This window comes from Mycobacterium sp. EPa45 (assembly GCF_001021385.1).
Lineage (GTDB): Bacteria > Actinomycetota > Actinomycetes > Mycobacteriales > Mycobacteriaceae > Mycobacterium.
In genome coordinates, this window is the sequence record NZ_CP011773.1 from 1547216 (window position 1) to 1661818 (window position 114603).

Sequence of the window (114603 nt, forward strand, 5' to 3'; positions counted from 1 at the left end):
GTGATCCGCTGCCCACACCGCGGCCGCTGGGCCCGATCCTCGACGTGTCGGGTGACCTCGCGGCGAGGACCCGGGCAGTGCTCGACGAGGCTGAACACGCCTACGACATGTTCGACGCCGTCTTCGACGACCTTCACTCGGTCCCGTCGATCCTGGTGATCGACGACCTGCACTGGGCCGATCAGGGCACCGTCGACCTGCTGCGTTTCGTCCTTCGCCGGGTACAGCGGTGTCCCTCCCTGGTGCTTCTCACCGCCCGCGATGATGAGATCGCTGTCGACAGCCGCGTCCAGCAGCTTCTCGGCGACATCTCCCGCAGCCCGGCCGCGCTGTCGATACCGTTGCGACCGCTCAGCATGGCGGCGGTGACCGCGCTGGTCGGCGACCGGCCCATCGACCCGGAGCGACTCCATCGGGTGACCGGCGGCAACCCCTTCTTCGTCTCCGAGATGCTGGACCACCCCGGCGGCGACCTACCCACCTCGGTACGCAACGCCGTGTTGGCGAGAACCGTTGGGCTCGATCAGGATTCGTGGGACCTTCTGCACCTGCTGGCCTGCGCGCCGGAAGCGATCCCGGACCACCTCCTGGTCGCGCTGGGCATCGCCGTGCCGCCGCTGCGGCGTCTGCATCAGGCCAACCTCATCAGTCGCACCGCGCGGGGGGTGGCGTTCCGCCATGACCTCTGCCGTACCGCCATCGCCGGGGTCATCCCTCCCGGCGCGGAACCGCAGCTGCACAACCGGATGATCGAGGCGTACGAAGCGGTCGGCCGTACCGATCCGGCGGTGATCACCCACCACGCCATCGGTGCCGGTGATGACCGGCGCGTGCGATCGGCGGCGGCTGCCGCCGGCCAGGCGGCGGCGCGCTCGGGCGCACATCGGCAGGCCGCCGACTTCTACCGGACCGCCCTGTCCACCGCGGCCACCCTGCCGCCGGCGGAGGAGGCCGCGCTGCTGGAATTGCTCGCCGCGGAGTGCTATCTGGTCGACGAACTCGACGAGGCGATCGAGGCCTGCCGTCGCGCGCTGCAGTTGCGCCAAGAGCTCGGCGTCGCCGCCGATACGAGTTCGGTACACCACGCCATGTCCGTCTACGAGTGGTACAACGCCAACAGGTCCGCTGCGGAAACTCAAGTCGCACTGGCTGTTTCGGCCGTCGACGAGAGCCGGTCGCAGACACCGGAACAATTGGCCGCGCTCGGGCACGGGTTGGCCATGCAGGCGTACCTGGCCATGCAGTCCAGCGACCTGGCCGCCGCGGAGTCGCTGGTGCGCCGCGCCGCCACGCTGGCCGCGACGGCCGGCGAGGCGGCATTGAGCGTCCGCGTCGCGATCATCGAGGGAATCTGTTCAGTGATGTCGGGATCGCCGGCCGGGCGCGAGGACATCCTGGCGATCCTGCGTTCGGCGCCCAAGCACCTCGACGAGATCTATTCCAGTGGCTACAGCAATCTGAGCTATCTCGACGTCGAGGAGCGGCGCTTCGAGGCCGCCGCCGAGCTTCTGGACGTCAGCATGCAGCTCACGGTGGAGCGCGACCTTCCGGTGTGCCGGGTCTGGCAGATGGGTTCACGGGCCCGGATGCATTTGCTGCGCGGTGACTGGACCGATGCCGCCGCTGATGCCGGCCAGGTCCTCGACCAGCGCTGCGCGCCGCTGGCCCGGTTGTGGCCCGCGCTGGTCCGGGGGCTGGTGGAGCTGCGCCGCACCGGCGCCTGCGGCGACGACATCGACGCCGCGTGGCAGCTGGCCCAGCGATATCGCGAACCGCTTCGGGTGTTTCCCGCGGCGGCGGCGATCGCCGAACGCCGCTGGCTGTTGGGTACCGGCCCCAGCCTCGCCGACTGTCGCCGATTGCTGGACGGCCCGGAGTTGCCCGGCCTGCACTGGGCTCGGGGCGAACTGGCGGTCTGGCTGGCCAGAAACGGCATCGCCGCCGAGGTGAGTGACGTCGCGGAGCCTTACCGGCGCTTTCTGGATGGGGATCTGCTGGGCGCCGCCGACTCGTTCGCCCGCCTCGGTCTGCTCTACGACGCCGCGCTGACGTTGACCGAGACCCTTGCCGACGATCCGGTCCGGCGGGGACTCGACATGCTCGACGGACTGGGCGCCCTCGCGGTGGCCGACAAGGTACGGGCGGATCTGCGCTCGGCCGGAATGGTCGGCGTGCCGTCGCGCCGCCGTAGCACCAGCCGTACCAATCGGGTCGGACTGACCGGGCGCCAGATCGAGGTACTCGCCCTGATGAGCGACGGCATGACGAACGCCGAAATGGCCTCGGCCCTATACCTTTCGGTCAAGACCGTCGGCCACCACGTGTCCGCGATCCTGACCAAGCTGGATGCGCAGAACCGAAAAGAAGCCGTGAAGCGGGCTAGGTCGCTGGGCCTACTCGCCTGAGCTGCGACGAAAGTTACTGGTTGGTAATGAGAGCGGTCGAGATACCGCCCCCGGCAACGGACACGTGGGCCACGGTAGCGTCGTGTTCGACGTGATACTTATAGCCGTCGCGACAACGCGCAGCTCGACAGATACTGAACAACCGTGACGCCGGGAGAGTGCCCATGAGTGACAAGCCCACCATCATCTACACGCTCACCGATGAGGCGCCGCTGTTGGCGACGTATGCGTTTCTGCCGGTCCTGCGCACCTTCGTCGAAGCAGCCGGCATCGACGTCAAGACCAGTGACATCTCGGTCGCCGCGCGCATCCTCGCCGAGTTCAGCGACCGGCTCACCGACGAGCAGAAGGTGCCGGACAACCTGGCCGAACTCGGCGCGCTGACCCAGGACCCGAGCGCCAACATCATCAAGCTGCCCAACATCAGCGCCTCGGTACCGCAGCTGATCGCCGCCATCAAAGAGCTCAAGTCCAAGGGCTACGACCTCCCCGACTTTCCGGGCGATCCGAAGACCGACGAGGAAAAAGAGATCCGCCAGCGCTACGGCAAGATCCTCGGCAGCGCGGTGAATCCGGTTCTGCGCGAAGGCAACTCGGACCGTCGCGCGCCCAAGGCGGTCAAGGAGTACGCCAAGAAGCACCCGCACAGCATGGGCCAGTGGTCGCAGGCGTCCCGCACCCACGTGGCGACGATGAAGACCGGCGACTTTTACCACGGTGAGAAGTCGATGACGCTGGATAAGGATCGCACCGTGAAGATGGTGCTGACGCCCAAGACCGGTAACCCGATCGTGCTCAAGCCCGAGGTCAAGCTCGACGAGGGCGACGTCATCGACAGCATGTTCATGAGCAAGAAGGCGCTGATCGACTTCTACGAGAAGGAGATCGAGGACGCCTACAAAACCGGCGTGATGTTCTCGCTGCACGTCAAGGCGACGATGATGAAGGTCAGCCACCCGATCGTGTTCGGCCACGCCGTCAAGGTCTTCTACAAGGACGCGTTCGCCAAGCACGGCAAGCTGTTCGACGAGCTCGGCGTCAATGTCAACAACGGGCTCTCCGACCTCTACGACAAGATCGAATCGCTGCCCGCCTCGCAGCGTGAGGAGATCATCGAAGACCTGCACAAGTGCCACGAGCACCGGCCGGAGCTGGCGATGGTGGACTCGGCGAAGGGCATCTCGAACTTCCATTCGCCGTCCGACGTGATCGTCGATGCCTCGATGCCCGCGATGATCCGGCTCGGCGGCAAGATGTACGGCGCCGACGGCCGCACCAAGGACACCAAGGCGGTCAACCCGGAGTCGACATTCTCCCGGATGTACCAGGAGATGATCAACTTCTGTAAGACGCACGGCCAGTTCGATCCGACCACGATGGGCACCGTTCCCAACGTCGGTTTGATGGCACAGAAGGCCGAGGAGTACGGCAGCCACGACAAGACCTTCGAGATCCCGGTCGACGGCGTCGCCGACATCGTCGACGTCGACACCGGCGAGGTGCTGCTGTCGTGGGACGTCGAAGAGGGCGACATCTGGCGTATGCCGATCGTCAAGGACGCGCCGATCCGGGACTGGGTCAAGCTCGCCGTCAACCGGGCCCGGCTGTCCGGTATGACGACGGTGTTCTGGCTGGACGACGAACGTCCGCACGAGAACGAGCTGCGCAAGAAGGTGAAGGCCTACCTCAAGGAGGAGGACACCGAGGGCCTCGACATCACGATCCTGCCGCAGGTATGGGCGATGCGGTACACCCTGGAGCGGGTGATCCGCGGCCAGGACACCATCGCCGCGACCGGCAACATCCTGCGCGATTACCTCACCGACCTGTTCCCGATCCTGGAGTTGGGCACCAGCGCCAAGATGCTCTCGATCGTGCCGCTGATGGCCGGTGGCGGGCTCTACGAGACCGGTGCCGGCGGGTCGGCGCCCAAGCACGTCCATCAGCTGGTGGAGGAGAATCACCTGCGCTGGGATTCGCTCGGTGAGTTCCTCGCGATCGGTGCCAGCCTCGACGATCTCGGCAACAAGACCGACAACGCCAAGGCCAAGGTGCTGGCGCGCACGCTGGACAACGCCGTCGGAAAGTTGTTGGAGGAGAACAAGAGCCCCTCGCGTAAGGCCGGTGAGCTGGACAACCGGGGCAGCCAGTTCTACCTCGCGATGTACTGGGCGCACGAGCTCGCCGAGCAGACCGATGACAAGGAACTGGCCGAGCACTTCGCGCCGCTGGCCAAGACGCTCGCCGAGCACGAGGACACCATCGTGTCCGAGCTCAACGAGGTGCAGGGCAACCCGGTCGACATCGGGGGTTACTACTACCCGGACCAGGAGAAGACCACCTCGGTGATGCGGCCGAGCAAGACATTCAACGAGGCCCTCGGCTAACCGGCAGGGTTGACCTGCCGCACCGGCGGGACATATGCGTCGACCCACTCGGCGATCAGGTTCGTGATCCGTTCCGGCGCCTCGAACATCGGGATGTGCCCGACGCCGTCGAGATGCGTCACCTTGGTGAGCTCGGGGATGTGCTTGTGGAAGTGGTTGGTGAACCGTGGATGCGGCAGCACCCGGTCGCGTTCGCACACCACCAGGTGCGTGGGGACCGACAACTCGGTCAGCTCCATCAGCCCCGGCATCAGCAATGCCTTGATCAGCAGCTGGTAGTAGGCCGGGCAGTGGGTGACATCGTCGAGGATCTCCTGCAGCTGCACCTCGGTCACGCCTTTCGGGGTGGCGCTGATCGGCACGGTCGCGGCGGCCTTGACGCCGGGCAGACGCATCGCCCGCTCGCCCAACAACCGGGCGGTCAGCCAGACCGGGAGACCCGCGACGAACTTGGCGACGATCTCGTACTTCACCGGTGACCAGCGATGCCAGCCCCCGGCCGGGGCGATCCCGGTCAGGGTCCTGGCTCGGCCACGGCTCTCCAGCTCGAAGGCCACCCAGCCACCCAGTGAGTTGCCGACGATGTGGGCGGTCTCCCAGCCCAGGTCATCGAGCTGGCGCTCCACATGGTCGGCCAGGGTCTTCGAGTCCAGGATCCAGGACCGGTTGCGCGGGCCACCGTTGTGGCCGGCCATCGACGGCGCAAACACCTCGAAGCGGCCGGTATCGGCCAGCCGGGGTGCGACGTCGGACCAGACGTAGTTGGACATCATGAACGGGTGCAGGAGCAGGATCGGTTCGCCAGCACCTAGATGAATTGGTTCGCGGGTCGCCACACCCCGACCGTAAAGGTGATACCGCCGGTACCGCAAGATAGGTTTTGCACCGTGATCGTGACCACCATCAATGTCAACGGCGTGCGCGCCGCGGTGCGCCGGCGTTCAGCCGAGAACCTCGGTCTGCTGGCCTGGCTGTCGCAGACCCCCTCCGACGTGGTCTGCCTGCAGGAGACCCGTTCCGACGACGAGCAGATCGCCGAGGCCCTGGCTCCGGCCGTCGCCGATGGCTGGCACCTGGCGTCGGCCGCCCCGCATCTCAAGGGGCGCAGCGGGGTTGCGATCCTGTCCCGAGCACCTTTCGCGGCGGTCCGGATCGGGTTGGCGGCAACCGAATTCGAGTTGCACGGCCGCTACGTCGAGGTCGATCTGGCGAGCGGCCACACGGTCGGCAGCGTCTATGTCCACACCGGTGAGGCCGGCACCGACCGTCAGCTCGAGAAGGAGCGGTTCATGGCCGCGTTGGCCAAACGGATGGCCGAGCTGACGGCCGACGGGCGAGATGCGGTGATCTGCGGCGACTGGAACATCGCGCACACCGAAAACGACATCAAGGCCTGGAAGGCCAACGTCAAGAAGGCCGGCTTCCTGCCCAGCGAGCGGCAGTGGTTGACCGACGTCCTGGACTCCGGCTGGGTCGACGTCATGCGCCGGCTCAATCCCGATGTCGCCGGCCCCTACAGCTGGTGGTCGTGGCGGGGCAAGGCGTTCGACAACGACGCCGGCTGGCGCATCGACTACCACCTGGCCAGCGAGAGCCTGGCGGCTCGGACGGTGGCTGCCCGGGTCGAGAAGCCGGCCGCCTACGCGTTGCGCTGGTCGGATCACGCGCCGGTGACCGTCGAATTCGGCTGAGCCGACAAAAATGGGCCGGTCGCCTAGGGGGATGAGGCAACCGGCCCATTGTCTTGCTGGTCTAGTAGTTTCCGTTGATCCAGGCGCCCCACGGGACGTACGTCGTGGCCGGGGTGGCGTAGGTGGTCGGGGCGTAGAAGTTGCCGGTCGATGAGCTGTCGGTGTACGGGGAGTAGTCGTTCAAGGTGGTCGTCGCGCTGGCCGGTCCGGCGAACGCGAGGGCTGCGCCACCGATGACGGCGGCGGCGAGGGCGGGGGCTGCGATGAGGGCCTTGAGGCGGTTCGTGGTCATGCTCAAATCATTGGCGCTCCACGCGTTTGCGTCGATCCGCTGACCAGCCGCTTTTCCTGTCCACCGATCGGGGGACAGGGCGGCGTCAGCAGCCCTGCCGGTTAGGGCCGTTGATCGCCGTAGCCGCGTCGTCGATCGCCTCGGTCACCGCGTCGAGCACGCGCGGATCCCAGGTCAGCGCGGTGTCGCGGGCGAGCTTGCTGATCATCGAGACGTAGTCGCTGTGGGTGTCGTCGAGGGTGCGACAACGCCGGTGCGGCAGCACGGTGTCATCGACGTCGCGGGCCAGAGCGCTGCGCAATTCCACCACGCCGTCGTTCGGCCATACCGCCGGGTTGCCGCCGGGATGGTCGAATCGGTTACCGCCGATCAGTGTGACCGGAATGCTGTCGAGGGCACCGGCCTGAAAGTTGTTCCAGCCCTTTGCACCCCTCAGATAGGACTGTTCGAGCTCGCGCGCCGATCCGGAAACATGAACGGCGGCAACATCTCTGGCGTACCCCTTCATCTGGCTCTCGCAGAACTGGTCGCCGAGGCATTCGGTCAGCGGAACTGAGCCCTCGACGAAGTTCGCCAGATATGATCCCTGCCAGGGTGTTCCGATCGTCGTCAGCGACCGCACAGTCACCGGTGACCGCGCTGCCCGGAGCGTTCGGATCGCCGCCCTGGCATAAAGGCCGCCCATCGAATGCCCGACGAGGTCCACCTCGTCGATGTGCTTCTCGGTGTGCAGCCAGTCGATGAACCGCGCCAGGTGTTCGCCGGCGAGGTCGATGCTGCCGGTGCTGTCGACGGTCAGGGCCGCGGGCAGGGGAGCCGGGCAGGACGCGAACGCCCCATAGCCAGTCGTGTCGTGCACCTGGCCGGGACCCGCCGTCGCCGGCGCGGTGAACACCGAATGTCACTTGCCCAAAAGGTGTTCACGCAACGAAGTGTGGTCCGTGCCGGCCGGCAGACCGATCGCGCAGGAGGCGTCCGGCGAGGTGTAGGGCGCGGTGCCGGCCAGTCCGGAGACCAAGACCACCGCACGCGACGGCGGATGTGCCTCGATGCCGCCGTGGGAACAGCCCGCCAACAGAACCGCGGTCAGCAGCGCCAGGATCGGCCGCACTAAGCCGGGCAGCCTTCCCGGTTGGCCCCGTCCAGCGCCCCCGGCGCATCGTCGATGGCCTTGTGCACGACCTCGAGCACCTGCGGATCCCACGTCAGCGCGGTCTTCTGTTCCAGCCCAGCAAGATTGGACACGTAGATGCTGTGGGTGTCGTCGAAGGTGTGGCACCGCCGGTGCGGCAGCACCGGGTCGCTGATGTCCTTGGCCAACGCGCTCTGCAACGCCACGATGCCGTCATTGGGCCACACCGCCGGGTTCACCGGCGCGGCCCCGCTGATGTTTTTGGGAGAGAACTTCTTGCCGCCGATCAGCACCACCGGGATCTTGTCGAGCACCCCGGACTGGTATTCGTTCCAGCCGTTCTTGCCCATCAGGAAGGCCTGGTTGACTTCTCGCCCCGAGCCCGCCATGAGCCGCTTCACCTCGTCGGACATGCCCTTCATCGAGCTCTCGCAGAACGTGTCACCCTTGCAGTCGCTCAGCGGGATCAGCCCGTTGGCGAAGTCGGACAGATACGACCCCTGCCACGGGGTGCCGATCGTGGTCAGTGATCGCACCTTCAGCGGCGAGTTCGTCGACGCCAGGACACGAATGGCCGCGCGGGAGTACAACCCGCCCATCGAGTGTCCGACGAAGTCGATCTGGTCGACGCCCCGATCGGTGTGCAACCAGTTGAGGAACCGGGCCAGATGTTCTCCGGCGGTGTCGATGCTGCCCGTCGAATCGACGGTCATGTTCTCCGGCAGAGTGATCGGGCAGACCCCGAACGGTCCGAACCCGGTCTGGTCGACCACCTGACCGCGACCGGCCATCGCGGGAGAGGTGTAGACGGTGTAGCCCTTGCCGAGCAGGTACTCGCGCAGCGCGGTGTCGGTGTTGCCGGCGGCCAGCCCGGTGGCGCAGGCCTGGTCGGGTCCCGTGAAGGGGGTCGTCGCGTCGCCACCCGAAACGATCACCACCGCGGTCGACGCCGGCCGCTTCTGCTCGGTCCCGGCGTGGGAACACCCCGCCAGCAGGATCGCGGCGGCCAGCGCCAGAAGTCGTCGCATGAAGCAGGATGCTAATGCCGAGGGGGCTCGTGACAGGATTGAAGCACCATGAACAGCTCATCTCGTCGTGTCGTCTTTTCCGGCGTCCAGCCGACTTCCGATTCGCTGCACCTGGGCAATGCCCTCGGCGCGATCAGGCAGTGGGTCGGGCTGCAGGACGACTACGACGCGTTCTTCTGCGTGGTGGACCTGCACGCGATCACCGTGCCGCAGGACCCCGCCACTCTGCGGCACCGGACTCTGGTGACCGCCGCCCAATACCTCGCGCTGGGCATCGACCCGGAGCGGGCGACGATCTTCGTGCAGAGCCATGTACCCGCGCACACCGAACTGGCCTGGGTGTTGGGCTGCTTCACCGGCTTCGGCCAGGCGTCGCGGATGACACAGTTCAAGGACAAGTCGCAGAAGCAGGGTGCGGACGCGACGACGGTCGGCCTGTTCACCTATCCGGTGTTGATGGCTGCCGACGTCCTGCTCTATGACACCGACCTGGTTCCGGTCGGTGAGGACCAGCGTCAGCATCTGGAGCTGGCTCGTGATGTCGCACAGCGGTTCAACGTCCGTTTCCCGGACACCTTCGTCATCCCCGAGCCGATGATCACAGGCGTCACCGCGAAGATCTACGACCTGCAGGACCCGACCGCCAAGATGAGCAAGTCCGCGGCCACCGAGGCCGGGTTGATCAGCCTGCTCGACGACCCCAAGGTGACGGCCAAGAAGATCCGCTCGGCTGTCACCGACAGTGAACGCGAGATCCGTTTCGACGTCGAGGCCAAGCCCGGGGTGTCCAACCTGTTGTCGATCCAGTCGGCGATCACCGGCACCGACGTCGACACGTTGGTGGCCGGTTACCAGGGGCGCGGCTACGGCGATCTGAAGAAGGACACCGCCGAGGCCGTCGTCGACTACGTCACCCCGCTGCAGCAGCGCGTCGACGAGCTGCTCGCCGACCCTGCCGAACTGCAGGCGATCCTGGCCAAGGGCGCCGACCGGGCGCGCGAGGTGTCTGCGAAGACCGTCGGACGGGTATACGAGCGGTTAGGGTTTTTGCCGACGAGTCCGTAGACGCTGCGGGAGGCTGGGCATGTCAGAACCGGCCGAACCGGGTCGCCTGGACCGGCTGCGGGCTCGCTACCACTGGGTCGACCACGCGATCCGTGCGGGCGAGCGCTACCAGAAGGTCAAGGGTGACTTCTACGCCGCCGGCGTCACCTACTTCACGATCTTCGCGCTGTTCCCGTTGCTGATGGTCGGCTTCGCCGCCGGCGGATTCATTCTGGCCAGCCGTCCGCATGTGCTGGCCGACATCGAGAATCGAATCAAGACAACGGTTTCGGGCGACTTCGGCCAACAGCTGATCGGGCTGGTCGACTCGGCGATCGACTCCCGCACATCGGTGGGTGTGATCGGCTTGGCCACCGCTGCGTGGGCCGGGCTGGGCTGGACCGCGAACCTGCGTGAGGCGTTGAGCCAGATGTGGGACCAGCGCACCGAAGACAAGAACTTCATCCGCACGAAGCTGTCGGATCTGGCCGTACTGCTGTCGGTGTTCGTCGCGATCATCGTGACGATTGCTCTCACCGCGCTGGCGGATCCGTCGCTGATGACCAAGGTGCTGGAGTGGATCGGCGTGCCGCACATCTTCGGGCTCGGCGGCCTGCTGCGAATCGCCTCGCTGGTGATGTCGTGGGCGGTGTCGTGGCTGTTGTTCAGCTGGATGATCGCGCGATTGCCGCGGGAGTCGGTGAGCTTTCGCAGCAGTGTGCGCGCCGGGCTGATGGCCGCGGTCGCCTTCGAACTCTTCAAACTCCTCGGATCGTTCTATCTGCGCGCGGTGGTACACGGTCCGGCCGGCGCCACGTTCGGGCCGATCCTTGGTCTGATGGTGTTCGCCTACATCACGGCCCGGCTGGTGCTGTTCGCCACCGCGTGGGCGGCGACGTCGAAGGACAACGCGCGTCCCGTCCCGGTTCCGGCGCCCGGGCCGGCCGTGATCTCACCGCGGGTCGGGGCCGACGAGGGATTGAGCACACGTCAGACTCTCGCCGCAATGGCAGTGGGAGCGGTAGGTGCACTTGGCGTTTCGCGGCTCTGGCGCCGTGATCGGGACTAACTAACGCCCGCGCGCGGGCCGGCGGTTGATGGCACGGGCCGCCATGATCAGGCCGAACACGACCAGCGTGCCGACGACACCGACACCCACCCGCACCGGCACCGCATCGGCGGCGGGAAGGAGTTGCGTGCCACTGGCTTTCACCGCGGTGGCCGCGTCCGGCTTGGGGGGCAGCAACGACGGATCCGGGTCGATCAGATTCCCCACGCGTGTGCCCGGCGGGGTGGCGAAGCCGTAGTCGAGCAGATGTGCGGCCTGCTGCCACGGCGGAATCGGTTGGCGCGTACCGCGCAGCAGCACCGCAACCAGCCGCCGGCCGTCGCGGTTGGCGGCACCCACGAACGTCTGCCCGGCGTCATCGGTGTAGCCGGTCTTACCGCCGAGCGCGCCCGGATAGTTGTAGAGCAACTGGTTGTCGTTCTCCAGCTCATAGCCCGGATGGTCACCTTCCTCGCCCGGCTTGGCTGGGTGCCCGGGGAAGTCGTACTTCTGGGTCGCCACGATGTTCGCGAAAGTGGGGTTCTCCCAGGCGTATCGGTAGAACAGGCCGATGTCGTAGGCCGACGTGCTCATCCCCGGTCCGTCCAGCCCGGACGGCGTCGCGGCCCGGGTGTCCTGTCCACCGAGCTTGCGGGCCAGCCCGTTGATCTTCTGCAGCGCGGTTTCCATACCGCCCACCTGCGCCGCCAGCGCGTGCGCGGCGTCGTTACCCGAATGCATCAGCAGGCCGTGTAACAGATCGTTGACGGTGTAGTGCCCACCGGCGTCGACGCCGACCCGGGTGCCTTCGGCGTTCGCGTCGTCCTGGGTGCCCTCGACCATTTTGTTCAGTGGCAGCTCGTTGATGGCCTGCATCGCGATGAGGACCTTGATGATGCTCGCGGGCCGGTGCCGGGCATGCGGATCGCGCGCGGCGATGATGTCGCCGGTGTCGAGGTCTGCCACCACCCACGACTCGGCCGAGACGTCACCCGGAACCGGCGGAGTGCCGGCCGCGACGATCACTCCGCAACCCGCCAGCGCATCACCGCCCACCGGCTTGGCCGGCACGGCAAGGGGCTGCGGCGGATCGCCGGCCTCGGGCACCTCCGAGGAGTCGACGGCCGGCGGGGTGGTCGCCCGATATGGGCAGGTGTTGGGGTCCGGGTCGGCCCATGCGGTCGCCGACGTGCCGACGACGCACAGCGCCGCGGCCACTGCGGCAGCACACCGCGTGAATAGTTTCTCCCTCGCCATCGACTCGCAGAGTAGGGGATTGGAGCCGAGAAACGACGGAGCCGCGCTGTGACAGGAGTGGTTGGTGTTACAAATCGAGACATGCGACTGCGGACGACCCGATGCAACCCAGCCACAGGGTGCCCTCGTGTTCCACCAGCCCGGTAACCAGCCCGAACCGCGGGTCGACGGTCCGCACCTGCGCCCGCAGCGTGCCGTCGAGATCGATGGCGATCGCCCACACCGTCGGCTTGGGGCTGGGCATCCAGGCATACGGCAGCTTCCACATCAGTCGCCGCACGATCGGGGCGCGCGGCGCCAGCCATTCGCCGATCGCGTTGCGCTCGCTGACCAACGCGACCCAGATCCGTCCGTCGGGTGCCAGTGAGATGTTGTCCGGGTAGCCCGGCAGGTGCTCGATCAACGGCACCGGCTCGCCGATTCCGGAACCGGTCAGCGGGTACTTGGATACCCGGCACCCGGTCGTCTCGGCGACCACCAGTGCCGACTCGTCGGCAGTCAGCGCCACCCCGTTGGCGAATCGCAGACCGGTGGCCAACGTCGTCACCGTGCCGTCGACATCCCGGCGGAACAGCGACCCGCTCGGTCTGGCCTCCAGGACCGCGCCCTTGTAATACTCATAGCGGAAGCGCGCCGTCGACTCGGTGAAATAGATTGTGCCATCCGAGGATTCGACAACATTGCTGCAAAACATCAGCGGCCGTCCAGCCACCTCGCTCACCAAGGTCTCGAAGACACCGGAGGTGGGATCGAGCCGCAGCAGTCCGCGGTGGCTGTCACAGATCAGCAGCCGGCCGTCTCGGGCCACTGCGAGCCCGAGTGGTCGGCCGCCGGTGTTGGCCACCACCTCGGGGGCATGACCGGTCCGGATCCTGATGATCGCGCCGTCGTCGGTTCCGGTCCAGATCGAGCCGTCGGCATCGACCACGACGTCCTCGGGGGCGTGGCCGGGGATGCCGATCACCCGCAGGAACCCATTCAGATCCGGCGGTGGCAGCGTTCGGAGGGGAGGCGGCTGCCACCGCACCGGATCGACCGGGGGCTTGTCCCCCCGGCTTACAGCAATGAGCCGGCCTCGCTGAGGACGCGGTGCAGGATCTCGTAGATCTCGTTGAACTCGTTCGGCCCACTGATCAGCGGGGGCGCCAGCTGCACGACCGGGTCGCCGCGATCGTCGGCGCGGCAGTACAGGCCGGCCTCGAACAAAGCCGCGGACAGGAAACCGCGCAGCAGCCGTTCGCTCTCGTCCTCGTTGAAGGTCTCGCGGGTGGCTTTGTCCTTGACCAACTCGATGCCGTAGAAGAAGCCTTCACCGCGCACATCGCCGACGATCGGCAGCTCGAGCAGTTTCTCCAGTGTGGCCCGGAAGATCGGCGCGTTGGTCTTGACGTGGTCGTTGATGCCCTCGCGCTCGAAGATGTCGAGGTTGGCCAGCGCCACCGCCGAGGACACCGGGTGCCCGCCGAAGGTGTAGCCGTGCCCGAAGACCGTCTTGCCGTCGCTGAACGGTTCGAACAACCGGTCGCTGGCGATCATCGCGCCGATCGGCGAGTACCCCGACGTCATGCCCTTGGCGCAGGTGATCATGTCGGGCTGATAGCCGATGTCCTCGCAGGCGAACATCGAGCCGATCCGGCCGAACGCGCAGATCACCTCGTCGGACACCAGCAGCACGTCGTACTCGTCGCAGATCTCGCGGACCCGCTCGAAATACCCGGGCGGCGGCGGGAAGCAGCCACCGGCATTCTGCACCGGCTCCAGGAAGACTGCGCACACCGTTTCCGGGCCCTCGAACTCGATGGCCTCGGCGATACGGTCGGCGCAGTACTGCCCCCATGCCTTGATATCGGTGCTGTACGGCTCGGGCGCGCGGTAGAAGTTGGTGTTGGGCACCCGGAATCCGCCGGGCGTCAGCGGTTCGAACGGCTTCTTGAAGTCGGGGAGACCGGTGATGGCCAGCGCGCCCTGCGGGGTGCCGTGGTAGGCGATGGCCCGCGAGATCACCTTGTATTTGCCGGGTTTGCCGGTCAGCTTGAAGTACTGCTTGGCCAGTTTCCACGCGCTTTCGACGGCTTCGCCGCCGCCGGTCGTGAAGAACACCCGATTCAGGTCACCGGGAGCGTAATTGGCCAATCGGTCGGCCAATTCGATCGCCGGCGGGGTGGCGTAGGACCACAGCGGGAAGAACTCGAGGGTCTCGGCCTGTTTGGCTGCGGCCTCGGCCAGTTCCTTGCGGCCGTGTCCGGCCTGCACCACGAACAGGCCCGAGAGGCCGTCGAAGTAACGCTTGCCGTGGCTGTCGTAGATGTACACGCCCTCGCCGCGGCTGATGATGGGCGGCGTCAGCCCCGCACCGTGCCGAGCGAAGTGGCCCCACAGGTGGCGGTCGGCCTTGGCCGACAGCTCTGCTGTGAGATCGAGCGTGGTGGTACTCATCGTGTTCCCCAATTGTATTGTTGTTTAACGAGTTTGAGATATACCAAGGTCTCGGTCGACGTCACCCCGGGCACGGCGCGAATCTCGGTGTTGAGCAGCTCGAGCAGCTCGGCGTCGTCCTCGCACACCACCTCCGCGATCGCGTCGAAGGTCCCCGCGGTGAGCACGACGTAATCGACGGCGTCGATCTGCGCCAGCTTCTCGGCGACCTTGGTGGTGTCTCCTGTGCAGCGGATGCCGATCATGGCCTGCCGGGTGAACCCCAGCTGAAGGGGATCGGTCACCGCGACTATCTGCATCACCCCGGAGTCGACCAGGCGCTGCACCCGCTGGCGCACAGCTGCCTCCGAGAGCCCGACGGCCTTGCCGATCGCGGCATAGGAACGACGGCCGTCCTGCTGCAGCTTCTCGATAATGGCCTTGGACATCTCGTCCAGTTGGGCCGGTCCGTTTCCACCTGCCCCGATGGCGCGGACGGGAAACCGAGTGGCCGGTACACCGGAGTCACGCATGCCCATGATTGTGCACGGAATTCGTTGTTTAAGGCAACCAGATCGATGAAATTGGTAGCTTTAGACCACCCATACTGCGGGAATGCGTAGCACTCGCCGAGCGGGTCGGTTACCGTGGGGCGGTGACCGCACTCGCCTCCGACAAGACCCGAATTGTGCCCGGTAGCTGGATCAATGGTGCCCCACTAGTGACGGGCGGCAGCATCCACCAGGTCATCAACCCCGCCGACGGCAGCGTCGCGGCGGAGTTGGCGCTCGCTGCGCCCGCCGACGTCGACACCGCGGTGGCCGCCGCCCGCGCCGCATTTGCCGGCTGGTCGCGGGCCACCCCCGTCGAGCGGGCCACGGTATTGGCCAAGCTTGCTGAGCTGGTCGACGCCCACGCCGAGGAGATCATCGCCGAAGAGGTCAGTCAGACCGGTAAGCCGGTGCGGCTGGCACGAGAGTTCGACGTCCCCGGCAGCATCGACAACATCGCGTTCTTCGCCGGCGCCGCCAGGCACCTCGAGGGCAAGGCCACCGCCGAGTACAGCGGCGACCACACCTCCTCGATCCGGCGCGAGGCTGTCGGCGTGGTCGCGACGATCACGCCGTGGAACTACCCGCTGCAGATGGCGGTCTGGAAGGTGATCCCGGCACTGGCCGCGGGTTGCTCGGTGGTGATCAAGCCTGCCGAGCTGACCCCGTTGACCACCCTGACGCTGGCCCGGCTGGCCACCGAGGCCGGCCTGCCCGACGGCGTCCTCAACGTCGTCACCGGCGCCGGCGCTGATGTCGGCTCGGCGCTGGCCGGCCACGCGGGAGTCGACGTCGTGACATTCACCGGGTCGACGGCCGTGGGCCGCCGGGTGATGGCTGCGGCCGCGGTCCACGGGCATCGCACTCAGCTGGAGTTGGGCGGCAAGGCGCCGTTCGTGGTGTTCGACGACGCGGATCTGGACGCCGCGATCAACGGCGCGGTGGCCGGATCGCTGATCAACACCGGGCAGGACTGCACGGCGGCCACCCGCGCGATCGTCGCCCGCAACCTCTATGACGACTTCGTGGCCGGGGTGGCCGAGCTGATGAACAAGCTCGTCGTCGGCGACCCGCAGGACCCCGACACCGACCTCGGCCCGCTGATCTCGGCGGCCCACCGCGACAAGGTCGCGGCGATGGTGGCCCGGGCGCCGGACGAGGGCGGTCGCCTCGTTGCCGGTGGTGCGGTGCCGGATCTGCCGGGCTCGTTCTACCTGCCGACACTGATCGCCGACGTCGCCGAGACCTCCGAGGTGTACCGCGACGAGATCTTCGGGCCGGTGCTGACCGTGCGCACCCACGATGGCGACGACGACGCGCTGCGCCAGGCCAACGACACCGACTACGGGCTGGCGGCATCGGCTTGGACCCGCGACGTCTACCGCGCGCAGCGGGCCTCGCGCGAGATCAACTCCGGTTGCGTGTGGATCAACGACCACATCCCGATCATCAGCGAGATGCCGCACGGCGGTGTCGGGGCGTCCGGCTTCGGCAAGGACATGAGCGACTACTCGTTCGAGGAGTACCTCACCATCAAGCATGTGATGAGCGATATCACCGGTGTCGCCGAAAAGGATTGGCACCGAACGATCTTCAAGCTGCGCTAGCTGGTCCAACGGCTGGGTCTCATGTCGTCCAGGGGACCCGGCAGGCGTCGCCCGAACTGAAGCCCTGCTCGGTGATGCCCAGCGCCGAGTTCATCCGGGCCCGCATGTTCTCGATGCCGATCTGGTAGGTCAGCTCGATCACCCCGTCGGCGCCGAATCGCCGCCGCAGATCGTGGACCTGCTCGTCGGTGATCGTGTGCGGATCCTTCGTCATCGCGTCGGCGTAGGCGATCGCGGCCCGCTCGTCGTCGGTGTAGAGCGGCGAGGTCGCGTAGTCGTCGATGTGCGCCAGGCGCTCGAGGTCCAGCCCTTCGAGCCGCATCAGCATCTGCCCGAAGTCCACGCACCACGAACAGCCGACGGTGCGGGCGGTCCAGAACACCGCGAGTTCACGGACGTCGGTGGGCAGGGACTTCGAGGCGTTCTGCAGCAGGCCTTCGTGGACGGCGTTGGCCACCATCAGGCGGGTGTGATGGGCGTAGACGGCGAACGGTTCGGGCACCTCGCCGAAGCGTCGCTTGGCCCAGCGATACATCAGCCGAGTCAGCCGCGGGGCCTTATCGGGGGTGAGGGGTTCCAGTCGTGTTTTCGTGGTCATGTACTCAAGATGCTCCGGCGGCCCGAAATGTGACACCCCGATACGCATCAATATTGAGTTGACGGACTAACTACTCGGCTATGGTGCTGACTTGTGGATTTCGACCTCGATGCCGAACAGCGCGCCTGGTTGGCCGAGGTTCGGGAATTCCTGCGCCAGAACGTCACTGACGCCCTGCGGGCCGAGATCGCCGAACACAATCTGGAGTACCCCGGCGGCGAGGTCGCGGCGTTTCGCCGCAAGCTCGGCGCCAAGGGCTGGTTCGGCCTGAACTGGCCCGCGGAGTACGGCGGACTCGGGCTGGGGCCGGTGCATCTGCACCTGCTGATGACCGAGTTCGAATATTGGGGCGCACCTGGCCCGGATCTGACCGTCACCTCGATCGCGCCGATGATCATGCGGCATGGCACCGAGCAGAACAAGCGTGAGTTTCTCCCGCTGATCGCCCGTGGCGAGATGACCTGCGCGCTGGGCTATTCCGAGCCCGATGCCGGGACCGACCTGGCGTCGCTGCGCACCCGGGCGGTTCGCGACGGCGACGAATGGGTGATCAACGGGTCCAAGATCTGGAACAGCGGGGCCCAGCGGTCCACCCACGAATGGCTGTGTGTGCGCACCGACCCGCAGGCCCAGCGGCATCGGGGCATCTCGGTGATCGTCGTGCCGGTCGAGAGCCCTGGCGTGCGGATCCGCCCGTTGATCGCCTGGTCCGGCTACCGGACCAACGAGGTGTTCTTCGACGACGTGCGGGTGCCGGTGACCAACCTGATCGGTGAGGAGAACCGCGGCTGGTCCTACATCACCGGCGCGCTCGACCTGGAGCGCGGTGCGCTGACCAACGCCGGCGACCTGCGTCGTGCGCTCGACGAGCTGCAGGTGCTGGCCCGGATGCCGCGGCGTGACGGCACCGTGCCCATCGACAACCCGGGATTCCGCCGCCGGCTCGCCCAGGCCGAGGCCGACGTCGAGGTCGCCGGGCTGATGGGCTACGAGGCGTCGTCGCTGTTGGCCGGCGGCGTGATCCCGACCGTTGAGGTCAGCGTCGAGAAGGTCTTCAGCAGCGAATTGCGGCAGCGGATCGCCGATCTGGGCATCGACCTGCTCGGCGCGGAAGGCCTGCTGGTGCATCGTAATTCGGAAGCACCTGCCGGTGGCCGGTTCGAGAAGCTCTATCGGTTTGCCCCGCTGATGCGCTTCGGCGGCGGTACCAACGAGGTGCTCCGGGACGTCATCGCCCAGCGTGGTAACGGCATGCCCTCCTACGGACGGTGACATGAAACTCGTTGCATCTCAAGATGAGCGCGACTTGGCGGCGAGCCTGCGCGGCTTGTTGGGCGCCGGGCGCTCCGATCTGTGGGGTGACCTGGCGGCGGCCGGGGTGATGGGACTGGGTCTGCCCGAGATCTACGGCGGGTCCGGTGGCTCGCTGTCGGATCTCGGGGTCTTCGCCCGCGAGGCCGGCCGGGCCCTGTGCCCGATGCGGGTACACAGCACCGCGATCGCCGCGCACGCCTTGCGCATCCTGGGCGGCGAGAAGTCCTGCATCACCTGGTTGCCGGACCTGGCTGCCGGCCGCCTCGCGGCAACCACCGCGCTGTGGAATCCGAACGACGCGTCCGACGTCACCGCCACCATGCGGGCCGATCAGGACCGCGAGGGCACCTGGCGGCTCACCGGCACAGCCGATTTCGTCAACGATGCCGACACCGCCGACATCGTCGTCGTGTCCGGATTCGACCGGTCGGGCAATACCGTGGGATTCGTCGTCCGGTTGCGCAACGACGGTGTGACGCTGCGGCCGCTGGCGCTGATGGGCGGCCACCACGTCTCGGTGCTGCGCTTCGACGATGTGCCGGTCGATGACGTCCTCAACGACGGTGCCGCCCTTGGTCGCGACGACCTGCGACGGACCGCCAACGCGGCGGTGGCGTTGACGGCACTTGATCTGGTTGGTGTCGGCGAGGCGGTGCTCGAGCGCACCGTGCGCTACACCACCATGCGCCACCAGTTCGGCCGGCCGATCGCCTCGTTCCAGGCTGCCCAGCACATCGTGGCGGACATGCACATCGCACTGGCGGCGGCGCGACTGGCCGCGCAGTCGGCGGTGTTCGCGATCGCGGCCGGACGCCCTGCCGTCCGGGAGACCGCGATCGCCCGAATTCAGTCCGCCACCGCGGCCAAGTGGGCCACCCTCGACGCCCACCAATTGCACGGCGGGATGGGGTACGTCGTGGAGACCGACCTCTACCTCTGGTCGGAGCGGGCAAGGGTGCTCTCGACCCTGGGCGGGGGAGCCGACATCGCGGCCGCCTGGCTCGACGAGGACGACGTCAGCCGTGCGGCGGTGGGTGACCGGTTACGGCGCAAGGACGGCCGGTGACGGACAGCCTGATCGACGCGGAGACCGCCGCACGGGTCGGTACCGTGGCGGCGACCGCCAGGGGTGAGGTGATTCGCCGGGACTGGCAGCGCTGGGCTGCCGCAGTCGGCGACGACAACCCGCTGTGGTTTGACCCGGATTACGCTCGCGCCAACGGCTACCGCGACGTCATCTGCCCGCCGCTGTATCTGCAGTACGCCATCCTCGGGGTGAGCTCGCTGTCGAGTCTGCGGCCCGACGGTTCGTCGGGAACCGTGTCCGGCAGCCTGGCCTTCCCGAAGGCGCCGCGGCGAATGGCCGGTGGTGAGAGCACCACCTTCCATCTGCCCAGCTATCACCGCGACGAGATCGAGATGGTCCGCACCATCGCCTCCGTCGTCGAAAAAGAGGGCCGCTCAGGCCGATTCGTACTGGTCACCTGGCACACCGTGTATCGCAACCAACACGGTGAGCTGGTCGCCGAGGCTTCCACGTCGATGATCGCCCGCCCATGACCGAGCTGTTCTACGACGATGTCGAACCCGGAGATCGGTTGCCGGAGTTGACTGTCACCGTCGACGAGACGCAGATGTTCTTTTTCAGCGCGGCGACCTACAACGGTCATCGCATTCACTACGACAAGCAGTGGGCCCGGGACAAAGAGGGTTACGACGACGTCCTCGTGCAGGGCCCGCTGCAGGCGGCCCTGCTGGCCCGTGCGATCACCGACTGGATCGGCGGCCGCGGCCGGCTGGTGAACTATTCGGTACAGAACCGCGGCGTGGCGTTCCCCGGTCAGCCGCTGACGTTCGGCGGCACCGTCACCGCGAAGCGGCTCGACGGCGGCCGGGCTCTGGTCGACCTGGACATCGCCGGACGCCGCGATGCCGACATCCTGATGCCCGGCACCGCGACCGTGGAACTGCCTCGGCGGCAGGAGGTTTCCTGATGCAGCTTGCCGGGGAGGCGGCGATCGTCGGGATCGCCGAACTGCCCGCCGAGCGCAAGCCGACCCGACCGGAGTTGTTCACCCTCGACCAGTACGCCGCGCTGACCAAGATGGTGCTCGACGACGCCGGGCTGGACGCCGGCGGCGTCAACGGGCTGATCTCGCACGGCCTGGCCGAATCGGACATGTTCGTCCCGGCCACCCTGTCCGAATACCTGGGTCTGCCAATCGATTTCGGTGAGCGGGTGGATCTGGGCGGGGCGACCTCGGCGGCCATGGTGTGGCGTGCGGCGGTCGCGGTCGAACTCGGGCTGTGTGATGCGGTGCTCGCCGTGCTGCCAGGCTCGCGGGCTCTGCCGCGCTCAGCGCGCCGCGAGCCGATCGCGCCGAGTTGGTATGGGGCGTCGAGCAACAACTACGGCTCGCCGCAGGCCGAGTATGAGATCCCGTACGGCAACGTCGGGCAGAACGCCCCGTTCGCCCAGATCGCCCAACGCTACGCCGCGCAGTACGGCTATGACCCGACGGCGCTGGCCAAGATCGCCGTCGACCAGCGGACCAACGCCTGCGCGCATCCCGGCGCGGTGTTCCACGGCACACCGCTGACCGAGGCCGACGTCCTCGGCAGCCCGATGATCTCGGATCCGATCCATATGCTCGAAACCGTCATGCCTGTGCACGGTGGCACGGGGGTCCTGGTCGCCAATGCGGACCTGGCCCGCAAGAGCCGTCATCGGCCGGTGTGGATCAAGGGATTCGGTGAGCACATCGCGTTCAAGACCACGACGTACGCGCAGGACCCGATGATCACCCCGATCGCTCGCTCGGCAGCGCGCGCCTTCGCCATGGCAGGACTGAGCCCGGCCGATGTCGACGTGGCCTCGATCTACGACTGCTACACGATCACGGTGCTGATGACGCTGGAGGACGCCGGATTCTGCCCGAAGGGCCACGGCATGACCTGGATCAAGGAGCGGGACCTCACCTTCCGCGGTGACTTCCCGCTCAACACCGCTGGCGGCCAGCTGTCGTACGGGCAGGCCGGGATGTCCGGCGGCATGCATCATGTCGTCGACGCCGCCCGGCAGCTGATGGGACGCTCGGCGGCCGCCCAGGTCGCGGATGCGAACATCGCGTTCGTCGCCGGGACCGGGGGGATCATGAGCGAGCAGGTGGCCCTGGTGCTGGGAGGCGACTGATGATCCCGGTACCCGAACCGACCCCGGTGTCCCGGCCGTTCTGGGATGCGCTGGCCGAACACCGGATCATGATCCAGTACTCGCCGTCGGCGGGCCGCTACGTATTCTACCCGCGAACGCTCGCGCCGGGCACGCTCGCCGACGACCTGGAATGGCGCGAGATCGACGGAGCGGCAACACTTTATACCTACACAGTGGCGCGCCGACCGACCGGACCGCCGTGGGCCGATTCGCTGCCGCAGCTGCCCGCCGTGGTGCAGTGGGATGTCGGTCCGCGGTTCTCCACCGAGCTGGTCGATGTCGCCCCGGACGACGTCCGGATCGGGATGCGCGTCAGCCCGGTGTTCTGCGACCTCCCCGACACCGGGATGACCCTGCTGCGCTACCGTCCGGCCGACGCATGATCGACACCGTCCAGAAGCTGTTGCGCACCCGGATCGACGACGATTCGCTCGCGGTGATCTCACCCGAGCGCACCTGGACGTGGCGCGAGTACCTGGCCGGAGCGACCGCGGAAGCCTCCGCATTGCTCGCTCTGATGGACCCGGCGCGGCCGCTGCATGCCGGTGCGCTGATGACGAATTCGCCGGCCTACGTGCGGTCGATGGCCGCGGCGGCGCTCGGCGGCTATGTGTTGTGCGGTATCAACACCACCCGCCGGGGGGAGGGTTTGGTCTCGGACATCCGCCGCTCGGACTGTCAGCTGTTGCTGGTCGACGGCGACCACGCCGCGCTGCTCGACGGTCTGGACCTCACCGGTATCGCCGTGCTGAATGTGACGGGCGCACGCTACGGGGAAGCGGTTGCCGAAGCGAAACCGCTTGTTCCGCACGAAGTCACCGGCACCGACCCGTTCATGATGATCTTCACCTCCGGCACCAGCGGCAACCCGAAGGCTGTGCCGTTCGTCCACACGATGAGCGTCATGTGCGGCCTGAGCCTGGTGGCCCAGATGGACATCACCGCCGACGACGTGTGCTATCTCGCGATGCCACTGTTCCATTCGAACGGAGTGGCCGTCGGGTTCTCGGTGGCGATCACCGCAGGCGCGGCGATGGTCCCGGTGAAGTTCTCGGTGTCGCGCCTGCTGCCGGATTTGCGCCGTTACGGCGTCACGTTCATGAACTATGTGGGCAAGCCGCTGGCGCTGGTACTGGCCACCCCCGAACAACCCGACGACGCCGACAACCCGCTGCGCATCATGTACGGCAACGAGGCCACCGACCGCGATATCGCAGAGTTCTCCCGCCGTTTCGGCTGTCGCATCATCGACGGCTTCGGCTCCAGCGAGTTCGCCGTCGTCGTGGTCCGCGAGGACGGCACCCCGCCCGGCTCGATCGGCAAGGGCTGGGGCGGAGTGTCGATTTACCATCCCGACAGCGTGACCGAATGCGCCACAGCAATTTTCGACGATAACGGAGCGCTGGTAAATGCCGACGATGCGGTCGGGGAGCTGGTGAACACGACCGGCTCGGGACCGTTCACCGGCTACTACAACGATGCGGACGCGACTTCCGAACGGCTTCGGCACGGCATGTACTGGACCGGCGACCTGGCCTACCGCGATGCCGACGGCTGGATCTACCTGGCCGGCCGGACCTCGGACTGGATGCGCGTCGACGGGGAGAACATGGCCGCCGCACCGATCGAGCGGATCCTGTTGCGGCTAGCGCAAGTCAACCAGGTGGCGGTCTACGCGGTGCCCGACGAACGGGTCGGCGATCAGGTGATGGCGGCGGTCGTTCTGCGTCAGGGCGAGTCGTTGACCCCGGCGCAGTTCGAGGAGTTCCTGGCCGCCCAGCCCGATTTGTCGCCGAAGGCCTGGCCGCGGTTCGTCCGCATCAACGATGATCTGCCGCAGACCGCCACGAACAAGGTCCTCAAGAGGGAGCTGAGCGCGGCCGGTGTGACGGCCGGGGGCGGGGTGCTCTGGGAACGGGGAGCCCGGGAGACCAGCTACCGGGTGGTCGACTAGAAAGCCTTCCGCGAGCGTGCGGCACGATACGGCGAGAGCGGTGTGTCGCGGATGAAACCGCACAGTGGGCGGCTCGACGAAGGTGAGTCAGCGCGCGAACATCAACGCGCGCTTGACTTCCTGGATCGCCTTGGTGACCTCGATGCCGCGCGGGCAGGCGTCGGTGCAGTTGAACGTGGTGCGGCAGCGCCACACCCCGTCGACGTCGTTGAGGATGTCGAGGCGCTCGGCGGCGCCCTCGTCGCGGCTGTCGAAGATGAAGCGGTGCGCGTTGACGATCGCGGCCGGCCCGAAGTACGACCCTTCGCTCCAGTACACCGGGCAGCTGGTCGTGCAGCAGGCACACAGGATGCACTTGGTGGTGTCGTCGTAGCGGGCCCGGTCGGTCGGGCTCTGAATGCGTTCGCGGGTGGGGGGATTGCCCGAGGTGATCAGATACGGCTTCACCGCGCGGTAGGCGTCGAAGAACGGCTCCATGTTGACCACCAGGTCCTTCTCCACGGCCAGGCCGCGGATCGGCTCGATGGTGATGGTCAGCGGCTTGTCCTTCTTGGGCAACAGGTCGCGCATCAGCACCTTGCACGCCAGCCGGTTGACGCCGTTGATCCGCATCGCGTCCGAGCCGCACACCCCGTGCGCGCACGAGCGGCGGAAGGTCAGCGTCCCGTCCAGGTAGCTCTTCACGTAGATCAGCAGGTTCAGCAACCGATCCGATGGCAGGCAGGGCACCCGAAAGCTCTGGTAGCCGGCGCTGTCGGGATCCTCCGGGTTGAACCGCGCGATCTTGAGTGTCACCATCACCGCGCCGTCCGGAATCGGCGGCAGCGCGGGCTCTTTGCGCTCAGGTGCAATCGTCATCTCTAGTACTTCCGCTCCATCGGCTCGTAGCGGGTCTGCACGACAGGTTTGTAGTCCAGCCGGATGTCGCTGAGGAGCTCATGGCCTTCCTTGTACGCCATGGTGTGCCGCATGTAGTTGGTGTCGTCGCGGTTCGGGTAGTCCTCCCGGGCGTGACCGCCACGAGATTCCTTGCGGTTGAGCGCACCGACGACGGTGACTTCGGCCAGTTCCAGCAGGAATCCCAGCTCGATGGCTTCCAGCAGGTCGCTGTTGTACCGCTTTCCCTTGTCGTGCACACTGATTCGGGCATACCGCTCCTTGAGAGCGTGGATGTCGGTGAGCGCCTGCTTGAGGGTCTCCTCGGTGCGGAACACCGCGGCGTTGTTGTCCATCGACTGCTGCAGCGCGCCGCGGATGTCGGCCACCCGCTCGTTGCCGTGCTCGCTCAGGATGTCGGCGACCCAGTTCACCACCATGCCGGCCGGCTGCTCGGGCAGGTCGACGAAATCGTGGCCGAGGGCGTAATTCGCGGCGGAGATCCCCGCGCGACGGCCGAAGACGTTGATGTCCAGCAGCGAGTTGGTGCCCAGCCGATTGGCGCCGTGCACCGACACACACGCGCATTCGCCGGCGGCGTACAGGCCCGGCACCGTCGTGGTGTTGTCCCGCAACACCTGTCCGGTGACGGTGGTCGGGATACCGCCCATCACGTAGTGGCAGGTGGGGTAGACCGGCACCAGCTCCTTGACCGGGTCGACACCGAGGTAGGTGCGGGCGAACTCGGTGATGTCGGGCAGTTTCGCCTCCAGCACGTCCTCGCCGAGGTGGCGCACGTCGATGTACACGTAGTCCTTGTGCGGGCCGGCGCCGCGGCCTTCCAGGACCTCGAGCACCATCGAGCGGGCGACGATGTCGCGTGGCGCCAGGTCGACGATGGTGGGGGCGTAACGCTCCATGAACCGCTCGCCCTCGCCGTTGAGCAGTCGGCCGCCCTCGCCGCGGACCGCCTCGGAGATGAGGATCCCCAGACCGGCCAGGCCGGTCGGATGGAACTGGTGGAACTCCATGTCCTCCAACGGAAGTCCCTTGCGGAAGACGATCCCCAGGCCGTCGCCGGTCAGCGTGTGTGCGTTGGAGGTGGTCTTGTACATCCGCCCCGAGCCGCCGGTGGCGAACACGATGGCCTTGGCGTGGAATACGTGGATGTCGCCGGTGGCGAGCTCGTAGGCCACCACCCCGCTGGCCACCGGGCCGCTCGGAGTTTCGGTCAGCACCAAGTCCAGCGCATAGAACTCGTTGAAGAACTCCACGTCGTGCTTGACGCAGTTCTGGTACAGCGTCTGCAGGATCATGTGGCCGGTGCGGTCGGCGGCATAACAGGCGCGGCGGACCGGCGCCTTGCCGTGGTCGCGGGTGTGGCCGCCGAACCGGCGCTGGTCGATGCGACCCTCCGGGGTGCGGTTGAACGGCATCCCCATCTTCTCGAGGTCGAGCACCGCGTCGATGGCTTCCTTGGCCATGATCTCGACGGCATCCTGGTCGGCGAGATAGTCACCACCCTTGACGGTGTCGAAGGTGTGCCACTCCCAGTTGTCCTCTTCGACATTGGCCAGCGCCGCGCACATGCCGCCCTGGGCGGCGCCGGTGTGCGAGCGGGTCGGGTACAGCTTGGTCAGCACCGCGGTCCGTACCCGCGGGCCCGCCTCGACAGCGGCGCGCATGCCGGCCCCGCCGGCGCCGACGATGACCACGTCGTAGCGGTGTTCGGTAATCATTTTCGCCTCGAAAGAGCTTCTAGGAGATGTTGGGGTCGAAGGTGAGCAGCACGTAGGTTCCCACCACCAGGGTGATGAGCATCGCGATCACCAGCAGCGAGTTGAGCCAGAACTTCGTCGAGTCCTTGCGGGCGTAGTCACCGATGATCGTGCGGATCCCGTTGCCGCCGTGCAGCTGTGCCAGCCACAACAGCAGCAGGTCCCAGGTCTGCCAGAACGGCGAGGCCCAGCGCTGCGCGACGTAATTGAAGTCGATGCGGTAGACGCCGCCGTCCCACATCAGCCCGATGAACAGGTGACCCAGGGCGAGGAAGATGAGCACGACGCCGGAGAACCGCATGAACAGCCAGGCGTACTTCTCGAAGTTCGGCATGCCGGAGCGCCGGCGGGGGGTGCGCGGGTTGTCCAGCCCGGCCGGGCGGTCGTGGCTGCGTTCCAGGATCGGTGCCGGCGGGCCGAGCCGGCTCTCGGGCGCGCTCATAGAAACCGCTCCGCCATGTGAATGCCGATGATCACCAGCGAGGGCACCATGACCAGCAACCACACCGCGGCCACCGCCCACAGCATCTGCCGTTGATAGCGCGGGCCCTTCCACCAGAAGTCGATGAGGATGATCCGTACGCCGTTGAGTGCGTGATACAGCAGGGCGGCCACCAGGCCGATTTCCATCAGGCCGACGATCGGTGTCTTGTACGTCTCGACGACCTCGTTGTAGGCCTGCGGGCTGACCCGGACCAGGGCGGTGTCGAGGACGTGCACGAAGAGGAAGAAGAAGATCGTGGTGCCGGTGATTCGGTGGAGCACCCACGACCACATGCCGGGGTCGCCGCGGTAAAGGGTGCGCCGTCGTCGTGTCGACTTGTCGCGGGGGGCCGGCACGACCGGTGCCGCTGTACTCATTCAGCGCCTCCAACACCATCGTTGCTTTTGGGTGGACTCTAACTCCGTTTGTACGGCGAAAGAATTACGGTGCAAGGACAACAGGCGGCCATCCGGGCAGATTGTGCCGGTGTGGCCGGCAGGAGACGACTCTGGCGAGGCGGTTGGTGAATGCATTCAGTACGGGCGTGGTTGGCGACGCATGACCGGTGAAATCGAATGGAACCTCTTGCGCGCCAAGGCAATTGATGCAGCGACGAACGCCTACGCGCCATATTCACGGTTCCCGGTCGGGGCCGCTGGGTTGGTCGATGACGGCCGCGTCATCACCGGCTGCAATGTGGAGAATGTCTCATATGGCCTAGGTCTCTGCGCCGAGTGCGCAGTGGTCTGCGCCCTGGTCTCCGGAGGTGGCGGACGGCTGATCGCCGTGGCAGTCGTCGACGGTCGTGGCGCCGCCCTGATGCCGTGCGGGCGCTGCAGGCAGCTCCTTCTCGAGCACGGCGGTCCGGATCTGCTCATCGATCATTCCGACAGCCCGCGTCGGCTGGCCGAACTGCTGCCCGACGCGTTCGGCCCCGACGACCTTGCCCGGATGGAGCGGGAAAAGCCGTGACGCAGTTCACATTCGATGCGCCGACGGTCATCCGGGTCAAGCGCGACGGTGGCCGGCTGTCCGACGCGGCGATCGACTGGGTGATCGACGCCTACACCGACGGCCGGGTCGCCGACGAACAGATGTCGGCGCTGCTGATGGCGATCTTCCTTCGCGGGATGGACCGTGGCGAGATCTCCCGGTGGACGACGGCGATGATCGCGTCCGGCGAACGCCTGGACTTCAGCGATCTGCGCCGCGACGGGCGCCCGATCCCGACCGTGGACAAGCACTCCACCGGTGGTGTGGGCGACAAGATCACCATTCCGCTGGTTGCCGTGGTCGCCGCCTGCGGTGCGGCGGTTCCGCAAGCGGCCGGCCGGGGGCTGGGGCACACCGGCGGCACCCTGGACAAGCTGGAGTCCATTCCCGGATTTACTGCGGAGATCTCCAAAGATCAAGTCCGCCAGCAGTTATCGGAGATCGGCGCGGCCATCTTCGCGGCCGGTGAACTCGCCCCGGCCGACCGTAAGATCTACGCGCTGCGCGATGTCACCGGGACAGTCGAATCGTTGCCGCTGATCGCCAGTTCGGTGATGAGCAAGAAGCTGGCCGAAGGCGCTGACGCTCTGGTGCTCGACGTCAAGGTCGGCCGCGGTGCGTTCCTGAAGACCGAGGCCGAGTCACGGGAACTGGCAGCCACCATGGTCGAGCTGGGTCTGGCCCAGGGTGTGCCGACGAGGGCGATCCTGACCAATATGGACATCCCGCTCGGCCGCGCGGTAGGCAACGCTCTGGAGGTCGCCGAGTCCCTGGAGGTGCTGGCCGGCGGTGGACCCGAGGACGTCGTGGAGCTGACCGTGCGGCTGGCGGCCGAGATGCTGGATCTGGCCGGGATCGACGACCGCGACCCAGCCGAGACCCTGCGTGACGGCACCGCGATGGATCGCTTCCGCGCGCTGGTGACCGCGCAGGGCGGTGATGTTCACGCACAGCTTCCGATCGGTGCCCATTCCGAGACCGTCCCGGCACCGCGGGGCGGCACAATGGGGGACATCGACGCGATGGCGATGGGGCTTGCGGTGTGGCGGCTCGGCGCTGGCCGAGCCGTCCCGGGCCAGCCTGTGCAATTCGGGGCCGGCGTGCGCATCCATCGCCGGCCCGGTGAGCCGGTCAGCCCAGGTGAGCCGCTGTTCACTCTCTACACCGACACCGCCGAGCGGATCCCCGCGGCGATGGCCGAGCTGGCTGGCGGGTTCACCGTCGTCGACTCGGTTCCGATCCCCGGGGCGCTGCGCTCCGGCCCGCCGTTGCCGACGCCACGCCCGCTCATCATCGATCGGATCGTCCGATGACCACACCGCTGACACTGCCCATGATCGGCCGAGCGCCCAAGGCGCTGCTGCACGACCACCTCGACGGCGGCCTGCGCCCGGCCACCGTCCTGGATATCGCCGGTCAGATCGGCTACGACGGGCTCCCCGCGACCGACGAAGCCGGGTTGGCCGAGTTCTTCCGCACCGCCGCCCACAGTGGGTCGCTGGTGCGGTACCTCGAACCATTCGCCCACACCGTCGCGGTCATGCAGACCCCGGAGGCGCTGCACCGGGTGGCGTTCGAGTGCGTCGAGGACCTGGCGGCCGACAACGTGGTGTACGCCGAGGTGCGGTTCGCTCCCGAGCTGCACATCGACCGCGGGCTGTCTCTCGACGAGGTGGTCGACGCGGTGCTGGCCGGGTTCGCGGACGGCGAGAAGGCTGCGGCGGCTGACGGACGTCCCATCGTGGTGCGCTGCCTGGTGACTGCGATGCGCCACGCCGCGCGTTCGCGCGAGATCGCCGCACTGGCAATCCGGTTCCGCGACAAGGGAGTTGTCGGCTTCGACATAGCCGGCGCCGAGGCCGGTTATCCGCCCACCCGCCACCTCGACGCGTTCGAGTACATGCGAAGTAACAACGCCCGCTTCACCATTCACGCGGGTGAGGCGTTCGGATTGCCGTCCATTCACGAGGCACTGGCCTATTGCGGGGCCGATCGATTGGGTCATGGGGTGCGCATCGTCGACGACATCGAGGTGACGGGCGACGGCACAGCCCGGCTGGGGCCGCTGGCGGCAATCCTGCGTGACAAGCGGATCCCGCTGGAGCTGTGCCCGAGCTCGAATGTGCAGACCGGCGCCGTGGACAGCATTGCCAGCCATCCGTTCGATCTGCTCGCCCGGCTGCGTTTCCGCGTCACCGTCAACACCGACAACCGCCTGATGAGCGACACCACGATGAGCCAGGAGATGACCCGCCTGGTCGAGGCGTTCGGTTATGGGTGGAGCGATCTGGAGCGGTTCACGATCAACGCGATGAAGTCGGCGTTCATCCACTTCGACGAGCGGCTGGCGATCATCGACGAGGTGATCAAACCGCGCTATGCGGTACTGATCGGCTGAGGCTCGTCGGCTCCGGCCAAATTGTTTGCTCAGCGTCGAGGCGGAGTCCTTCCCGCCGCGCGCTGGCACCCCGGTGCGCGTACGATCCGATTTGCGGGCGTGGATTCGCCACGAATTGGCCCGCCACCTCGTGATACATCTGCGGGGATTCGCGCGATGTAACTTGGTGTGATGTCCAAGCGCGCCGTTTTGAAGGGCGTGTCAGCGCATAGGCTCTTCACGGGCTTGGGTCGAGCTATCGTTCGCCACCCTCTGCTCGTGATCGCTGCTTGGCTCGTACTGGCGGGGGCGCTGTTCGCCTTCATCACGCCGCTCGCCGTCGTTGCGGCCCGCAACCCGCCGAGTTTCCTTCCCGCGGACGCTCCGGTTCTGCAATCCGTCAAGAAGATGCAGGGTGCCTTTCACGAAGCCGACGCGGGCAATTTCGCGGCGATCATCCTCAGCGATGAGAACGGGCTGACACCGGCCGACGAGGACGCCTATCGAAGGATCGTCGACAGGCTCAAGGACGACACCAAGAACGTCACGTCGCTCCAGGACTTCCTGCGCACCCCGGAACTGAAAGAGGTGATGACCAGCAAGGACAAGAAAGCCTGGAACCTGCCGGTCAGTATGACCGGGACAATGGGCGCCCCGGACGGGCAGGAGGCGTACCGCAACGTCATCAAGACCGTCCAGGATGCGGCGAAGGGCTCATCACTGCAGGTCAACGTCGTTGGCGGCGGCGCGACGCTCGAGGATATGAACGCCATCGGTGCAGAAGATCAGCACATGATCGAGATTGCCACCGTCGGCCTGGTCTTCTCGATCCTGCTGCTGGTCTATCGCAGCCTGCTGGCGATGCTGATGCCGCTGATCACCATCGGCATCTCGCTGGTGGTCGCGCAGCAGGCCGTCGCGGGTCTCGGTGAGCTCGGGTTGGGCCTGGGCCCGCAGACGATGATGTTGATGACCGGCATGATCATGGGCGCCGGCATCGATTACGGCGTCTTCCTCTACAGCCGATATCAGGAGCTCACCAAGACCGGGATGGTGTCCGACGCTGCGCTTGTCGAGGCACTGAGCTCGATCGGCGAGGTGATCGCCGGATCGGCGGGCACGGTCGCGCTGACATTCCTCGGAATGTCGTTCACCAAACTGGCGATCTTCTCCACTGTGGGGCCTGCCCTGACGGTCACGATCGTGGTGGGCTTCCTGGCCTCGATCACCCTGCTGCCGGCCTTCATCGTGCTGGCGGGCAGGCGGGGATGGATCAAGCAACGACGCGACATCACGGGTCGGCTGTGGCGGCGCTCCGGTGTCATGATCGTCCGCCGCCCCGTTGCGCTGCTGGCGACCAGCGTGGTGATTCTTGGTGCGTTGGCCGCCACCACCACGCAGATGAGGTTCAACTACGACGACCGCAAGAACCTGCCGCAGGACTCCGCGAGCAACCACGCCTACGAGGTGATGGACAGGCACTTCCCGATCAGCGGCACGCTGCAGCAGTTCCTGTTCATCCAGTCCCCGAAGGATCTGCGCAGCCCGAAGGCGTTGGCCGACATGGAGCAGATGGCCGCGCGTATCGCGCAGCTGCCCGACATCGACATGGTCCGCGGCATCACCCGCCCGACCGGCCAGGTGCTCGAGCAGGCCAAGACGACGTATCAGGCCGGTGAAGTCGGCACGAAGCTCGGTGATGCGTCCAATCTGATCCATACCAACGACGACAACCTCAGCCTCCTCTCGGGCGGTGCGGGCAAGATGGCCGACGTCCTCGGTGAGATCCGCAATCAGGTGGTGGGATCGATTGCCAGCGTCCGGGGCTTGGCGAGCGCGCTGGATGCCATGTCGCAGAAGTTCGGCGGCTCCAAGACACTGGACCAGATCGACAAGACCGCCTCACTGACGATCAGCATGCGGTCGCTGGGTGATTCGTTGGGGTTGAGCATTCTGCGGGTCACCGGCATCGGCGACTGGGCCGAGCCGATGCTCAAGGCGCTCAACGTGAGCCCGGAGTGCGATGCGGACCCCGCATGCGTCAACTCCCGATCCGACCTGCAGAAGATCGTCGACGTCGCCAACACGCCCGCCGTCAAGTCCATCGAGGAATTCGCCCGTGAGTTGTCCAAGACCGACGGCTCTCAGCGGCTTGACCAGTCCGTCCACGATCTGAGCCAGAGCGTCCAGAAAGCGACGTCGGCGGCCCGTTCACTCGGCGTGGGTCAACCGGGCGGGGTCGAGAAGAAACTCAACGACGCGGTGACGGGCGTCAACACGCTCGCCGATTCCAGTCGCCAACTCGCCATAGGTGTCCAGACTCTGGTGGATCAGACCCGCAACCTCGGGCAGGGTCTGGATCAGGCCTCGTCGTTCCTGTTGGCGATGAAGCGGGAGGCTGCGGACCCGCCGATGTCGGGCTTCTACATTCCGCCGCAGGTGCTCACGATGGACGAGTTCAAGAAGGCCGCCAAGCTGTTCGTCTCCGAGGACGGCCATTCCGCGCGCTATCTGATCCAGACGTCGCTGAACCCGTTCAGCACCGAGGCGATGGACCAGACCAAGCTGATCGTCAGCACCGCGAACGCCGCAACGCCGAACACGCAGCTGGCCGGTGCCGACATCTCGATGGTGGGCTTCTCGTCGATCAACGCCAACGTCCGAGACTTCTACGACTCAGACTTCGTCTACATCCTGTGCATGACGCTGACGGTCGTCTTCTTGATCTTGATACTGCTGCTGCGTGCGGTCGTCGCGCCGCTGTATCTGGTGTTGTCGGTGGTGTTGTCGTACGGCGCCGCGCTCGGCATCGGAGTCGTGTTGTTCCAGTTCATCCTGGGTAAGGACCTGGCTTGGGGCGTGCCGGGAATCGCGTTCATGGTGCTCGTCGCCGTCGGTGCCGACTACAACCTGCTGCTGATCTCGCGGATCCGCGACGAGGCCAAATACGGTGTGCGGTCGGCGGTCATCCGCACTGTCGGCGCCACCGGCGGCGTGATCACGTCGGCGGGCCTGATTTTCGCGGCATCGATGATGGCCCTGACCGTGAGCAGTGTCCTCACCGCCGCGCAGATCGGCTTCGTGATCGGCGTGGGCCTTCTGCTCGACACGTTCCTGGTCCGCACGCTCACCGTGCCGGCCGCCGCCGTGCTGGTCGGCAACGCCAACTGGTGGCCGTCCAAACCGCCGAGCGTCAAGTACCAGGCGGCCAAGTTGGCCGAATCCCGGGCCGCCGCGACCGCGCCGGTCGCGGTCCTCGAACGCGAGGCGCAGGACGAGGCGGAGGACGACGTGCCCACCGAGCCGACAGTCGATGAGTCGGTGTGGGAAGCAGAAGGTGGAGCGACGCGGGAGTGACTATTCGCGGCGCAGCCGCGACTCCACGAACCGCTCGACTTCGTCCCACTCCTTGACTGCCGCCGTGTACGGGCCGGCCGGCCGCGAGTTCTCCTCGGGGTCGAGCACGTAGTCGACGAGTTTGCCCAGCGGGCGGTCCTCGGCCAGCAGTTTGTCGGCGGTGTCCTCCTCGGAGTACTCACCGATATCGCGCACCAGCTCGATGGCCAGCTCCAGCTGGTCGTGGTCGATCGCATCCGGACCGTCGGCGATGTCGTCCGACAGGCCGGTCAGCACGTAGATGTTGTCCTCGGTGACGTCGACGCGCAGCGAGCCGTCGGTGGCCGCAGTGCGGATGTCGTCGTAGGTGCTCAGGTCCGACAGGTCGTGGTCGTGCTCGTCGGCCAGGTAGCGGGCCAGCGCGCGCTCCGAGGTGAAGACGCTGACACGGCCGTTGCGGCCGAGGAAGATCGGCCTGTCGTCGAAGTAGCAGCGCAGCGTGTAGAACGTTCCCGAGCTGGCCTGGATACGAACCGGGTCGATGCCGACCTCGGCCCAGAAGTCCTCCTGGCTTCCGAGCACGACATCGTCCTGAGGCGCCGGCTCGACGGCCTCGGCGTCGTCCGCCTCGGCTTCGTCGGCCTCGACCTCGTCGACCTCGTCGACCTCTTCCTCCTCGTACGGTTCCTCGAGCTCGTCGGCCGCCAGCTTGGCCGCCCGCTCGTCGACCTCGGGCACCGAGATCACCTCGTCGACCGCCGCCAGCACGCTGTCCCACCCGCGGGCGACGATGTCACCGACGATGCGCCAGCGCTTGAGGCCCGGCTTGCCGCTGAACTGCTCGTAGCCGCCCGAGAGCAACCCGAGGTTGGGGTTGCCGTTGAAGAACCGGGTGACAGCGGGCAGCTCGCACACCGAACCGATCGAGGAGACGACGGCCATGGTGTTGGCCAGCGCGGTCACCGCCTCCTCGGTGGGCTTCTCCGAGAGCAACTCCTCGACGGCCACCAGGTCGGCCTCACGGTCCGCGGCCGGCTTCAACTTGTGGGCGTTGGCCTTGGTCAGGTCCTCCCACGCCGGGTGATCGGTGAGGTCGTTGTCGGTGTTCGTGCGCACGAACGCGGCCAGGTCCGCCACCGACTCGAAGGCAAACAGGTCGTCGTCCTTACCGAGAAACGCCTCCCACTCGTCGCCGCCATCGCGCCAGCGCGGCGCCCACAGGGTGTACAGGTCACCAGCGGTCACGCCGACGCGGACCGGAACGAGCTCAGCAGACATGCCGCACAGCCTAACGACGCTTGCTGACGGGTAGCCTGCCCCCCGTGGGGAGGGTGCGTCGCGCGCTGGCGGTTCTGGCGGCTGTCGGCCTGGGCGTCACCGGCGTCCTGGCGGTCACCGGCTACTTCTTGTTCACTCGTCCCCACAGCGACCCCCTGACGAAAGCCGACGCCATCGTGGTACTCGGCGGTGAGAACGACGGCCGCGTCGAGTACGGTCTGAGCCTCGCCAGACAGGGTTACGCCAACACCGTGGTGCTGTCGAATTCGTACCAGGACAAGCCTGCCGACCTTCCCGTTTTCCAGCAGGCCTGCGCCTCGGGCACGGCGACCATCACCGTCATCTGCTTTGTTCCCGACCCCTACACCACCCGGGGTGAAGCGATGTACGTGTCGCGGCTTGCCAAGCAGCACAACTGGTCTCACGTGATCGTGGTGTCCTGGAATTACCACACCGTGCGCGCCCGCTACATCTTTCATCAGTGCTTCGACGGCGCTGTCACGATGCATCCGGTACCACGGTCCTACGACTTCGCGCCCTGGTATTGGGCTGTGCAGTACGCCTACCAGTTCGGGGGGCTCGCCAAAGCTCTTCTGCTCGGCTGCGATACCCGCTGAGGCTCCTCTAGTCTCTGCGGATGGACGTGTGCGTTATCGACCACCCGCTGGCCAGAGCGCGGCTGACCACCCTGCGTGACGAGCGCACCGACAACGCGGCCTTCCGCGCCGCCCTCCGCGACCTGACCCACATGCTGGTCTACGAAGCCACCCGTGACGTGGTGTGCGAAGAGGTCACCGTCCGCACCCCGATCGCCGAGACCGTGGGCTCCCGCCTGGCGGCCCCGCCGCTGCTGGTGCCGGTGCTTCGGGCCGGACTGGGGATGGTCGACCAGGCGCATGCGCTGATGCCGGAGGCGCGGGTCGGGTTCGTCGGTGTGGCTCGGGACGAGACCACGCACCAGCCCACGCCCTATCTGGAGTCCCTGCCCGATGACCTGAGCACTCAGCCCGTCATGGTGCTCGACCCGATGCTGGCAACCGGGGGTTCGATGGCGCACACGATCACGCTGCTCCACGAGCGCGGCGCGCGCGACATCACGCTGGTGTGTGTGGTGTGTGCACCGGAGGGGATTGCCGCGGTGGACCGAGTTGCTCCGTCAGCGCGGCTGTTCACCGCCACCATCGACGAGGGCCTCAACGACGTCGCCTACATCGTGCCCGGCCTCGGAGACGCCGGTGACCGGCAGTTCGGGCCGCGCTGACTACCAGCTCTGCGCGTTCTTCAGGAGCTGCTGCGCGACGGCGTTGGCCTGCCGGCGTGCCTCGACCAGGTTGGCGCTGACTGCCTGGCCAACTTCGAAGTAACACTTGACCTTTGGTTCGGTCCCCGAGGGTCGGACCACCACCCGCACCGACGTTTGCCGGTCACCGCCGGTCACGAACACCGCATCCGCCTGCTCGGTGGCGTGCACCGCGAATCCTGCCAGCTCAGTGGGCGGGTCGGTGCGCAGCCGGGTCATCATCGCGGCCGCCTCGTCAGCGTCGGCGACCCGGCGGGACAGTGCTGCCGTGGTGTGCACGCCATGGCGCAGAGCGAGCCGGTCGAGGGCACTGGTAATCGAATCACCTTGTGCGGCAAGGTGTGCCACCAGGTCGCAGAACAGCACTGCGGCACTGATGCCATCCTTGTCGCGGACGGCGTCCGGGTCGACGCAATGGCCGATGGCTTCTTCGTAGGCGTAGACCAAGGTGCACCCGGGCAGTTCGGCATCGGCGCGTGCCAGCCACTTGAACCCGGTCAGCGTCACCACGTGGCGAGCACCGTGATCGGCCGCGATCTTGGCGAGTAATTGCGAGGAGACCACGCTGCTGGCCACCACGCTGGTGGCTGCGTGCTCGGGGTCCAGCGACGACAGAATGTAATCGCCCAGCAGCCAACCGGTTTCGTCACCGGACAGCATCCGCCAACCATCCGGCCCCGGGATGCCGACGGCGCACCGGTCGGCGTCGGGGTCCAGGGCGATGGCGATGTCGGCACCGACGCTGTCGGCCAGCTCGAGCAGGGCGTCCGCCGCACCGGGTTCCTCCGGGTTGGGAAAGTCGACCGTCGGGAAATCCGGGTCGGGGGCGAATTGGCTTGCCACCGTGCGCACATCGTCGATTCCGGCCGCGTGCAGGGTGCGCAGCGCGAGTTCGCCACCGACACCGTGCATCGCCGTCAGCGCCACCCGCGGCGCGCCGTGGTCGTCACGACGCACCGTCGCCGCGCGGGCTACGTACGCATCCACCAGTGTCTCGTCCGCAGGCTGCACGGGCCGGCGCGGGATCTCGTCGGCGGGCGGTGCGGCCGCGATCGCCGCCTCGATGTCTCGATCGGCCGGCGGGACGATCTGCAGCCCGCCATCGAAGTAGACCTTGTAGCCGTTGTCGGACCGGGGATTGTGCGAGGCGGTGACCTGTACTCCGGCAGCGGCACCGGTGTGCCGGACCGCGAACGCGACGACCGGTGTTGGCACCGGGTGATCCCAGGTGATCACCGAGAACCCCTGCGCAGCAAATACTTCCGCGGCAGCGACGGCAAACTGCGCCGAACCGTGCCGGGCGTCACGGCCGACCACGACCGTCGACCCGCCCAGGTAGCGGTCGGTCAGCACCCGGGCCACCGCCCAGGTCGCACGCAGCACGACGGCGAGGTTCATCGAGTCCGGGCCGCCGCGGACCGGCCCACGCAGGCCGGCGGTGCCGAATGTCAACGGCCGGGCGAACCGTGCGGCCAGCTCGTCGGGATCCAGCGCGGCAAGTTCGGCGGCCGTGACCGGATCCGGGTCGTGGGCGATCCAGTCCTCGGGGGTCACGGCACCGATTGTGCCCCGAGGTCGGCGTCGACGAGCTTGCGCAGTACCGGCGCGGTCAGCAGGAGCAGGTTGAACTCCAGCTCGGAGAGGTGGCCACGCATCATCTCGTGCAGCCAGGCGTCGCGCTGAGCCCGGTCGCGCAGAAGGAGCTCCAAGCCCTGCGGGGTCAGCTCGATCAGCTGCCGTCGGCGGTCGGCATCGTCCGGCCGACGCGACACGAGTCCGCGGGTCTCGAGGTCGTTGATGCTGTCGGTGAGTGACTGCGCCCGTACCTGCAGGCGGGCGGCGATCTCGGCTGGCGTGGTCACCCCGGCCCGGCTCACGTCGCCGAGGACCTCGAGTTGGCTGAGCGTCAGCCCGTTGTCGGGACGGTGCCTGCGAAGCTGGCGAGCGAGCGCCATCGTGGCCTCCCGCAACTCGCTTACGGTCATATTCCAAGTTATACCTTGTCAATTAGTGAGCTATCTCGCCTGAAACGCTGATGACAGGCGTCAAACATCAAGGGCATACTTGTTATATGCGATGGATCCTGCTGGTGCTGGTGACGATCGGCGTCACCGTGCCGCTGGATCGTCTCGGTGTGCCGTCGGCTGCACTGTTCGCCGCCCTGCTGGTCGGCATCGTGCTCGCGATCGCCCGGCTGGCGCCCGCGAGTGTGCCGCGCCGCGCGGGCCTGGCCGCCCAGGGCGTGCTCGGCGTCTACATCGGCACCATGGTGCATTCCGACGCGCTGTCGGCGCTCGGGCCGAACTGGCCCGTGGTACTCGGCGTCGGTGTGATCACGTTGCTGCTCAGCATCGGCGCCGGGGCACTGCTCGGCCTGCGCCGGGACATCAGCGCCCTCACCGGTGCGCTGGCACTGGTGGCCGGGGGAGCGTCCGGTCTGGTCGCGATCGCGCGCGAACTCGGGGGCGACGATCGCGTGGTCGCCGTCGTCCAGTACCTGCGGGTCGCGGTCATCACCGCCTCGATGCCTGTCGTCGTCACCGTGATCTATCACGCCGAACGATCCGCCGGCGCCTCGCAGACCGCGCAGTCCCATTCCGCCCCTTGGTATCTGAACCTGACGATGATCGTCGTGCTGATAGTCATCGGCGCGGCGGCGGGGCGGCTGGCCCGGTTACCGGGGTCCGGTCTGCTCGGCCCGATGGCGCTGACGATCGTGGCCGAGCTCAGCGGGGTGTCCTTCGGGCTGGCCGTACCTGTCTTGCTGGTGTCGGTGTCGTACATGTTGATCGGCTGGCAGGCCGGGGTGGCGTTCACCCGGGAGTCGCTCCGCGCGATCGAGCGGCTGTTGCCGGCCGCCCTCGGATTGATCGTTCTGCTCAACGTCGCGACCGCCGGCTTGGGCGTGGCGCTGTCCAAGATCGCCGGCGTCAGCATGCTCGACGGCTACCTCGCCACCAGCCCGGGCGGCATCTACGCGGTGCTGGCCACCGCGGTGGAGACCGGCTCCAACGTCACGTTCATCATCGCCGCGCAGGTGCTGCGGGTCTTGCTCATGCTGTTCGCGGCGCCGCTGCTGGCGCGCGGATTCGTGCGGCTGGCCTACAGGCGCGCCAGCACCGACGCCAGCAGCGAGCCCATCGCGGTGGCCGACGCCCGGCCGGCCGCCAACACCTCGTCGTGACTCAGCGGCTCGCCGGTCATGCCGGCGGCCAGGTTCGTCACCAGCGATAACCCCAGCACCTCGGCGCCCACCGCACGGGCGGCGATGGTCTCGTGCACTGTCGACATCCCGACCAGATCGGCGCCCAACGTCCGCAGCATCCGGATCTCGGCGGGCGTCTCGTAGTGCGGACCGGGTACTCCGGCGTAGACGCCCTCGGTCAGGCTCGAGTCGACGTCACGGGCCAGCGCCCGCAGCCGCGGCGAGTACGCGTCGACGAGGTCGACGAACTGCGCCCCGACCATCGGAGAGCGGGCGGTGAGGTTGAGGTGGTCGGCGATCAGCACCGGCTGGCCCACCTGATACTCCGGTCGCAGGCCGCCGGCGGCGTTGGTCAACACCACGACCTCGGCGCCCGCCGCCCGGGCGGTCCGCACCGGATGGACGATGGTGCGCAGGTCATGGCCCTCGTAGGCGTGGATGCGGCCCAGCAGCACCAGGACGTTGTGCGAACCCAGCGGCACCGACAGCACCCGGCCGCGATGGCCCAGCGCCGACGGCGGCGTGAAGCCGGGGATGGTCGACATCGGGATCTCGGCGACCGGTGTTCCCAGCGCCGCGGCCGCCGGCGCCCACCCCGATCCGAGGACCACGGCGACGTCGTGGCGCGGTACGCCGCTGTGCTGCGCGATCACCGCTGCGGCGTGCTCGGCGTCTGGACTCACAGCCAGCGAGCCTAGCCGTGAATGCGATACTTCGTTGATGCCTACAGCCACAGCGTCGACGCGCGTCGAAGACGTGGTCGCGGCGCGTGGTGGTGATCTGATCGAGCTCTCGCACGCCATCCATGCCGAGCCCGAGCTCGCCTTCAACGAGCACCGCAGCTGCGCCAAAACGCAGGCGCTGGTGGCCGAGCGCGGCTTTGAGATCACTGCGGCCGCGGGCGGATTGGACACCGCGTTCCGGGCCGACTTCGGGTCCGGCCCGCTGGTCATCGGGATCTGCGCCGAATACGACGCGTTGCCCGGCATCGGGCACGCGTGCGGGCACAACATCATCGCGGCGTCCGCGGTCGGGACCGCCCTGGCCCTTGCCGAGGTGGCCGACGAACTCGGGTTGACCGTCGCGCTGATCGGAACTCCCGCCGAGGAGTCCGGCGGCGGCAAAGCCCTGCTGATCGACGCCGGGGTGTTCGACGACGTCGCGGCGGCCGTCATGCTGCACCCCGGTCCGATCGACATCGCGGCCGCGCGCTCGCTGGCGCTCTCGGAGGTGATCGTCACCTACACCGGCCGGGAATCGCATGCCGCGGTCGCACCGCATCTGGGGATCAACGCCGCGGATGCGGTGACTGTCGCGCAGGTGGCGATCGGCTTGTTGCGCCAGCAGATGGCACCCGGGCAGCTGACCCACGGGATCGTCACCGAGGGCGGGGCGGCCACCAACATCATCCCCGGGCGCGCGCGACTGCAGTACACGATGCGGGCTCCTCACACCGATTCGCTGCAGGAACTGGAGGCCAAGATGCGCGGCTGCTTCGCAGCGGGTGCGGTTGCGACCGGGTGTGAGCACGAGATCGCCGAAGCCGCACCGCCGTACGCGGAGTTGACCCCTGACCCGTGGCTGACCGAGGTGTTCCGCGACGAGATGACCAAGATGGGCCGCAACCCGGTGCCCGCCGAGGTGGAAGCCGGCATGCCGCTGGGCAGCACCGACATGGGCAACGTGACGCAGTTGCTGCCCGGCATCCACCCCGTGGTGGGGGTGGAATCGAACGGCGCGGTGATCCATCAGCCCGGGTTCACCGTTGCCGCCGCGAGCGTCAGCGGTGACCGTGCCGTCACCGAGGGAGCAATCATGTTGGCGCGCACCGTCGTCCGGCTGGCGCAGACACCTGCCGAGCGAGATCGGGTGCTGGAGTTGCGGGATCGTCGGGGGGTGCGACCATGAGTATCGCGGACACGTGCGAATCCTGGTTGGCCGGACATTTCGACGATCTGGTCCAGTGGCGCAGGCACATCCACCGCTATCCCGAGCTGGGGCGCCAGGAGTTCGCCACCACGCAGTTCGTCGCCGACCGGCTGGTCGAAGCCGGGTTGAACCCGAAGGTGCTGCCCGGCGGGACCGGGCTGACGTGTGACTTCGGCCCCGAGCACGCGCCGCGGATCGCGCTGCGCGCCGATATGGATGCACTGCCGATGGCCGAGCGCACCGGCGCGCCCTACAGCTCAACGATGCCGAACATCGCGCATGCGTGCGGACACGACGCCCACACCGCGATGCTGATCGGAGCCGCGACCGCACTGGCGTCCGTGCCCGAGCTACCGGTCGGGGTGCGGCTGATCTTCCAGGCCGCCGAGGAGCTGATGCCGGGTGGCGCGATCGACGCCATCTCGGCCGGTGCGCTGTCGGGGGTGTCGCGAATCTTCGCGCTGCACTGCGACCCCCGGCTGGCGGTCGGCCGGGTTGCGATCATCCCGGGGCCCATCACCTCGGCTGCGGACTCGATCGAGATCACGCTGCACTCGGCCGGTGGGCACACATCGCGGCCCCATCTGACGTCGGATCTGGTGTACGGGATGGGCACGCTGATCACCGGGCTGCCCGGGGTGCTGTCCAGGCGAGTCGACCCGCGGCACTCGACGGTCATGGTCTGGGGTGCGGCCAATGCGGGTGTCGCGGCCAATGCGATCCCGCAGACCGGCACGCTGGCGGGCACCGTGCGAACCGCCAGCCGGGAGACCTGGGTCGGCATGGAAAGCCTTGTGCACGAGATTGTTTCGGGCCTGTTGGCACCGCTGGGGATCGAGCACACGTTGAACTATCACCGGGGCGTGCCGCCGGTGGTCAACGAGGAACGTTCGACACAGATCATGACGCACGCCATCGAGGCGGTGGCGCCCGACGCGCTGGCCGACACCCGTCAGTCCGGTGGCGGCGAGGACTTCTCCTGGTATCTCGAGGAGGTGCCCGGCGCGATGGCACGCCTCGGGGTGTGGAGCGGCCGCGGCCCGCAATTGGATCTGCACCAGCCGACATTCGACCTCGACGAGCGTGCGCTGGCCGTGGGAGTTCGGGTGCTGGTCAACATCGTCGAGCAGTCAGCGGAGTTCTGATGAAACTTCTCGTCACCGGCGGGGCGGGATACGTCGGGAGCGTGTGCGCGGCGGTGCTCGTGGAACAGGGCCACGAGGTGGTGGTCGTCGACGACCTGTCGACCGGCAACGCCGATGCGGTGCCGGGCGGCGCGCAGTTCGTCCAGGCCGACATGGTCCAGGTCGCACCGGATCTGCTCGGTGACGGCTCCTTTGACGGCGTTCTGCACTTCGCCGCGAAATCTCTGGTGGGCGAGTCGGTCGAGGCGCCGGAGCGGTACTGGAACGGCAACGTCATCAAGACTCTGCAACTGCTCGAGGCGATCCGCACCGCCGGCGTGCCGCGGCTGGTGTTCTCCTCGACCGCGGCGACCTATGGCGAGCCGGAGTCGGTTCCGATCACCGAGGATGCACCGACCAAGCCGACCAACGCCTACGGCGCCACGAAGCTGGCGATCGACCACGCGATCACGTCGTACGCCCGCGCGCACGGACTGGCCGCCACGAGCCTGCGCTACTTCAACGTCGCCGGTGCGTACGCCGGGTTCGGTGAGCGGCATGCCACCGAGACGCACCTGATTCCGCTGGTGCTGCAGGTTGCGACCGGTCAGCGGCCCGAGATCCTGGTGTTCGGCAATGACTGGCCGACGCCGGATGGCACCTGCCTGCGCGACTACATCCACGTTCGCGATCTGGCCGATGCGCACGTGTTGGCGCTGCAGACCGCGCAGCCGGGAGAGCACCGCATCTACAACCTCGGCAACGGCACCGGCTTCTCGGTTCGTGAGGTGATCGCCAGTTGTGAGCGGGTCACCGGCACGCCGATCGCGGCACGCGATGTCGAGCGCCGGGCCGGCGATCCCGCCGTGCTGATCGCGTCGAGCGAGAAAGCCATCACCGAGCTCGGCTGGCAGCCGCAGCACACCGGGATTGATGAGATCGTTTCCGACGCTTGGGAATTCACCCGTTCGCGGAGTTAGCCGCTGCCGTGGCCCGGGCCGATATTGCGCGCCGGGCGGGTGCGCAGGTCATGCACGTACTCCGCAGGCGCGCCCGCGATCTCAGCGGCATCCGCCATCACGCCGAGATAGCGCGCCGACGGTAGCCCACCCTCCCAGGCGTCCAGCACATAGAGCCAGGCGAGCACGGGATCGTTTGTGGTGTCGGTGGATTCGCACTCGATACGGCATCTGATCTTCTTGTGGAAGCCCAGCTCCGAGCCTTCCCAGCGGTCCAGGTTCTGCTCGTCGGCAGTCGTCATGTCGTAGAGCACCACGAACACCTTGGAGTCAGGATCCTCGACCAGAGTTGCCAGGGCACCCTCCCAGCCGATGTCCTCACCGGCGAACGTCAGCCGCCAGCCGTGCAACCAGCCGGTGCCGGCCATCGGGGAATGCGGCGCACGCTCCAGCATCTGCTCGGGATGCATGTTTGACCCATAGGCGGCGTAGAGCGGCACGGGGAAAGCCTAGAGTGTCCTGTCGCAGAGAGCGCAGGGACTCGGGTGATTAGGTTCGGTGGGCAGGAGCGAAGCGACGAGGGTGACTAGGGTTGGTCCCGTGACGACGCGGATCGTGATCATCGGTGGGGGTCCGGCCGGCTACGAGGCCGCGTTGGTCGCCGCGGGTCGCGGCAGGGACGTCGCCGAGGTCACCGTGGTGGACTCCGACGGCATCGGCGGGGCCTGCGTTTTGTGGGACTGCGTGCCGTCCAAAACCTTCATCGCGTCGACCGGGGTGCGCACCGAACTGCGGCGCGCCACCGGTCTCGGGTTCGACATCAGCCTCGAGGACGCCAAGATCTCGCTGCCCGACATCAACAACCGCGTCAAGACCCTGGCCCGCTCGCAGTCCGCCGACATCGGCACGCAGCTGCTTCGCGAGAAGGTCAACGTCGTCGCCGGCCGCGGGGAGTTGATCGACGCGGTCCCGGGCATGGCACACCACCGTGTGCGGGTCACCACCGCCACCGGCCAAGTCGGCGTACTCAAGGGTGACGTGGTGCTGATCGCGACCGGCGCCAGCCCCCGCGTGCTGCCGAATGCGGTGCCGGACGGGGACCGGATCCTCACCTGGCGGCAGCTCTATGACCTTCCGGAACTGCCCGAGCATCTGGTGATCGTTGGCTCGGGTGTCACCGGCGCCGAGTTCTGCAACGCGTACACCGAGCTCGGCGTCGATGTCACCGTGGTGGCCAGCCGCGACCAGATCCTGCCGCATGAGGACAGCGACGCCGCCGCGGTGCTGGAGGAGACGTTCGCCGAGCGCGGCGTGACGCTGGTCAAGAACGCCAGGGCCGACTCGGTGGTCCGCACCGACAACGGCGTCGCGGTGAAGATGGCCGACGGCCGCGTCGTGGAGGGCAGCCATGCCTTGATGACCGTCGGGTCGGTGCCTAACACTTCTGGTCTGGGCCTCGAGCGGGTGGGCATCGACCTCGGTCCGGGCAACTACATCCCGGTCGACCGGGTGTCGCGGACGTCGGCCGCCGGCATCTATGCCGCCGGTGACTGCACCGGTCTGTTGCCGCTGGCGTCGGTCGCGGCGATGCAGGGCCGTATCGCGATGTACCACGCACTGGGCGAGGGGGTGGCCCCGATCCGGCTGCGCACGGTCGCCTCGGCCACGTTCACCAGGCCCGAGATCGCCGCCGTCGGGGTGCCGCAAACGGCCATCGACAACGGCTCGGTGCCGGCGCGCACGATCATGCTGCCGCTGAACACCAACGCCCGAGCCAAGATGTCGCTGCTCAAGCGCGGCTTCGTCAAGATCTTCTGCCGGCCCGCGACCGGCGTCGTCATCGGTGGCGTGGTGGTCGCCCCGATCGCCTCCGAGCTGATCCTGCCGATCGCGCTGGCCGTGCAAAACCGCATCTCGGTGACCGATCTGGCGCAGACGCTGTCGGTGTACCCGTCGTTGTCCGGCTCGATCGTCGAGGCTGCGCGCCGCCTGATGGCACACGACGATCTCGACTAGCCTGAAGTGATGAGCGACCCGATCCTTCGACCGGGCACCGGTCAGACCCTTCTCGGACCTTCCGAACGGTCGCAAGCCTGGGAGCGGTTGGGCAGCGAACAGTTCGACGTCGTCGTCATCGGCGGTGGCGTGGTCGGTGCCGGCTGCGCACTGGATGCCGCGACCCGTGGGCTCAAGGTGGCCCTCGTGGAAGCGCGGGACTTCGCGTCGGGGACATCGAGCCGCAGTTCGAAGATGTTCCACGGCGGACTGCGCTATCTCGAGCAGTTGGAGTTCGGCCTGGTGCGTGAGGCACTGCACGAGCGCGAGCTATCACTGACCGCGCTGGCGCCGCATCTGGTCAAGCCGCTTCCGTTCCTGTTCCCGCTGACCAAACGGGTGTGGGAGCGGCCGTACATCGCCGCGGGCATCTTCCTCTACGACCAGCTGGGCGGCTCGAAATCCGTTCCGGCGCAAAAACATCTGACCAAGTCGGGTGCGCTGCGGCTGGCGCCCGGGCTCAAGCGCAGCTCGCTGATCGGCGGCATCCGCTATTACGACACCGTCGTCGACGACGCGCGGCACACCATGACCGTGGCGCGCACCGCCGCCCACTACGGCGCGGTGGTGCGCACCTCGACGCAGGTGGTCTCGCTGCTGCGGGAGGGCGACCGGGTGATCGGGGTCAAGATCCGGGACTCCGAGGATGGGTCGGTCGAGGACGTCCGCGGCCACGTCGTGATCAACGCGACCGGGGTGTGGACCGACGAGATCCAGGCCTTGAGCAAGGAGCGCGGACGGTTCCGGGTGCGCGCGTCCAAGGGTGTGCACGTCGTGGTGCCCCGCGACCGCGTCGTGTCCGAGGTGGCGATCATCCTGCGCACCGAGAAGTCGGTGCTGTTCGTGATCCCGTGGGGGACGCACTGGATCATCGGGACCACCGATACCGACTGGAACCTCGACCTGGCGCATCCTGCCGCGACGAAGGCGGACATCGACTACATCCTCGGCACCGTCAACAAGGTGCTGGCCACGCCGCTCACGCACGACGACATCGACGGTGTGTACGCCGGGCTGCGGCCGCTGCTGGCGGGGGAGAGCGAAGAGACTTCCAAGCTGTCCCGCGAGCATGCCGTCGCGGTGCCGTCGCCGGGCCTGGTCGCGATCGCGGGCGGCAAGTACACCACCTACCGGGTGATGGCCGAGGACGCGGTCGACGCCGCCGCCGAGTACATCCCGGCGCGGGTGGCGCCCTCGATCACCGAGAAGGTGCCGTTGATGGGCGCCGACGGGTACTTTGCGCTGGTCAACCAGACCCAAAGCGTGGGCGCCCGCTACGGCCTGCACCCGTATCGGGTGCGGCATCTGCTGGATCGGTACGGTTCGCTGATCGGCGACGTGTTGTCGTTGGCCGTCGGCAGGCCGGAGCTGCTCGAGCCGATCACCGATGCGCCGGTGTACCTCAAGGTGGAGGCGGCCTACGCCGCAGCCGCGGAGGGGGCGCTGCACCTCGAGGACATCCTGGCCCGGCGGATGCGGATCTCGATCGAATACCCGCACCGCGGCGTGGACTGTGCCCTCCAGGTGGCCGAGATCGTAGCCCCGATCCTCGGCTGGAGCGAAGCTGACTGTGCCCGTGAGGTGGCCACGTATCTGGCCCGGGTGGAGGCCGAAATTCTGTCGCAGACCCAGCCGGACGACGCCTCGGCCGATGCGCTGCGGGCGTCTGCGCCGGAGGCGCGTGCCGAGATCCTCGAGCCCGTGCCACTGAACTGAGTGAGCGTTGAGGCGACATCGGTTGTCCCCACTCCCGGACCGGGATGGGGTGGGCCCGGCGCGGGTGCGGCTGCGTGGTGGAGCGGTGCTGGTCGAGCTGGCCGACCGTTTCGGTGAGGCTGCTGCCGAAAAGGTGTTCAACGGCGAGGTGGTCGACGCCGATGGTGGCGTGATCACGCCGTCTTCGGTGTTGCCGCCCGGCGCGCACGTCTTTCTGTATCGGGAGTTGCCCGACGAGGTGGAGGTGCCGTTCGAGATTCCGGTGCTCTACCGCGACGACGACATCGTGGTGGTGGACAAGCCGCACTTCCTGGCGACGATGCCACGCGGTGGACATGTTGTGCAGACGGCGTTGGTGCGGCTGCGGCGCTCGCTCGATTTGCCGGAGCTGAGTCCGGCGCACCGGCTGGACCGGTTGACCGCGGGAGTGTTGTTGTTCACGGTGCGGCGTGAGGTGCGCGGCGCGTATCAGACGATGTTCGCGCGCGGCGAGGTGTCCAAGACGTACCTGGCGCGCTCGTCCTCTGCTGCCGACGTAGTGCTGCCATTGGTGGTCCGCAGCCGAATCATCAAGCGACGCGGCGTGTTACAGGCCCTCGAGGAATCAGGCGAGCCTAACGCCGAGACGTTGGTCGAGGCGCTGGGGGAGGGCTGGTATCGGCTGAGCCCACGCACCGGGCGCACGCATCAGTTGCGTGTTCACATGGCCTCGCTGGGTCTGCCTATCGACAATGACCCGCTGTATCCGCGCATCGTGGAGGTGGCCGCCGACGACTTCTCCGCGCCGCTGCGGCTGGTGGCTCAGCGACTGGAGTTCGACGATCCGCTGTCTGGGCGGCGCAGGTCGTTCGTGAGCTCGGCCGGTGCGGACTAAAGGACTATTGCCCCGGCGGGAGTGACCTTCTGTCCCTAGTGACCGGGCGTGAACAGCGTCACGCTCGGGATATGGACGATGACCATGAGCTGATTCTGGTAGCCGCGTACGCCGATCTCGATCAGGCCCACTCCGATTTCCACGAACTGGGCAAGCGGATTGCGCATGGTCTGGAATTGCGGGCCGCCGCGCTGGTCATCAAGGACGCCGACGGACGGCCCCAGGTACTGGAAGCACACAACCGGCATGGCCGGGTCGCCGCGGGAATCGGCGCCACTCTGGGACTGTTGGTCGGCGTGTTCGCTCCGCCGCTCGGCCTGTCGGTGGTGGTGGGCGGGGCGGCAGCCGGGCTCGTAGCGGCCGTCGCCGAGCATGAGCTGCGCAGCGGCCTGCGACATGAGATCGGGGAGGCGTTGGAGGCCGGCACGGGTGTGGTGCTCGCCGTCGTCTATCCGAACGGGCGGATGCCCGTTGAGCACACCTTGACTCGTGCCGCCAGCATTTCCGCTGTCCGACTGGACAAGTCGACGATCGCCAGCATCGAGAGCACTGTCGCCGACGTGATGGCGCAGACCGGCCACCCGGTCATCGCTGGCACGACGGGCACCAGTAAGTGACCCGGTCGTCTTCGGAGGATTCTGCGCGGCGAATCGGGGTGCCGCAGCGCCGGCACGGTTCACCGGCTCGACCGTAGACCCAGAGGTCCTGGCCGCCTCTGCGATTGCCCGTTGTGGTGCGATTTACCCGCATTCGGTTGGCCCACAACATGTCCCGGGCTCGGCTGACCACGCGGAGCGGATCGGGAAGGCTGCCGACCGGGCTCGTGGGGAGCCGGCCGAACACAAAGCAGAGTTCGTTGGCGTACACGTTGCCCACCCCGGCGAGGTTGCGCTGATCCAGCAGGGCCGGGGCGATCGGCCGGTCGGGGTCTTCGGCGAGATTTGCCGCGGCCACTTTGGGATCCCAGTCGTCGCCGAGGAGGTCGGGCCCCAGGTGAGCGACAGCGTCCTCGTCGTGTTCGCGGTCCAGCACCTCGAGGATGCCAAGGTCGATGCCGAGCGCCTGAATATCGTCGGCTTCCAAAAGAATCCGGATCTTGTAGGCATTGCGCACCGGTTTGCCCTTCGGGCCCACCCGCCAGGCGCCGTCCATCTTCAGATGGGAGTGGATGCTGGCCGGCCCGACGCGGATGAACAGGTGCTTGCCGCGACTGATCACCTCGTCGACGGTGTAACCGGTCAGCTCCACGGTGGCGTAACGCGGCACGCGAATATCGCACCGCGTCAGCGTCTTACCGACCAGCGCCTCGCGCAGCTTGGCAGCGGTGTGGAAGACGGTATCGCCTTCAGGCATGGTTCCAGCCTAGAAGGGCGGAGGATGGGCAGCGGCCCTCGCCTCGTTGACACCGCGCTCCCAGCGGACGCGGCCGGCGCGTTCTTCGAGTCGGGTCCGTCGGCGTGCCGGCATCATCAGCCCACGTCCCGGCCGGCGGGGCTGTGTCGAGTTGTCCGGCAGGGTCAGCTCCGCGGTCGGAGCGAACAGCCGCGGGAAGAACAGCGTGCCGCCGGGTTTCGTCGTGTACGTGCGACCCGACGGTGAAGTCCAGATCACTGTTCCGTCGGGCAACTGACGGTCCGTCCACCCGCGAGGTCCGGCGTAGAAAGTCTTCAGCAAGTGATGAAGACGGCAGAGAAGTTTGAGGTTCGACGGATGGGTCGGCCCCAACGGATACGGAACGGTGTGATCGATGTCGGCTATCGAGGCCGGCCGGTCACAACCGGGGAACCGACAGGTCAGATCGCGGCAACGGATGAACTCTGCCAATGCGGTCGATGGGCGATAGTGCGGCTCCGCACCCAGTTCTTTGCCGCCGATCACCGGCCGCAGCTTCACCTGCGCCGCCAGTGTCCGTACGGTTTCGGCGGGAATCGCACCGTACCCGGGTAGGAGCGCCGGCGTGTCCGCTTCACCGGTGATTGTCTTGGTTTCGGCTAGTAGATGAATGACGATCTGCCCGGGTTCGGCGGCGTCGCCTGAGCGGGCGGGGCACTCATCGGATCCGCAGTCGCAGTTCATCACAGAAGCGCCGGCAGACCAGGCGCCCAACGCATCTGTGCGGCGTTGACGCGCGGTTCGCGAATCATTACGGCACACGGTCGCGGCGAGCTCATTCAGACGCTGGTCGAACGCCGCGGCGTCGGCCGCTCGCACACGGCCATATATCTCTGCCATGCCGTCTGCGGCAGGCATGGTCTCGATGTGACGGTCGTCGTCGGCGTTCCGCGCGACGCGGATGGCGTGCGGATCGAGTTCTCTGACGTACCAGTCGATCTTCTCTTTGAGTTTCTCCTCGGACAACGTGTTCCATCCTGCAGCGTGCTTTGCCAACCGTGTGTCGACGGCATCCAGTACGTCCGTCTCGGTGATCAGTCCGGTGCGGAAGACCGCGGTGATCACGATGCGGTAGTCGATCGCGCCCGAGGCGAACAACACGCCCAGCTTCGGCAGCCGTTCGATGAGCTGCACGCCGTAGTTCATCTGGGACGATGCCCGGCCCTGGCTGATTCCGAGTTCGGCGCCCACCTCGGCGGCCACCGCCTCCCAATTGTCGATGCACCACTGAGCTCGGTCCGCAGCGTCGACCGCATTCATTCGGCGTAGGCACAAGCGCCCGGCGGCCAGCAGCCGCTCGGCGATCGCCTTCCGTTCGGTCCGCAGCGCCTGGCTCATGGTTTCGAGGAGGGCCGCGTCCGTTTCTGTTCCATCGAACATGTGTTCGATACTATCCGGACCCACTGACAAGAATCGAAGCTCCGGCACCCCAAGAATCCGCCAAGGCGCCTGACTGATGCTTTTGGCCATGACAATCGCTAAGCATGCCCTGATCGCTTTGACGGCGGCCCTGGCGGCCGCCGTCCTTCCGGCCGCCGCACACGCAGACGAGAGTTACACGTTTGAGTCGCCGTCGGGCAACGTCGGCTGCTCCCTGAACCCGGGTGGTGCGACGTGCGAGATCAAGAGCTACACATGGTTCATTCCACCGCCCCCGGACTACTTCGTAGGTGGCCGGGGGAATGTCTTTCTCTTGACCCGGGGTGCTGAACCCGTCGCGGGTATCTGGCACTCGGATCATCAATTTCCCGACGGTTCGCCGACACTCGACTACGGCCAATCTCGCACTGCGGGCACGATCACCTGCACTAGCGAAAACACGGGCATCACATGCGCCGACTCCGGCACCGGACACTTCTTCCGGGTATCGAGGGAGACCTACCAGGTGGGCTGACCGACAGTTTCCGTCACCGTGATCAATACCGTTGCCCTGCGTAACTAATTCCGAAGACGATGAATGGCCCCATGCCGTTAGCGCTGTCAGGAGAAGAAGCCCGTGAGTACGCTGTCCGCGGAACGGGCTGCTGTGGTCGACCCGAGCCTGGCGCCGGGGCGGCCGGGTCGGCGACGCCGACGTATCTCCGTGAGTGGCTTTCTGCTCGGGGCGCTCGGTTTCGTGCTCTTCGTTGGCGCGTGGTACCTGTTGGTCGACGTCTGGCAGCTGCCACGATTCCGGACCCTGCCGGGGCCGACCGAGGTCATCCGGGAATGGCTTAGCCCGCAGCCGGTCTACGGAACCTCGATCTTCACCGGGGTTTATTACCAGCACATTTGGGTGAGTGTCCGGCGCGTCACGATCGCGTTTGTTCTCGCCCTGGTGTTGGGTATTCCGCTGGGTCTGCTGCTGGGGTGGTCCACTCGGTTCCGTCAGTACGCCTTCCCGGTCTTCGAATTGATTCGCCCGATCCCGATTCTGGCGTGGGTGCCGCTGGCGCTCTTGATGTTTCACACCCGCGAAGTGTCGGTGGTCTTCCTGACCTTCTTGGCGGCGTTCTATGCGGTCACTCTCAACACACTGCTCGGTGTCCAGTCGATCGACCAGAACCTGCTGCGGGCTGCACGCTGCCTCGGTGCCCGCCCCGTCACCGTGCTTCGAACCGTGGTGATTCCGGGCTCGCTGCCGTACATCTTCACCGGGCTGCAGATCGCGATGGGGGTGGCCTGGTTCTCCTTGGTCGCCGGAGAGATCATCGCCGGTCAGTACGGACTCGGCTACCTGATCAACGCGTCCTACACGACGACGCGTTACCCGACGATCGTGATCGCAATGGCCACCCTCGGCATTTTGGGCTTCGCCAGCAGCGCAATCATCCGGCTCGTGGGCCGCCGCCTGATGGCCTACCGGGCCAGGAGCATCGGCGAATGAGCAGCGGGCATCTGGTGTTCGATGCGGTCGGCAAGGCGTATCGCACGAAGAAGGCTTCGGTATCGGCGGTGGTCGACTTCAGTCTCGACATCGCGGCAGGTGAACTGCACGTCATTGTCGGGCCGTCCGGATGTGGCAAGAGCACCCTGCTCGGCGCGGTTGCCGGCTTCACCGACATCACTTCTGGCAGCATCGAACTCGACGGCCAGACGCTGAGCTCGCCGGGCAATCAGGCGGGAATTGGACCCGACCGAGTGGTGGTCTTCCAGGACAGCACGCTGTTCCCATGGCAGACCGCCGCAGAGAACGTCGCCTACGGTCTGGTTGCGCAGCGTCGACTCGGCCGCGCCGAAGCCGCCGCCGTGGCCCGCGACCGTCTGCGCTCGGTGGGGCTGGACGCCGTCGCCGACCGCTACCCGGGCGAGCTCTCCAGCGGGGTGCAGCGGCGGATCGAAATTCTGCGCGCGCTGGTAATGGAGCCGGCCGTGCTGCTGCTCGACGAACCCTTCCGGGGCATGGACGCGATCTCACGTTCGGCGATGCACGACGCGCTCCTGCATATTTACGACAATGCCTCGGCCACAGTTCTTTTCATCACTCACGACATCGAGGAAGCCGTGTACTTGGGCAGCCGGGTGACCGTCATGACCACGCGCCCCGGTGCGGTGAAGACCACGATCCCGGTGCCGCTCGACCGTCCGCGCGACCGAGCGATCATCACCACTCCGGACTTCCGGGAGCTGGTCGCGGCGGTTTCGGACGTCGTCCGGGACGAGGCGCGGGTGGCCTTCGAAGCCGGCGAACGCGAGATGGTGCGATGAGCGGCAACGCCACCGGCCTGAAGCGCGGTGCCATCGGCATCGTCGCGTTTGTGATCGCCTGGGAGCTCGCCACCCGGTTCGGTGGCTGGACGGGCTTTACCTTGCCGATCGTCGGAAAGCTTCCGCCGCCGACTGCGGTGGCCGCCGACTTCCTGCATCTGGCCACCAACCCGGGATACTGGAACAGCTGGTCGCTGTCGTTTCAGCGGGTGCTGGCCGGTTTCGGCGGCGCACTGCTGGTGGGCGGCCCGCTGGGGTTGCTGATCGCGACACGACCACGGTTCAAGCAGGCCGTCTTTCCGGTATTCGAATCGTTGCGGCCGATTCCGCCCCTGGCCTGGGTACCCATCGCCATCTTGTTCTGGCCCACTCAAGAGCTGTCGATCACCTTCGTCACCTTCCTGGGGGCGTTCTTCCCGGTGGTGCTCAACGTCGTCGGTGGTGCCGAGCAGATCGACCGGCGGCACGTTCTCGCGGCGCGGTCGATGGGTGCCAGCAGTGGCTACATCTTCCGGCGAGTGTTGTTCCCCGCGCTGCTGCCGTCGCTGGTCACCGGAGCCGCGGTAGGTATGGGCATCACCTGGGAAGTCGTCGTCGCGGCCGAACTCATCTCGGGCGGAGGTAGGCAATCCGGTGACGGCGGTCTGGGCTTCCTGGTGTGGAATGCCTATCAGGGCAACGACTTACCTCGGGTCATCGTTGCGATGATCAGCCTGGGCATCGCCGGGTACATATCGAGTGGACTGGTGCGGGCACTCGGCACTCGGCTGATGCCGTGGCAGCGAGTGGCAGCATGACCGCCGGCAAGGGCGCCGCGGTGCGCTTCGACCATGTCAGCTTCTCCGTCCACACCGGCCGTGCGCAACTGGATGTGGTGCGCGACTGCTCTTTTCAACTCGAACCCGGTGAAATTGTGGCGATGATCGGGCCATCCGGTGGTGGCAAATCCACCATCGGCTACCTACTCGCCGGCTACTCCCGAGCCACCAGCGGTTCGGTGACTGTTGACGGGTGGGAAGTGAAAGGCCCATCGGCGCAACGCCTCCTGCTGTTTCAGGAGAACGCCTTGATGCCGTGGCTGACCACCGCTGAAAACGTCATGTTCGGTCCCCGAGCCCGCGGCACCAAACGCGCGGAGGCTCGTCGCGCCGCCGACGATATCTTGGCGCGCATCGGGCTCAAGGATTTCGCCGACCGCTACCCTGGGGAATTATCGGGTGGAATGCGCAGGCGTGCGGAGTTGGCGAGGGCACTCGTCAACGAACCATCTGTGCTCATTCTCGATGAGCCGTTCCGCGGCCTCGACGCGATGACCCGCAAGCTCATGCAGGAGTACACCGCCGAACTCCTCACGGAGCAGGGCCGGACCGCATTGTTCATCACCACCGACGTCGACGAGGCACTCCTGTTCGCCGATCGTTTGTTGGTGATGAGCGACCGTCCCGCGACAGTGGTCGACGAGTTCGCCATCACTCTGAAACGCCCGCGGCACCGCGCCGATGTGCTCTCCGACGACCGAGTGCAGGAAATCAAAGACCGCGCACTGGGCCGACTGATCTGCCCCACCCAATAACAAAGGATGCCAATGCGATTCAAGATGATGCTGGGCGTTGCACTGACGGCGATGCTGACCACATCAGGATGTGCTGCCGTCGGCAACATCGGTGGGAACGATGTCGGTGGCGACAATGGAGCAGTTCATCTGACGGTTGGCTATCAGCCGTACTACACCGAAGCGTGGTCCGGATTGATCATGCGCGGCAAGGAGTTCTGGAAGAAGTACCTTCCGCAGGGGTCGACGGTCGACTTCCAGGTCGGTCTGCAGGGCTCGATCGTCATCACCCAGATGCTGGCCGGTAAGCAGCAGATCGGTTACGTCGGCGACATGCCAGGGATTGTCGGGGTCAGCAAGCGCCCCACCCGGGATCTGCGCATCGTCGGCACGTTGGGACTCTCCCAGGACCAGTGCGGTGTGTTCCTCACGCGGCCGGATGCGCCGAACTTCGCCAGCCAGGCTGAGGCATTGGCGTGGTTCAACGGCAAGACCATCGCGACGCCGCAGGGCAGTTGCACCGACCGCATCGCCCAGGCCACCTTCCAGGCGCAGAACGTTCAGCCTGCCGCCTATCTGAATCAGAGCATCGACGTCATCACGTCGAGCTTCACCAACCACAGCATCGACGGGGCGATCATCTGGGAGCCCACCGCATCCAAGCTTGTCAACGCCGGCTTGGCCAAGCGCGTCGCCAGTGGCTCCCTCGCCGATCAGCATGACGCCGGATTCCTGGTGTTCGACAAGGAATTCCTCGACAAGCACCCCGACGCGGCCAAGGGATGGCTGAAGGCGGAACTGGATGCTCAACGTTTCCTGGCCGACCCCGCCAATGCCGACGAGATCGTGAAGCTGGCGCAGAGTCAAACCGAGGGTTTCTCGCCGACTGATCTGCGCGACGCGCTGTACAAGAAATGGCCGGTCGATCTCGGCGGCAACGCCGATGGTATCCGGTTGCGGCTGCCGTTCGTTCCCAGTGGCGAGAGCGGCGATCTGATCAAGACGGCAACGGCGTTCTTGTTCAAGATCAAGTCGATTCCCTCTGCCACGCTGCCCGACGGTGCAGTGCTACCTGATTTCGCCGCGGACGTGCTGAAGGCTGCCGGTCTGTCCGAACCCGCCGGTGTGGGATTGGTCAAGGCGCAGTAGGGCCGGTCAGCGCAGCCGCAGACCGCGGGGCGTTCGGGAGAAGCCAGCGTCGACCAGCGCGTCGGCGGTGGCCTTCCGGTCGGCGTGCGCACCCGCCTCCAGAACCGGTACGCCGTCGAGTTTTTCGACGAGCACACCGCCGATGCGGCCACTACTGACCAGCTCGGCCAGCGTTCCCGCTGCTGCGCGCTGCGCCTCGGCGTCGGCGCTGAAGTTCAACAGCGAACGCCCACCCCGCTCGAGGAACCACACCAGCTCACCGTCCACCAGGACGACGAGCGCGCCCGCCTTGCGCCCGGGCCGATGGCTGGCGTCGGCATCCGCACGTGTCGGCCACGGCAGCGCCGCGCCATACGGATTGGCCGGGTCGGCCGCGGCCAGCACCACCGCGCGGTAGTCCGGTCGCTCGGGATCCACCCCGTCGAGATAGGTCCGCAGCCGGTCGACCGTGGATGCCACGGCGAACTGCGCGCCGCCGAGCGATTCGACGAAATAGCCCCGCTGACAACGGCCCGCCTCTTCGAAACCCGTGAGCACCTTGTACAGCGTCGCGAACCCGCCCGGGACACCTTCGGCAGCCGCGGCGCCCTTGGTCAGCACGCCGTGCCGGTTCAGCAGCAGCTCAGCCGAGAAATGCGCGCGCACCGTCGAATCCGGTTCTCGAACGGGTACCGCCGACCACCGCCCGGCGACCGTCGAATCCACCGAGCGGGCCTGCGGGTGCGCCACCGAGTAGCGGCTGAGCCGCGGCGCGCGCCGCTGCCGGTGAGCGGGTGCGGCGGGCCGGCGAGTACCGGGCCGGCGTCCACCCGCCAGCATGGCCCGCACCGGCGCGAACGTGTCACCGGTGACCCAGCCGGCCCAGATCAGATCCCACAGAGCGGCTTTGAAGGTCTCGTCTGAACCGCTGACCAACTGGCGGAAGAAGAACGCGCCCCGCGCCTCGCCGGGCTCACCCAGGACCTCGAGGATGGCGCGGTGAGTGTCGGTGAGGTCGATCTCGGCCGGCATCGCGAGCGTCAGGGGGGCGGTGTCCGCGTGATGGAACGCGATCCAGCCGTCGCTACCGGAGATCGATCCGGCTCCCGACCAGGTGACCTCGCCGGACGCCAGCAGCTCGTCGAGCATCGCCGGTTGGTAATCCCGCACCCGGGGGCCGAACACCAGCGGCTCGACCGCCGACGCGGGAATGGGCACCCCGGCCAACTGGTCGATCACGCCCGCCAGCCCGTCGACGCCCGACGTGGCCGAACTTCCTACCTGCTGCCACGCCGGCAGGAACCGGGCATAGGCCGCGGTGCTCACCGGTTCCACCTGCGCGCGCAGCGCAGCCAGGGAGCGGCGGCGCAGGATGCGGAGCACTTCGGCGTCGCACCACTGGTCAGCGTCCGGGGCGGCTACGAACTCTCCGCGAACCAGCTTGCCGTCCACCGACATTCGGCCCAGTATGTCAGCGGCGACCCGAAGGCCGAGGCCGAACCGGGCGGCGGCTTCGGCGGTCGTGAACGGGCCGCGGGTACGGGCGAAGCGGCCCATCAGCTCACCGAGAGGGTCGGCCACCGTCTCGGTGAAACTCGTCGGCACCCCGACCGGCACCGCGACGCCGACCGCATCGCGCAGTCGTCCGATGTCCTCGATGCCCGCCCACCAGGACTGCCCGGCATACGACAGCGGTAGCACTCGTCGGGCGGCATGGAGGCCGTCGAGCCAACCGCCGACATCGCTGGCGGTCGAACGTTCGGCGATCTCGGCCTCGGTCAGCGGACCGAGGAGGCGCAGCAGATCGGCCACACCCTCGGCATCGTGTGCCTTGCGATCCTCGGAAAGGTGTTGCAGCTGGCGTGAAGTCGCGGCGATGACGTCGGGGTCGAGCAGTTCCCGGAGTTCGACGCGGCCGAGGAGCTCGGCCAGCAGGGTGCTGTCGAGTGACAACGCCGCGGCACGCCGCTCGGCCAGCGGGCTGTCGCCCTCGTACATGAATGCGCCGACGTAGCCGAACATCAACGACGCCGCGAACGGTGACGGCATCGGCGTCTCGACCTCCACCAACCGCACCCGACGCTGGGCGATCCGGCCCATCAGGTCGGTCAGCGTCGGAACGTCATAGACGTCCTGCAGGCATTCGCGCACTGCTTCCAACACGATCGGGAAGTCGGGGTATTTACGTGCCACGTCGAGCAATTGGGCTGCCCGCTGACGCTGATGCCACAGCGGCGAACGCTTACCCGGGTGGCGTTTGGGCAGCAGAAGCGCCCGTGCCGCACACTCCCGGAACCTGGAGGCGAACAGCGCCGAGCCGCCCACCTCGGTGGTCACCAGCGGCTCGATTTCGTCGGGGGCGAAGACGAACAGGTCGGCGCCCGGCGGGGCGTCCTCGGTGTCAGGCAACCGCACCACGATGCCGTCATCGGAGGCCGTCGGCTTCTCGTCGATGCCGTAGCGCTCCAGCAGCCGACGACTGACGGCCAGTGCGAGCGGCCCGTGCACCTTGAGGCCGTAGGGGGAGTGCAGCACCACCCGCCAGTCACCGAGCTCGTCGCGGAAGCGCTCGACCAGCAGGGTGGTGTCGCTGGGCACCGTGGCGGTTGCGTTGCGCTGATCGTCCAGCAGCTGCCACAGATTATCGGTGGCATAGTCGGCGAAACCCAGCTCATTGCAGCGCTTTTCGAAGTCATCGCGACCCATGCCGGCCAGCTCGCCGGTGAACTTACCGATCGCCTGGCCCAGCTCGGCGGGCCGGCCGGCGTCGTCCCCGCGCCAGAAAGGCAGCCGCGCCGGCTGTCCCGGTGCCGGGATGACCAGCACACGGTCGTGAGTGATCTCGGTGATCCGCCAGCTGGTGGCGCCCAGCGAGATCACGTCACCCGGCCGCGACTCGTACACCATCTCTTCGTCGAGTTCACCGACCCGCGATGGCTTTTCGGAGTCGGTAGCCAGATAGACGGTGAACATGCCGCGGTCGGGGATGGCGCCACCGGAAGTGACAGCCAGCCGCTGGGCCCCCGGACGCGGTGTCAGCGTGCCGCTGTCCCGGTCGTAGACCAGCCGCGGCCGCAACTCGGCGAAGTCGGTCGACGGGTACTTGCCCGACAGCAGATCCAGCGTCGCTTCGAACGCGCTGCGCGGCAGCGTCGCAAACGGCGCACTGCGGCGGACGACGTCGAACCACTCGTCGGCACTCACCGGCTCGAGTGCGCAGGCGGCCACGGTGTGCTGGGCCAGCACGTCGAGTGGGTTGGCGGGCACCCGCATGGTCTCGATCTGCCCGGCGAGCATGCGCTGCACGCTGACCGCGCAGCCGATCAGGTCGGTGCGGTGCTTCGGGAACAGCACGCCCCGGGAGATCTCTCCGACCTGGTGGCCCGCCCGGCCAACGCGCTGCAATCCGCTGGCCACCGAGGGTGGGGCCTCCACTTGGATCACCAGATCGACGGCACCCATGTCGATGCCCAGTTCCAAGCTCGATGTCGCCACCACGGATTTCAGTCGGCCGCTCTTGAGGTCGTCCTCCACCGCGGCACGCTGTTCCTTGGACACCGAGCCGTGGTGCGCGCGAGCCAGCAGCGGCTCGGCGCCGTAGGTCTGGCCGCTGCCCATGATGTGTGCAGGCGGTCCGCCGGGCACCTGACGGTTGGGCGGCGCGTCGAGTTCGACGCCGGATCGCTCGGCGTGAATCTCGTTGATGCGTGCAGTGAGCCGCTCGGCCAAGCGACGGGAATTGGCGAACACGATCGTCGAGTTGTGCGCCTCGATGAGGTCGACGATGCGCGCCTCGACGTCGGGCCAGATGGTGTTGTTCTCCAGGTTGGCCATGTCGGGCACCGGCACCTGCACGGTCAGCTCGAATGTCTTGGCCGCCGGCGGCGCCACGATGGTCGTCGGCCTGGCTCCGGACAGGAAACGGGCGACTTCCTCGGGCGGGCGGACCGTCGCCGACAACCCGATGCGTTGGGCTGGGGTCTCCAGCAGCGCGTCGAGCCGCTCCAGCGACACCGCCAGGTGCGCCCCCCGCTTGGTTCCGGAGACGGCGTGGACCTCGTCGATGATCACGGTCTCAATGCCGGTCAGCGTTTCCCGGGCCGCGGAGGTCAGCATCAGGAACAGCGACTCCGGGGTGGTGATCAGGATGTCGGGTGGCTTGGTGATCAGCTCACGGCGGCGGGCCGGCGGGGTATCGCCGGAGCGCACCCCCACGCTGATCTGTGGAGCCGGCACGCCGTCGCGTTCGGCGATGCGGGTGATGCCGGTCAGCGGGGTGCGGAGGTTGCGTTCGACGTCGACGGCCAGGGCTTTGAGCGGGGAGACGTACAGAACTCGAGTCCCGTGCTTGTCTGGCTCCTGGGCCAGCCGGTCGATAGCCCACAGGAACGCGGCGAGCGTCTTACCGGAGCCAGTCGGGGCGATGACCAGTGTGTTGTCACCGTCGGCAATGGCCGACCAGGCGCGCGCCTGCGCAGCTGTCGGCTCGGCGAAGGTGCCCGTGAACCACCGCCGGGTCAGCGGACTGAACCGGATCATCGGATCGGTGGGACTCACGACTCCAGGGTGCCAGGGGGTACCGACAAGTCGCCTCATCCGGCCCACTCGGGAATTGACGGATATGTCGATCGCCCCGGTGGTTCCCTGGCCGAGAAGGTCCTCGCAGGCCATACTGATGACCTAGGGTGCAGCGTTCGGGGGTGCTGTGACGTCGACAACGACAACCTGTCGGTCGTGTGGGACCGAACCCGCGCAGGGGGCGCGGTTCTGCGGCTGCTGCGGTGAGCGCCTGACGCCGGCCACCGACGCCGCCGAATACAAACAGGTGACCGTGTTGTTCGCCGATGTGGTGCGGTCGATGGACCTTGCCGCGCACGTCGACATCGAGCGGCTACGCGAGATCATGATCGCGCTGGTGGAGCGTTCCTCGGTGGTCGCGCGGCGCTATGGCGGGACCGTGGAGTACAACGGCGACGGCGTGATGGCGCTGTTCGGCGCTCCGGTGGCGCTGGAAGATCACGCTGTCCGTGCATGCCTTGCCGCACTCGACATCCAAGACGAGGCCCGCAGGCTGGCTGATGAGGTCAAGGTTTGTGACGGTGTCGAATTCGGTGTCCGAGTGGGTCTGAATTCCGGGCGCGTCATCGTCGGTGAGATCGGCTCTGGAGCGCTTGGCTACCGCGCCACCGGGGAGACGGTCGGGATGGCGCAACGGATGGAGTCGGCCGCGCCGGCGGGTGGCGTGATGCTGTCGGACTCGACGGCACGGCTTGTCGAATCCGCCGTCTCTCTTGCTGATCCGGAGTGGGCCCACATCAAAGGTGCCGACGACCCGGTGCGTGCGTACCGATTGTTGACGGTGCGGCTGAGTGATCGGGCGGTTGGTCGTGCTGAGGCGAGGCTGGTGGGCCGGCGGTGGGAGATGGCCGTCCTGGATGCCATTGCCGAGCGCGCGGTGGAGGGGCGCGGCGGTGTGGTGCGCCTCGTGGGGCCGCCGGGAATCGGCAAGTCGCGGGTGGCTCGGGAGACCGCGGCGAGGGCGGCAGAGCGCGGCATGGAGGTGGTGTGGACCTTTTGTGGGTCGCACACCATGGAACTTCCCTTTCATGCCGTCAGCCAGCTCTTGCGGGTAGCAACCGGTGCGGCGGAACTCGATCCCGCGGCCGCACGGCAGCGCCTGCGCGTCCTGATACCCGACGCCGATCCGCAGGATCTGCTGCTGATGGATGATCTGCTCGGCGTGGCCGATCCCACCGTGCCCATGCCGCAGATCGATCCGGACGCACGCCGGCGCCGCCTGACCGCTCTGATCAACACCGCCGCACTGGCACGCTCGCAGCCAACGCTGTTCATCATCGAAGATGTCCACTGGATGGACGCCGTCAGCGAGTCGATGATTGCGGAATTCCTCGCGGTCGTTCCTCGGACACCTGCGATGGTGCTGATCACCTTCCGTCCCGAGTACGTGGGTTCGTTGGCGGGAATGGCTGCAGCGCAGACGGTTTCGCTTGGCCCACTGGTCGAATCGGACACCGCGACGCTACTCACTGAGCTGCTGGGCACAGATCCCTCGGTGCGTGACGTGGCGTTGGTGATCGGTGAGCGCGCGGCCGGCAATCCGTTCTTCACCGAGGAGATTGTTCGTGAGCTGGCGCAGCGGGGCGTCTTGACCGGTGTGCACGGAAGTTACCTGTGCAGTACGGCCGTGACCGACTTCAGTGTTCCGGCCACGGTTCAGGCTGCCATCAGCGCGCGAATCGACCGGCTCAGTGAACCTGCGAAGCGAACACTCAACGCGGCCGCGGTGATCGGCGTGCACTTCGGCGCCGAGTTGCTGGCCGCCCTCGGGGTGGACGTGGCGATGGACGAGTTACTTCGAGTGGAGCTCGTCGATCAGGTCCGGTTCACGCCGACCGCGGGGTATGTGTTCCGTCATCCGCTGATTCAAGCGGTTGCCTACGAATCACAACTGAAGTCGGACCGCGCGGTGTGGCATCGACGGCTGGCGAAGGCGATCGAGCAGCGCGCACCCGATCAGGCGGACGAGAACGCGGGATTGATCGCCGAGCACTTGCATGCCGCCGGCGACCTGCCTGAAGCGTACGGATGGCATATGCGCGCCGCCGGGTGGTCGGCCAAACGAGACGTCGCGGCTGCCCGCTCGAGTTGGGAGAGGGCACGGCGCATTGCCGACGAACTTCCCGATGCGGTCCCCGGCAGAATCGCGATGCGTATCGCCCCGAGGACCATGTTGTGCGCCACGGACTTTCACGCCAGTGCGATCGACCAGAGCCAGGGGCGTTTCGCCGAGCTGCGAGAGTTGTGCGGTGCCGCAGGTGACATGGTGTCCCTCGCCATCGGCATGACGGGCCAGGTCACCGAGTACCTGTACTCGGGTCGGACCCGGGAAGCCGCAACGCTGGCGTCCGAGCACCTGGAACTGCTCGAGTCCATCGGGGACCCGAACCTGACCGTCGGATTGTCGTTTCCGGCGTTCGTCACATGGTTCGGTCAAGTGGAGATAGGTCAGACGTCCCGCTGGTCCCAACGCGTTATCGAACTGGCCGGTGATGATCCGGGGATGGGCGCCGGTTTTGGTCTCGGGTCACCGCTTGCGGCAGCGATCGCCTTCCGCGGAGTGTCCAGGTGGTGGATGGGGCGGCCTGATTGGCGCGAGGACTTCCGTGACGCCGTCGCAATGGCTGAGCAGCTCGATCCGGTGACTGTTGGGTTCGTCCTGGCCTGGACGTATGGCGTCGCAATCCTCTATGGGGTGGTGCAATCCGATGACACCGCCGTTGAGGTGAGTCAGGCAGCGGTCGAGGCCGCCGAACGTCTCGGCAACGACAACGGGGAGTTCGTCTGGGGAGTGGCTTTGTCATATCGGGGGAGCGACGCCGACCGCCGGCGCGGACTGGAGATGATGGAGAAAGCGCTCGCGATGTTTCGCGTTCGCGTCCCGTCCTTGGTCCCGATCACCACGCTGGTGGCTGCCCGGGAAAGGGCGCGCTTCGGCGATCCCGATGCTGCTCTGCCGTCCATGCGCGCGGCCTTGGACATCTTGTACCGCGAAGACCGCTGGGGGTGGCTCATCGCCGGATTGGGCATTCTGGTGGAAACGCTCGTCGAGCGTTCCTCCGACGGTGATCTCACCGAAGCCGAGGAAGCTGTCAAGGTCTTGGAAGCCTCTCGTCCGCAACATGACTCAGCGATCCTCGACATCACGATCCTGCGCCTGCGCACGATGCTGGTCAAAGCCCGCGGTGACGAATCCACGTACCGACTGATGGCGAATAACTACCTTGCGAGGGCGACATCGCTTGGCTTTGAAGGGCATATCGCATGGGCCGAGGCGATGGTGTCAGCGTGCTGAGCATCCAGTTCGGGGAGTTGCCACGCACGTGGGCTTCGGCCACCGACATCATGAATCGCCGCATGCCTCCGTCGTTGCGCCTCAAGGTCCCGACGACCGTGTGGTCGTCTCCGCGGTCGTCCAAAGACTCCTCGATGTCGGCGGTCAGCATCGGTTGCGGGCTGCATTCGATGAATGTGCGGTAACCTCGGCCGTACGACCATTGCACCGCGTCTTCGAACAGCACCGATTGCCGCAGATTGGCAAACCAGTACTCGCCGTTGAGGATTGATGTGTCCACGGCGGCGCCGGTGACCGTCGAGATGAACGTGACGTCAGTCGGCTGCGGCTGGACCTCGGCGAGCGAGTCACGCAGCATCTCACGGAGATCCTCCATATCGAGTGAATGCGGGGCGTAACCGACCGGAATCCGGGTGGCCGGCAGTTGCTCACGTCGACACAGGGCCACCAAATCGTCCAGCGCCGCGCGGTTTCCGGTGACATCGGTTGACGACGGGCCGTTTCGCCCGGCGATGGACAGGACGCCCTCCCAGGGCCGGATCAGGTCGCATACGAGGTCAACCGATCGAGCGATCGACACCATGCCGCCTGTGCCCCGCATGGTGGTGACCGCCTTGCTCCGCGCGCACACCACTCGGGCGGCGTCTCGCAGGGACAGAGCTCCGGCGGTGTAGGCCGCCGCGATCTCGCCGTGTGAATGTCCGATAACGGCGTCGGGCTCGATCCCGAGTGCGCGCCACTGCGCGGCCAGGGAGACCATCACCGCGAACAGAAGCGGCTGCACCACTTCGTCGTCGTCGATGCTCGGCGAACCGGGGTCCCCGACCAATACGCCGACCAGTGACCAGTCGATGAACTCGGCGAAGGCCGCATCACATCGGCGCATCTGAACGGCGAACGGCTTCGCGGTGGTCAGCAACTCGACGGCCATGCCCACCCACTCAGATCCCTGCCCCGGAAAGACGAACACCCTTCGTCCTGTCCGTCTGGCTCGGCCGGTGATGACGGTCGGCGACGGTGTGCCGGAGGCGAGCGCCCTCAACCCGCTCAACAGCTCACCCCGGTTCGCTCCCACGATCACGGCGCGGTGCCCGAATGATGTCCCGGTGTTCGCCAATGAATACGCAACATCGCCTGGATCGGTGTCGGGCTGTTCATCGAGGAGCCGCACCAGCGCAGCGGCTTGGCCGGCCAAGGCCGCCGCCGACTTCGCGGACAAGGCCCACGGCGTGATGCCGGCAGTCATGACGATTTCCTCTCGCAAGCCGCGCTGGTGGTGTGTGACGTGACTCCGGCCCGTCCCCGCCGCAGGCCGGAGTCCCGGTAGGACGATCATCGTCGCGCCGGGTAGGAGAGCCTGCAGTACTGCACTACTGAAATTCGGCGCGACGTCAGGTGAGCAGTGCGGCAAGCTTTTCCCGGCTGTTGGTTCCGGTTTTGCCCATTGCCCGATGAACATGGCTTTCGACCGTGCGGACCGACAGGTACAGACGCTCGGCTATGGCACGGTTGGACAAACCCTGGCGGATCAACATGACGATCTCGCGTTCGCGTTCGGTGAACGGCAGCGGCTCGGCGGTCTGGCGCAATGCGAGGGTGACCAATCCACCGCAGCGCTGGGCCAAGGCGGCGGCACGGGTTGAGCCACTCAGAGCCGACCCGCGCTGGTCGTGCCGGCGATGAGTCAGGGCGGCGTGCGCAGCGGCGTCGGCCGCGGCGACCAAGTCGCCGAGCTCCTCGAAGGCCTCCGACACCGACATCAGTTCGTGCGCGTCGCCGTCGCGCAACGCCGCGGCGAAGCGGGCCGCCACACCGACTCGCGGTCCTTCGACGATCCCGGCGAGCGCGTGCAGCCGGGGCGCACTGCCGCGGTCACCGAACTGCGTGGCCGTTTGCAGGCACAGCACTTCGGCGGCGAATTGGCCTTTGTTGCAGGCTCGTTCGGCGGCGGCCGATGCGATCGCGATCGCTTCGCTGACGGCACCCTGGCTTGCGACCACCCAGGCGCGCGCCAGGCTCACCTCGTAGTCCAGTGACCGGAAGGGTCGTCGTACACCGTCGAGTGCAGCGAGCGCCGCGGCCGCCTCGGCGGAATCGCCGTGCATTGCCAGCGCGTTCACGCGCACGACGTTGTAGCGATACCCCCAGCCCATGCCATGGCCGGCAGCCGACAAGCCGAGCGCGGCCTGCCCCAGCAGCCGGCAGGCGACGTCGAGTTTTCCGGCGCCCAGTTCGGCGCGGCCGGCCACCGCAGCGCCGAGCAGTTGAGCTTCCCCGGGCAGATCGGCGGCTTGCCTGCCGACTTCCTCGGCGATCTCACCGGCTTCGGTGATCCGGCCGGCGAGCAGGAGCGCCGTCAGATGAGCGTCAGCGATGTTGAAGCGCATCTGCGGAGCGTCGAATCGGCGCGTGGCGGCCCGGTATCCGGCACCGGCGTGGGCCTCAGCGTCCGTGACCTGCCCCGCCTCACCTGAAACAACTGTCAACGCCCACGCGATCTCGGCCCCGACGACCGGCGGTAAGTCGTCGTGCACGAGTTCATCTGCGGCTTCCAGCGCGGAGACCGGGTTGTCCGTGGCGAACCGATGCACCACACGAAAGGCGTCGAGATAGCTGCGCGCTTCGGTAGTCGTGACATCGGCCTGGCTCTCGACGATCTCGATCGCGCGGGCTGGGTCGCCGAGCGCCCACAGGAGGTTGCTCCCGCGATGAAAGGCCAGCCTGGCCCGATCGACATCGGTGAGCTCGCCGGCGGCCATGGCATCCAGCACAGCGTCGGCCTCGGCGCCGCGGGATAGCCACGAAAGGGCATGCGCACGGGCGAAATTCGCCTCCGGGCCGGCTCCCGCAGCCAATGCCGCCCCGGCAAGCCGGTCCGCCAGCGGCAGATCAGCCAGCCACACCGCGCCGTTGGCGGCGCGAACCAGCAGGTCCGCGTCGGGTGCGAGATCGGACTCCACGCTCAGCGTGGCTCTCTTCACCACCGCCCGAATGTCGTCGGAATCCTCGAGGCCGGCCAATTCGTCGGCGACCAATCCACGCAGCCGCCGCAGCCGGGTCACGGACGCCCGTCGGCGGCGTACTTCGCTGTAGATCGGATGGGCGACTCGCGCTTGCACACTGGTGCCCGTTGCCTCCAGCGAGATCAGGCCACGGGTTTCGGCCTCTTCGATCGCCGCCGGATCGGCTATGCGCGCCAAGATCGGCAATTCCATTGGTTCGGCGACAGCCAGGACGTCGATCACGTCGCCGACCGGGGCCGGCAATGCGCCGATTCGGGACTCGACCAAGCCGATCAGGTCGGGCGGCAGGACCGGGTCGCCGGCCCACAACCAAGTGTCACCGTGCTGTGCGAGCCGGCCGTCGGCGACCTCCTGCTCGACGATGTTGCGCAGATACAACGAGTTGCCGTGCGTCAGCTTCCAAAGACGTTGTGCTGAAGCGGGTTCGACGTGGCCAGACAGGACCGCCGTGAGCAGGGCGGTGGTCTCGTCGAGGGACAGTGGCACAACCTCCAGTCGCTCGAACCGGCCTGTCGTCCAGATCTCCTGAAGCGCAGTGGGAACCGGTTCGCGGTCCCGGATCGTCAGGATGACCTTCGCCGCGCTGCGTTGCACGAGCTGATGCAGGACGAACACGGAGAGATCGTCGAGCAGCTGCGCATCGTCGACAGCCACGACCACATCCGCGGAGGAACGCGTGGCCGTCAACGACTCGATCACACCTCGCACCAGCTGAACGGTCTCGGTGGCGCCGCGCTGGGTCCAGGCGGTGAACGCGCCCAACGGAATCGACCGCGCCGACGACGCGCCGACGACCCACCGACCCTCGAATCCCCGCGCTTCGGCAGCGCTCAGCGCCTCCCGGGCGATCCGGCTCTTGCCGACCCCCGCCTCGCCGGAGACGACGACTCCCGCCACCTCCGGAGTCGCGATCGCGGACGCGACGGTTTTCATCTCCCCGGTGCGGCCAATCAACGGCCATGATAAGCGCACGTCAGAAGCCTAATAGCGGCAATCGTCAATTGACGAGAAATCCACCCAAAGATGTCGGGGTCCGCGGAACACCTGGTTTCGCCGATATGGCGGAGGGTCGACGACAAGGCGTGGCGTTGATCTCCAGCCGGGCCAGCGGCCCGCCGAAACAGGTGTGGATACCACTGCCAAAGCCGAGGTGCTCGTTGTCCTTTCGCGTCGGATCGAACCGATCGGGACTGTCGAAACGGCGGGGGTCGCGATTGGCTGCAGCCCAGACCAGGAACACCGCTGACCCCGCGGGGATGCGGGTTCCGCCGATCTCGATGTCCGCGGTGGCCCAACGGCTCGGGAAGAACTGCACAGCGCCTTGAAGGCGTTGCACCTCCTCGACAGTGCCCGGAATGAGCTCGGGATTGTTGCGCACCAGTTCCCAGGAGCCTTGATTGCGCAGCAGTGTCATCACGCAGTTGCTGATGGTGTTGACCGTGGAGTCGTGGCCCGCCACCAGGAGTAACTGTGCGTTGGATTCTGCCTCGGCTTTCGACACCGGACCGTCCGGTCCGTCGTCGTGCAATGCCGCCGACAGCAAGCCGGGCGCAGGTTCGCGGCTGAGGCTCTCGACCAGATCGTGGACGTACGAGCTCAACTCGACCATGCTCGAGGCGGCTTTCGCCGTCGCGGCACGGCCCTCGTCGGTGTCGCGCTCCGGTCCCACATCGGCGCCTTGCATGAAGTCGGTGACCCATCCGTGGAACTTGGGCTCGTCGGCCATCGGCACGCCCAGCACCCGAAAGATCACCGACACCGGGATCGGGTAGGAGAAGTCGTCGACGACGTCCATCCGGGTGCCCCCACGTGCCTTGACCTTGTCAAGCAGTTCGTTGGCCAGATCGGCGATCATCGTCGCCATGCCGGGAATCAGGTCGGGCGTGTGTGGCGGCCCGAAATGGCGCATGAACTGCCTGCGCATCCTGTCGTGGTCGGGTGGGTCGGAGACCAACATGCTCGAATCGCGTGCCTGAGCGGCTTCTTCGGGCTCGAGGTGGGCCTGCTTCTCGCCGAATAGGCCGGACGGACTGCGGCTGATATCTGAGCTGACCCGCGGATCATGGGCGAGCGCAACGGCTTCGGGGTAACCCGTCACCACGTAGGTCTTCTCCGACACCTTGGCAACGGGCGTCGTGCGCAATTCGTCGAAGAAGGGGTACGGGTTTGCGCGGTTCTCGAACTTCATCGCCTCGGCCCAGGCGGTTGCGGCATCCATGGCGGTCTCCTTAAGCGCGCGGGCGGAACTGGGCGCTGCGGTCGGTGGGATCGTGTCCGGTCAGCACCACATCGGGATTACCCGCGGGCTCACGTGGATCGGGGAAGCGGGCCGGCATCGGTTCGGCGTCTTCGGGCCGGTCGAAGCCCGGCGGCGGCGGGGGAAATGGCGCCGACTTCTCGATCAGCGAGGCGTAGTACGGCAACCATTTTCCGTGGTTGAAGGTGACCGCGCCGACGATTCGGCCGCGCTTGCCGTATGCGGCGGCGAACCGGCGCTCCGCCGGCGAACCCTGCGTGAACACGATCTCGTCGCCGAACGAGCAAACCCCGACGCTTTTGATGTTCACCCCGAATTGCCCCGACCAGAAGGACGGCAGCGGCAGGTGGGGACGACGGCCCACTTCCAGGTGAATCATGTTGTTGGCCGCCACCTCGGCGCCGAAAACTGCGTTGTCCCAATGCTCTTGGGACAGAAACTCGTACCCGTAAAGCACGTGTGGCGCGCGGGCGACGTCGCCGGCCACGAAGATGTGATCGGTCACGACCCCGTTGATGTCGAATGCCCGGCAGCCGGCATCGCACGCCACGCCCCACTGGCCGGCCGCCAGACCCGCATCGTCGAGCCACTCCACGTTGCGAATCGAGCCGAGCGAGGCCACCACCACGTCGACGTCGAGAGCCGTGCCATCGGACAGATGTGCCCGGCGGACATGCCCGGCACTGTCGCCGGACAGACCTTCCACCGCAACGCCGGTGCGCAGATCGACCCCGGCATCGCGCATCATGCCTGCGGCGATGTCGCTGATCACTCCGCCCAGTGCGCCGCGCAGCGGGCCCTTGCCTCGTTCCGCGACCGTGACGGGCAGATCGAGATCGCGGCACACAGAGGCGATTTCGGAACCGACGAAGCCCGAGCCCACAACCAGGACCCGCTTGGGGCGCGCTTTCAATGCGGCGGCCAGGCCGGCGGCGTCTTCGACGGTGCGTACCGTGAAGACACCTTGGAGCGCGCCCTCGGCGGGGTTGGGCCAGGGGCGAGCCCGAGTGCCGGTCGCGATCAGCAGCCGGTCGTACCCGACGTCCTCGCCGTTGGCGAGCTTGACCACGTGGTTGGGTCGGTCCAAACCGACTGCCGCGACCCCCAGCTTCCAGTCGGCATCGACACGCCGTAGCCGTGGCAGCTTGGTGTGGTCGGCCGGTACCCAGCCCTTGAGAACCTGCTTCGACAGCGGCGGACGGTCGTAGGGCTCGTGCGGTTCGTCACCGACGATGGTCAACGAGCCGTTGAACCCCCTCTCCCGCAACGCCTCCGCGGCGCGCAACCCCGCAAGTGAGGCGCCCACGATGGCAATGCGGCCCTCGGCCCGGAACTTCGCGACCACCTCGTCCAAGTTGTACGTACCGATCATGGCGTCTCGCGATCCGCAGGCGGATCCACCTCGACGATGATCGCCTGAACCGGGCAGGATGCCGCCGCCCGCAACACCTGCTGGCGTTGCGAATCATCCGGATTGGGGTCGTAAGCCAGGGCCTCTTCGCCGACCAGCTCGAGAACGTCCGGCGCCAGTGGCACACACTGCGCATAGCCCTGGCACTTGTTGAGATCGACTACCAGCCGCATGAGCGCAGACACTAGACCTGCGCATGCCCCGACTGGCTAGTATTGCGCCAACTTCAGACAGAGGCAGCGACAGTGACCGATATCCGTCCCTTTCGAATCGCGGTGCCCGACGAGACCCTCGCCGACCTGCGAGATCGGCTCACGCGCACTCGATGGCCCGACCAGGAATGCGTGGCGGACTGGAGTCAGGGCATCCCGCTGACCTACACCCGGGAGCTGGCGGCGTACTGGGCCGACGAATACGACTGGCGCCACCGTGAGGCGGCGCTCAATCGGTTCGACCAGTACGTCACCGAGATCGACGGCCTGGACATCCATTTCATTCATCACCGGTCGTCGAATCCGGACGCCCTGCCGCTGGTCATCACGCACGGTTGGCCCGGCTCGGTGGTCGAATTCACCAAGGTGATCGAACCGCTGACCGAAGACTTCCACGTGGTGTGCCCGTCGCTGCCCGGCTATGGATTCTCGGCCAAGCCGACGTCGACAGGCTGGGGGATCGAGAGGATCGCGCAAGCGTGGGACATGTTGATGGCCAAGCTCGGCTATCAGCACTACGGCGCCCAGGGCGGTGACTGGGGTGCGGCGGTGACCACGCAGATCGGCCGCAACGGGGGCGACCGGAGCCGGTCGGCCGGCGACATTGGCGGATGCATCGCCATCCACACGAACATGCCGGTGGCCTTCCCGAGCGGCCCGCTGGACAATCCCACGCAGGAGGAAAAGGACGCGCTCGCCGCGGGCGAGTTCTACGCCAAATGGGATTCGGGCTACTCCAAGCAGCAGTCGACTCGCCCGCAGACACTCGGCTACGGGTTGGCCGACTCCCCGGTCGGACAGCTGGCCTGGATCGTCGAGAAGTTCTGGGCGTGGACCGACTGCGACGGGCACCCCGAGAACGCGCTCACCCGCGACGAGCTCCTCGACAACGTGATGCTGTACTGGGTGAACAACGCGGCGACGTCCTCAGCCCGCCTGTACTGGGAGAGCTTCCGGTTCTTCGGCGCCCAGGGCAGGGTCGAGGTGCCCACCGGGATCGCACGGTTCCCGAAGGAGATCATGCGCCCGCCGCGCAGCTGGTGCGAGAACAGCTACAACGTCACCCGCTGGACGGACATGCCGCGTGGCGGTCACTTCGGAGCGTTCGAGCAGCCCGAGCTGTTCGTCGACGACGTGAAGGCCTTCTTCGCCACCGTCCGGTGAGTCAGCGGCGGCCGGCCGCCTCGGCCAGAACCGTCGGGATGCCGGGCACCCGCACGATGGCATCGAGCAGGGCGTGAGCGCCGGAATCGGCGAGATGCTCGGCGTCGATCGACGGGTCGAGGACGCGCTGGCGGCACAGTTCGAAGGTGAAGGCCAGCCAGGCGTAGACGATGGCCCGCAGGTCACGCTCGACCTTGGAGTCCAACTCGCCCCGCACCACGTCGGTGATCGCGGCCATGATCCGTTGCATCTGGCGTTCGTTGTCGGTGTCGTCGATGCCGCGCAGGACCGGGTCGGTGCGCCCCATCCCGATGTACGCCGCCCACGCACCGTGCGGGTGCTCTTCGTCGTAGCGGATGTAGGCCACCACGCCGGAGCGCAGCCGATTGAACAGGGTCTGACCTGCAGCCGCCGGGGTGTTGGTGGCCTCGAACAGCCGCTCGGTCTCGGCGCGCACCACGGCAGCGAAGAATGCCCGCTTGTCAGGGAAGTAGTGGTACATCAGTGCCCGCGAGACCCCGGCGCGCTCCGCGATCTCGTCGATGCGGACCTCGTCGTACGGGCGCTGCCCGAACACCTCGGCGCCCAATGCGAGAAGCTCGCTGCGCCGGTCTTGCGGAGACAGGCGGCGGCGGGCGGGTGTTTCCGGCATGGGCACATACTAGTTGGCACATGTACAACAACTTCTGACCAATCAAGGAGTCCGATGATCAGCGACGACATGCGTCAGCGCCGGCTCGACGTGATCAGAGAACACATGGACACCGAGGTCACCAAGGAGTTCGACCGCACCCTGGCGACCTTCAACGGACACCCGCGCTACGAGATCGTCCCGACCAAACAGGTCTTCGACGGCGACGACGAAGTGATGACGTACTACCGCACGACCCGTACCGCATTCCCCGACCAGCGCCACGAGAACGCCAGCTTTCACGTCACCGACGATGCGGTGATCGTCGAGTTCGACCTACTGGGAACCAATCTCGGCGAGTTCTATGGGCTGCCCCCGACGGGCAAGGCATTCCGGGTGCCCGTCATCGCGGTGTTCTCCTTCGATGGCGACCGCATCACCAACGAGCGGATCTACTTCGACGCCGCCACGCTGGTCAATCAGATCGGCCGCAGCGAGCTGCTTTCCCTGCTGGGCAGTTAGCCGAAGTGCACGCCCTGGGCCAGCGGAAGCTCCGAGGAGTAGTTGACGGTGTTGGTGGCCCGGCGCATGTAGGCCTTCCACGAGTCCGATCCCGATTCCCGACCACCGCCGGTCTCCTTCTCGCCGCCGAACGCCCCGCCGATCTCGGCGCCCGAGGTGCCGATGTTCACGTTGGCGATACCGCAGTCCGAGCCGTCGGCGGCCAGGAAGCGCTCGGCCTCCCGGACATCGGTGGTGAAAATCGCCGATGAGAGACCCTGTGGGACAGCGTTGTTGAGCTCGATCGCGTCCTCGAGCCTGTCGTAGGTCAGCACGTAGAGGATCGGCGCGAACGTCTCGTGGTGTACGACCTCGGTCTGGGCGGGCATGCGCACCACGGCGGGCGTGACGTAGAAGGCCTCCGTCGCCTCGTCGCCGCCGACCTGAACGCGCTCGCCGCCGATGACCTGTCCGCCGTCGGCGCGTGCCTGTTCCAGGGCTCCCACCATGTCGCGGTAGGCGGTCTCATGGATCAGCGGCCCGACGAGCGTTCCCTCGGCCGCCGGATCACCGATCGGGAGGCTGCGGTAGGCGGCGGCGATCCGTTCGACGAGGGCGTCGGCCACCGAGCTGTGCGCGATCAGCCGCCGCAGCGTGGTGCAGCGCTGCCCCGCCGTGCCGGCCGCGGAGAAGACGATGCCTCGCACCGCCAAATCCAGGTCGGCGGAAGGGGTTACGACGGCTGCGTTGTTGCCGCCGAGTTCCAGCAGCACCCGACCGAAGCGTTGTGCCACTCGCGGGCCGACCTGGCGGCCCATCCGCACCGAGCCGGTCGCCGATATCAGCGCCACCCGGGGATCGTCGACCAGGGCTTCGCCGACCTCGCGGCCGCCCAGTACCAGCCGGCTCACCGCGGCCGGCGCGCCCACGTCGGCAGCGGCCCGCTCGATGAGAGCCTGGCACGCCATCGCCGTCAACGGCGTGAGCTCCGAGGGCTTCCAGACCACCGTGTCTCCGCACACCAGCGCCACCGCGGTGTTCCACGCCCACACCGCGACCGGAAAGTTGAATGCGGTCACCACCCCGACCACCCCGAGCGGGTGCCAGTTCTCCATCAGCCGGTGCCCCGGGCGTTCGGAGGCGATCGTTCGCCCGTACAGCTGGCGGGAGAGCCCGACGGCGAAATCGCAGATGTCGATCATCTCCTGGACCTCGCCGAGGGCCTCTGAGGTGATCTTGCCCGCCTCGACGGTGACCAGGGTGGCCAAGTCGGCCTTGTGCTCACGCAGTAGCTCACCCAGCCGTGCCACGAGCCGGCCCCGGACCGGGGCGGGTGTGGTGCGCCACGACGAAAACGCCTGGGCGGCTAAGGCAATGGCGGTTTGCGTCTGTTCGGGTGTGGCCGCGTCGACGGTGAACAGGATGGCACCGGTCACCGGCGTGCTGGCCGGCAGCCCCTGTCCACCCGGCTCGGCGAGATCAACCTGGGCCCCGATTGCGTCGAACGCTGTGCGGACGGCGGCGCGCAGATCCGCGGCAGTGGGTAGCGAAGCGGTGGTGATCGTGGTGCTCATGCGGGGGCCTCCTGGGCGGTCGCGTCGTAGAGGTCGTAAGGGTCGTGAATAGGGCGGCCGATGATGCCGGCCATCCGCTCGATGCCGTAACCGGATTCGTCCACGACGGCGGCGGCTTCGGTGTCGGCGTCGAGATTGGACCGGAAGATCCCGGCGGCCGAGGCCGGCAGGAAGTCCTCGTAGACCACGGGCGACGTGCTGTCGCCGCGGTGGTAGTACGCCAGGCCCTGGGAGGCCATTTCGTCGTCGGAATCGGGAAAGTAGTCGGCCCATATCGACGCGGGATCCGCGTGCGCCATCGCGGCGTCATAGCGTTCGCGGCCCTTGCGGGTCAGCGCGACACCGCGGGCTTCGACCTCACCGAAGCGCACCCGCAGCGTGCCGTCGGTGACGCTGCCGTCGGGTTCGCGGAAGCGGCGCGGCTCGGCGAGGGCGCGAAACGAGGTCTGGCGCAACAAGACAGCGAGGCCTTCAGCCGGGGGTGGGCCCTGAATGGCGTCGATCATCGCGATCCCGCGCTCACTCATCCGCCGGTACAGGTCGTCGATGTCGAGCACGCGCGGCGTCAAGTGATTGATGTGGGTGGTGGGCACCCCGGCGATATCGGCGGCGACGGCCGAGACGGCGGTCAATTCGGCATACCAGGTCCGGTCGACCGGCTCGCGGGACAGTGCGAACGCGGCCACCGCCCGAGCCACGAAATCCTCAGCCGCAGCGGCAGCACAGCCCCCGGCAGACGCGATCTGGCGGGCGTCCGCGATCAGCTGTGGATCGAACAGGGAGCGTCTGTCCAGGAATTCGTCGACCCGCCGGCGCAGGTCGTTGTCGAAGAACCTGCCGTCGCGGGTCGCCAGCATCGAGGTGAACACCCGAAACGGGTTGTGCGCCAGCTCGACAGCGTCTATCGGGCGAAACGCCGTGGACACCACCGGAACCGGTGAGGCAGCCTCGCGCAGGTCGTAGTAACCGACCGGATACATGCCGAAGGCGCCGAAAAGGTCTGCCACATCGGTCAATTCCGCGGGGGTCCCGACGCGGATGGCGCCGTGGCGCTCTGTGGTGACCCGATCGATCGATCCGAGCCGCTCGGCGTGCGGATGACGGGCCACGTAGTCGCGATTGACGGCCTCGCTGACTTCGACGAGGGTCGTGTAGGCAGGCACCTCGGCGCCATACATCGCGGACAGCGCGGCGGCGAAGCGCGCTCGCAACTGCCAGATTTCGACATGACTCACCAGACACCACCGCTGAGATAGTGTGCGCCCATGGCGGAGAGCGCGGACGCGACGCACGGTCTCGACGAGGTTGATCGCACGCTCGTGCGTGAACTCGTCGCCGACGGCAGGGCGACGTTGGCCGAACTGGCCGCCGCCACGGGACTGTCGGTGTCGGCGGTGCAGTCGCGGGTGCGTCGGCTGGAGACCCGTCGCGTGGTGACCGGGTACAGCGCCCGGGTGAACCCCGAGGCCTTCGGGCACATGCTGTCGGCGTTCGTGGCGATCACCCCTCTCGATCCGTCCCAACCTGATGATGCCCCCGCGCGGCTGGAACACATCGCCGAAATCGAGGCGTGCTATTCGGTGGCCGGCGAGGAGAGCTATGTGCTGTTCGTGCGCGTCCCGTCGCCGCGAGCGCTGGAGGGTCTGCTGCAACAGATCCGCACCGCCGCCAACGTGCGCACTAGAAGCACCGTCATTCTAAACACATTTTACAGCGATCGCACGTATCTACCGGAATAAATCCGCTCTGATCACAGTTCAACGTAAAATATGCTGTAGGCTCGCGGCATGACGGAACTCTTGTCGCGTGCCGCCCTTGGCATCGTCGAACCGGGAAATGTCCGCACGGTTCTGGCCCGCAGCATCCTCGCCGACGGTATGGACCTCGTTCTCGACCTGGACCGGTCTGCCGGCTCCTGGCTGGTCGATGCCCGCGACGGCACGAGGTACCTCGACATGTTCACGTTCTTCGCCTCGTCGGCGTTGGGCATGAACCATCCCGCACTGGCCGACGACGCGGCGTTCCGCGCGGAACTGGCCCAAGCCGCGATCAACAAACCATCCAACTCCGACGTCTACACCGTCCCGATGGCGCGGTTCGTCGACACATTCCGCCGGGTGCTGGGCGATCCCGCGCTGCCGCATCTGTTCTTCGTCGACGGCGGTGCCCTCGCCGTGGAGAACGCGCTGAAAGTCGCCTTCGACTGGAAGAGTCGCCACAACGAGGCGCGGGGGATCGACCCCAACCTCGGAACCCGAGTGTTGCACCTGCGCGGCGCTTTTCACGGGCGCAGCGGATACACGTTGTCGTTGACGAACACCGATCCGATCAAGGTGGCGCGCTTCCCGAAGTTCGACTGGCCGCGGATCGATGCGCCCTATCTGCGCCCCGGAGCCGATATGGACGCGCTGGAAGCCGAATCGATCCGACAGGCCCGCGCGGCATTCGAAGCGCATCCGCACGACATCGCCTGCTTCATCGCCGAACCCATCCAGGGCGAGGGCGGTGATCGGCATTTCCGTCCGCAGTTCTTCGCCGCGATGCGCCGGCTGTGCGATTCCTACGACGCGCTGATGATTGCCGACGAGGTGCAGACCGGGTGTGGGATCACCGGCACGGCCTGGGCCTACCAACAGCTCGACTTCGCCCCCGATATCGTCGCCTTCGGCAAGAAGACCCAGGTGTGCGGCATCATGGCCGGCCGGCGCGTCGACGAGGTCGCCGACAACGTCTTCGCGGTCAGCTCGCGGATCAACTCGACGTGGGGCGGCAACCTCGTCGACATGGTCCGCTCGCGGCGGATCCTCGAGGTCGCCGAAGCCGAGGGGCTGTTCCAGCGGGCCGCCGACGTGGGCGCCTATCTGCTTGCCGGGCTCGAGGACCTCGCTTGTGCGTGGCCCGGCGTCATCCGGGATGTGCGCGGCCGGGGCCTGATGTGCGCGTTGCGTCTGCCGAGCGGCCAGGCCCGCGACGCGGTGCTGGGGGCGCTGTGGGACCGCGGTGTGATCATGCTCGGCAGCGGTGCCGACAGTGTGCGGTTCCGGCCCGCGCTGACTGTGTCGCGCGCTGAGATCGACCGTGCATTGGCCACCTTGAGAGAGGTATTGCCCGCGGCGGTCTAGCATTCTTCGGATGCGGCTGCCTGCGATTCTCGGTGCGGCGGCGGTGGTGCTGACCGGGTGTGCGCACACCGTCGCAGGCAGCGCGGTGTCCAACCCCGCCCAGGGGATCACGCCGTTGCGCGCCGATGACACCGAGCAGGTGCTGATCGGCGCCGCCCAGCTGCACGACATCGTCGGCGTCAAACTGCAGACCGACGCCGACCAGACCCGGCCGATCCCCGGCTCCTCGGCCGTGCCCGCGTGCTCGGCCCTGGACGCCGCCGGGATGGCCGCATTCCTCGGCGACAAATCGCTGGGCATGCACGTCATGCTCTTCACCGACGGCGACAAGCACGACCATGTCGTGGCCGAGGCCGTCGCGATCTATCCCGATGCGGCCGGCGCGGCGGCCCAGTTCGCCACCGGCACCAAGAACGCGAAAGCCTGCGACGGGCAACGTGCGCTGAGCACCGGCGGAGATGCGGCATGGAAGTTCGCCGTCCCCGAGATCAACGCCGACACCGTGCGATGGAACAAGCAACAGATCGGCATTCCGTTCGATTGGACCTGTTTCGCCGAGGCGCGGCTGCGCAACAACGCGATCGTGCAGGCGATGGCCTGCCAGGGTGACGACGGCGGCCAGGTGACGGTAACCACAATGACAGACCGGATGTCGGCGAGCGTCTGGGAACTGTCCGGCCACTGAGCCCCCAATGGCCCAGCGCGCCAACGACAACGGCCCAGCCGCTTGGCTGGGCCGTTGTTGAAATCGGGTACTACTGGTTGGCCTTCTGGCGCTCTTCGGCGGCCTTGGCGCCCGCGCGTGCGGCTTCGGCCTCGGCCTCCTTCTGCGCGGCGTCGCGCTGGGCGTCGGCCTTGTCCTGCTGAGCCTTGCCCTCGTTGACCAGATCATTGCGACCGGCCACGGTGCCGATGGCTTCCTTGGCCTTACCCTTGACGTCCTCGACGACGCCCTTGATGGCCTCTTCCGGTCCGCTGTTGTGGTCGTCCGACATGGAATTCCCTTCGGTGTCAATAACTACGGATCAGTGAGATCAGTTTTTCCTTGCTCAGGCCGGAATAGCCTGAGATCCCAAGTTGCTTGGCCCTTTTCTTGAGCTCAGCGACGGTCCAGCCTTCGTAGGCGCAGGACCGGCTTGGCCGAAAAAATCGGATGTCGTCGACATCCGATCTCGCCGCAGAGGCGCTCGACATCTCCTACCCCCTTTGCTGAGGTTGCTGTTCCCCCGGTGAAACTTGTACCCAGAGCCCGCGCGGGGCCAAACATTCGCCTGACTAGCGGAACTCGTCCTGGTCGGGAGTCTCGATGACCTGGCGTTGTTCCTGCCAATCCAATTCGTTGCTCTCCAGCGGTGCGGAGCCGTCGTCGATCGGCACCCACTCGTCGGGATCGACACTGTCGGGATCGCCGGACTCCGTCACCAGGCGGTTTTGCTCGACGGCGTCGGGGACGGGCACATCGTCGGGTATCGGGTCGTGCTCGATCATTTCACTCAACTTACCCCTTGGTGTTACCCCTTTGTGCCACCGCCGTTTCGGTGAGCCGAGGGCGGGTATCGGCTTGCCATGACTTCGTTGTGGCTCGACGGCGCCGACGTGCGCCAACCCGAAATTGACGGCAGCGCAACAAGAGAGGCTCCGAATGCGGAGGTGATCGTTGTCGGCGCAGGCATCACCGGACTCGTCACTGCCGTGCTGCTGGCCCGCGCAGGCAAGCGGGTCCTCGTCGTCGAGGCTCGCACGCCCGGCGCGGTCACCACCGGCAATACCACCGCGAAAGTCAGTCTGCTGCAAGGTAGTCGGCTGTCGACGATCTCCAAGAAGCACTCGGTCGACCTGGTTCGCCAGTACGTGGAGGGTAATCGCGAAGGCCAGGCCTGGCTGGAGCACTACTGCAGGGACCGCGAGATCGATCTGCAGTACGAGGACGCCTACAGCTATGCGCAAAGCGAACGCGGCCTGTCGACTGCCCGCGCCGAACTGGAAGCAGCGCAGGCGGCCGGTCTCGGCGTGAACTGGGTCGAGCGGTTGGACGTACCGTTCGAGTTTCGCGGCGGCGTGCGATTGGCCGAGCAGATCCAGTTCGACCCGATGCCCTTTCTCGGCGCGCTGATCAACGAATTGCATGAGCGCGGAGGGCGACTGATGGCCGGTCAGCGCGTCCATGCGGCATCCACTGCCGGCGGCCGGGTCAGCCTGAAGCTGCGCGACGCCGACGGGCGCGAGCAGGTCGCGCAGGCCGATCACTGCATCCTGGCGACCGGGACACCCATCCTGGACCGTGGCGGCTTCTTCGCCAGGCTGCACCCGAGCCGTTCCTATTGCGTGGCCTTCGACGTACCCGGGTCGCTGCCGCGGCCGATGATGCTCTCGGTCGACCAGCCGACGCGCTCGGTGCGTTACGCACCGACCGGCGGCGGGGAGAAATTGATCGTCGGCGGCGGCGGGCACACGGTCGGGCGCAAGGACAGCGAGCGCACCTCGTACGACGAGCTCGTCGGCTGGACCAAGCGGCACTTTCCGGGTGCGCAGCCCACCCACTACTGGTCCGCACAGGACTACGTGCCTGTCGACGAGCTTCCCTATGTCGGGCGGTTGCTTCCAGGCTCCGATCAGTTCCTGGTGGCTACCGGCTTCGCCAAGTGGGGAATGACCAATGGCGTAGCCGCCGCGCTGTTGCTGGCAAAGCGCCTCCTCGGCGGTGAGCAGGCCCGTTGGGCGTCGGCCTTCGCCAGCTGGAGTCCGCACGAACTGACCGGTCTCACGACCGCCCTGAAAATCAACATGGAGGTGGGTTGGCACTTGGCCGCGGGCTGGGTGACGCCGGTCGCCCACCGCACAGGACAGCTTCGCGAGGGCGCCGGTTCGGTCAGTGGACCGCCGTGGCACATGGTGGCGCGCAGCGTCGTCGACGGGGTCGACCGGTGCGTCTCGCCGGTGTGCACGCACCTCGGTGGCGTGCTGGAGTGGAACGACGCCGAGAAGTCGTGGGACTGTCCGTTGCACGGCTCGCGATTCGCGCCCGATGGCGCCGTCTTGGAGGGGCCGGCCACCCGCGATCTGTCGAGGTGATCGCTCGCCGCGGCGGGTTCTAGGAGCGGCTTTTGGCCACCTTCCGGATCATCGACGCGGTCGCCTTCTCGACGATGGCCTGCGCCCGGGTCTCGTTCTTCTCCTTGCGGGCCCGCCGCGCGGCGCTGGCGATGGTCGTTCCGTTGGCGTAGGCGGTCACCACCCGGGGGTCGACGTAGGAGCTGCGGGCGACGGCGGGGGTGTTGCCGAGTTCTTCGGACACCTCGCGCATCACGGCGGCCTCCACCCGTTTGCGCACGGTCTTGTTGACCGGCGGGTCGGCGTCGACGAAAGCGGTTGCGGCGAGCACGGTCCCGTGCCAGGTCCGTAAATCCTTGACGCTGTAGTCCGCGCCGAGGTGTTCCTTGAATTGGGCGTTGAGGTCCTCGGAGTGGATGTCGACCCAGCCGGAGTCGGTCTGGCAGACGAGAAGGCGTCCGCTCGGACTGCAGCGGCGCAGCTCTCGCACCACTTCCACCACGTCGGGATCCTCGATGGTCCAGTTCCGCTGAACCCCGCTCTTGGCCGGGTAGTCGAATACCACGGCGCCGCCGGAAACCGTCACGTGCTCACACAGCAGCGTCGCGATGCCGTAGGAGTTGTTCTCCTCGGCGTATGCCTCGCCGCCGGCGCGGAAATAGCCGCGATCGAGCAGGTGCAGCGCCAGGGCCAGCACGCGGTCCCTGGTCAGGCCGTGACCGTGCAGATCCTCGGCGATGCGCGAGCGCAACTCGGGCAGTCCGGAGGACATCTGCAGCACCCGGTCGAACTTCTCCTCGCTGCGTTCCTCCTGCCACTTCTGGTGATAGAGGTATTGCCGCCGCCCGGCCGCATCGGTGCCGACGGCCTGGATGTGCCCATTGGCATGTGGCGAGATCCACACCTTGCGCCACGCCGGTGGAATCACCAACTCTTTGATCCGCTGCACGGTCTTCTCGTCGGTCAGTAACTCACCGTCAGCGGTGTAATAGGAGAAGCCCTTGCCCCGGCGGACACGACGGAGGCCCGGTCCGTTCACCGAGCTGCGCCGAAGTCTCATCGATCGCCGAACAAGAATTTGCGGCAAGCAGGTTTGAACCCTGGGGTCGGGTGGGTACGAGGGTGCCACCATGACGACGACTTCCTGGGTTGTGCTGCGCACGCTTCCGGCCTCATGCGCACCGGTTACCCGGCCAACCCGGTCACCACACGACCGTGGTTAGCACGCCTGTGGACTGGAGTAGTGTCGGGTCGACATTGCCAGGAGGCCAGATGACGGACGGCGAAAGCCAAGGCGGCGCGCACCAACGAGGTGATAGCGCCGTCGAATTGAGGGTTGCTGCCAGGTTGGAGAACTTGGCCGTACTGCGCACCGTGGTCGGCGCGGTCGGCACGTTCGAAGACCTGGATTTCGATGCCGTCGCGGACTTGCGACTGGCCGTCGACGAGGCGTGCACCCGCCTGATCCGTTCGGCGTCGCCGGAGGCCACGCTGGTGGTCGTCGTCGACGCACACGATGACGTGGTGGTGGTCGAAGCGTCGACGACCTGCGACACCTACGACGTCGTCACCCCTGGGAGCTTCAGCTGGCACGTGCTGAGCTCGTTGACCGACGATGTGCAGACATTCCACAACGGTCACGAGTCCAGTAGCGACGGGCAGGTCTTCGGCATCACCCTGACCACGAGGCGGGCGGGCTCCGGGCGGTGACTCCCCGAGCCACGGATGGTTCGCCCAAACGGACGAACTCGGAGTACGCCGACGTCCCGGACATGTTCCGGGAGCTGGCCAAGCTCGACACCGACTCCCCGCAATTTCAGCGACAGCGCGACCGCATCGTCGAACGGTGCCTTCCGCTGGCCGACCACATCGCCCGCCGATTCGACGGCCGCGGTGAACCTCGCGACGACCTGGTGCAGGTAGCCCGCGTAGGTCTGGTCAATGCGGTGATCCGCTACGACGTGGAGACCGGCTCGGACTTCGTCTCGTTCGCGGTCCCCACGATCATGGGCGAGGTCCGCCGGCACTTCCGCGACAACAGCTGGTCGGTCAAGGTGCCCCGCCGGCTCAAGGAACTGCACCTGCGGCTGGGTGCGGCGACCTCGGAGCTGTCCCAGCGGTTGGGGCGCGCGCCGACCGCCTCCGAGCTCGCCGTCGAACTCGGCATGGAGCGCGAAGAGGTCATCGAGGGTCTGGTCGCGGGTAGTTCCTACAACACGCTGTCGATCGACAGCGGCGGAAGCGGCAGCGACGAAGACGCCCCGGCGATCATGGACACCCTGGGCGACGTTGACCTGAGCCTGGATCAGATCGAGAACCGCGAGGCGTTGCGCCCGCTGCTGGCGGCGCTGCCAGAGCGGGAACGCACCGTTTTGCTGTTGCGCTTCTTCGAGTCGCTGACCCAGACGCAGATCGCCGAGCGCGTCGGCATCTCACAGATGCACGTGTCGCGCCTGCTGGCGAAGTCGCTAACTCGGCTCCGGGACCAGCTGCAGTAGGCGGCGGGGTTCGCCGTCGAGCAGTTCGACGGCTTCCCGCACCGAATCGACGACAGGCAGTGTGTGGTCGGGATCGCAGACCCGCAAGAGCCGGGCCACCGCGTCGCCGGCCACCATCGCCCATCGGGCCGAGGCATTGGCGCAGCGGACGTTGATGGTGTGGAGCGCCGAGAATCCGGCGGTTCCGAAGAACGCCAGCGGGCTGAGGTCCAAGACCAGATGGCTGCCGGTGCCGGCGCACTCGTCGACATGGTCGGCGAATGCGATCGCGTTGCTCGCGTCGAGCTCGCCCTGGACGGTGATGATCCCGACGGTGTCGTCGGGCCAAATAGTGGTGAACCGAGCGGTGTGGCAATCGACAGAATGCGACACAGCCGAGCGCTCGGGATGTGCTGTACGGATGACAGACATAGTGACTCCATCAGTGAACGAGTATTCGTACTGTGGATCACGCCAGAGTGGGTAGGCCCGTATAGTGCGGGAGCTCGCGCGCCTCGCACGTCTTTGACGTATTTCCGGGCGGCTGTGAACTCAACCTGAGACGAACTGTACGCCACTTGTCCGACCGGTGGACAGCAATAGCGGCGGGTTCTAATAATCCTCAGAATTGGTGGATGCCTTTTTGCCGTGCCGGCGCCGCTGGACAGCGCGCGGAGCCGACACGCCGTCCGTCGATCTGTCAAAATTGTCACGAATTGCCTTGATTCCATTGAAATCCCGCTGATTCTTGTGTCCGGTCCGCGCATCGGTGGGGCCGGGGTCGGCGGCCGACGACAGTGCCTCGTGTCCGTGCCGCGACGGCCGGCCATCGGGGTGCAAGTTTGCTGAAAGGTGCTGACCCGGTTGCGAAACGGGGCCGGAAAGCGGCCGCGAACCCGACCGGTTCACACTGGTCACATGTCGACGTTCGGTGAGCCCGCCGGTGTGCTGCTGGCCGCCGGCGCGGGCACTCGCTACGGCATGCCGAAAGTGCTTGCCGCCCAAGGTGCGTGGTTGCGCTCGGCGGTAGCGGCTCTGGCGGGCGGCGGCTGCCGTGACGTGGTGGTGGTGCTGGGCGCGGCGATCGTCGACGTCCCGGCACCGGCCCGCGCGGTGGTGGCCGACGACTGGCAGCAGGGGATGGGAGTTTCCCTGCAAACAGGACTGGCGGCTATTTCGCATGCCGGCTACGCGGTGATCCTCACCGTCGACACCCCCGATATCGGCCCCGACGTGGTCGGTCGAGTACTCGCGGCGGCGCGTTCGTCGCCGTCCGGGATCGCGCGCGCCGTCTATGACGGGCGTCCCGGTCATCCGGTCGCGGTCGCCCGCGGCCATTGGCCGGCGCTGCTGGCGACCCTGCACGGCGACGAGGGCGCCCGTCGCTTTCTGGCGGCCCGCTCCGACGTGGTCGCGGTCGACTGCGCGGATCTGGCCACCGGACGCGACGTCGATACGGCTACACCGACAGATTGAGCGCGCCCGCGGCGAAGCGGCGCACCGAGGTCGCCGCCACCGAGGCCGCCGCGTCATGACCGGGCCTGGCTCGTGTCGACAGGGTTGCGGTGTGCGGATCGACGGTGACCTCGGCCAGCAGCTCACCCGTCGTCGGTTCGCACACCGCCCATGAGTAGCCGGTGTCGGTGGCCCATTGATCGAGGCGCTTGGTCACGTACTCCGGGTCGGTCTCGCCGAGATCGGCCAGCGCGGGCCGGTCGTCGATCCGTTCGTCGGCGCGTAGCGCACGCAAATACCAACTGCCGGCGTTGATTTCGACGGGGTCCACGTCAGCGGCGACCGTAGAGCAGCATGCCGAGGACCGGCAGCGCCAACCAGGCCAGCCAGCCGTGCGGCACCAGGATGGTGAAGCCCAACGCGACCAGCGGGATGAGCGCCATCACGATGGCGCGCCAGTCGCGGGCGCGAACGATGTCCGGTGTGCTGTCTGTGCCGGGCTTGGCAGGCAGGTCCGCGAAGATCGGCGCGAGGTCGGCGCGGGTCACCGCGGCCGCGACCGCAGCGCTGCGCTCGGAGAATTCGTCGGGGTTCAGCCTGCCTTCGGAGAACTGCCGGCTGAGCAGCGCCTGCGCCTCATCCCGTTCGGCGGTGCCGATCCGGACCCCCTCGTCTTCGTTCATGCGATCCATCATGCTGGACGGATGCGCATCACCGTATTGGGAGCCAGCGGACAGATCGGCAGCCAGGTCGTCGAGCTACTCGTCGGGGAGGGACACGACGTGGTGGCGGCGTCGCGCCAGTCGGGTGTCGACGTGTTGACCGGAGAAGGTGTCGCCGACGCACTGCGCGACGCGCGCGTACTCGTCGATGTGCTCAACTCGCCGTCGTACGAGGACGATCCGGTGCTCGAGTTCTTCAGCACCGCCACCCGCACCCTCGTGAAGGCGGCTCGCGCTGCCGGGGTGGCCCACTATGTCGCGCTGTCGATCGTCGGGGTCACCCGGCTGCCCGACAGCGGTTACATGCGGGCCAAAGTGGCACAGGAAACGTTGATCGAGGCGTCCGGGCTGCCGTACACGATCGTGCGCGCCACCCAGTTCATCGAGTTCGCCGACATGATCGTCGCCGGCCTGACCGACGGCGACGTGGTGCGGGTACCCGACGCGCTCATCCAGCCGGTCGCGGCTGCCGAAGTCGCGGCACACGTGGCGCGGGCCGCAGTCGGCTCACCGGTCGGCATCGTCGAACTCGGGGGCCCCGACATGATCACCTTCGCCGAGCTCGCCCAGCGCGTGCTGGCCCGTCGGGGCGAGCAGCGCACCGTCGTCGTCGATCCGACCGCGACCTACTTCGGCGCCCGGCTCGACAACACCAGCCTGGTCACCGGTGACGGCGCCGTACTGGGAACGACCAGGTTTACTTGATCTCCGCCAGCACGGTGCCCTGGGTGATCGCTGCACCCGGCTCGACGGCCAGGCCGGTGATCACGCCGTCCTTGTGTGCGGTCACCGGGTTCTCCATCTTCATGGCCTCGAGCACCACGACGAGATCGCCGGCAGCCACCGTCTGACCCTCTTCGACGGCGACCTTCACCACGGTGCCCTGCATCGGCGCGGTCACCGCGTCACCCGAGGCGGCGGCACCGGCCTGCGAGCCCCGCTTGCGCGGCTTCGGCTTCTTGCGGATGGCGCCGGACTCGGCGTGCCCCCCGCCATTGCCCAACGCAAGGTCACCGGGCAGCGAGACCTCGACACGACGGCCGCCGACCTCCACGACCACCTTCTGGCGCTGCTGGGGCTCTTCCTCGTCGACCTGGCCGCCGCCGGTGAACGGCTCGATGGTGTTGTCCCACTCGGTCTCGATCCAGCGGGTGTGAACGGTGAACGAGTTGCCGTCACCGATGAACGCCGGGTCGCTGACGACCGCACGGTGGAACGGGATGACCGTGGCCAGACCTTCGACGTGGAATTCGTCCAGCGCCCGGCGGGACCGCGCCAGTGCCTCGTCGCGGGTGGCGCCGTACACGATGAGCTTGGACAGCATCGAGTCGAACTGGCCACCGATCACCGAACCGGCCTCGACACCGGAATCCAGCCGGACGCCGGGGCCCGTCGGGATGTCGTAGCGGGTGACCGGGCCGGGTGCGGGCAGGAAGCCGCGGCCGGCGTCCTCGCCGTTGATCCGGAACTCGATCGCGTGGCCGCGGGGAGTCGGGTCCTCGGTGAGGTCGAGCTTCTCGCCGTTGGCAATCTTGAACTGCTGCAGTACCAGGTCGATGCCCGCGGTCTCCTCGGTGACCGGGTGTTCCACCTGCAGGCGGGTGTTGACCTCGAGGAAGGAGATCAGCCCGTCCTGGCCGACCAGGTACTCCACGGTTCCGGCGCCGTAGTAGCCGGCCTCCTTGCAGATTCGCTTGGCCGACTCGTGGATCTCCTTGCGCTGCGCGTCGGTGAGGAACGGTGCGGGGGCCTCCTCGACGAGCTTCTGGAACCGGCGCTGCAGCGAGCAGTCGCGGGTGCCTGCGACGATGACATTGCCGTGGGTGTCGGCGATGACCTGAGCCTCGACGTGGCGCGGCTTGTCCAGGTAGCGCTCGACGAAGCACTCACCGCGGCCGAACGCCGCGATCGCCTCGCGGGTGGCCGACTCGAACAGCTCGGGAATCTCTTCGATGGTGCGGGCGACCTTCATGCCGCGACCGCCGCCACCGAACGCGGCCTTGATCGCCACCGGCACGCCGTACTCCTTGGCGAAGGCCACCACCTCGTCGGCGTCCTTGACCGGGTCCGGGGTGCCGGGCACCAGCGGCGCCTGGGCGCGCGCGGCGATGTGGCGGGCGGTGACCTTGTCACCGAGGTCGCGGATGGACTGCGGGCTCGGGCCGATCCAGATCAGTCCGGCGTCGAGGACGGCCTGGGCGAAGTCGGCGTTCTCGCTCAGGAAGCCGTAGCCGGGGTGGATGGCGTTGGCGCCGGACTTGGCCGCGGCGTCGAGGATCTTGGCGAAGTCCAGGTAGGACTCCGCGGACGTCTGCCCGCCCAGCGCGAACGCTTCGTCAGCCAACCGGACGTGCGGCGCGTCCGCATCGGGCTCGGCGTAGACCGCCACGCTGGCCAGTCCCGCGTCCCGCGCCGCCCGGATCACCCGGACCGCGATTTCACCACGGTTGGCGACGAGGACTTTGGAGATGGTCTGACTGGGCACCGCGCCTCCTGCTTTGCGTGACTCTAAGAACGTTCTTTAAAAATAGGTTCGCACGGCAGTGTAAGCGTCGCTGCTTAGGCACGAATCAGCTGGTACCCCTACCAATGAGTAAGTTCAGCTTCCGCCCAGCAATCGGATCGGGTCTGTGCGGATCGCCTCCGCGGCTTCGTGCACTACGTGAGGGTCGTGCACGGTGCCGTGATAGGAGAGGGTGACCGCGCGTTCACGGCCGATGGTGGAACTGAAGGCCGAAATATCCGACGGGTCCCACGGCTGCAACCCGGCGTGCAGCGATGGCGGACGGTCCGTCGACCACGGCAGTTTCTCGAACGGAACGAGGCGGCCGAGGTCTGAGAAACCCAGCTGGCACGTCGCGTTCGACGGCACGGAGTTCTGCCGGTTCGCCCGCAGCGCCGCGGTGAGACCGAGCGCCGATGCGGAGGCCATCGCCAGCAACGGCAGGCCGGCTTCGAGGTCCGCTCGGACGTCGGCGTCGATTGCGCGGACGTTTCGGCCTGCGGGCGCGTGGACGCGCAGCCCCGCGATGAAGTTCGCGTTGACCCGGTCATCCGGGCGTAGGTAGCGGCGTCCGTCGACGATGAGCCGGGCGGTGTCCGACAACGGCACCCCGGCCTGGATCAGCGCCGTGTGGACGATGACGAGCCACGTGACCGCCCGGCTGGTGCTCGGCGAATCGGCGGCTCGCCACGCGTCCACTTCGCGTTCGACGGTCTGGTCGACGTGGATTACTTCGACAGCGGGGGAGTGCGACCCGGGCGCGGTTGCCGGCGGCGCGGCCCGGGTGATGGGACGACGTCGAGCCTCGGCCACGGCATCGCGAATACCGCCTGGGCTGGCGAATGTGTGAAACAGGGCGCGCAGCAACGGGTTTGGGGTGTCCGGCTCGGTGAGCCAGCTCGAGCTGTTTGCCTGGATCACGTCGAAAATCGTTGTGATGCAATCGACGTAGAGGTGGGCGTCGCCGAGTCCGTGATCGACGTCCAATGCCATGTGCCGGTCGGAGAGATAGACCTCCACCGGCGGCCGGGGGCCGGTGCGCTGGTTGATGTAGTCCAGGACCCCGTGCGACCCGCGATCCGCGACGTCGGCGGGCAGCTCATGAATCGCGGGCGCCGCCTGCGCGTCCCACGTCCACCTCAGGGCCCGGGGATCGGGGCGCAGGCCCAGTCGCGTGTGCGGTCCCGCCCGGGTGATGGTGTCCAATGCCTGGGCCACCAGTTCGCGCGGCGGAACGACGACGCCCTCGAGACAGCCCACATACCGGGTGCCCGCCATGAACCGATCGAGGCCATGGGAGTTGCTGCGCCGAAGCACTGGCTGACCTCCGCTACGTCGTGTCCCGCAGACGTCGTTTGATCCTGGCCAGCATCGCAGACATGCCGCGCAGCCGAAGCGGACTGATCAGCGCCGCCAGACCGAGGTCAGAATAGAAGTCGTCGGGCACGGCGAGGATGTCGGCCTTCGGCTGGCCGTCGAGCCCGGCGGCCAGAATCGAGGCGAAGCCCCGGGTGGTCGGCGCCTCGGCGGGGGCGCTGAAGAACAGCCGCACGTGGTCGCTGTCGGAGGCGTCGACATGCAGGAAGAGCGGCGACTGGCATTCCGGCACCGGTTCCATGGCCGCCTCCTCGAGGTCGGCGGGCAGCTCCGGCAGGTCGTCGGCGAACTCGAGCAGCAGCTTGAGCTTGTCCTGGCCCTGCACGTCGGCGAAGTCGGACACGACCTCGGCGAGCGCACTGGGCATGCTCATGCTGATGCGGATCCCGGCACGGATCCTGGTTTGTCGCCGGCCACGATCGGCACCCGCACGGTGTTGCCCCATTCGGTCCACGAGCCGTCGTAGTTGCGGACACCGGGGATGCCCAGCAGGTAGGTGAGCACGAACCAGGTGTGGCTGGAGCGCTCGCCGATGCGGCAGTACGCGATGATGTCGTCACCGGGCTCGACGAAGGAGTAGACGTCCTCGAGTTCGGCGCGATTCCGGAAGCGGCCGCTGTCGTCGGCGGCCTTGGCCCACGGCACCGACACCGCGGTGGGGATGTGACCGCCGCGCAGTGCGCCCTCTTCGGGATAGTCGGGCATATGGGTGCGTTCGCCGGTGTACTCCTGAGGCGAACGCACGTCGATCAGCGTCGAATGCCCAAGGGAGGCAAGCACATCGTCCTTGTACGCCCGGATCGCGGCGTCGTTGCGTTCGACCACCGGGTAGCCGGAACCGGACTTGCTCGGTACGTCGAGGGTGGTGTCGCGGCCGTCGGAGATCCACAGGTCCCGTCCGCCGTTGAGCAGCCGGACGTCCTGATGGCCGAAGAGCGTGAACACCCACAGCGCGTAGGCGGCCCACCAGTTGCTCTTGTCGCCGTAGATGACGACGGTGTCGTCGCGGGCGATACCTTTGCGGTTCATCAGCTCGGCGAACTGCGCACCGCTGACGTAGTCGCGCACCTGCTGATCGTTGAGGTCGGTGTGCCAGTCGATCTTGACCGCGCCCGGAATGTGGCCGATGTCGTAGAGCAACACGTCTTCGTCGGACTCCACGATGGCCAGCCCGGGCGTGCCGAGGTGCGCCGACAGCCAGTCGGCGGTGACCAGGCGCTCCGGGTGGGCGTAGTCCTTCAGGGTGGGGCTGGGGTCTGCGGGAAGCGGCACGACGACGAGCCTACCGCTGATCAGCGGACCGGATTAGCCGCCCACAGGTCGCCGATCGTCAGCCCGACGTCGCCCAGGAGCCGACGTGTCACCGACAGGCCCAGGCCCACCACGTTGGACGGGTCGCCGTCGATGCCGTCGATGAACCAGCCGCCCAGCCCGTCGAGCGTGAACGCACCGGCGACCTGCAGTGGCTCACCGCTGGCCACGTAGGCCGCCAAGTCGGCGGCGCTGGGACTGGCGAACCGGACCCGGGTGACCGCCGCCTGTGTTGCGGTGTGTGCGGCCGCGCCGTGCAGCACCCGGATTGCGCAGTGCCCGGTGTAGAGCAGTCCCTCCCGGCCGGCCATTGAATTCCATTGCAGGACAGCCTGTTCGGCAGTGCCCGGTTTCCCGCGGAGCTGCCCGTCGAGGTAAAGCATCGAATCACAGCCGATCACAACGCAATCCGCGGCGACGCCGGATTCCAAAGCGTGATGGACGGCACCGGCTTTCGCCTGCGCCAGTGCGGTGACGACGTCGCCGGGTTCGGCGTCGGTACCCAGGTTGGCGACGATGGCGTCCTCGTCGACACCCGAAACCACGACCAGCGGATCGATGCCTGCGTTGCGCAGGACGCGCAGTCGACCAGTCGAGGCCGAGCCCAAGACCACCCGGGTGGTCATCGGCGCATGTGGGTCCGTTCCAGCAAGGTCACGCGGTGCCAGCTGTGGATCGGGTAGCGCAGCTTGTCGACCGGGTGGCCCCACAGGTTGAGCTCCTGCGGGCCCGGCGCGGCGTTGCCGCCGCTGGCCGCGGCCAGCACGGTGACCAGAGCGGCGATGTCCTCGTCGCTCGGATTGCCCTTTTCGATGCGGATCTCGGGCTGCAGCGGCTCCGGGTTGTCGAGCGTGATGTCCCGCGGGTCGCTGAGTTCGGTGATGTCTTCGTGTTTGGTCATCGGCGGCAGCCCCTTGTCACAGTGGGATGTTCCCGTGCTTCTTCGGCGGCACCTGAGCGATCTTGCGCTCGAGCAGCCGCAGGGCGGTCGAGATGTATCCGCGGGTGTGCGACGGCGGGATCACCGCGTCGACGTAGCCGCGCTCGGCAGCGATGTACGGGTTCACCAGCGTGTCCTCGTAGGTCTGCTGCAACTCGAGGCGCAGGGCGTCCACGTCCTTGCCCTCGCTCGCCGCTTCCTTGAGGTCCTTGCGGTAGACGAAGCCGACCGCACCCGAGGCGCCCATGACCGCGATCTGAGCTGTCGGCCACGCGACGTTGACGTCGCAGCCCATGTCCTTGGAACCCATGACGCAGTAGGCACCGCCGTAGGCCTTGCGGGTGATGACGGTGATCTTGGCGACGGTGGCCTCGCCGTAGGCGTAGAGCAGCTTCGCGCCGCGCCGGATGATGCCGTTGTATTCCTGCTCGGTGCCCGGCAGGAAGCCCGGCACGTCGACCAGCATCACGATCGGGATGTTGAAGCAGTCGCAGGTGCGCACGAACCGGGCGGCCTTCTCGGAGGCGTTGATGTCCAGGCAGCCGGCGAACTGGGTCGGCTGGTTGGCCACGATGCCGACCGGGCGCCCGTCGATCCGCCCGAAGCCGATGACGATGTTCTGCGCGTAGCCCGCCTGGACCTCGAGGAACTCGTCGTCGTCGAGGATGCGGGTGATCACCTCGTGCATGTCGTACGGCTGGTTCGGCGAATCCGGGATCAGCGTGTCCAGCTCGAGGTCCTCGTCGGTGAGGTTGTCCTCGATGGCGCCGGGATGCGGCGGCGCCGGATAGCGCGGCGGCTCGGCGTAGTTGTTGGGCGGCAGGTAGCTCAGCAGGTCTCGGACGTAGTCCAAGGCGTCCTGCTCACCGGAGGCGACGTAGTGCACGGTGCCGGATTTGGCCATGTGAGTGTGGGCGCCGCCCAGCTCCTCCATGGTGACGTCCTCGCCCGTGACGGTCTTGATGACGTCGGGGCCGGTGATGAACATCTGGCTGGTCTGGTCGACCATGATGACGAAGTCGGTCAGCGCGGGGGAGTAGACGTGACCGCCGGCCGCGGCACCCATGATCAGCGAGATCTGCGGGATCACGCCGGAGGCCTTGATGTTGTTGTGGAAGATCCGGCTGTAGAGGCCGAGCGAGACCACACCCTCCTGGATGCGGGCGCCGGCGCCGTCGTTGATGCCGATCAGCGGACGGCCGGTCTTGATGGCCAGTTCCTGGACCTTGACGATCTTCTCGCCGTACACCTCGCCCAGGCTGCCGCCGAACACCGTGGCGTCCTGGCTGAAGATGCAGACCTCGCGGCCGTCGATGGTGCCGTAGCCGGTCACCACGCCGTCGCCGACGGGGCGGTTCTCCTGCAGCCCGAAGTTGGTGCTGCGGTGCCGGGCGAGCGCGTCGAGCTCGACGAACGATCCCTCATCCAGCAGCGCCAGGATCCGTTCGCGAGCGGTCAGCTTGCCCTTGGCGTGGACCTTCTCCACCGCGGTCTCGCCGACCGGGTGCAGGGACTCCTCGGCGCGTTGACGCAGATCGGCCAGCTTGCCCGCGGTGGTGTGGATGTCGATCGTGTGGCCGGCGGCCGGTTCCGTAACGCTCGTCATGGGTGCCGATGGTATCGGCCGGGCTCGCCTCCTCGTCGAGTGGCCATCTACTGCTACGCATACGTGGACTTATGGCAAATTCCCGACTGCGATGCTGAAGTCCCAGAAATGGGACACCTTGCGCTTAACTGGGTCGCTGACCGGCGATGGGATTAGCAATGTCTGACAAATGGGTGGCAAACCATCGACTCAGCGAGCGAGATCCGATCAGCTGGGTGTATACCCAAGTAGCGCACCAATTAACGCGCTCGCAGTAAATAAAAGTTTGCTTATCTTATGGTTTAGATCACACTTGTCAGCGAACGACCGTTTAGCGGTTGCCACTTTTGACATTCGATAGCTAGAGTTCGATCGAGCGAACAACTGCCGGAGACCGTCGGGCGAAATCGGAATACGAAATCGCACGATCGGGCGGCCGGCGGGCAAATCGATGCACCGCCGCCGCGGGGAGTGGAGTGCGGACCGAATCGAGGTTGCGTGCGTTGTCGTCTGTGCGGCTCTAACCGACTCATCAGTGTTCTCGACCTGGGTGCCACGCCGCCATGTGAGCGGTTCCTGGGTGCCGACGACCTCGATGCGCCGGAGCCGACCTACCCGCTGCATCTGCGGCTCTGCGAAGGGTGTCTGCTGCTGCAGATCCCAGCCCTGATCACACCGGAGGACACCTTCACCGAGTACGCGTACTTCTCGTCCTTTTCCGACAGCTGGGTTCGGCACGCCGCGACCTTCGTCGGCGGCGCCGCCGAACGGCTTGGCCTCGGTCCGGAATCGTTTGTCGTCGAAGTGGCCAGCAACGACGGCTACCTGCTGCAGCACGTGGTGGCAGCGGGAATCCCCTGCCTGGGCATCGAACCATCACACAACGTCGGAGCCGCGGCCCGCGACCGCGGGGTGCCGACTCGAACCGACTTCCTCGACGAGCAGGTGGCGCGGGCGGTAGTGCGCGAGCACGGCACCGCAGACCTCGTCGTCGCCAACAACGTCTACGCCCACGTGCCCGACATCGCAGGTTTCGGCCGGGCGCTGCGGATCCTGCTCGCCGACGACGGCTGGCTGAGCATCGAGGTCCACCACGCGCTGAACCTGGTGACGCTCGGCCAGTTCGACACCATCTACCACGAGCACTTCCAGTACTACACCGTGCTCACGGCGACCAGAGCCCTTGCCGCCGCCGGTCTCACCGTCGTCGACGCCGAGCTGATCCCCACGCACGGCGGATCGATTCGATTGTGGGCGCGGCCGGATTCGGTTGGCGCTGAACCGACGTCGCGCTTCTTCGACATCCTCGGTATGGAGCAACGGGCCGGGCTGCACGACACTGCCGGGTATCTCGGTCTGCGGTCCCGTACCGAAACGGTGCGCCACGAACTGCTGAGGTTCCTCCTGGACTGTAAGGCGGCGAACCGGCGCGTCGTCGGCTACGGCGCCCCCGGCAAGGGCAACACCCTGCTGAACTACTGCGGAATCCGCAGCGACCTCGTGGACTACACGGTGGATCGCAACCCGTACAAGCATGGCCGATTCACGCCGGGCGCCCGCATTCCGATCCGCGAGCCCGCGGTCATCGACGAGGACCGTCCCGATGTCGTGCTGGTACTGCCGTGGAATTTGGAAGCCGAGCTGACCGCACAGCTCTCGTACGTCACCGACTGGGGTGGCCAACTTGTCTACCCCCTGCCGAACCTTCATGTGATCAGTGGGAAGCCGGAAGTGGTTGGGGGTCAAAGTCGATGAAAGTGGTCCTGTTCTGCGGCGGGTACGGCATGCGGATGCGCAACACCGTGGCCGACGACGTTCCCAAGCCCATGCAGATGGTCGGGCCCCGGCCGCTGCTGTGGCATGTGATGCGCTACTACGCTCACTTCGGGCACAAGGAGTTCATCCTCTGCCTGGGCTACGGGGCGTCGCGCATCAAGGACTACTTCCTGGAGTATCGGGAGACCGAGTCGAACGACTTCGTGATGCGCGACGGCGAGATCCAATTGCTGGACAACGACATCAGCGACTGGACGATCACCTTCGTCGACACCGGACTGGAGTCGCCCATCGGCGAGCGGTTGCGGCGGGTGCGTGAGCACCTCGACGGTGACGAATACTTCCTCGCCAACTACGCCGATGTGCTGACCGATGCACGGCTCGATGACATCGTGGACGCCTTCCACGCCTCCGGCGCCGCGGTGTCGATGATGCTCGTGCCGCCACAGCAGTCGTTTCACTGTGTCGCGGTCAAAGACTCCGGCGAGGTCAAGGAAATCGTGCCCGTCGCGAACTTCCCGATCTGGATCAACGGCGGCTTCTTCGTTCTCTCCCAAGAGGTTTTCGACTATCTGCCTGCCGGCGGCGACCTGGTCGCCGATGCGTGTGAAGCCCTGGCCGGACAGGGCCGGCTGTTCGGCTATCGGCACGAGGGTTTCTGGAAGCCGGCCGACACCTTCAAGGAGCGCGCCGAACTGGACGAGGGCTACCGCCACGGGAATCGGCCCTGGGCATTGTGGGAGCCCGCCCATGCGTGAACTGCTGGCCGACAATGTCGAAGAGATCGCGGTGGCCGGGGCGCACTGCGACGACATCGCCATCGGAATGGGCGGCACGTTGTTGGCGCTGTCGGCGGACACGCCGGGGCTTCGCGTGCATGCGCTGGTGCTCTCAGGCGGCGGTAGCGAGCGTGAGTCCGAGGAGCGGGCCGCGCTCGACGCGTTCTGCCCGGGCGCTTCGGTGCGGGTCACCGTGCTGGACATCCCGGACGGCCGTTCACCGGCACACTGGCAGGAGGTGAAGGCAGCCCTGCACGAATTCCGCCAATCCTGCGACCCGGCAATTGTTTTCGGTCCGCAGCGGCATGACGCCCACCAGGACCACCGGCTGCTCGCGGAGCTGCTGCCGACCGAGTTCCGCGACCATCTGATTCTCGGGTACGAAATCTTGAAGTGGGAAACCGACACTCCGCAGCCGAATCTGTTTCACCCGCTGCCGCACGGGGTCGCCGAGAAGAAGGCCCACCTCCTGGGTAAGCACTACCCGTCGCAGGCGATGCACGACTGGTTCGACGAGGAGGCCTTCCTCGGCTTGTCACGGTTGCGTGGGATCCAGTGCCGCAGCCGGCACGCGGAGGCGTTCACCGCAGAAAAAATGTCAATCGGATTCGGAGGTCGTTGAGTGCGCGTCCTCGTCACCGGTCACCAGGGGTACCTCGGCACGGTCATGGTCGGCGTTCTGCGATCGGCGGGGCATGACGTCGTCGGTGTCGACGCAGGCTATTTCGCCGACTGCGTGCTGGGTCCCATGCCTGTCGACCCGGTCCAGATCCGCGGGGGAGGCCCGGTGGATCTGCGTGATGTCACCACCGATGATCTGGTCGGGGTGGATGCCGTCGTCCACCTGGCGGCGTTGTCCAACGACCCGCTCGGCGATCTCGCCCCCGACGTCACCTTCGAGATCAACCACCGGGCGTCGGTACGACTGGCGCACGCGGCCAAAGCGGCCGGCGTGTCCCGCTTCCTGTATGCCTCGACGTGTTCGGTGTACGGATCGGCCGGCGACGACCTGGTCGACGAGCAAGCGCCCCTTCGTCCGCTGACGCCGTATGCGGAGAGCAAAGTCCGGGTGGAGGACGACCTGGTCGCGATCGCCGACTCCGGATTCGCACCCGTATTCCTGCGGAATGCAACGGCTTTCGGCTTCTCACCGCGGCTTCGTGCCGACATCGTTCTCAACAATCTGGTCGGGCACGCGGTGCTCACCGGTGTGGTGAAGGTGCTCTCCGACGGCACACCGTGGCGGCCGCTGGTCCACGCCCAGGACATCGCCGAGGCGTTCCTGCTGTGCCTGACCGCGCCGGTTCAGGCCATCTGGTGCCAGGCGTTCAACGTCGGCGCCGAGGCCAACAACCTCACGGTGGCCGAGATCGCGCAGGCCGTGGTCGACGTCGTCCCGGCCGCGGAACTGCATATCACCGGGGAGACCGGTGCCGATCCGCGTTCCTACCGAGTCGATTTCGCGAAGGTCCGCGACCGCCTGGGATTCCAGCCGCAATGGAGCGTGGAGGCCGGTGCTGCGGAGCTGTATGCCACCTACACCAACCATGAGCTGACCCACGACGGTTTCGCCGGCCGGTTTACTCGGCTGGCCCGGCTGAAGGAGCTTCGCGAATCCGGTGTGCTCGACGCGACTATGTATCAGGCCGGTCGAGTTGGCTGACCAAATCGCGCCAGCTGCCCGCCGCCCGGTCGCGTGCCGAGACGGCCGTGGGAGCAATCGGCCACGCTATGGCGAGATCGGGGTCGTCGAAGGCGACCGCGAGGTCTTCGCCCGGATCGTGCGGACGGTCGATCCGGTAGCAGACATCGGCGGTCGGCGTCAGGGCCTGGAAGCCGTGCAGGAATCCGCGCGGCACGAAGAGGTGGCGAAAGTCGGTGTCGTCGAGGACGACCGACGCCTGCTGGCCGAACGTCGGCGATTGACGCCGGATATCGACGACGACATCGTGCACGGCGCCGTTGGCGCACCGAATCAATTTCGATTCACCGTGCCCCGAGCGGCCGTGCATGCCACGGATCGTTCCCCGCACCGAGCGCGACTGGGAATCCTGGATGAACGATGCGCTGAGACCCGGCGCGCCAAGGTGGTTGTCGAAGACATCGGCGTCGAAGGTGCGGGTGAAGAAACCGCGGTCGTCGAAGAACGGCTGGGGGACGAGCACCAGCAGGCCGGCGATATCGGTTTGCTTGATCTCCACGAGGCCATGCTGCCATGAGCCGTTGCCGAGGGTGTCGTGGTCCGGGCCTGGTGCCCGTGTTGGATCTGGGACGCGTTCCCGCCCAGGACTTCTTCCCGTCCGCCGCCGATCCCGTTGCGCCGGATGAATCGGCGCACCCATTGGCGATGGTCATGTGCACGACGTGCGGCCTGGCCCAACTGGCCGATGACGACACCGTGACCGACGAACCGCGCGGCGTCGAGCCGCAGGCGCTTCAACGCCAGGCGGCCGACGCGGTGGCCCGGGTGGCCGCAGCGCACCTGCTGCGGGGCTCGACGGTGCGTGAGTTCGGCAGTCCGCACGGGGGCACCTGGCTGCCGTTGCTCGCCGAACGCGGGTTCGCCCCGGCCGAGGTGGGCGACGTGGTCCTAGACAGCTTCGGCCTCATGCACGAGCCCGACCAGCTGAACGCGTTCACGCGCCGCGCACTGGCGACGGCCAAAGACGGTGTGCTGCTTGTCCAGTACCACTCACTGGCGACGATCGTCGGCAAGCACCAGTGGAACGCCCTGCGGCACGGCCACTACGCCTACTACTCGACGACCGCGTTGCTCGGACTGCTGAAGCAGGTGGGGATGAGCGCGGTCGAGGCGTGGGAATTCGACCTGTACGGCGGAACGGTGTTGGTTGCCGCGCGGCACGGTCATCTCGCCCCGCCCGCCTCGGTGCGCCGTATTCTCGCCGGCGAGAAGGCGATCACCGATCCCGCGGCTGTCGGAAGGCTGCAGCAGGCCACCGACGCTCACTGTCGACGGTTGCGGGAGTGGCTGGAACTCCAGGCTGCGCAGCGGCGCCGGGTCTTCGCCTACGGTGCGGCATCGCGTGCGGTGGCGTTGTTTGCACTCGCCGAAGTGACCACTGCGCTCGTCGCCGCGGTCGCCGATGCCTCCCCGGCCAAGCAGGGACGACGGATGCCCGGCACCGACGTGCCGATCATCGCGCCTGCCGAACTCCTGGCCGCCGAACCGGATTGTGTCCTGCTCACCCTGCCCGACCTCCTCGCCGAGGTCACGGCAGCCTACCCCCAACTCACCGGTCGATGGGTCAGTGACGACCGCTTCATGACAAACGAATTATCGACAACCCCTGCGCAACAACAGATGTACCGAGAGGAATCACGCATATGAGTAACGTCGTCGGAATCTGGGAAGCGATGCCGCACTCGACGCGTCGGCCCACCATCTCGGTGGTGATACCGGCGCTGAACGAGGAGCGCAACCTGGCCTACCTCGCGTCGCGGCTGCCGCACGACGTCGACGAAATCGTGTTCGTCGACGGAGATTCTGCGGACAACACCGCGTTGGTGGCGCGCGAACTGTGGCCCAACGGTGTTCACCTGCGACAAACCCGGAAGGGTAAGGGCAACGCGCTGGCGTGTGGATTCGAGGCTGCCACCGGCGACATCGTGGTGATGATCGACGCCGACGGGAGCACCGACCCAGCCGAGATCCCGCGCTTCGTCGGCGCGCTCATCTCGGGCAAGGACTTCGCCAAGGGGTCCCGGTTCGTCCAGGGGGGCGGCAGCAGTGACATCACCCGTCTCCGGCGGGTGGGTAATTGGGGTCTCAACACCTTGGTCAACACGTTATTTGCCACCAAGTACACCGATCTGTGTTACGGGTACAACGCGTTCTGGCGGGACTGCCTCGAGGTCATGGACCTGCCCGCCACCGAGACTCGGGACGCGCAGTGGGGCGACGGCTTCGAGATCGAGTCCTTGATCAACGTGCGGGTGGCCGCGAGCGGTATGCAGATCGCCGAGGTCAGCAGCTACGAGCTCGACCGCATTCACGGTGCCAGCAATCTCAACGCCGCCAAGGACGGCCTGCGCATCCTGTGGACCATCCTGGCCGAATTCCAGCGGGCGCGCCGGCGCGGATGGCGGCGCAGCGTGCGCAACAACGAGGTCACCGAGGCTGTGGGTTCGCGGCTGCGCCGGGTTGCCGAGTCGCACGACCAATCGTTACCAGACGTGCGGCACGCGTGAGATGGCCGACGGGACGGGGGATTGAGCTGTGTGCCAGGCTATTTCGTCAGAGTGCCATACCGAGCGGGGCAGTGAGACCAGACGGCCGAAGGTCTCGCTGTGTATACCCGCCTTCCAAGCCGGCCAGTATCTGCGGGACACCCTCGACAGTGTGCTGGCACAGGAGTTCCCGGACCTCGAGGTCGTCGTCGTCGACAACAACAGCTCCGATGAGACACCGGCGATCCTGGACGCGATCACCGACGACCGTGTCCGGGTGGTCCGCAACGAGACCACCCTGTCGGCCGAGGACAACCACAACCTGGCGGTCAGGCTCAGCCGAGGTGAGTTCGTGAAAGTGATCAGTGCCGATGACACGCTCAAGTACAACTGCGTCGCGGCGCAGGCTGCCGTCCTGCAGAGCAACCCGGACGTGACCGTGGTGGCCAGCCGAACAGATTTCATCGATGATGCGGGTGCCCTTCTCTTCGCTGCCCGGGGTTTACGGGGGATTCTGGGTCGGCAAACCGGTGAGCGGGTGATCCGGCAAATGGTTCGCAGCGCCAAGAACCCGGTCGGCGCTCCGGTGTCGGTGATGTTCCGGCGCAGTGATTTCGATCGGTGCGGTGGCTTCCGTGGCCCGCACCTGTTCACGCTCGACATGGACCTGTGGACCCGGCTGTTGAGCTTTGGGCATTTCTACGGCATGCCCGAGACCCTGGCTGCCTACCGCATCCGAGGCGGCTCGCTGACCGCGCTGACCTCAGCGCGATCGCAGCTGGTGCAACAGGACACGTTCTCCCGCAGGCTGATCGACGATCCGCGCTGGGACATCCCCTATGTGGACCGGCTACTGGGCAAGTTGAACCGATATGACGTCCTGCTGAAACGGGTGATGCTGTTCAAGTTGAGCAGTGTGCGGACGTCGCGGCGACGATCATGGGCAGGCTGACATGACGCGTGAGCGCAATCTCGCCACCGCCCCGCGCGACACCGTGACGGTGTCGGTGGTGATCTGTGCGTACACCACCGAGCGCTGGGAGCGGCTGCGCCAGGCGGTGGAGTCGGTGCTGATCGGCGGCGACACGCCGGTTGATCTGATCGTGGTGATCGACCACTGCGATGAATTGCTGGCCGCCGCACAGCGGCTCTTCGGTTCCGACCCGCGAGTCCGGGTGATTCCGAACACCGAGACGCGCGGGCTGTCCGGGGCGCGCAACACCGGGGTCCGCGCCGCACATGGCGATGTGGTGGCCTTCCTCGACGACGACGCGGTGGCTCAGCCGGGGTGGGCCGAAGACCTCAGTGACCACTACCGAGACGAGACGGTCGTGGGGGTGGGTGGCTACGCCAGCCCGGTGTGGCCGGCTGCCCGGCCCAGCTGGATGCCCCCGGAATTTGACTGGGTAGTCGGGTGTAGCTACATCGGGCAGCCGAAACAGACTGCGCCGGTGCGTAATCCGATTGGGTGCAACATGTCACTGCGGCGCTCGGTGCTGGACGAGGTGGGCGGCTTCCGATCCGAGGTGGGCCGAGTCGGCGCCACGCCGGTCGGCTGTGAGGAAACCGAGCTGTTCATCCGGGTCCGTGCGGCACAGGCCGCCAACCAGGTGCTGTTCGATCCCGACATCCGGGTCGAGCATTATGTCTCCGAAGACCGTACGACGCTGCGGTATTTCGTGCGCAGGTGTTATCACGAAGGCCTGTCGAAGGCCGTGGTGACCGAGATGGCCGGCACAGCAGCAGGATTGAGTAGCGAACGCTCCTATGTGAGTAGGGTGCTGCCGATGGCGGTCGCGCGGGAATTGAGATCGATGACCATCGACGGACTTGCCCGGGCCCTGACGATCTGTCTTGGGCTGGCCGCCACCACCGCCGGATTCGCCCGGGCCAAGGTCGGTCGCGGCTTGTCCGGGGGCGCGCGATGAACGCCGGCGATTCCGTCTGCCTGACGCTCGAGCCGGTGTTGCCGAATCCCGACCGGCCGAGCTGGGCCGGGGCGATCTGGATCGGCGAAGTGTCGCTCGACGCCGTCGCTTCCGCCGACAAGGCCAGCGCGGACTGTGGCACACCCGCGCAGTGCCGACTCCAGAACGCCGAGGGATTCTCCAAAGCGCGACTACTGGTCCGCGATCGGGATCGTGCGGTCGGGTTCGTCGATGTCGCCGTCACCGACGGGCAGGTGGTCTTCGCCGAGCTGCGGGATCAAGTTGGCGCGCAACGGCTCTGCCCATCACCACCGGTGCCGGTCAGGGAAGGTATTGCATCGACCGAACTTCCTCACGTGACCGTGGTCGTGTGCACCAGGGATCGCACCGACCTGCTGAAGTCGGCGGTGGCATCGGTCCTTGCCGCCGACTACCCGGACTTCGATGTGCTCATCGTGGACAACGCGCCACGCACCGACGCCACCCGTGAGTACGTCACAAGCCTCGCCGACAATCGAGTGCGACTGCTCACCGAACCGGTTCCCGGTCTGTCCCGGGCCAGGAACACCGGTCTGCTGGCCGCCACCGGGACCATCGTTGCCTTTGTCGACGACGATGTCGTCATGGACCCAGCCTGGCTCAGTGTCCTGGTCAAGGGATTCACGTATGGCGACTCGGTGGCGTGTGTGTCCGGTATGGTGCCCGCCGGTGAACTGCGCACCCCCGCACAGGCTTACTTCGAGAACCGCGCGGGCTGGACGGAATCGGCGCACGTTCGGGTCTTCGAGTGGTCGCACGCGCCGCAGGATGTTCCGTTGTTTCCCTTCGAAGTCCGGCACTACGGGACCGGCGCCAACTTCGCCGTCGACCGCCAGGTGGTGATGAGTCTGGGCGGCTTCGACGAACGGCTCGGCGCCGGGACGAAGGTGAGCGGCGGAGAAGACATCGACATGTTCTTCCGCATTCTGCGGTCCGGGCGTCAGCTCGTGCGCGAGCCCGGCGCGATCGCCTGGCATCGGCATCGGGCCACGGCTGATGACCTGCGTGCCCAGACCAGGGGCTACGGCTTGGGCTTGGGGGCCTGGCTGGCGAAGATCGCGTCGGACCCGCCGATGGCAATGCTCGCGCTGAAGACGATCGCCCGTCGCCGGCCGGCAATGGTTCGCCATCTGCGGTCCACGGCCGAGCGGGCGGCACCGTCGACGACCGTGAAATTCGATCTACCTGCCGATATCGGCAGCGGCACGTTGCGATTCATCGTGACCGGGGCGTGGGTGTACCTCGTTGCAGCGTCGCGGCGCCGACTGTCGAAGGTCGGCGGCTCATGGTGACCACCGAGGTTGTGCCGCCCGCCGCTGGGCGCAACATGACGGTCAACTCACTGGCGTTGATCGCCTCCAGTCTGCTGACCGGGATGTTGGGTCTGGTCTTCTGGGGAGTTGCCGGACGGCTTTATCCCGCAACGGAAGTGGGTGTGGCGGCGGCGCTGATCACCTCGGCGCTGATGCTGTCGATGATGTCGATGTTGAGCATCGACAACATCTACGAACGCTTCCTGCCGGTGGCCGGCGAGAAGGCCGGCTCACTGATCAAACGGGGATATCTGGTCGTCGCGGGCACGAGCCTGCTCGCCGGCTGGGCGCTGGTGGTGTTCGGTCCGCGCGACGAATTGTTCACGTCGGGCTGGGCGATGGTCTGTTATCCGTTGCTGGTGATGGTGCTGGCGGTGTTCACGTTGTTGGACAAGACCGCCGTCGGTCTCGGCGTGACGAAGTGGTCTGCGGCGAAGAACCTGATTCATGCCGTCGTCAAGCTGGCGGCGCTGTTCGGTCTGGTCTGGACTGGCAGCGGTGCGTCTATCGTGCTGGCCTGGGGCGCGACTGCGGCCGCTGGAATTCTGTTCGTGCTGGCCGCGATGCGCCGGCGGTGGCGGACGCATGCTCAGTTCCGCCGGCCGTCCGAGCTTCCGGCCCAACGACATCTGCTGTCGTATGTCGGGTCCTCGTTCGGGATCACCACGCTGTGGCTCATCGGGCCACTCGTAGTGCCGCTGATCGTCGTCAGCCGATTCGGAGCGGCGGCCAACGCGCACTTCGCCGTGGCATGGGCGATCATCAATGCGCTGTACTTCGCGGTACACCTGGTGATGAGTCCATTCGTCGCGGAGGTGGCGGCCCACCCCGACAAGGTGGCAGCGCTGTCCACCCGGATGGTGCAGATGATGGCCGTGGTATCAATCATCGGCGCGCTCGGGCTGGTCGGGGTCGGACCGTATGTCCTCGGCCTCATCGGCTCTGACTATCGAGCGCAAGGGCAGGGGCTGCTCGTGCTGGCGGCGGTGTTCGTGCCGCTGTCTGCGGTGAGTGCGATCTACGAGGGATTCGCACGCGTCAGCCGAAAGATGACCCTGATGGTCGTGATGCGGTGCGTGTCGACTGTGACCGTGGTCGCGGGAACGGTACTGATCACGCCGCACACCGGAGTGGTCGGTGTGGGCTGGGCATACCTTGCGGCCGAAGCGATTCCGGCGCTCGTCTTGTTGCCGCCGGCGATTCGCTGGCTGCGCCGGGCACGCGCGAACAGCGCGGGTTAAAGCGGATACTGGCGGGCCCAGTCGACCGTCATGGATGCACCGCTGCTCAGGTCCGCGCCGAAGTTGTCGAGCTGAATGCACAGGTGCATCGGGCCCGGCGGCAGTTCGGCCGGGTTGGTGGTCTCCCACCACTGAACGCCGTCGACGAACATCGCCACCCGCGCAGGCGTCCATTCGACCGCCCAGCTGTGCCACTGCGTCGCATCGATCCGCACTGCGCTCGACTGGCGCTCGTCGTTCGGGCCGTAATGCAGCCAGCCCTCGACCGACTGCCGCGTGGGATCACCGATCTCCATGAAGTCGACTTCACCACCGACGGGCCAGTTTTCGGCGTCGGGCCACAGCAGCAACAAGCTGTGGTAGTCGGGACCCGATGGCGAGGACTTGACGCAGGCCTCCCAGCGGCCATGCAATTGACCGGGGAGCCACGCCATCCCACCCGAGTTTCCCTGAGCATCGCCGGTGAGGGTCAGCCTGTCGTCGGCGACGGAAACCGCACCCCGGGTGCGTCGGCCGTTGCCATTGTGGCCCGGTCCGTCATAGATCGACCACTGGCGCAGTGACCCGGGTTCGGTGAAGTCGTCGACGCGGTTGGGGGCGCCCCACCCCTGGGTGGCGGCGGCCGTGGTGGGGCAGTTGCCGTTGCCGGTCTGCGCGCCGGCGACCGGGCGCAACAGGGCGGAGGAACCCACGTTGAGTGCGAGGACGCTGGCCGCCACGATGGCCATAGACATCACCACACGAGCGGCTCGCGAAATGGCGGCAGGCATGTGCTCCCTTGGTCCCGACCCGGGAACTGCCAGTTTACCTAGCCATCGGACCGGTCGCCTCGGCCCATCGATGTGATCCAGCCCAGCGCTGTGCTGACGGGTCCCGGCCCCCGGAATCGACCGCATGGACACAGCCCGCAATCCGTTCCGCCCCGGTAGTGTTCGTGTGCCGAACGGTCGTGCCCGCATTTACACAGCCGATCTCGCATAAGTCCGGAACCATACGCTGCCACAGGGTGTCCCGGTCCCGATTGCCTGGGCCGATCGGGTGCTTGTCGAGGCGCACCGCTGGTCGACGCATGACCGGAATGTGGATCGCGATTCTGAATTGCGCTGGGAACTAAGCGAATTGAGGAGCCTGCTGAGCAGATCAGTACCCGATCGCTTCCGGCCGATCGTTACCAAAGTGATAGGTCGGCCCAATACGGAAAGTGATTTTGCCCACATAGCGTGGTCTTCGCGCTCGCCGAGCGCCTTCGACGCGATGGAGCCGCGATGTTCCGGTGGTGCTCGGCGAGTGTGATGGCGATGGCGGTCGCCTGCGGCGTGGTCCTGGCTGTGGCACCGCCGGCGCCGGCCGCCGACGCGACGTCGATCGAAGCCGAGACGATGAGCCTCTCGACGACCAAGGGCGCCAAGATCGTCACCGACGCAGGCGCATCCGGTGGAACCGCGCTCAGCTTGACCGGCGCTGTGACGCTGTCGACGACCCTTGCGTTGCCGCAATCGATCAAAGTCGTCATGCGTGCCAGGGGGCTGCAATGTTTTGGTGCGCCCGTCGCCGCGGTGCTCGTCGACGGCGTGGTGATCGGCCGGAGCCCGATCACGGCGACCACATGGACCGACTACACCGCGACCGCCAACATCCCGGCGGGAACGCACGCGATCGGGATCACTTTCACCAATCCGCAGTGGTTCTTCTGTGTACGCACGTTGTACGTCGACACGGTCAGCGTCGTGGCGTCGACGACCTCGCAACCCGCTGATCTGACCCAGGCGCCGCTGGCCGACCTTCCGGGGTGGAAACACATCCTCGCCGACAACTTCACCAAGGACGCCGCGCCGGGAAGCTGGGCCAACCCCGCGGATCCGGCCAAAGTCGTCTACGTGGGCGCCGACGGCCAGCAGTGGCTGACCTATCCGCAGACGTTCACCGACACCTACCAACATCGCCCGTATCGCGCCGACCAGGTACTCAGTGTCAGCAACGGCACGCTGAACTATTACCTGCACAATGTCGACGGCCAGCCGGCGGGCGCCAGCCCGTCCCCGATCCTGCCGAACGGCACCCAGTACCAGACCTACGGTCGCTATTCGGTGCGGCTCAAAGTCGACACCGCCGCGCTGGCCGAGTATCACATCGCATTCCTGCTGTGGCCGCAGTCCGAACTCTGGCCGACCGACGGCGAGGAGGATTTTCCGGAGGGCGCGTTGTCCTCGACCGCCAAAGCGTTCGCGCACTACGCCCGTTCGACCGGCGGCCAAGACGGGGTGGACACCGGCAAGACGTTCACCGACTGGCATGTGTACACCGTCGAGTGGCTGCCCGGCCATGTCCGGTTCTATCTCGACGACGCTCTGGTGCTGGACAGCACCAAGTATGTACCCAGCAAGCCGATGCGCTGGCAACTGCAGGTCGAGACCAACGGGAGCGGGACCAATAGCGGTCATGTGCTGGTCGACTGGATTTCCATCTGGTCGTACACAGGAAGTTGACACCTGCACGTGCGACGTCAGCTAACGGTAGGCTGGGTCGGTGCTGCAAAGCGTCGTGAGCTCCCCGGCACCGCCGGCTCGCCGGACGCCACTGCCGCCCTGGTTCCCTCTGGCCGTCGTCGCCTCGGCCGCCCTGATCACCGCCTCACTGATCGTCACCGTGCTCGCCCGGGTGGGCGTGGCCGATGTGCTGCCGCCGTCGCTGCGCGCCGTCGTGGGAGTTCTGGCGGTGTTCACCGTCCCCGGGCTCCCGGTCGCTGCGCTGCTGCGATTGCCGAACGGGTTGTTCACCGCCGTTGCGGTGTCGGTGTCACTCTCGGTCAACATCCTTGTCGCTCAATTCAATTACGCGGGTGACTTTCATCGGCCGTACGCCGCCCAATACGTGGTGTTGATGCTGGGGGTGGTGGCCACTGCGGTGCTGGCGAGCCAGTGGTATCGCTGCCCGGAGCCGACGCCCGCGGCGGGCGTACTGCGCTGGGCGCGAAGCGGATTGGCGCCGACCGGAGACCGGCGAGTCAGCGCGATCCTGCTGCTGACCGCGGTGGTGTTGTTCTCCACCGCTGTTTATCGGCTCGATGTGCAAGCGGCGGGCGCCCTGGGACTGGTCGGCATCCTCGGTGTCGACTACTGGGCCGGGCTGGTGCTGCTGTGCGTCGTCTTCGTGATCGAATACCGCCGCGCCGCACTCGACCGGCTCACGATCGCCGTCGCCAACGTCGTACTCACCGCGTACATCACCATGCCGGTCGCGTGGTCGTTGGGCACTGCGCCGTTCGTGACCGGCTACGTACACCGCATGATCACCAACTGGCTGATCACCGCCGGTACCCTGCCGCCGCCGGTCGATGCCCGCATCAGCTGGGCGGGTTTCTTCTCGGCGGCGGCCAATCTGATCACCACCACCGGCCTGTACGACAGCGTGATCCTCGTGGTCAGCGCCTCACTGGTTTTCTGCGTCCTGCTGATGTTCCCGGTGTATTCGATCGGCCTGTCGATTACCGGGAGCCGGCGGGTTGCCTGGCTCGGCGTCACGATGCTCACCCTGTTCAACTGGTACCAGCAGGACTATTTCGCCCCGCAGGCCGTCGCGATGCAGTTCTACGCCACGATCCTGGCCGTAATGCTGTGGCAGTTGCGCACATCGAACGTGCCGGTCCTCGCGGGTGGTCTGCGCAAGCGCTTGACGACGGCATGGCGGCGGCTGCCGGGATGGGCGGCCGGCCGCGATGCGCGGTGGACGCTGGCGGTCGAGGCGACGTTGGTGGTCATCCTGGCTGCGATGGTGGTGGAGCATCAGTTGACACCACTGTCGGCGATCGGCGCGCTGGTGGTCTTCGCGGTCGCCGGCCTGACGCGCTACAAGCTGTTGTGGCTGGCGGCCTTCGTGATGTTCATCTTCTGGTTTCGCTATGGTGCGACCGCATACTGGACGGGCCACCTCGGCCAGGTGATCGCCGACATTGGTGGCGTTGATCAGAATCTGAATTCCAGTGTCTCGCAGAAGATCACGGGCGATCCCACCTATCGTCGCATGCAGTTGCTCAGGCTCGTCTCCGCGGTGGTGGTCATGGCGATGGCCGGCCTCGGATGGCTGCGGCTGCGCCGAATGCCGCGCAGCCGGCCGTGGCTCATGGCGGCGCTGGCTCTGGGGCCGTTCGGTCTGGTGTTGCTCCAGAGCTATGGCGGCGAAGTGGCGATCCGCGCCTTTCTCTATGGGTCACCGATCCTTTCGCCGCTGGCCGCATTGAGCATCGTGACGTTGCTGCGTCCGCGCAGCGGCCGCGTCGTAGCGCGGCGGGTGACCGCGGCGGCGGCGGGCTTCGTACTGTTCGCCACCGCCCTGCTGGTGACCGCGAACCGTGGACTCAACATCTCATTCGAGCGAACGACACCGCACGAGTTGGCAATCGGTACCGAACTGGTCGACAAGATCGGCGACGCCGGGCTCGGGTATTGGGGACAGGGTGCCCTCTACGGGGTGCCGCGAAAGTTCGAACTGAAGACCTCGTGCTTCGAGACCGCCGAGCACCTGGCCGACTGTACGGCCCAGCCCGAAGTCCAATACTTCTCGAACACCCAGCAGGACGAGAACTTCGTCCGCTACAGCGCCGGGGTCAGCCGCGAGATCACGCATCGCGCGCTGGAGCTGCTGCAGACCGAGAAGGGTTATCAGAAGATCTACGACTCCGGCGGCGTGCTGGTGCTCAAGCGGCCCGAGGTCCGGGACGTCCGATTGGGAGGCAACTGATGATCGAACTCGCATTGTTCGCCGCGGCGGGGTTGCTGTACGCGCTGGCCGGTTATCGGCGCGAGCGGGCGGTGCCAGGGGACGGGACGCGTCGAATCGACCGGACCACCGCGATCGTCATGATCGAGGCGGGGTGCATGGCGGTGGCTGCCGTCGTGGCCGCGATGCTCTACATGGTGACCGTGGTCTCGTGAGCCGCCGGGCGGCTGCGATAGCGTGATGCCGGGATCATGGAGGATCAACTGGACGTGGCGGCGCAGGGGCGGTCTAACAGGACGGCGGTGACCTGCGCCAATGGCCATGAGAACCCGGCGGGGCAGTATTTCTGCGGCGAGTGCGGAGACTTGCTGGAGCCGGGCTTGCTCATCTGCCTGTCCGGTCACGCCAATCCCGCCGACCGGCGCTTCTGCGGCGACTGCGGTGCACCTCTGGTCGCACCGCAGGGCGTCGAGCCGGCGACCTCGACCGCACGTTGGTCGGTCGATCCCACCGGCCGGCATCAATGCCGTTATTGGGACGGCGTGCGGTGGACGCGGCATGTGGCCGACGGCGGAACCCTCGGCGTCGACCGCGCCCGGCCGTCGGGCGGGCGGGCGGATTCCTGGATCGCGCTGGTCGCCGGGCTGATCACCGTTGCCCTGCTGGCCGGTGCGGGCGCCGATATCTGGGTTCAGCTGTCCCGCGCGAAGGACAACGCGAGGGAGAAACAGGCAGCGGCTCAGAGCACGACCGCGACGACCACCTCCGCTGAAGCGTCGTCGACGAGCACCGAAGCCCCGCCGGCCGAGCCGCCCGCCGCGCCGTCGCCCGTTGTCATCGCGACCGCGTGCCAGCCCGGCGGCCTGACCGGCGTCGCGGCCGACGGTTCCCCCACCTACTGTGAGCGACTCGCCGACACCGACACCTACCTCTGGTCGCTGTCGCCTGGCGACATCCCCATGCCCGACGTGGCGCAGGGCGGCGACCCGGCGGTCGGAGTGTGTATGGCCCAGACCGGCCGCACCGAAGCCGACTGCGTCGAATATCTCCAACGCGCTCGGTGATCGGGGCAACTAGGTAATCTTCCGCGCGTGGGCTATCCCGAGAACGTGCTGGCCGCGGGCGAACAGGTCGTGCTGCACCGCCACCCGCATTGGAAACGACTGGTCGGTCCGATCCTCGTGCTGCTGATCGCCACGATCCTGGCCGCATTCGTGGCCGCGCTCGTGAACAACACCAGCTGGGACCCCACCGCGAAGAAGGTGCTCTTCGGCGTCATCGCGGCAATCTGGTTGATCCTGGTCGGCTGGCTTACGTTGTGGAAGTTCTTGAATTGGCTCACAACGCATTTCGTGATCACTGACCGCCGAGTCATGTTCCGTCACGGGCTGCTGACCCGGTCGGGTATCGATATCCCGCTGGCGCGCATCAACAGTGTGGAGTTCCGGCACGGGCTGTTCGATCGCATGTTGCGTACCGGCACGCTGATCATCGAGTCGGCGAGCCAAGACCCGCTTGAGTTCCACGACATTCCCCGCGTGGAGCGGGTGCACTCACTGCTGTATCACGAAGTCTTCGACACCCTGGGCTCCGAAGAGTCGCCCAGCTGACGCGGAGTCCGGCGGCGCCGCAGTGGGGTGACGGTGCCATTGGCCTCGTACTCGTCCTCCAGGGCCTCGGCGAAGCCGCCGCCGGTGAGCGTGGACTCCAGCCCCTTGTCGTGGCTGGGCCCGAACTCGTCGGGGAAGACCCAACGGCGGAAGGCCCAGAACCGGAACGCCATCTGCAGCAAGTTGCCCAGGACATAGGCGGACACGAAGTCGGCGATGTTCTCGATCGTCAGCGAGACGTGTGGGACACGCAGTTCCAGCACGTAGCTCGAGAACCACAGCGGGGCCATGCTCAGCAGCACGCCGACACCGCTGACCCCAAAGAACAGCAGAGCCTCGTGGTGACGTTCACGGCCACCGCGGTTACGGAAGCTCCATTCCCGGTTCAGCACGTAGGAGGCGATGACCGCGACGATGCCCGCGATCACTTTGGCGGTGACCGGCTTGGGCTCGAGGATCGTCAGCTTCAGGGTGTAGAAGATCGCGGAGTCGATGACGAACGTCGTTGCACCGACGATCGCGAACTTGATGAGCTCGTGATGCCGCTCGGCGAAGGGCTGGATCGGTCGGGGGAGCCGAGCGATGGTGGCATCAGCGAAAGACACAAGGAGCAAGTCTACGGAAGTCACCGCAGGTGTGCGTACTCCCGCAGGTCTGACACCATGATGGCCGTGTCGAACAGACCCAGACCTCCTATCGTCGCCATGGTCGGCGGCGGGCAACTGGCCCGAATGACCCACCAGGCCGCGATCGCCCTCGGCCAGAGCCTGCGGGTGCTGGCCGTCAGCCCCGACGACCCGGCCGCTGCGGTGACTCCCGATGTCGTCATCGGCGCACACACCGACCTCGATGCGCTGCGACGCGCGGCCGCGGGAGCAGCCGTGTTGACCTTCGACCACGAGCATGTGCCGACCGAGCTGCTCGACACTCTGGTCGCCGAGGGGGTCACGGTCGCACCACCTCCCGAAGCCTTGGTGCACGCACAGGACAAGCTGGTGATGCGACGCAAGCTGGAGAACCTCGGCGCGCCCATCCCTCGGTACACGGCGGTGTCGACCGTCGACGACGTCGACGCATTCTCGACTGCGGTCGGCGGTCCGGTGGTGATCAAGACCGTGCGCGGCGGGTACGACGGCCGCGGCGTCGTGCTCGCCCGTGATCTTGCCCACGCTCGAGATGTGGTCGCCGGGTACCTCGCCGACGACGTGCCGGTGCTGCTCGAGGAACGCGTGGCGATGCGGCGCGAATTGTCGGCGCTGGTGGCTCGCTCACCGTTCGGACAGGGCGCGGCGTGGCCGATCGTGGAGACGGTGCAGCGCGACGGCATCTGCGTCACCGTCGTCGCACCCGCGACCGGGCTGTCGGAGGACCGGGCCGCCGAAGCCGAGCAGTTGGGGCTGCGACTGGCCGGCGAGCTCGGCGTGGTCGGGGTGTTGGCGGTCGAGCTGTTCGAAACCACCGAGGGCGCGCTGCTGGTCAACGAACTGGCGATGCGGCCGCACAACTCCGGGCACTGGACCATGGACGGCGCGGTGACCAGCCAGTTCGAACAGCACGTCCGCGCGGTCCTGGACTATCCGCTGGGTGACACCCGGCCGATCGCGCCGGTGACCGTGATGGCCAACGTGCTGGGCGCCGCCGAGGCACCCGCCATGACCGTCGACGAGCGGCTGCACCACCTGTTCGGCCGCATTCCGGAGGCGAAGGTGCACCTGTACGGCAAGGCCGAACGGCCGGGCCGCAAGGTGGGGCACGTCAACATCGTCGGCGCGGTGGATTGTGACGTGGATCGGGTACGTGAACGCGCCGAACGGGCGGCACACTGGTTATCGCACGCGCAGTGGACTGACGGATGGGACGGGCATGCCTAACGCTCCTCGGGTCGGACTGATCATGGGCTCCGACAGCGACTGGCCCGTCATGGAAGCGGCCGCCGAGGCGCTGGCCGAGTTCGAGGTGCCGTTCGAGGTCGGCGTGGTGTCGGCGCACCGCACGCCTGCTCGGATGCTGGAGTACGCGCGAGACGCGGCTGGGCGCGACATTCGGGTGATCATCGCCGGCGCGGGCGGGGCGGCTCACCTGCCCGGGATGGTGGCTTCGGCCACGCCGTTGCCGGTGATCGGGGTGCCGGTGCCGCTGGCCAAGCTCGACGGGTTGGATTCGCTGCTGTCGATCGTGCAGATGCCGGCGGGAGTGCCGGTGGCCACCGTGTCGATCGGCGGTGCCCGCAACGCCGGGCTGCTGGCCGTGCGAATCCTGGGCGCCTCGGACGTGGCGCTCCGCAAGCGGATGCAGAGCTTTCAGGATGATCTGGAAGCCCAGGTGCTGGCCAAGGACCGCGCGTTGCGCGAGCGATTACTCGGTGAGTGACGATCCGGGTAAAGTTACCGGTGAGTAGCAAGGAGGCTGTGATGGCTGGAAACCCGGATTTCGACGTATTCAAGTTGCCCGAGGAGCACGACGAGCTGCGGGCAGCGATCCGCGCACTGGCGGAGAAAGAGATCGCTCCCCACGCCGCGGACGTCGACGAGAACTCGCGCTTTCCCTCCGAGGCCCTGGACGCGCTGAACGCTTCGGGGTTCAACGCCGTCCACGTGCCGGAGGAGTACGGCGGGCAGGGCGCGGACTCGGTGGCGGCGTGCATCGTCATCGAGGAGGTTGCGCGGGTCGACGCGTCGGCGTCGCTGATTCCCGCCGTGAACAAGCTCGGCACGATGGGCTTGATCCTGCGGGGGTCGGACGAACTGAAGAAGCAGGTGCTGCCGCAGATCGCCGAGGGCGCGATGGCCTCCTACGGGCTGAGCGAACGCGAGGCCGGCAGCGATGCGGCGTCGATGAAGACCCGCGCCAAGGCCGACGGCGACGACTGGATCCTCAATGGCGCGAAAGCCTGGATCACCAACGGCGGCAAGTCATCCTGGTACACCGTGATGGCCGTGACCGATCCGGACAAGGGTGCGAACGGCATCTCGTCGTTCATGGTCCACCTCGACGACGAGGGTTTCACGATCGGCCCCAAGGAGCGCAAGCTCGGCATCAAGGGTTCGCCGACCACCGAGTTGTACTTCGAGAACTGCCGCATTCCCGGTGACCGGATGATCGGTGAGCCCGGTACCGGTTTCAAGACCGCGCTGGCCACCCTCGACCACACCCGCCCGACCATCGGCGCACAGGCTGTCGGTATCGCACAGGGCGCGCTGGACGCGGCAATCGCATACACCAAGGACCGCAAGCAGTTCGGCACCTCGATCTCGGAATTCCAGGGTGTGCAATTCATGCTCGCCGACATGGCGATGAAGGTCGAGGCGGCCCGGTTGATGGTGTACTCCGCGGCAGCCCGCGCCGAACGCGGTGAGCCCAACCTCGGGTTCATCTCGGCGGCCTCGAAGTGCTTCGCCTCCGATGTCGCCATGGAAGTGACCACCGATGCCGTGCAGCTGTTCGGCGGTGCCGGTTACACCGTGGACTTCCCGGTGGAGCGAATGATGCGTGACGCCAAGATCACTCAGATCTATGAGGGCACCAACCAGATTCAGCGGGTTGTGATGTCGCGAGCGTTGCTGCGCTGATCTAGTCGGCGGGGCGCAGGTGGGTGATGTCGCCTGCCGACACCGTCACGACCTCGGCGCCGGTGTCGATGCGAAGCCGGCCGAGGTCGTCGACATCGACTGCGGTACCGGTGATTTCGTGCCCTCCGGGCATCAGCGCCCGTACCCGGTTGCCGAGGGTGGCGCTTCGTCGTCGGTAGTCTTCGATGAGCGTCGGGTCGGGTCCCGCTGCGTCCTGCCACTTTTGGATGCGGGCGGTCAATTCACGCAGGATCGCTGCGGTCACGACGTCGCGG

General features: G+C 66.9%; 109 protein-coding genes and 1 pseudogene (2 of these 110 only partly in view). 62 read left to right on the forward strand and 48 right to left on the reverse strand.

What is annotated here, in order from left to right; all coding sequences use genetic code 11:
• Both AB431_RS07265 and AB431_RS07270 read left to right on the forward strand, forming a co-directional pair.
• Positions 1-2405, forward strand: the 3' portion of a protein-coding gene (locus tag AB431_RS07265; protein ID WP_052960227.1) for a LuxR family transcriptional regulator. It extends 178 nt beyond the left edge of the window; only the last 2405 of its 2583 coding nucleotides appear in the window; the start codon falls outside the window, past its left edge; the stop codon is at positions 2403-2405.
• Between the two features lie 164 nt (positions 2406-2569).
• Positions 2570-4792, forward strand: coding sequence for an NADP-dependent isocitrate dehydrogenase (locus AB431_RS07270; RefSeq protein WP_047329365.1), 2223 nt, complete (start codon positions 2570-2572; stop codon positions 4790-4792).
• Here AB431_RS07270 and AB431_RS07275 read toward each other — a convergent pair.
• A complete protein-coding gene (locus AB431_RS07275) occupies positions 4789-5628 on the reverse strand; it encodes an alpha/beta fold hydrolase (RefSeq protein WP_047329366.1) in 840 nt (279 codons plus the stop codon). The two genes, AB431_RS07270 and AB431_RS07275, sit on opposite strands and share 4 nt — an antisense overlap.
• Positions 5629-5679: 51 nt before the next feature.
• On the opposite strand from AB431_RS07275, the gene AB431_RS07280 reads away from it, so the two are divergent.
• Entirely contained in the window at positions 5680-6483 is an 804-nt protein-coding gene (locus AB431_RS07280) for an exodeoxyribonuclease III (RefSeq protein ID WP_047329367.1), read from the forward strand.
• A 61-nt stretch (positions 6484-6544) separates the two neighbouring features.
• Here AB431_RS07280 and AB431_RS07285 read toward each other — a convergent pair whose 3' ends face one another.
• From AB431_RS07285 to AB431_RS07300, 4 genes are all read right to left on the reverse strand, one after another.
• Positions 6545-6775, reverse strand: a complete 231-nt coding sequence (locus tag AB431_RS07285; protein WP_047329368.1) for a hypothetical protein — start codon at positions 6773-6775, stop codon at positions 6545-6547.
• Between the two features lie 85 nt (positions 6776-6860).
• Positions 6861-7670 carry an alpha/beta hydrolase gene (locus tag AB431_RS07290; RefSeq protein ID WP_047329369.1) on the reverse strand — a complete coding sequence of 270 codons (810 nt, stop codon included), beginning with the start codon at positions 7668-7670 and terminating at the stop codon, positions 6861-6863.
• A gap of 6 nt (positions 7671-7676) precedes the next feature.
• Positions 7677-7886: a hypothetical protein gene (locus AB431_RS31160; protein ID WP_047329370.1), complete on the reverse strand. Its 210-nt coding sequence runs from the start codon at positions 7884-7886 to the stop codon at positions 7677-7679.
• Positions 7886-8935, reverse strand: a complete 1050-nt coding sequence (locus AB431_RS07300; protein ID WP_047329371.1) for a hypothetical protein — start codon at positions 8933-8935, stop codon at positions 7886-7888. The genes AB431_RS31160 and AB431_RS07300 overlap by 1 nt, the downstream gene beginning before the upstream one ends.
• Before the next feature lie 48 nt (positions 8936-8983).
• Between AB431_RS07300 and trpS the strand changes: the two genes are divergently transcribed.
• The gene (gene trpS, locus AB431_RS07305) at positions 8984-10000 is read left to right on the forward strand and encodes a tryptophan--tRNA ligase (protein ID WP_047329372.1); all 1017 of its coding nucleotides are present in this window, start codon (positions 8984-8986) and stop codon (positions 9998-10000) included.
• Positions 10001-10019: 19 nt separating this feature from the next.
• On the forward strand, positions 10020-11048 hold the full coding sequence (yhjD, locus tag AB431_RS07310; RefSeq protein ID WP_047329373.1) for an inner membrane protein YhjD: 1029 nt from the start codon (positions 10020-10022) through the stop codon (positions 11046-11048).
• On the opposite strand, the gene AB431_RS07315 is transcribed toward yhjD, so the two are convergent.
• The 4 genes from AB431_RS07315 to AB431_RS07330 all read right to left on the reverse strand — a co-directional run bounded on the left by AB431_RS07315 (position 11049) and on the right by AB431_RS07330 (position 15148).
• Positions 11049-12284 carry a D-alanyl-D-alanine carboxypeptidase family protein gene (locus AB431_RS07315; protein WP_082135582.1) on the reverse strand — a complete coding sequence of 412 codons (1236 nt, stop codon included), beginning with the start codon at positions 12282-12284 and terminating at the stop codon, positions 11049-11051.
• Positions 12285-12351: 67 nt separating this feature from the next.
• Entirely contained in the window at positions 12352-13350 is a 999-nt protein-coding gene (locus AB431_RS07320) for an SMP-30/gluconolactonase/LRE family protein (RefSeq protein WP_047329375.1), read from the reverse strand.
• The gene (locus AB431_RS07325) at positions 13341-14720 is read right to left on the reverse strand and encodes an aspartate aminotransferase family protein (protein ID WP_047329376.1); all 1380 of its coding nucleotides are present in this window, start codon (positions 14718-14720) and stop codon (positions 13341-13343) included. Before AB431_RS07325 ends, AB431_RS07320 begins: the two co-directional genes overlap by 10 nt.
• Positions 14717-15148 carry an Lrp/AsnC family transcriptional regulator gene (locus AB431_RS07330; protein WP_096312737.1) on the reverse strand — a complete coding sequence of 144 codons (432 nt, stop codon included), beginning with the start codon at positions 15146-15148 and terminating at the stop codon, positions 14717-14719. Before AB431_RS07330 ends, AB431_RS07325 begins: the two co-directional genes overlap by 4 nt.
• Before the next feature lie 206 nt (positions 15149-15354).
• Between AB431_RS07330 and AB431_RS07335 the strand changes: the two genes are divergently transcribed.
• Entirely contained in the window at positions 15355-16857 is a 1503-nt protein-coding gene (locus AB431_RS07335; protein ID WP_047329377.1) for a gamma-aminobutyraldehyde dehydrogenase, read from the forward strand.
• 19 nt (positions 16858-16876) lie between these two features.
• Here the strand turns inward: AB431_RS07335 and AB431_RS07340 are convergent, their stop codons facing one another.
• Positions 16877-17455 carry a carboxymuconolactone decarboxylase family protein gene (locus AB431_RS07340; protein ID WP_047333178.1) on the reverse strand — a complete coding sequence of 193 codons (579 nt, stop codon included), beginning with the start codon at positions 17453-17455 and terminating at the stop codon, positions 16877-16879.
• A gap of 93 nt (positions 17456-17548) precedes the next feature.
• Here AB431_RS07340 and AB431_RS07345 point away from each other — a divergent pair, with 93 nt between their 5' ends.
• From AB431_RS07345 to fadD1, 7 genes are read left to right on the forward strand one after another with little or no spacing between them, the layout of a single operon-like run.
• Positions 17549-18727 carry an acyl-CoA dehydrogenase family protein gene (locus AB431_RS07345; protein ID WP_047329378.1) on the forward strand — a complete coding sequence of 393 codons (1179 nt, stop codon included), beginning with the start codon at positions 17549-17551 and terminating at the stop codon, positions 18725-18727.
• Position 18728: 1 nt separating this feature from the next.
• Positions 18729-19835, forward strand: a complete 1107-nt coding sequence (locus AB431_RS07350) for an acyl-CoA dehydrogenase family protein (RefSeq protein ID WP_047329379.1) — start codon at positions 18729-18731, stop codon at positions 19833-19835.
• Complete coding sequence (locus AB431_RS07355) at positions 19832-20329, forward strand: MaoC family dehydratase N-terminal domain-containing protein (protein ID WP_047329380.1); 498 nt, start codon at positions 19832-19834, stop codon at positions 20327-20329. The genes AB431_RS07350 and AB431_RS07355 overlap by 4 nt, the downstream gene beginning before the upstream one ends.
• A complete protein-coding gene (locus AB431_RS07360; RefSeq protein WP_047329381.1) occupies positions 20326-20763 on the forward strand; it encodes a MaoC family dehydratase in 438 nt (145 codons plus the stop codon). The genes AB431_RS07355 and AB431_RS07360 overlap by 4 nt, the downstream gene beginning before the upstream one ends.
• The gene (locus AB431_RS07365) at positions 20760-21962 is read left to right on the forward strand and encodes a thiolase family protein (RefSeq protein WP_144418443.1); all 1203 of its coding nucleotides are present in this window, start codon (positions 20760-20762) and stop codon (positions 21960-21962) included. Before AB431_RS07360 ends, AB431_RS07365 begins: the two co-directional genes overlap by 4 nt.
• Positions 21962-22366 (forward strand): Zn-ribbon domain-containing OB-fold protein, encoded by a 405-nt coding sequence (locus AB431_RS07370; protein WP_047329383.1) that lies wholly within the window; start codon positions 21962-21964, stop codon positions 22364-22366. The genes AB431_RS07365 and AB431_RS07370 overlap by 1 nt, the downstream gene beginning before the upstream one ends.
• Entirely contained in the window at positions 22363-23937 is a 1575-nt protein-coding gene (gene fadD1, locus AB431_RS07375) for a fatty-acid--CoA ligase FadD1 (protein ID WP_047329384.1), read from the forward strand. The genes AB431_RS07370 and fadD1 overlap by 4 nt, the downstream gene beginning before the upstream one ends.
• 87 nt (positions 23938-24024) lie before the next feature.
• On the opposite strand, the gene AB431_RS07380 is transcribed toward fadD1, so the two are convergent.
• From AB431_RS07380 to sdhC, 4 genes are read right to left on the reverse strand one after another with little or no spacing between them, the layout of a single operon-like run.
• On the reverse strand, positions 24025-24795 hold the full coding sequence (locus AB431_RS07380; protein ID WP_047329385.1) for a succinate dehydrogenase iron-sulfur subunit: 771 nt from the start codon (positions 24793-24795) through the stop codon (positions 24025-24027).
• Between the two features lie 2 nt (positions 24796-24797).
• Entirely contained in the window at positions 24798-26552 is a 1755-nt protein-coding gene (gene sdhA, locus AB431_RS07385; RefSeq protein WP_047329386.1) for a succinate dehydrogenase flavoprotein subunit, read from the reverse strand.
• Between the two features lie 19 nt (positions 26553-26571).
• A complete protein-coding gene (locus AB431_RS07390; protein WP_047329387.1) occupies positions 26572-27033 on the reverse strand; it encodes a succinate dehydrogenase hydrophobic membrane anchor subunit in 462 nt (153 codons plus the stop codon).
• Complete coding sequence (gene sdhC / locus AB431_RS07395) at positions 27030-27452, reverse strand: succinate dehydrogenase, cytochrome b556 subunit (protein ID WP_082135583.1); 423 nt, start codon at positions 27450-27452, stop codon at positions 27030-27032. The genes AB431_RS07390 and sdhC overlap by 4 nt, the downstream gene beginning before the upstream one ends.
• Positions 27453-27633: 181 nt before the next feature.
• Here sdhC and AB431_RS07400 point away from each other — a divergent pair, with 181 nt between their 5' ends.
• The 4 genes from AB431_RS07400 (at position 27634) to AB431_RS07415 (ending at position 33802) form a co-directional block, all read left to right on the forward strand.
• The gene (locus AB431_RS07400) at positions 27634-28047 is read left to right on the forward strand and encodes a cytidine deaminase (protein WP_047329388.1); all 414 of its coding nucleotides are present in this window, start codon (positions 27634-27636) and stop codon (positions 28045-28047) included.
• Positions 28044-29381 carry a thymidine phosphorylase gene (locus AB431_RS07405; protein WP_047329389.1) on the forward strand — a complete coding sequence of 446 codons (1338 nt, stop codon included), beginning with the start codon at positions 28044-28046 and terminating at the stop codon, positions 29379-29381. Before AB431_RS07400 ends, AB431_RS07405 begins: the two co-directional genes overlap by 4 nt.
• The gene (locus tag AB431_RS07410) at positions 29378-30466 is read left to right on the forward strand and encodes an adenosine deaminase (RefSeq protein WP_047329390.1); all 1089 of its coding nucleotides are present in this window, start codon (positions 29378-29380) and stop codon (positions 30464-30466) included. The genes AB431_RS07405 and AB431_RS07410 overlap by 4 nt, the downstream gene beginning before the upstream one ends.
• Positions 30467-30637: 171 nt before the next feature.
• Positions 30638-33802, forward strand: a complete 3165-nt coding sequence (locus AB431_RS07415) for an RND family transporter (RefSeq protein ID WP_082135584.1) — start codon at positions 30638-30640, stop codon at positions 33800-33802.
• Here the strand turns inward: AB431_RS07415 and AB431_RS07420 are convergent, their stop codons facing one another.
• Positions 33803-35059, reverse strand: a complete 1257-nt coding sequence (locus AB431_RS07420) for a hypothetical protein (protein ID WP_047329391.1) — start codon at positions 35057-35059, stop codon at positions 33803-33805.
• A gap of 44 nt (positions 35060-35103) precedes the next feature.
• Between AB431_RS07420 and AB431_RS07425 the strand changes: the two genes are divergently transcribed.
• Positions 35104-35676, forward strand: coding sequence for a YdcF family protein (locus AB431_RS07425; protein ID WP_082135585.1), 573 nt, complete (start codon positions 35104-35106; stop codon positions 35674-35676).
• 20 nt (positions 35677-35696) lie between these two features.
• Entirely contained in the window at positions 35697-36320 is a 624-nt protein-coding gene (upp, locus tag AB431_RS07430) for a uracil phosphoribosyltransferase (RefSeq protein WP_047329393.1), read from the forward strand.
• Here upp and AB431_RS07435 read toward each other — a convergent pair whose 3' ends face one another.
• Together AB431_RS07435 and AB431_RS07440 are read right to left on the reverse strand one after the other, a co-directional pair.
• Positions 36321-37913: a phospho-sugar mutase gene (locus tag AB431_RS07435; protein ID WP_047329394.1), complete on the reverse strand. Its 1593-nt coding sequence runs from the start codon at positions 37911-37913 to the stop codon at positions 36321-36323.
• Entirely contained in the window at positions 37910-38344 is a 435-nt protein-coding gene (locus tag AB431_RS07440; protein ID WP_047329395.1) for a MarR family winged helix-turn-helix transcriptional regulator, read from the reverse strand. The genes AB431_RS07435 and AB431_RS07440 overlap by 4 nt, the downstream gene beginning before the upstream one ends.
• 86 nt (positions 38345-38430) lie before the next feature.
• Between AB431_RS07440 and AB431_RS07445 the strand changes: the two genes are divergently transcribed.
• Positions 38431-39543 carry an AbrB family transcriptional regulator gene (locus AB431_RS07445; protein ID WP_047329396.1) on the forward strand — a complete coding sequence of 371 codons (1113 nt, stop codon included), beginning with the start codon at positions 38431-38433 and terminating at the stop codon, positions 39541-39543.
• Here AB431_RS07445 and AB431_RS07450 read toward each other — a convergent pair.
• Entirely contained in the window at positions 39462-40253 is a 792-nt protein-coding gene (locus AB431_RS07450) for a purine-nucleoside phosphorylase (RefSeq protein WP_144418444.1), read from the reverse strand. The two genes, AB431_RS07445 and AB431_RS07450, sit on opposite strands and share 82 nt — an antisense overlap.
• A 31-nt stretch (positions 40254-40284) precedes the next feature.
• Between AB431_RS07450 and AB431_RS07455 the strand changes: the two genes are divergently transcribed.
• Genes AB431_RS07455 through galE form a run of 3 tightly spaced genes read left to right on the forward strand, consistent with a single transcriptional unit; the run spans position 40285 to position 43597 of the window.
• Positions 40285-41472: a M20 family metallopeptidase gene (locus tag AB431_RS07455; protein WP_047329397.1), complete on the forward strand. Its 1188-nt coding sequence runs from the start codon at positions 40285-40287 to the stop codon at positions 41470-41472.
• On the forward strand, positions 41469-42638 hold the full coding sequence (locus tag AB431_RS07460) for a M20 family metallopeptidase (protein ID WP_047329398.1): 1170 nt from the start codon (positions 41469-41471) through the stop codon (positions 42636-42638). Before AB431_RS07455 ends, AB431_RS07460 begins: the two co-directional genes overlap by 4 nt.
• Positions 42638-43597, forward strand: a complete 960-nt coding sequence (gene galE / locus AB431_RS07465) for a UDP-glucose 4-epimerase GalE (protein WP_047329399.1) — start codon at positions 42638-42640, stop codon at positions 43595-43597. Before AB431_RS07460 ends, galE begins: the two co-directional genes overlap by 1 nt.
• Here galE and AB431_RS07470 read toward each other — a convergent pair.
• The gene (locus AB431_RS07470; RefSeq protein ID WP_047329400.1) at positions 43594-44076 is read right to left on the reverse strand and encodes a gamma-glutamylcyclotransferase; all 483 of its coding nucleotides are present in this window, start codon (positions 44074-44076) and stop codon (positions 43594-43596) included. The two genes, galE and AB431_RS07470, sit on opposite strands and share 4 nt — an antisense overlap.
• Before the next feature lie 100 nt (positions 44077-44176).
• Between AB431_RS07470 and AB431_RS07475 the strand changes: the two genes are divergently transcribed.
• From AB431_RS07475 to AB431_RS07490, 4 genes are all read left to right on the forward strand, one after another.
• Positions 44177-45592 (forward strand): NAD(P)H-quinone dehydrogenase, encoded by a 1416-nt coding sequence (locus AB431_RS07475; protein WP_047329401.1) that lies wholly within the window; start codon positions 44177-44179, stop codon positions 45590-45592.
• Between the two features lie 9 nt (positions 45593-45601).
• Positions 45602-47347, forward strand: a complete 1746-nt coding sequence (locus AB431_RS07480; protein ID WP_047329402.1) for a glycerol-3-phosphate dehydrogenase/oxidase — start codon at positions 45602-45604, stop codon at positions 47345-47347.
• Positions 47348-47369: 22 nt separating this feature from the next.
• Positions 47370-48221 (forward strand): pseudouridine synthase, encoded by an 852-nt coding sequence (locus tag AB431_RS07485; RefSeq protein ID WP_369802996.1) that lies wholly within the window; start codon positions 47370-47372, stop codon positions 48219-48221.
• 71 nt (positions 48222-48292) lie between these two features.
• Complete coding sequence (locus AB431_RS07490; protein ID WP_047329404.1) at positions 48293-48838, forward strand: DUF1269 domain-containing protein; 546 nt, start codon at positions 48293-48295, stop codon at positions 48836-48838.
• Here AB431_RS07490 and nei2 read toward each other — a convergent pair.
• Both nei2 and AB431_RS07500 read right to left on the reverse strand, forming a co-directional pair.
• Positions 48807-49574 (reverse strand): endonuclease VIII Nei2, encoded by a 768-nt coding sequence (gene nei2 / locus AB431_RS07495; protein ID WP_047329405.1) that lies wholly within the window; start codon positions 49572-49574, stop codon positions 48807-48809. The two genes, AB431_RS07490 and nei2, sit on opposite strands and share 32 nt — an antisense overlap.
• A gap of 9 nt (positions 49575-49583) precedes the next feature.
• Positions 49584-50993, reverse strand: a complete 1410-nt coding sequence (locus AB431_RS07500) for an HNH endonuclease signature motif containing protein (protein WP_047329406.1) — start codon at positions 50991-50993, stop codon at positions 49584-49586.
• A gap of 88 nt (positions 50994-51081) precedes the next feature.
• On the opposite strand from AB431_RS07500, the gene AB431_RS07505 reads away from it, so the two are divergent.
• The 6 genes from AB431_RS07505 (at position 51082) to AB431_RS07530 (ending at position 56001) form a co-directional block, all read left to right on the forward strand.
• Positions 51082-51507, forward strand: coding sequence for a DUF6636 domain-containing protein (locus AB431_RS07505; RefSeq protein ID WP_052960228.1), 426 nt, complete (start codon positions 51082-51084; stop codon positions 51505-51507).
• A 102-nt stretch (positions 51508-51609) separates the two neighbouring features.
• Positions 51610-52479 (forward strand): ABC transporter permease, encoded by an 870-nt coding sequence (locus tag AB431_RS07510; protein WP_082135586.1) that lies wholly within the window; start codon positions 51610-51612, stop codon positions 52477-52479.
• Positions 52476-53300 carry an ABC transporter ATP-binding protein gene (locus tag AB431_RS07515; protein WP_047329407.1) on the forward strand — a complete coding sequence of 275 codons (825 nt, stop codon included), beginning with the start codon at positions 52476-52478 and terminating at the stop codon, positions 53298-53300. Before AB431_RS07510 ends, AB431_RS07515 begins: the two co-directional genes overlap by 4 nt.
• Complete coding sequence (locus AB431_RS07520) at positions 53297-54097, forward strand: ABC transporter permease (protein ID WP_047329408.1); 801 nt, start codon at positions 53297-53299, stop codon at positions 54095-54097. Before AB431_RS07515 ends, AB431_RS07520 begins: the two co-directional genes overlap by 4 nt.
• On the forward strand, positions 54094-54873 hold the full coding sequence (locus tag AB431_RS07525; protein WP_047329409.1) for an ABC transporter ATP-binding protein: 780 nt from the start codon (positions 54094-54096) through the stop codon (positions 54871-54873). Before AB431_RS07520 ends, AB431_RS07525 begins: the two co-directional genes overlap by 4 nt.
• A 12-nt stretch (positions 54874-54885) precedes the next feature.
• Positions 54886-56001: an ABC transporter substrate-binding protein gene (locus tag AB431_RS07530; RefSeq protein WP_047329410.1), complete on the forward strand. Its 1116-nt coding sequence runs from the start codon at positions 54886-54888 to the stop codon at positions 55999-56001.
• Positions 56002-56007: 6 nt separating this feature from the next.
• On the opposite strand, the gene AB431_RS07535 is transcribed toward AB431_RS07530, so the two are convergent.
• On the reverse strand, positions 56008-60519 hold the full coding sequence (locus AB431_RS07535; protein WP_162489437.1) for an ATP-dependent helicase: 4512 nt from the start codon (positions 60517-60519) through the stop codon (positions 56008-56010).
• A gap of 166 nt (positions 60520-60685) precedes the next feature.
• Here AB431_RS07535 and AB431_RS07540 point away from each other — a divergent pair, with 166 nt between their 5' ends.
• Positions 60686-63853, forward strand: a complete 3168-nt coding sequence (locus AB431_RS07540; RefSeq protein WP_047329412.1) for an AAA family ATPase — start codon at positions 60686-60688, stop codon at positions 63851-63853.
• 28 nt (positions 63854-63881) lie between these two features.
• Here AB431_RS07540 and AB431_RS31165 read toward each other — a convergent pair.
• The 5 genes and pseudogenes from AB431_RS31165 to AB431_RS07570 form a co-directional block, all read right to left on the reverse strand.
• Positions 63882-65312 (reverse strand): annotated as a pseudogene (locus AB431_RS31165) (acyltransferase domain-containing protein); the annotation flags it as partial.
• Positions 65245-67848, reverse strand: coding sequence for a LuxR family transcriptional regulator (locus tag AB431_RS07555; RefSeq protein WP_047329415.1), 2604 nt, complete (start codon positions 67846-67848; stop codon positions 65245-65247). The gene AB431_RS07555 and the pseudogene AB431_RS31165, both read right to left, overlap by 68 nt.
• A 25-nt stretch (positions 67849-67873) precedes the next feature.
• Positions 67874-69094 carry a cytochrome P450 gene (locus tag AB431_RS07560; protein ID WP_235435848.1) on the reverse strand — a complete coding sequence of 407 codons (1221 nt, stop codon included), beginning with the start codon at positions 69092-69094 and terminating at the stop codon, positions 67874-67876.
• Between the two features lie 10 nt (positions 69095-69104).
• On the reverse strand, positions 69105-70505 hold the full coding sequence (locus AB431_RS07565; protein ID WP_047329416.1) for an NAD(P)/FAD-dependent oxidoreductase: 1401 nt from the start codon (positions 70503-70505) through the stop codon (positions 69105-69107).
• A complete protein-coding gene (locus tag AB431_RS07570) occupies positions 70502-70717 on the reverse strand; it encodes a ferredoxin (RefSeq protein WP_047333184.1) in 216 nt (71 codons plus the stop codon). The genes AB431_RS07565 and AB431_RS07570 overlap by 4 nt, the downstream gene beginning before the upstream one ends.
• An 81-nt stretch (positions 70718-70798) precedes the next feature.
• On the opposite strand from AB431_RS07570, the gene AB431_RS07575 reads away from it, so the two are divergent.
• Positions 70799-71920 carry an epoxide hydrolase family protein gene (locus tag AB431_RS07575; RefSeq protein WP_047333185.1) on the forward strand — a complete coding sequence of 374 codons (1122 nt, stop codon included), beginning with the start codon at positions 70799-70801 and terminating at the stop codon, positions 71918-71920.
• A 1-nt stretch (position 71921) separates the two neighbouring features.
• Here the strand turns inward: AB431_RS07575 and AB431_RS07580 are convergent, their stop codons facing one another.
• Positions 71922-72572 carry a TetR/AcrR family transcriptional regulator gene (locus AB431_RS07580; protein WP_047329417.1) on the reverse strand — a complete coding sequence of 217 codons (651 nt, stop codon included), beginning with the start codon at positions 72570-72572 and terminating at the stop codon, positions 71922-71924.
• 54 nt (positions 72573-72626) lie between these two features.
• On the opposite strand from AB431_RS07580, the gene AB431_RS07585 reads away from it, so the two are divergent.
• Positions 72627-73073: an ester cyclase gene (locus AB431_RS07585; protein ID WP_047329418.1), complete on the forward strand. Its 447-nt coding sequence runs from the start codon at positions 72627-72629 to the stop codon at positions 73071-73073.
• Here AB431_RS07585 and AB431_RS07590 read toward each other — a convergent pair.
• Complete coding sequence (locus tag AB431_RS07590) at positions 73070-74626, reverse strand: aldehyde dehydrogenase family protein (protein WP_047329419.1); 1557 nt, start codon at positions 74624-74626, stop codon at positions 73070-73072. The genes AB431_RS07585 and AB431_RS07590 overlap by 4 nt on opposite strands.
• Positions 74623-75861: a VOC family protein gene (locus AB431_RS07595; RefSeq protein WP_047329420.1), complete on the reverse strand. Its 1239-nt coding sequence runs from the start codon at positions 75859-75861 to the stop codon at positions 74623-74625. The genes AB431_RS07590 and AB431_RS07595 overlap by 4 nt, the downstream gene beginning before the upstream one ends.
• 30 nt (positions 75862-75891) lie before the next feature.
• Here AB431_RS07595 and AB431_RS07600 point away from each other — a divergent pair, with 30 nt between their 5' ends.
• Genes AB431_RS07600 through AB431_RS07610 form a run of 3 tightly spaced genes read left to right on the forward strand, consistent with a single transcriptional unit; the run spans position 75892 to position 78433 of the window.
• The gene (locus tag AB431_RS07600) at positions 75892-76365 is read left to right on the forward strand and encodes an Lrp/AsnC family transcriptional regulator (protein ID WP_047329421.1); all 474 of its coding nucleotides are present in this window, start codon (positions 75892-75894) and stop codon (positions 76363-76365) included.
• A gap of 48 nt (positions 76366-76413) precedes the next feature.
• Positions 76414-77748, forward strand: a complete 1335-nt coding sequence (lat, locus tag AB431_RS07605; RefSeq protein WP_047329422.1) for an L-lysine 6-transaminase — start codon at positions 76414-76416, stop codon at positions 77746-77748.
• 10 nt (positions 77749-77758) lie between these two features.
• Positions 77759-78433, forward strand: a complete 675-nt coding sequence (locus tag AB431_RS07610) for a sensor domain-containing protein (protein ID WP_047329423.1) — start codon at positions 77759-77761, stop codon at positions 78431-78433.
• Between the two features lie 70 nt (positions 78434-78503).
• Here the strand turns inward: AB431_RS07610 and AB431_RS07615 are convergent, their stop codons facing one another.
• From AB431_RS07615 to AB431_RS07625, 3 genes are all read right to left on the reverse strand, one after another.
• Entirely contained in the window at positions 78504-78743 is a 240-nt protein-coding gene (locus tag AB431_RS07615) for a CsbD family protein (protein ID WP_047329424.1), read from the reverse strand.
• Between the two features lie 16 nt (positions 78744-78759).
• Positions 78760-78942 carry a Rho termination factor N-terminal domain-containing protein gene (locus AB431_RS31525; RefSeq protein ID WP_109751034.1) on the reverse strand — a complete coding sequence of 61 codons (183 nt, stop codon included), beginning with the start codon at positions 78940-78942 and terminating at the stop codon, positions 78760-78762.
• An 81-nt stretch (positions 78943-79023) separates the two neighbouring features.
• A complete protein-coding gene (locus tag AB431_RS07625) occupies positions 79024-79236 on the reverse strand; it encodes a hypothetical protein (protein ID WP_047329425.1) in 213 nt (70 codons plus the stop codon).
• 78 nt (positions 79237-79314) lie between these two features.
• Between AB431_RS07625 and AB431_RS07630 the strand changes: the two genes are divergently transcribed.
• Positions 79315-80820 (forward strand): FAD-dependent oxidoreductase, encoded by a 1506-nt coding sequence (locus AB431_RS07630; protein WP_047329426.1) that lies wholly within the window; start codon positions 79315-79317, stop codon positions 80818-80820.
• A 19-nt stretch (positions 80821-80839) separates the two neighbouring features.
• On the opposite strand, the gene AB431_RS07635 is transcribed toward AB431_RS07630, so the two are convergent.
• Positions 80840-81859, reverse strand: coding sequence for a DNA topoisomerase IB (locus tag AB431_RS07635; RefSeq protein ID WP_047329427.1), 1020 nt, complete (start codon positions 81857-81859; stop codon positions 80840-80842).
• A 212-nt stretch (positions 81860-82071) separates the two neighbouring features.
• Here AB431_RS07635 and AB431_RS07640 point away from each other — a divergent pair, with 212 nt between their 5' ends.
• Both AB431_RS07640 and AB431_RS07645 read left to right on the forward strand, forming a co-directional pair.
• Positions 82072-82509: an ATP-binding protein gene (locus AB431_RS07640; RefSeq protein ID WP_047329428.1), complete on the forward strand. Its 438-nt coding sequence runs from the start codon at positions 82072-82074 to the stop codon at positions 82507-82509.
• Positions 82506-83297: an RNA polymerase sigma factor SigF gene (locus tag AB431_RS07645; protein WP_047329429.1), complete on the forward strand. Its 792-nt coding sequence runs from the start codon at positions 82506-82508 to the stop codon at positions 83295-83297. Before AB431_RS07640 ends, AB431_RS07645 begins: the two co-directional genes overlap by 4 nt.
• Here AB431_RS07645 and AB431_RS07650 read toward each other — a convergent pair.
• Complete coding sequence (locus tag AB431_RS07650) at positions 83268-83708, reverse strand: STAS domain-containing protein (RefSeq protein WP_047329430.1); 441 nt, start codon at positions 83706-83708, stop codon at positions 83268-83270. The genes AB431_RS07645 and AB431_RS07650 overlap by 30 nt on opposite strands.
• A 486-nt stretch (positions 83709-84194) precedes the next feature.
• Between AB431_RS07650 and AB431_RS07660 the strand changes: the two genes are divergently transcribed.
• The gene (locus tag AB431_RS07660) at positions 84195-84752 is read left to right on the forward strand and encodes an NTP transferase domain-containing protein (RefSeq protein WP_047329432.1); all 558 of its coding nucleotides are present in this window, start codon (positions 84195-84197) and stop codon (positions 84750-84752) included.
• Here the strand turns inward: AB431_RS07660 and AB431_RS07665 are convergent.
• Entirely contained in the window at positions 84736-85062 is a 327-nt protein-coding gene (locus AB431_RS07665; protein ID WP_047329433.1) for a hypothetical protein, read from the reverse strand. The two genes, AB431_RS07660 and AB431_RS07665, sit on opposite strands and share 17 nt — an antisense overlap.
• Before the next feature lies 1 nt (position 85063).
• On the reverse strand, positions 85064-85414 hold the full coding sequence (locus AB431_RS07670; protein ID WP_047333186.1) for a DUF1707 domain-containing protein: 351 nt from the start codon (positions 85412-85414) through the stop codon (positions 85064-85066).
• 21 nt (positions 85415-85435) lie between these two features.
• Here AB431_RS07670 and AB431_RS07675 point away from each other — a divergent pair, with 21 nt between their 5' ends.
• Positions 85436-86158, forward strand: coding sequence for an SDR family oxidoreductase (locus tag AB431_RS07675; RefSeq protein WP_047329434.1), 723 nt, complete (start codon positions 85436-85438; stop codon positions 86156-86158).
• Here AB431_RS07675 and AB431_RS07680 read toward each other — a convergent pair.
• From AB431_RS07680 to AB431_RS07710, 7 genes are all read right to left on the reverse strand, one after another.
• A complete protein-coding gene (locus AB431_RS07680) occupies positions 86151-87938 on the reverse strand; it encodes an acetyl/propionyl/methylcrotonyl-CoA carboxylase subunit alpha (protein WP_047329435.1) in 1788 nt (595 codons plus the stop codon). The two genes, AB431_RS07675 and AB431_RS07680, sit on opposite strands and share 8 nt — an antisense overlap.
• A 114-nt stretch (positions 87939-88052) precedes the next feature.
• A complete protein-coding gene (locus AB431_RS07685) occupies positions 88053-89234 on the reverse strand; it encodes a hypothetical protein (protein WP_047329436.1) in 1182 nt (393 codons plus the stop codon).
• 52 nt (positions 89235-89286) lie between these two features.
• A complete protein-coding gene (locus tag AB431_RS07690) occupies positions 89287-89706 on the reverse strand; it encodes a SufE family protein (protein ID WP_047329437.1) in 420 nt (139 codons plus the stop codon).
• Complete coding sequence (locus tag AB431_RS07695) at positions 89703-90605, reverse strand: sulfurtransferase (RefSeq protein ID WP_047329438.1); 903 nt, start codon at positions 90603-90605, stop codon at positions 89703-89705. The genes AB431_RS07690 and AB431_RS07695 overlap by 4 nt, the downstream gene beginning before the upstream one ends.
• Positions 90606-90625: 20 nt before the next feature.
• Entirely contained in the window at positions 90626-91270 is a 645-nt protein-coding gene (locus tag AB431_RS07700; protein WP_047329439.1) for a nucleoside triphosphate pyrophosphatase, read from the reverse strand.
• A complete protein-coding gene (locus AB431_RS07705) occupies positions 91267-91545 on the reverse strand; it encodes an acyl-CoA carboxylase subunit epsilon (protein ID WP_047329440.1) in 279 nt (92 codons plus the stop codon). Before AB431_RS07705 ends, AB431_RS07700 begins: the two co-directional genes overlap by 4 nt.
• A gap of 16 nt (positions 91546-91561) precedes the next feature.
• Positions 91562-93190 carry an acyl-CoA carboxylase subunit beta gene (locus tag AB431_RS07710; RefSeq protein ID WP_047329441.1) on the reverse strand — a complete coding sequence of 543 codons (1629 nt, stop codon included), beginning with the start codon at positions 93188-93190 and terminating at the stop codon, positions 91562-91564.
• A gap of 477 nt (positions 93191-93667) precedes the next feature.
• Here AB431_RS07710 and AB431_RS07715 point away from each other — a divergent pair, with 477 nt between their 5' ends.
• The 4 genes from AB431_RS07715 to AB431_RS07730 are packed head-to-tail and all read left to right on the forward strand — an operon-like array spanning position 93668 to position 97387.
• Positions 93668-94924 carry a class I SAM-dependent methyltransferase gene (locus tag AB431_RS07715; protein ID WP_047329442.1) on the forward strand — a complete coding sequence of 419 codons (1257 nt, stop codon included), beginning with the start codon at positions 93668-93670 and terminating at the stop codon, positions 94922-94924.
• Positions 94921-95703 carry a sugar phosphate nucleotidyltransferase gene (locus AB431_RS07720; RefSeq protein WP_047329443.1) on the forward strand — a complete coding sequence of 261 codons (783 nt, stop codon included), beginning with the start codon at positions 94921-94923 and terminating at the stop codon, positions 95701-95703. The genes AB431_RS07715 and AB431_RS07720 overlap by 4 nt, the downstream gene beginning before the upstream one ends.
• Entirely contained in the window at positions 95696-96346 is a 651-nt protein-coding gene (locus tag AB431_RS07725) for a PIG-L deacetylase family protein (protein ID WP_047329444.1), read from the forward strand. Before AB431_RS07720 ends, AB431_RS07725 begins: the two co-directional genes overlap by 8 nt.
• Complete coding sequence (locus AB431_RS07730; protein WP_047329445.1) at positions 96347-97387, forward strand: NAD(P)-dependent oxidoreductase; 1041 nt, start codon at positions 96347-96349, stop codon at positions 97385-97387. It abuts the gene before it with no gap.
• On the opposite strand, the gene rfbC is transcribed toward AB431_RS07730, so the two are convergent.
• Positions 97359-97925 (reverse strand): dTDP-4-dehydrorhamnose 3,5-epimerase, encoded by a 567-nt coding sequence (rfbC, locus tag AB431_RS07735; protein WP_047329446.1) that lies wholly within the window; start codon positions 97923-97925, stop codon positions 97359-97361. The genes AB431_RS07730 and rfbC overlap by 29 nt on opposite strands.
• 14 nt (positions 97926-97939) lie before the next feature.
• Here rfbC and AB431_RS07740 point away from each other — a divergent pair, with 14 nt between their 5' ends.
• Genes AB431_RS07740 through AB431_RS07765 form a run of 6 tightly spaced genes read left to right on the forward strand, consistent with a single transcriptional unit; the run spans position 97940 to position 104433 of the window.
• Entirely contained in the window at positions 97940-99073 is a 1134-nt protein-coding gene (locus AB431_RS07740) for a methyltransferase domain-containing protein (protein ID WP_047329447.1), read from the forward strand.
• Positions 99070-99933 carry a glycosyltransferase family 2 protein gene (locus AB431_RS07745; RefSeq protein WP_082135589.1) on the forward strand — a complete coding sequence of 288 codons (864 nt, stop codon included), beginning with the start codon at positions 99070-99072 and terminating at the stop codon, positions 99931-99933. Before AB431_RS07740 ends, AB431_RS07745 begins: the two co-directional genes overlap by 4 nt.
• A 28-nt stretch (positions 99934-99961) precedes the next feature.
• Positions 99962-100864: a glycosyltransferase gene (locus tag AB431_RS07750; protein WP_235435849.1), complete on the forward strand. Its 903-nt coding sequence runs from the start codon at positions 99962-99964 to the stop codon at positions 100862-100864.
• A 1-nt stretch (position 100865) separates the two neighbouring features.
• Positions 100866-101840 (forward strand): glycosyltransferase family 2 protein, encoded by a 975-nt coding sequence (locus AB431_RS07755; RefSeq protein WP_047329448.1) that lies wholly within the window; start codon positions 100866-100868, stop codon positions 101838-101840.
• The gene (locus tag AB431_RS07760) at positions 101837-103171 is read left to right on the forward strand and encodes a glycosyltransferase family 2 protein (RefSeq protein WP_047329449.1); all 1335 of its coding nucleotides are present in this window, start codon (positions 101837-101839) and stop codon (positions 103169-103171) included. Before AB431_RS07755 ends, AB431_RS07760 begins: the two co-directional genes overlap by 4 nt.
• Positions 103165-104433, forward strand: coding sequence for a lipopolysaccharide biosynthesis protein (locus tag AB431_RS07765; RefSeq protein WP_047329450.1), 1269 nt, complete (start codon positions 103165-103167; stop codon positions 104431-104433). Before AB431_RS07760 ends, AB431_RS07765 begins: the two co-directional genes overlap by 7 nt.
• Here the strand turns inward: AB431_RS07765 and AB431_RS07770 are convergent.
• The gene (locus tag AB431_RS07770; protein ID WP_235435850.1) at positions 104430-105161 is read right to left on the reverse strand and encodes a glycoside hydrolase family 16 protein; all 732 of its coding nucleotides are present in this window, start codon (positions 105159-105161) and stop codon (positions 104430-104432) included. The genes AB431_RS07765 and AB431_RS07770 overlap by 4 nt on opposite strands.
• A gap of 537 nt (positions 105162-105698) precedes the next feature.
• Between AB431_RS07770 and AB431_RS29485 the strand changes: the two genes are divergently transcribed.
• Genes AB431_RS29485 through AB431_RS07795 form a run of 5 tightly spaced genes read left to right on the forward strand, consistent with a single transcriptional unit; the run spans position 105699 to position 110759 of the window.
• Positions 105699-106919, forward strand: a complete 1221-nt coding sequence (locus AB431_RS29485; protein WP_144418214.1) for a carbohydrate-binding domain-containing protein — start codon at positions 105699-105701, stop codon at positions 106917-106919.
• Between the two features lie 40 nt (positions 106920-106959).
• Positions 106960-109170: a hypothetical protein gene (locus tag AB431_RS07780; RefSeq protein ID WP_144418215.1), complete on the forward strand. Its 2211-nt coding sequence runs from the start codon at positions 106960-106962 to the stop codon at positions 109168-109170.
• Positions 109170-109364 carry a hypothetical protein gene (locus AB431_RS07785; RefSeq protein WP_047329452.1) on the forward strand — a complete coding sequence of 65 codons (195 nt, stop codon included), beginning with the start codon at positions 109170-109172 and terminating at the stop codon, positions 109362-109364. The genes AB431_RS07780 and AB431_RS07785 overlap by 1 nt, the downstream gene beginning before the upstream one ends.
• Positions 109365-109400: 36 nt before the next feature.
• On the forward strand, positions 109401-110213 hold the full coding sequence (locus tag AB431_RS07790; protein WP_082135590.1) for a DUF2510 domain-containing protein: 813 nt from the start codon (positions 109401-109403) through the stop codon (positions 110211-110213).
• 27 nt (positions 110214-110240) lie between these two features.
• The gene (locus AB431_RS07795) at positions 110241-110759 is read left to right on the forward strand and encodes a PH domain-containing protein (RefSeq protein WP_047329454.1); all 519 of its coding nucleotides are present in this window, start codon (positions 110241-110243) and stop codon (positions 110757-110759) included.
• On the opposite strand, the gene AB431_RS07800 is transcribed toward AB431_RS07795, so the two are convergent.
• Entirely contained in the window at positions 110714-111364 is a 651-nt protein-coding gene (locus tag AB431_RS07800) for a GtrA family protein (RefSeq protein ID WP_047329455.1), read from the reverse strand. The two genes, AB431_RS07795 and AB431_RS07800, sit on opposite strands and share 46 nt — an antisense overlap.
• Before the next feature lie 57 nt (positions 111365-111421).
• On the opposite strand from AB431_RS07800, the gene AB431_RS07805 reads away from it, so the two are divergent.
• Genes AB431_RS07805 through AB431_RS07815 form a run of 3 tightly spaced genes read left to right on the forward strand, consistent with a single transcriptional unit; the run spans position 111422 to position 114328 of the window.
• The gene (locus AB431_RS07805; protein WP_082135591.1) at positions 111422-112630 is read left to right on the forward strand and encodes a 5-(carboxyamino)imidazole ribonucleotide synthase; all 1209 of its coding nucleotides are present in this window, start codon (positions 111422-111424) and stop codon (positions 112628-112630) included.
• Entirely contained in the window at positions 112623-113129 is a 507-nt protein-coding gene (gene purE / locus AB431_RS07810) for a 5-(carboxyamino)imidazole ribonucleotide mutase (RefSeq protein WP_047329457.1), read from the forward strand. The genes AB431_RS07805 and purE overlap by 8 nt, the downstream gene beginning before the upstream one ends.
• A 41-nt stretch (positions 113130-113170) precedes the next feature.
• Positions 113171-114328, forward strand: a complete 1158-nt coding sequence (locus AB431_RS07815; protein ID WP_047329458.1) for an acyl-CoA dehydrogenase — start codon at positions 113171-113173, stop codon at positions 114326-114328.
• A gap of 1 nt (position 114329) precedes the next feature.
• Here the strand turns inward: AB431_RS07815 and AB431_RS07820 are convergent, their stop codons facing one another.
• On the reverse strand, positions 114330-114603 hold the 3' end of the coding sequence (locus AB431_RS07820; protein ID WP_047329459.1) for a biotin--[acetyl-CoA-carboxylase] ligase. Its footprint extends 512 nt past the window's final position; the window shows 274 of its 786 coding nt (coding positions 513-786); its start codon lies off the right edge, out of view; it ends in the stop codon at positions 114330-114332.

Coding starts and splice junctions, on each gene's coding strand:
- AB431_RS07480 (WP_047329402.1), top strand. CDS start 45,602: ATGAGCGACCCGATCCTTCGACCGGGCACCGGTCAGACCCTTCTCGGA.
- AB431_RS07710 (WP_047329441.1), bottom strand. CDS start 93,190: ATGACGAGCGTTACGGAACCGGCCGCCGGCCACACGATCGACATCCAC.
- AB431_RS07500 (WP_047329406.1), bottom strand. CDS start 50,993: ATGTTCGATGGAACAGAAACGGACGCGGCCCTCCTCGAAACCATGAGC.
- AB431_RS07600 (WP_047329421.1), top strand. CDS start 75,892: ATGGCGGAGAGCGCGGACGCGACGCACGGTCTCGACGAGGTTGATCGC.
- AB431_RS07690 (WP_047329437.1), bottom strand. CDS start 89,706: ATGAGCATGCCCAGTGCGCTCGCCGAGGTCGTGTCCGACTTCGCCGAC.
- AB431_RS07410 (WP_047329390.1), top strand. CDS start 29,378: ATGACCACACCGCTGACACTGCCCATGATCGGCCGAGCGCCCAAGGCG.
- upp (WP_047329393.1), top strand. CDS start 35,697: ATGGACGTGTGCGTTATCGACCACCCGCTGGCCAGAGCGCGGCTGACC.
- AB431_RS07660 (WP_047329432.1), top strand. CDS start 84,195: ATGTCGACGTTCGGTGAGCCCGCCGGTGTGCTGCTGGCCGCCGGCGCG.
- AB431_RS07565 (WP_047329416.1), bottom strand. CDS start 70,505: ATGATCGGTACGTACAACTTGGACGAGGTGGTCGCGAAGTTCCGGGCC.
- AB431_RS07740 (WP_047329447.1), top strand. CDS start 97,940: ATGAGCCGTTGCCGAGGGTGTCGTGGTCCGGGCCTGGTGCCCGTGTTG.
- AB431_RS07490 (WP_047329404.1), top strand. CDS start 48,293: ATGGACGATGACCATGAGCTGATTCTGGTAGCCGCGTACGCCGATCTC.
- AB431_RS07285 (WP_047329368.1), bottom strand. CDS start 6,775: ATGACCACGAACCGCCTCAAGGCCCTCATCGCAGCCCCCGCCCTCGCC.
- AB431_RS07530 (WP_047329410.1), top strand. CDS start 54,886: ATGCGATTCAAGATGATGCTGGGCGTTGCACTGACGGCGATGCTGACC.
- AB431_RS07670 (WP_047333186.1), bottom strand. CDS start 85,414: ATGAACGAAGACGAGGGGGTCCGGATCGGCACCGCCGAACGGGATGAG.
- trpS (WP_047329372.1), top strand. CDS start 8,984: ATGAACAGCTCATCTCGTCGTGTCGTCTTTTCCGGCGTCCAGCCGACT.
- AB431_RS07675 (WP_047329434.1), top strand. CDS start 85,436: ATGCGCATCACCGTATTGGGAGCCAGCGGACAGATCGGCAGCCAGGTC.
- AB431_RS07685 (WP_047329436.1), bottom strand. CDS start 89,234: ATGGCGGGCACCCGGTATGTGGGCTGTCTCGAGGGCGTCGTCGTTCCG.
- sdhC (WP_082135583.1), bottom strand. CDS start 27,452: ATGAGTACAGCGGCACCGGTCGTGCCGGCCCCCCGCGACAAGTCGACA.
- AB431_RS07380 (WP_047329385.1), bottom strand. CDS start 24,795: ATGACGATTGCACCTGAGCGCAAAGAGCCCGCGCTGCCGCCGATTCCG.
- AB431_RS07535 (WP_162489437.1), bottom strand. CDS start 60,519: ATGATCCGGTTCAGTCCGCTGACCCGGCGGTGGTTCACGGGCACCTTC.
- AB431_RS07370 (WP_047329383.1), top strand. CDS start 21,962: ATGATCCCGGTACCCGAACCGACCCCGGTGTCCCGGCCGTTCTGGGAT.
- AB431_RS07420 (WP_047329391.1), bottom strand. CDS start 35,059: ATGTCTGCTGAGCTCGTTCCGGTCCGCGTCGGCGTGACCGCTGGTGAC.
- AB431_RS07415 (WP_082135584.1), top strand. CDS start 30,638: ATGTCCAAGCGCGCCGTTTTGAAGGGCGTGTCAGCGCATAGGCTCTTC.
- AB431_RS07725 (WP_047329444.1), top strand. CDS start 95,696: ATGCGTGAACTGCTGGCCGACAATGTCGAAGAGATCGCGGTGGCCGGG.
- AB431_RS31525 (WP_109751034.1), bottom strand. CDS start 78,942: ATGTCGAGCGCCTCTGCGGCGAGATCGGATGTCGACGACATCCGATTT.
- AB431_RS07720 (WP_047329443.1), top strand. CDS start 94,921: ATGAAAGTGGTCCTGTTCTGCGGCGGGTACGGCATGCGGATGCGCAAC.
- AB431_RS07765 (WP_047329450.1), top strand. CDS start 103,165: ATGGTGACCACCGAGGTTGTGCCGCCCGCCGCTGGGCGCAACATGACG.
- sdhA (WP_047329386.1), bottom strand. CDS start 26,552: ATGATTACCGAACACCGCTACGACGTGGTCATCGTCGGCGCCGGCGGG.
- AB431_RS07590 (WP_047329419.1), bottom strand. CDS start 74,626: ATGAGCACCACGATCACCACCGCTTCGCTACCCACTGCCGCGGATCTG.
- AB431_RS07815 (WP_047329458.1), top strand. CDS start 113,171: ATGGCTGGAAACCCGGATTTCGACGTATTCAAGTTGCCCGAGGAGCAC.
- AB431_RS07455 (WP_047329397.1), top strand. CDS start 40,285: ATGCCTACAGCCACAGCGTCGACGCGCGTCGAAGACGTGGTCGCGGCG.
- lat (WP_047329422.1), top strand. CDS start 76,414: ATGACGGAACTCTTGTCGCGTGCCGCCCTTGGCATCGTCGAACCGGGA.
- AB431_RS07400 (WP_047329388.1), top strand. CDS start 27,634: ATGACCGGTGAAATCGAATGGAACCTCTTGCGCGCCAAGGCAATTGAT.
- AB431_RS07635 (WP_047329427.1), bottom strand. CDS start 81,859: ATGAGACTTCGGCGCAGCTCGGTGAACGGACCGGGCCTCCGTCGTGTC.
- AB431_RS07760 (WP_047329449.1), top strand. CDS start 101,837: ATGAACGCCGGCGATTCCGTCTGCCTGACGCTCGAGCCGGTGTTGCCG.
- AB431_RS07580 (WP_047329417.1), bottom strand. CDS start 72,572: ATGCCGGAAACACCCGCCCGCCGCCGCCTGTCTCCGCAAGACCGGCGC.
- AB431_RS07315 (WP_082135582.1), bottom strand. CDS start 12,284: ATGGCGAGGGAGAAACTATTCACGCGGTGTGCTGCCGCAGTGGCCGCG.
- AB431_RS07700 (WP_047329439.1), bottom strand. CDS start 91,270: ATGACCACCCGGGTGGTCTTGGGCTCGGCCTCGACTGGTCGACTGCGC.
- AB431_RS07300 (WP_047329371.1), bottom strand. CDS start 8,935: ATGCGACGACTTCTGGCGCTGGCCGCCGCGATCCTGCTGGCGGGGTGT.
- AB431_RS07650 (WP_047329430.1), bottom strand. CDS start 83,708: ATGTCTGTCATCCGTACAGCACATCCCGAGCGCTCGGCTGTGTCGCAT.
- AB431_RS07805 (WP_082135591.1), top strand. CDS start 111,422: ATGATGGCCGTGTCGAACAGACCCAGACCTCCTATCGTCGCCATGGTC.
- AB431_RS07325 (WP_047329376.1), bottom strand. CDS start 14,720: ATGAGTACCACCACGCTCGATCTCACAGCAGAGCTGTCGGCCAAGGCC.
- AB431_RS07445 (WP_047329396.1), top strand. CDS start 38,431: ATGCGATGGATCCTGCTGGTGCTGGTGACGATCGGCGTCACCGTGCCG.
- AB431_RS07745 (WP_082135589.1), top strand. CDS start 99,070: ATGAGTAACGTCGTCGGAATCTGGGAAGCGATGCCGCACTCGACGCGT.
- AB431_RS07755 (WP_047329448.1), top strand. CDS start 100,866: ATGACGCGTGAGCGCAATCTCGCCACCGCCCCGCGCGACACCGTGACG.
- yhjD (WP_047329373.1), top strand. CDS start 10,020: ATGTCAGAACCGGCCGAACCGGGTCGCCTGGACCGGCTGCGGGCTCGC.
- AB431_RS07525 (WP_047329409.1), top strand. CDS start 54,094: ATGACCGCCGGCAAGGGCGCCGCGGTGCGCTTCGACCATGTCAGCTTC.
- AB431_RS07585 (WP_047329418.1), top strand. CDS start 72,627: ATGATCAGCGACGACATGCGTCAGCGCCGGCTCGACGTGATCAGAGAA.
- AB431_RS07630 (WP_047329426.1), top strand. CDS start 79,315: ATGACTTCGTTGTGGCTCGACGGCGCCGACGTGCGCCAACCCGAAATT.
- AB431_RS07270 (WP_047329365.1), top strand. CDS start 2,570: ATGAGTGACAAGCCCACCATCATCTACACGCTCACCGATGAGGCGCCG.
- AB431_RS07570 (WP_047333184.1), bottom strand. CDS start 70,717: ATGCGGCTGGTAGTCGATCTCAACAAGTGCCAGGGCTATGCGCAGTGT.
- AB431_RS07460 (WP_047329398.1), top strand. CDS start 41,469: ATGAGTATCGCGGACACGTGCGAATCCTGGTTGGCCGGACATTTCGAC.
- AB431_RS07505 (WP_052960228.1), top strand. CDS start 51,082: ATGACAATCGCTAAGCATGCCCTGATCGCTTTGACGGCGGCCCTGGCG.
- AB431_RS07615 (WP_047329424.1), bottom strand. CDS start 78,743: ATGTCGGACGACCACAACAGCGGACCGGAAGAGGCCATCAAGGGCGTC.
- AB431_RS07360 (WP_047329381.1), top strand. CDS start 20,326: ATGACCGAGCTGTTCTACGACGATGTCGAACCCGGAGATCGGTTGCCG.
- purE (WP_047329457.1), top strand. CDS start 112,623: ATGCCTAACGCTCCTCGGGTCGGACTGATCATGGGCTCCGACAGCGAC.
- AB431_RS07640 (WP_047329428.1), top strand. CDS start 82,072: ATGACGGACGGCGAAAGCCAAGGCGGCGCGCACCAACGAGGTGATAGC.
- nei2 (WP_047329405.1), bottom strand. CDS start 49,574: ATGCCTGAAGGCGATACCGTCTTCCACACCGCTGCCAAGCTGCGCGAG.
- AB431_RS07560 (WP_235435848.1), bottom strand. CDS start 69,094: ATGGATGCCGCAACCGCCTGGGCCGAGGCGATGAAGTTCGAGAACCGC.
- AB431_RS07610 (WP_047329423.1), top strand. CDS start 77,759: ATGCGGCTGCCTGCGATTCTCGGTGCGGCGGCGGTGGTGCTGACCGGG.
- AB431_RS29485 (WP_144418214.1), top strand. CDS start 105,699: ATGTTCCGGTGGTGCTCGGCGAGTGTGATGGCGATGGCGGTCGCCTGC.
- AB431_RS07520 (WP_047329408.1), top strand. CDS start 53,297: ATGAGCGGCAACGCCACCGGCCTGAAGCGCGGTGCCATCGGCATCGTC.
- AB431_RS07390 (WP_047329387.1), bottom strand. CDS start 27,033: ATGAGCGCGCCCGAGAGCCGGCTCGGCCCGCCGGCACCGATCCTGGAA.
- AB431_RS07790 (WP_082135590.1), top strand. CDS start 109,401: ATGGAGGATCAACTGGACGTGGCGGCGCAGGGGCGGTCTAACAGGACG.
- AB431_RS07785 (WP_047329452.1), top strand. CDS start 109,170: ATGATCGAACTCGCATTGTTCGCCGCGGCGGGGTTGCTGTACGCGCTG.
- fadD1 (WP_047329384.1), top strand. CDS start 22,363: ATGATCGACACCGTCCAGAAGCTGTTGCGCACCCGGATCGACGACGAT.
- AB431_RS07340 (WP_047333178.1), bottom strand. CDS start 17,455: ATGACCACGAAAACACGACTGGAACCCCTCACCCCCGATAAGGCCCCG.
- AB431_RS07330 (WP_096312737.1), bottom strand. CDS start 15,148: ATGTCCAAGGCCATTATCGAGAAGCTGCAGCAGGACGGCCGTCGTTCC.
- AB431_RS07515 (WP_047329407.1), top strand. CDS start 52,476: ATGAGCAGCGGGCATCTGGTGTTCGATGCGGTCGGCAAGGCGTATCGC.
- AB431_RS07625 (WP_047329425.1), bottom strand. CDS start 79,236: ATGATCGAGCACGACCCGATACCCGACGATGTGCCCGTCCCCGACGCC.
- AB431_RS07705 (WP_047329440.1), bottom strand. CDS start 91,545: ATGACCAAACACGAAGACATCACCGAACTCAGCGACCCGCGGGACATC.
- galE (WP_047329399.1), top strand. CDS start 42,638: ATGAAACTTCTCGTCACCGGCGGGGCGGGATACGTCGGGAGCGTGTGC.
- AB431_RS07440 (WP_047329395.1), bottom strand. CDS start 38,344: ATGACCGTAAGCGAGTTGCGGGAGGCCACGATGGCGCTCGCTCGCCAG.
- AB431_RS07770 (WP_235435850.1), bottom strand. CDS start 105,161: ATGGCCATCGTGGCGGCCAGCGTCCTCGCACTCAACGTGGGTTCCTCC.
- AB431_RS07350 (WP_047329379.1), top strand. CDS start 18,729: ATGAAACTCGTTGCATCTCAAGATGAGCGCGACTTGGCGGCGAGCCTG.